General features: G+C 66.9%; 107 protein-coding genes, 3 tRNA genes and 1 riboswitch (2 of these 111 running past the window's edge). Of the genes, 50 read left to right on the plus strand and 60 right to left on the minus strand.

Going from position 1 to position 114,517, the window contains the following annotated elements; all coding sequences use genetic code 11:
- Positions 1-540 carry the 3' portion of a bacterial proteasome activator family protein gene (locus AB0M87_RS17280; RefSeq protein ID WP_365853641.1) on the plus strand. Its footprint begins 21 nt before the window's first position, so the window shows 540 of its 561 coding nt (coding positions 22-561); its start codon lies off the left edge, out of view; its stop codon occupies positions 538-540.
- A 162-nt stretch (positions 541-702) separates the two neighbouring features.
- Here AB0M87_RS17280 and AB0M87_RS17285 read toward each other — a convergent pair whose 3' ends face one another.
- The 7 genes from AB0M87_RS17285 to AB0M87_RS17315 form a co-directional block, all read right to left on the minus strand.
- Positions 703-1,698 carry an NAD(P)H-quinone oxidoreductase gene (locus AB0M87_RS17285; protein WP_365853643.1) on the minus strand — a complete coding sequence of 332 codons (996 nt, stop codon included), beginning with the start codon at positions 1,696-1,698 and terminating at the stop codon, positions 703-705.
- Positions 1,699-1,708: 10 nt separating this feature from the next.
- Positions 1,709-2,788, minus strand: coding sequence for a potassium channel family protein (locus AB0M87_RS17290; protein WP_365853645.1), 1,080 nt, complete (start codon positions 2,786-2,788; stop codon positions 1,709-1,711).
- A complete protein-coding gene (locus AB0M87_RS17295) occupies positions 2,785-4,146 on the minus strand; it encodes a molybdopterin molybdotransferase MoeA (protein WP_365853647.1) in 1,362 nt (453 codons plus the stop codon). The genes AB0M87_RS17290 and AB0M87_RS17295 overlap by 4 nt, the downstream gene beginning before the upstream one ends.
- Positions 4,143-5,003: a DUF6457 domain-containing protein gene (locus AB0M87_RS17300; RefSeq protein ID WP_365853649.1), complete on the minus strand. Its 861-nt coding sequence runs from the start codon at positions 5,001-5,003 to the stop codon at positions 4,143-4,145. The genes AB0M87_RS17295 and AB0M87_RS17300 overlap by 4 nt, the downstream gene beginning before the upstream one ends.
- Positions 5,004-5,163: 160 nt before the next feature.
- Positions 5,164-6,519, minus strand: a complete 1,356-nt coding sequence (locus AB0M87_RS17305; protein WP_365853651.1) for a dihydrolipoamide acetyltransferase family protein — start codon at positions 6,517-6,519, stop codon at positions 5,164-5,166.
- A complete protein-coding gene (locus AB0M87_RS17310) occupies positions 6,519-7,523 on the minus strand; it encodes an alpha-ketoacid dehydrogenase subunit beta (protein ID WP_365853653.1) in 1,005 nt (334 codons plus the stop codon). The genes AB0M87_RS17305 and AB0M87_RS17310 overlap by 1 nt, the downstream gene beginning before the upstream one ends.
- A gap of 19 nt (positions 7,524-7,542) precedes the next feature.
- Entirely contained in the window at positions 7,543-8,661 is a 1,119-nt protein-coding gene (locus tag AB0M87_RS17315; protein ID WP_365853655.1) for a thiamine pyrophosphate-dependent dehydrogenase E1 component subunit alpha, read from the minus strand.
- A gap of 173 nt (positions 8,662-8,834) precedes the next feature.
- Here AB0M87_RS17315 and AB0M87_RS17320 point away from each other — a divergent pair, with 173 nt between their 5' ends.
- A complete protein-coding gene (locus AB0M87_RS17320) occupies positions 8,835-9,395 on the plus strand; it encodes an Lrp/AsnC family transcriptional regulator (RefSeq protein ID WP_365853657.1) in 561 nt (186 codons plus the stop codon).
- A 46-nt stretch (positions 9,396-9,441) separates the two neighbouring features.
- On the opposite strand, the gene AB0M87_RS17325 is transcribed toward AB0M87_RS17320, so the two are convergent.
- Both AB0M87_RS17325 and AB0M87_RS17330 read right to left on the minus strand, forming a co-directional pair.
- Positions 9,442-10,071, minus strand: coding sequence for a TetR/AcrR family transcriptional regulator (locus AB0M87_RS17325; RefSeq protein WP_365853659.1), 630 nt, complete (start codon positions 10,069-10,071; stop codon positions 9,442-9,444).
- Positions 10,068-11,585, minus strand: a complete 1,518-nt coding sequence (locus tag AB0M87_RS17330; protein WP_365854117.1) for a 3-hydroxyacyl-CoA dehydrogenase — start codon at positions 11,583-11,585, stop codon at positions 10,068-10,070. Before AB0M87_RS17330 ends, AB0M87_RS17325 begins: the two co-directional genes overlap by 4 nt.
- Before the next feature lie 131 nt (positions 11,586-11,716).
- Between AB0M87_RS17330 and paaN the strand changes: the two genes are divergently transcribed.
- Positions 11,717-13,408, plus strand: coding sequence for a phenylacetic acid degradation protein PaaN (paaN, locus tag AB0M87_RS17335; protein ID WP_365853661.1), 1,692 nt, complete (start codon positions 11,717-11,719; stop codon positions 13,406-13,408).
- Positions 13,409-13,516: 108 nt separating this feature from the next.
- On the opposite strand, the gene AB0M87_RS17340 is transcribed toward paaN, so the two are convergent.
- The 3 genes from AB0M87_RS17340 to AB0M87_RS17350 are packed head-to-tail and all read right to left on the minus strand — an operon-like array spanning position 13,517 to position 16,142.
- Entirely contained in the window at positions 13,517-14,191 is a 675-nt protein-coding gene (locus tag AB0M87_RS17340) for a TrmH family RNA methyltransferase (RefSeq protein WP_365854119.1), read from the minus strand.
- A 26-nt stretch (positions 14,192-14,217) separates the two neighbouring features.
- Complete coding sequence (locus AB0M87_RS17345) at positions 14,218-15,426, minus strand: HTTM domain-containing protein (protein ID WP_365853663.1); 1,209 nt, start codon at positions 15,424-15,426, stop codon at positions 14,218-14,220.
- Positions 15,423-16,142, minus strand: coding sequence for a DUF5819 family protein (locus tag AB0M87_RS17350; RefSeq protein WP_365853665.1), 720 nt, complete (start codon positions 16,140-16,142; stop codon positions 15,423-15,425). The genes AB0M87_RS17345 and AB0M87_RS17350 overlap by 4 nt, the downstream gene beginning before the upstream one ends.
- Positions 16,143-16,275: 133 nt before the next feature.
- Here AB0M87_RS17350 and paaA point away from each other — a divergent pair, with 133 nt between their 5' ends.
- Genes paaA through AB0M87_RS17375 form a run of 5 tightly spaced genes read left to right on the plus strand, consistent with a single transcriptional unit; the run spans position 16,276 to position 19,842 of the window.
- A complete protein-coding gene (gene paaA / locus AB0M87_RS17355; protein ID WP_365853667.1) occupies positions 16,276-17,292 on the plus strand; it encodes a 1,2-phenylacetyl-CoA epoxidase subunit PaaA in 1,017 nt (338 codons plus the stop codon).
- Complete coding sequence (gene paaB, locus AB0M87_RS17360; protein WP_365853669.1) at positions 17,289-17,600, plus strand: 1,2-phenylacetyl-CoA epoxidase subunit PaaB; 312 nt, start codon at positions 17,289-17,291, stop codon at positions 17,598-17,600. The genes paaA and paaB overlap by 4 nt, the downstream gene beginning before the upstream one ends.
- Positions 17,597-18,298, plus strand: a complete 702-nt coding sequence (gene paaC, locus AB0M87_RS17365; RefSeq protein ID WP_365853671.1) for a 1,2-phenylacetyl-CoA epoxidase subunit PaaC — start codon at positions 17,597-17,599, stop codon at positions 18,296-18,298. Before paaB ends, paaC begins: the two co-directional genes overlap by 4 nt.
- Positions 18,292-18,777: a 1,2-phenylacetyl-CoA epoxidase subunit PaaD gene (gene paaD, locus AB0M87_RS17370; RefSeq protein WP_365853673.1), complete on the plus strand. Its 486-nt coding sequence runs from the start codon at positions 18,292-18,294 to the stop codon at positions 18,775-18,777. The genes paaC and paaD overlap by 7 nt, the downstream gene beginning before the upstream one ends.
- On the plus strand, positions 18,778-19,842 hold the full coding sequence (locus AB0M87_RS17375; RefSeq protein ID WP_365853675.1) for a 2Fe-2S iron-sulfur cluster-binding protein: 1,065 nt from the start codon (positions 18,778-18,780) through the stop codon (positions 19,840-19,842).
- Between the two features lie 50 nt (positions 19,843-19,892).
- Here AB0M87_RS17375 and AB0M87_RS17380 read toward each other — a convergent pair whose 3' ends face one another.
- From AB0M87_RS17380 to AB0M87_RS17395, 4 genes are all read right to left on the minus strand, one after another.
- Positions 19,893-20,237, minus strand: coding sequence for a rhodanese-like domain-containing protein (locus AB0M87_RS17380; RefSeq protein ID WP_365853677.1), 345 nt, complete (start codon positions 20,235-20,237; stop codon positions 19,893-19,895).
- Between the two features lie 56 nt (positions 20,238-20,293).
- Positions 20,294-21,073, minus strand: coding sequence for a J domain-containing protein (locus AB0M87_RS17385; RefSeq protein ID WP_365854121.1), 780 nt, complete (start codon positions 21,071-21,073; stop codon positions 20,294-20,296).
- A 93-nt stretch (positions 21,074-21,166) separates the two neighbouring features.
- Complete coding sequence (locus AB0M87_RS17390) at positions 21,167-22,558, minus strand: DUF2252 domain-containing protein (protein ID WP_365853679.1); 1,392 nt, start codon at positions 22,556-22,558, stop codon at positions 21,167-21,169.
- A gap of 208 nt (positions 22,559-22,766) precedes the next feature.
- Positions 22,767-23,939 (minus strand): hypothetical protein, encoded by a 1,173-nt coding sequence (locus tag AB0M87_RS17395; protein WP_365853681.1) that lies wholly within the window; start codon positions 23,937-23,939, stop codon positions 22,767-22,769.
- A 77-nt stretch (positions 23,940-24,016) separates the two neighbouring features.
- Between AB0M87_RS17395 and AB0M87_RS17400 the strand changes: the two genes are divergently transcribed.
- Positions 24,017-24,484 carry a MarR family winged helix-turn-helix transcriptional regulator gene (locus tag AB0M87_RS17400; protein ID WP_365853683.1) on the plus strand — a complete coding sequence of 156 codons (468 nt, stop codon included), beginning with the start codon at positions 24,017-24,019 and terminating at the stop codon, positions 24,482-24,484.
- A gap of 17 nt (positions 24,485-24,501) precedes the next feature.
- Here AB0M87_RS17400 and AB0M87_RS17405 read toward each other — a convergent pair whose 3' ends face one another.
- On the minus strand, positions 24,502-24,849 hold the full coding sequence (locus tag AB0M87_RS17405; protein ID WP_365853685.1) for a helix-turn-helix domain-containing protein: 348 nt from the start codon (positions 24,847-24,849) through the stop codon (positions 24,502-24,504).
- A gap of 116 nt (positions 24,850-24,965) precedes the next feature.
- Here AB0M87_RS17405 and AB0M87_RS17410 point away from each other — a divergent pair, with 116 nt between their 5' ends.
- Entirely contained in the window at positions 24,966-25,580 is a 615-nt protein-coding gene (locus tag AB0M87_RS17410) for an NAD(P)H-dependent oxidoreductase (RefSeq protein ID WP_365853687.1), read from the plus strand.
- A gap of 61 nt (positions 25,581-25,641) precedes the next feature.
- Here the strand turns inward: AB0M87_RS17410 and AB0M87_RS17415 are convergent, their stop codons facing one another.
- Positions 25,642-25,848, minus strand: a complete 207-nt coding sequence (locus AB0M87_RS17415; protein ID WP_365853689.1) for an acyl-CoA carboxylase subunit epsilon — start codon at positions 25,846-25,848, stop codon at positions 25,642-25,644.
- 292 nt (positions 25,849-26,140) lie between these two features.
- Positions 26,141-26,223, minus strand: a tRNA-Leu gene (locus AB0M87_RS17420).
- Positions 26,224-26,566: 343 nt separating this feature from the next.
- Between AB0M87_RS17420 and AB0M87_RS17425 the strand changes: the two genes are divergently transcribed.
- The 6 genes from AB0M87_RS17425 to pknB all read left to right on the plus strand — a co-directional run bounded on the left by AB0M87_RS17425 (position 26,567) and on the right by pknB (position 34,622).
- Positions 26,567-27,397: a DUF3662 and FHA domain-containing protein gene (locus tag AB0M87_RS17425; protein WP_365853691.1), complete on the plus strand. Its 831-nt coding sequence runs from the start codon at positions 26,567-26,569 to the stop codon at positions 27,395-27,397.
- Positions 27,398-27,407: 10 nt separating this feature from the next.
- Positions 27,408-27,926, plus strand: coding sequence for an FHA domain-containing protein (locus tag AB0M87_RS17430; protein ID WP_365853693.1), 519 nt, complete (start codon positions 27,408-27,410; stop codon positions 27,924-27,926).
- 129 nt (positions 27,927-28,055) lie between these two features.
- Positions 28,056-29,573 (plus strand): Stp1/IreP family PP2C-type Ser/Thr phosphatase, encoded by a 1,518-nt coding sequence (locus AB0M87_RS17435; RefSeq protein ID WP_365853695.1) that lies wholly within the window; start codon positions 28,056-28,058, stop codon positions 29,571-29,573.
- A gap of 24 nt (positions 29,574-29,597) precedes the next feature.
- Positions 29,598-31,007 (plus strand): FtsW/RodA/SpoVE family cell cycle protein, encoded by a 1,410-nt coding sequence (locus AB0M87_RS17440; protein ID WP_365853697.1) that lies wholly within the window; start codon positions 29,598-29,600, stop codon positions 31,005-31,007.
- Complete coding sequence (locus tag AB0M87_RS17445; RefSeq protein WP_365853699.1) at positions 31,004-32,470, plus strand: penicillin-binding protein 2; 1,467 nt, start codon at positions 31,004-31,006, stop codon at positions 32,468-32,470. The genes AB0M87_RS17440 and AB0M87_RS17445 overlap by 4 nt, the downstream gene beginning before the upstream one ends.
- 163 nt (positions 32,471-32,633) lie before the next feature.
- The gene (pknB, locus tag AB0M87_RS17450; RefSeq protein WP_365853701.1) at positions 32,634-34,622 is read left to right on the plus strand and encodes a Stk1 family PASTA domain-containing Ser/Thr kinase; all 1,989 of its coding nucleotides are present in this window, start codon (positions 32,634-32,636) and stop codon (positions 34,620-34,622) included.
- Between the two features lie 281 nt (positions 34,623-34,903).
- Here pknB and AB0M87_RS17455 read toward each other — a convergent pair whose 3' ends face one another.
- From AB0M87_RS17455 to AB0M87_RS17475, 5 genes are all read right to left on the minus strand, one after another.
- Positions 34,904-35,638, minus strand: coding sequence for a class E sortase (locus tag AB0M87_RS17455; RefSeq protein WP_365853703.1), 735 nt, complete (start codon positions 35,636-35,638; stop codon positions 34,904-34,906).
- Between the two features lie 27 nt (positions 35,639-35,665).
- The gene (locus AB0M87_RS17460; protein ID WP_365853705.1) at positions 35,666-36,961 is read right to left on the minus strand and encodes a class E sortase; all 1,296 of its coding nucleotides are present in this window, start codon (positions 36,959-36,961) and stop codon (positions 35,666-35,668) included.
- Positions 36,958-37,596, minus strand: coding sequence for an aminodeoxychorismate/anthranilate synthase component II (locus AB0M87_RS17465; RefSeq protein WP_365853707.1), 639 nt, complete (start codon positions 37,594-37,596; stop codon positions 36,958-36,960). Before AB0M87_RS17465 ends, AB0M87_RS17460 begins: the two co-directional genes overlap by 4 nt.
- On the minus strand, positions 37,593-37,769 hold the full coding sequence (locus AB0M87_RS17470) for a hypothetical protein (RefSeq protein ID WP_365853709.1): 177 nt from the start codon (positions 37,767-37,769) through the stop codon (positions 37,593-37,595). Before AB0M87_RS17470 ends, AB0M87_RS17465 begins: the two co-directional genes overlap by 4 nt.
- A 136-nt stretch (positions 37,770-37,905) precedes the next feature.
- Positions 37,906-38,673 (minus strand): DUF881 domain-containing protein, encoded by a 768-nt coding sequence (locus AB0M87_RS17475; protein ID WP_365853711.1) that lies wholly within the window; start codon positions 38,671-38,673, stop codon positions 37,906-37,908.
- A 146-nt stretch (positions 38,674-38,819) separates the two neighbouring features.
- Between AB0M87_RS17475 and crgA the strand changes: the two genes are divergently transcribed.
- Positions 38,820-39,077: a cell division protein CrgA gene (gene crgA / locus AB0M87_RS17480; protein ID WP_365853713.1), complete on the plus strand. Its 258-nt coding sequence runs from the start codon at positions 38,820-38,822 to the stop codon at positions 39,075-39,077.
- Positions 39,078-39,358: 281 nt separating this feature from the next.
- On the opposite strand, the gene AB0M87_RS17485 is transcribed toward crgA, so the two are convergent.
- Positions 39,359-40,255: a rhomboid family intramembrane serine protease gene (locus AB0M87_RS17485; protein WP_365853715.1), complete on the minus strand. Its 897-nt coding sequence runs from the start codon at positions 40,253-40,255 to the stop codon at positions 39,359-39,361.
- A 114-nt stretch (positions 40,256-40,369) separates the two neighbouring features.
- Positions 40,370-40,903: a peptidylprolyl isomerase gene (locus AB0M87_RS17490; protein WP_365853717.1), complete on the minus strand. Its 534-nt coding sequence runs from the start codon at positions 40,901-40,903 to the stop codon at positions 40,370-40,372.
- 269 nt (positions 40,904-41,172) lie between these two features.
- On the opposite strand from AB0M87_RS17490, the gene AB0M87_RS17495 reads away from it, so the two are divergent.
- A complete protein-coding gene (locus tag AB0M87_RS17495; protein WP_365853719.1) occupies positions 41,173-41,865 on the plus strand; it encodes a DUF5324 family protein in 693 nt (230 codons plus the stop codon).
- 155 nt (positions 41,866-42,020) lie between these two features.
- Here AB0M87_RS17495 and AB0M87_RS17500 read toward each other — a convergent pair.
- Positions 42,021-42,093: transfer RNA gene (locus AB0M87_RS17500), tRNA-Ala, on the minus strand.
- A 151-nt stretch (positions 42,094-42,244) separates the two neighbouring features.
- Here AB0M87_RS17500 and AB0M87_RS17505 point away from each other — a divergent pair.
- Together AB0M87_RS17505 and AB0M87_RS17510 are read left to right on the plus strand one after the other, a co-directional pair.
- Entirely contained in the window at positions 42,245-42,793 is a 549-nt protein-coding gene (locus tag AB0M87_RS17505; protein ID WP_365853721.1) for a DNA-binding protein, read from the plus strand.
- 53 nt (positions 42,794-42,846) lie between these two features.
- Positions 42,847-44,127 carry a serine/threonine-protein kinase gene (locus AB0M87_RS17510; RefSeq protein WP_365853723.1) on the plus strand — a complete coding sequence of 427 codons (1,281 nt, stop codon included), beginning with the start codon at positions 42,847-42,849 and terminating at the stop codon, positions 44,125-44,127.
- A gap of 19 nt (positions 44,128-44,146) precedes the next feature.
- Here AB0M87_RS17510 and AB0M87_RS17515 read toward each other — a convergent pair whose 3' ends face one another.
- The 11 genes from AB0M87_RS17515 to dnaA all read right to left on the minus strand — a co-directional run bounded on the left by AB0M87_RS17515 (position 44,147) and on the right by dnaA (position 58,310).
- Positions 44,147-45,406: a hypothetical protein gene (locus AB0M87_RS17515; RefSeq protein ID WP_365853725.1), complete on the minus strand. Its 1,260-nt coding sequence runs from the start codon at positions 45,404-45,406 to the stop codon at positions 44,147-44,149.
- A 306-nt stretch (positions 45,407-45,712) separates the two neighbouring features.
- The gene (locus AB0M87_RS17520; protein ID WP_003958712.1) at positions 45,713-45,847 is read right to left on the minus strand and encodes a DLW-39 family protein; all 135 of its coding nucleotides are present in this window, start codon (positions 45,845-45,847) and stop codon (positions 45,713-45,715) included.
- 154 nt (positions 45,848-46,001) lie between these two features.
- A tRNA-Ile gene (locus AB0M87_RS17525) sits at positions 46,002-46,075 on the minus strand.
- A 59-nt stretch (positions 46,076-46,134) separates the two neighbouring features.
- Complete coding sequence (locus AB0M87_RS17530) at positions 46,135-46,758, minus strand: DUF3566 domain-containing protein (protein ID WP_365853727.1); 624 nt, start codon at positions 46,756-46,758, stop codon at positions 46,135-46,137.
- A 3-nt stretch (positions 46,759-46,761) separates the two neighbouring features.
- Positions 46,762-49,392 carry a DNA gyrase subunit A gene (gene gyrA, locus AB0M87_RS17535; protein ID WP_365853729.1) on the minus strand — a complete coding sequence of 877 codons (2,631 nt, stop codon included), beginning with the start codon at positions 49,390-49,392 and terminating at the stop codon, positions 46,762-46,764.
- Positions 49,393-49,433: 41 nt separating this feature from the next.
- On the minus strand, positions 49,434-51,500 hold the full coding sequence (gyrB, locus tag AB0M87_RS17540) for a DNA topoisomerase (ATP-hydrolyzing) subunit B (protein ID WP_365853731.1): 2,067 nt from the start codon (positions 51,498-51,500) through the stop codon (positions 49,434-49,436).
- 331 nt (positions 51,501-51,831) lie between these two features.
- Entirely contained in the window at positions 51,832-52,437 is a 606-nt protein-coding gene (locus tag AB0M87_RS17545) for a DciA family protein (protein ID WP_365853733.1), read from the minus strand.
- On the minus strand, positions 52,434-53,564 hold the full coding sequence (recF, locus tag AB0M87_RS17550; RefSeq protein ID WP_365853735.1) for a DNA replication/repair protein RecF: 1,131 nt from the start codon (positions 53,562-53,564) through the stop codon (positions 52,434-52,436). The genes AB0M87_RS17545 and recF overlap by 4 nt, the downstream gene beginning before the upstream one ends.
- 30 nt (positions 53,565-53,594) lie before the next feature.
- A complete protein-coding gene (gnd, locus tag AB0M87_RS17555) occupies positions 53,595-54,476 on the minus strand; it encodes a phosphogluconate dehydrogenase (NAD(+)-dependent, decarboxylating) (RefSeq protein WP_365853737.1) in 882 nt (293 codons plus the stop codon).
- 133 nt (positions 54,477-54,609) lie between these two features.
- Positions 54,610-55,740 (minus strand): DNA polymerase III subunit beta, encoded by a 1,131-nt coding sequence (gene dnaN, locus AB0M87_RS17560; protein WP_365853739.1) that lies wholly within the window; start codon positions 55,738-55,740, stop codon positions 54,610-54,612.
- Positions 55,741-56,555: 815 nt separating this feature from the next.
- On the minus strand, positions 56,556-58,310 hold the full coding sequence (gene dnaA / locus AB0M87_RS17565) for a chromosomal replication initiator protein DnaA (RefSeq protein ID WP_365853741.1): 1,755 nt from the start codon (positions 58,308-58,310) through the stop codon (positions 56,556-56,558).
- 364 nt (positions 58,311-58,674) lie between these two features.
- Here dnaA and rpmH point away from each other — a divergent pair, with 364 nt between their 5' ends.
- From rpmH to AB0M87_RS17610, 9 genes are all read left to right on the plus strand, one after another.
- Positions 58,675-58,812 (plus strand): 50S ribosomal protein L34, encoded by a 138-nt coding sequence (gene rpmH, locus AB0M87_RS17570; protein WP_030990579.1) that lies wholly within the window; start codon positions 58,675-58,677, stop codon positions 58,810-58,812.
- A gap of 18 nt (positions 58,813-58,830) precedes the next feature.
- Complete coding sequence (rnpA, locus tag AB0M87_RS17575) at positions 58,831-59,202, plus strand: ribonuclease P protein component (protein WP_365853744.1); 372 nt, start codon at positions 58,831-58,833, stop codon at positions 59,200-59,202.
- Positions 59,199-59,528 carry a membrane protein insertion efficiency factor YidD gene (gene yidD / locus AB0M87_RS17580; protein ID WP_328537819.1) on the plus strand — a complete coding sequence of 110 codons (330 nt, stop codon included), beginning with the start codon at positions 59,199-59,201 and terminating at the stop codon, positions 59,526-59,528. Before rnpA ends, yidD begins: the two co-directional genes overlap by 4 nt.
- A gap of 3 nt (positions 59,529-59,531) precedes the next feature.
- Positions 59,532-60,833 (plus strand): membrane protein insertase YidC, encoded by a 1,302-nt coding sequence (yidC, locus tag AB0M87_RS17585; protein ID WP_365853746.1) that lies wholly within the window; start codon positions 59,532-59,534, stop codon positions 60,831-60,833.
- A gap of 15 nt (positions 60,834-60,848) precedes the next feature.
- Positions 60,849-61,361: a R3H domain-containing nucleic acid-binding protein gene (locus AB0M87_RS17590; protein WP_365853748.1), complete on the plus strand. Its 513-nt coding sequence runs from the start codon at positions 60,849-60,851 to the stop codon at positions 61,359-61,361.
- 107 nt (positions 61,362-61,468) lie between these two features.
- Complete coding sequence (gene rsmG / locus AB0M87_RS17595) at positions 61,469-62,185, plus strand: 16S rRNA (guanine(527)-N(7))-methyltransferase RsmG (RefSeq protein ID WP_365853750.1); 717 nt, start codon at positions 61,469-61,471, stop codon at positions 62,183-62,185.
- Positions 62,186-62,439: 254 nt separating this feature from the next.
- Positions 62,440-63,516 carry a ParA family protein gene (locus tag AB0M87_RS17600; protein WP_365854123.1) on the plus strand — a complete coding sequence of 359 codons (1,077 nt, stop codon included), beginning with the start codon at positions 62,440-62,442 and terminating at the stop codon, positions 63,514-63,516.
- Complete coding sequence (locus tag AB0M87_RS17605; protein WP_365853752.1) at positions 63,513-64,631, plus strand: ParB/RepB/Spo0J family partition protein; 1,119 nt, start codon at positions 63,513-63,515, stop codon at positions 64,629-64,631. Before AB0M87_RS17600 ends, AB0M87_RS17605 begins: the two co-directional genes overlap by 4 nt.
- A 307-nt stretch (positions 64,632-64,938) precedes the next feature.
- Complete coding sequence (locus AB0M87_RS17610) at positions 64,939-65,556, plus strand: GNAT family N-acetyltransferase (RefSeq protein ID WP_365853754.1); 618 nt, start codon at positions 64,939-64,941, stop codon at positions 65,554-65,556.
- Between the two features lie 84 nt (positions 65,557-65,640).
- Here AB0M87_RS17610 and trxA read toward each other — a convergent pair whose 3' ends face one another.
- The 6 genes from trxA to AB0M87_RS17640 form a co-directional block, all read right to left on the minus strand.
- The gene (gene trxA, locus AB0M87_RS17615) at positions 65,641-65,988 is read right to left on the minus strand and encodes a thioredoxin (RefSeq protein WP_365853756.1); all 348 of its coding nucleotides are present in this window, start codon (positions 65,986-65,988) and stop codon (positions 65,641-65,643) included.
- A 52-nt stretch (positions 65,989-66,040) separates the two neighbouring features.
- Positions 66,041-67,015, minus strand: a complete 975-nt coding sequence (gene trxB, locus AB0M87_RS17620; protein ID WP_365853758.1) for a thioredoxin-disulfide reductase — start codon at positions 67,013-67,015, stop codon at positions 66,041-66,043.
- 996 nt (positions 67,016-68,011) lie between these two features.
- Positions 68,012-68,689 (minus strand): RNA polymerase sigma factor SigM, encoded by a 678-nt coding sequence (gene sigM / locus AB0M87_RS17625; protein ID WP_365854125.1) that lies wholly within the window; start codon positions 68,687-68,689, stop codon positions 68,012-68,014.
- Positions 68,690-68,739: 50 nt separating this feature from the next.
- Positions 68,740-70,479: a protein kinase family protein gene (locus AB0M87_RS17630; RefSeq protein WP_365853760.1), complete on the minus strand. Its 1,740-nt coding sequence runs from the start codon at positions 70,477-70,479 to the stop codon at positions 68,740-68,742.
- Between the two features lie 182 nt (positions 70,480-70,661).
- Positions 70,662-72,905, minus strand: coding sequence for a murein biosynthesis integral membrane protein MurJ (gene murJ / locus AB0M87_RS17635; RefSeq protein WP_365853762.1), 2,244 nt, complete (start codon positions 72,903-72,905; stop codon positions 70,662-70,664).
- 46 nt (positions 72,906-72,951) lie between these two features.
- On the minus strand, positions 72,952-75,246 hold the full coding sequence (locus AB0M87_RS17640; RefSeq protein ID WP_365853764.1) for a DUF6049 family protein: 2,295 nt from the start codon (positions 75,244-75,246) through the stop codon (positions 72,952-72,954).
- A 182-nt stretch (positions 75,247-75,428) separates the two neighbouring features.
- On the opposite strand from AB0M87_RS17640, the gene AB0M87_RS17645 reads away from it, so the two are divergent.
- Positions 75,429-76,871, plus strand: coding sequence for a CCA tRNA nucleotidyltransferase (locus tag AB0M87_RS17645; protein WP_365853766.1), 1,443 nt, complete (start codon positions 75,429-75,431; stop codon positions 76,869-76,871).
- Between the two features lie 125 nt (positions 76,872-76,996).
- On the opposite strand, the gene AB0M87_RS17650 is transcribed toward AB0M87_RS17645, so the two are convergent.
- Together AB0M87_RS17650 and AB0M87_RS17655 are read right to left on the minus strand one after the other, a co-directional pair.
- On the minus strand, positions 76,997-78,079 hold the full coding sequence (locus AB0M87_RS17650; protein ID WP_365853768.1) for an inositol-3-phosphate synthase: 1,083 nt from the start codon (positions 78,077-78,079) through the stop codon (positions 76,997-76,999).
- A 49-nt stretch (positions 78,080-78,128) separates the two neighbouring features.
- A complete protein-coding gene (locus tag AB0M87_RS17655) occupies positions 78,129-78,809 on the minus strand; it encodes a PadR family transcriptional regulator (protein ID WP_365853770.1) in 681 nt (226 codons plus the stop codon).
- Between the two features lie 366 nt (positions 78,810-79,175).
- Between AB0M87_RS17655 and AB0M87_RS17660 the strand changes: the two genes are divergently transcribed.
- The 3 genes from AB0M87_RS17660 to AB0M87_RS17670 all read left to right on the plus strand — a co-directional run bounded on the left by AB0M87_RS17660 (position 79,176) and on the right by AB0M87_RS17670 (position 84,083).
- The gene (locus tag AB0M87_RS17660) at positions 79,176-81,863 is read left to right on the plus strand and encodes a transglycosylase domain-containing protein (RefSeq protein WP_365853772.1); all 2,688 of its coding nucleotides are present in this window, start codon (positions 79,176-79,178) and stop codon (positions 81,861-81,863) included.
- 145 nt (positions 81,864-82,008) lie between these two features.
- On the plus strand, positions 82,009-83,505 hold the full coding sequence (locus tag AB0M87_RS17665) for a glycosyltransferase 87 family protein (protein ID WP_365853774.1): 1,497 nt from the start codon (positions 82,009-82,011) through the stop codon (positions 83,503-83,505).
- Between the two features lie 65 nt (positions 83,506-83,570).
- A complete protein-coding gene (locus AB0M87_RS17670) occupies positions 83,571-84,083 on the plus strand; it encodes a DinB family protein (protein WP_365853776.1) in 513 nt (170 codons plus the stop codon).
- Positions 84,084-84,098: 15 nt separating this feature from the next.
- Here the strand turns inward: AB0M87_RS17670 and AB0M87_RS17675 are convergent, their stop codons facing one another.
- The 3 genes from AB0M87_RS17675 to AB0M87_RS17685 form a co-directional block, all read right to left on the minus strand.
- A complete protein-coding gene (locus tag AB0M87_RS17675; RefSeq protein WP_365853778.1) occupies positions 84,099-85,130 on the minus strand; it encodes an alanine racemase in 1,032 nt (343 codons plus the stop codon).
- Positions 85,131-85,212: 82 nt separating this feature from the next.
- Positions 85,213-86,331, minus strand: coding sequence for a peptidoglycan bridge formation glycyltransferase FemA/FemB family protein (locus tag AB0M87_RS17680; protein WP_365853780.1), 1,119 nt, complete (start codon positions 86,329-86,331; stop codon positions 85,213-85,215).
- Positions 86,332-86,464: 133 nt separating this feature from the next.
- The gene (locus tag AB0M87_RS17685; protein ID WP_365853782.1) at positions 86,465-86,782 is read right to left on the minus strand and encodes a hypothetical protein; all 318 of its coding nucleotides are present in this window, start codon (positions 86,780-86,782) and stop codon (positions 86,465-86,467) included.
- A gap of 265 nt (positions 86,783-87,047) precedes the next feature.
- On the opposite strand from AB0M87_RS17685, the gene rpsF reads away from it, so the two are divergent.
- The 4 genes from rpsF (at position 87,048) to rplI (ending at position 88,751) form a co-directional block, all read left to right on the plus strand.
- A complete protein-coding gene (gene rpsF, locus AB0M87_RS17690) occupies positions 87,048-87,338 on the plus strand; it encodes a 30S ribosomal protein S6 (protein WP_215093090.1) in 291 nt (96 codons plus the stop codon).
- Between the two features lie 73 nt (positions 87,339-87,411).
- Positions 87,412-88,008, plus strand: a complete 597-nt coding sequence (locus AB0M87_RS17695; protein WP_365853785.1) for a single-stranded DNA-binding protein — start codon at positions 87,412-87,414, stop codon at positions 88,006-88,008.
- A gap of 41 nt (positions 88,009-88,049) precedes the next feature.
- Positions 88,050-88,286, plus strand: coding sequence for a 30S ribosomal protein S18 (gene rpsR, locus AB0M87_RS17700; RefSeq protein WP_003967857.1), 237 nt, complete (start codon positions 88,050-88,052; stop codon positions 88,284-88,286).
- A gap of 18 nt (positions 88,287-88,304) precedes the next feature.
- The gene (gene rplI, locus AB0M87_RS17705) at positions 88,305-88,751 is read left to right on the plus strand and encodes a 50S ribosomal protein L9 (RefSeq protein ID WP_365853787.1); all 447 of its coding nucleotides are present in this window, start codon (positions 88,305-88,307) and stop codon (positions 88,749-88,751) included.
- A 127-nt stretch (positions 88,752-88,878) separates the two neighbouring features.
- Here the strand turns inward: rplI and AB0M87_RS17710 are convergent, their stop codons facing one another.
- Positions 88,879-90,216: an MATE family efflux transporter gene (locus tag AB0M87_RS17710; RefSeq protein ID WP_365853789.1), complete on the minus strand. Its 1,338-nt coding sequence runs from the start codon at positions 90,214-90,216 to the stop codon at positions 88,879-88,881.
- Between the two features lie 421 nt (positions 90,217-90,637).
- Between AB0M87_RS17710 and dnaB the strand changes: the two genes are divergently transcribed.
- Together dnaB and AB0M87_RS17720 are read left to right on the plus strand one after the other, a co-directional pair.
- Positions 90,638-92,119: a replicative DNA helicase gene (gene dnaB / locus AB0M87_RS17715; RefSeq protein ID WP_365853791.1), complete on the plus strand. Its 1,482-nt coding sequence runs from the start codon at positions 90,638-90,640 to the stop codon at positions 92,117-92,119.
- A 95-nt stretch (positions 92,120-92,214) separates the two neighbouring features.
- A complete protein-coding gene (locus AB0M87_RS17720; RefSeq protein ID WP_365853793.1) occupies positions 92,215-93,609 on the plus strand; it encodes a serine hydrolase domain-containing protein in 1,395 nt (464 codons plus the stop codon).
- Positions 93,610-93,642: 33 nt separating this feature from the next.
- On the opposite strand, the gene AB0M87_RS17725 is transcribed toward AB0M87_RS17720, so the two are convergent.
- On the minus strand, positions 93,643-94,095 hold the full coding sequence (locus AB0M87_RS17725) for a GNAT family N-acetyltransferase (RefSeq protein WP_365853795.1): 453 nt from the start codon (positions 94,093-94,095) through the stop codon (positions 93,643-93,645).
- A gap of 156 nt (positions 94,096-94,251) precedes the next feature.
- Between AB0M87_RS17725 and AB0M87_RS17730 the strand changes: the two genes are divergently transcribed.
- Positions 94,252-95,457 carry an MFS transporter gene (locus tag AB0M87_RS17730; protein ID WP_365853797.1) on the plus strand — a complete coding sequence of 402 codons (1,206 nt, stop codon included), beginning with the start codon at positions 94,252-94,254 and terminating at the stop codon, positions 95,455-95,457.
- Between the two features lie 35 nt (positions 95,458-95,492).
- Here AB0M87_RS17730 and AB0M87_RS17735 read toward each other — a convergent pair whose 3' ends face one another.
- Positions 95,493-96,365 carry a GNAT family N-acetyltransferase gene (locus AB0M87_RS17735; protein WP_365853799.1) on the minus strand — a complete coding sequence of 291 codons (873 nt, stop codon included), beginning with the start codon at positions 96,363-96,365 and terminating at the stop codon, positions 95,493-95,495.
- A 239-nt stretch (positions 96,366-96,604) separates the two neighbouring features.
- On the opposite strand from AB0M87_RS17735, the gene AB0M87_RS17740 reads away from it, so the two are divergent.
- A complete protein-coding gene (locus tag AB0M87_RS17740) occupies positions 96,605-97,240 on the plus strand; it encodes an HAD-IB family phosphatase (protein WP_365853801.1) in 636 nt (211 codons plus the stop codon).
- A 26-nt stretch (positions 97,241-97,266) separates the two neighbouring features.
- Here the strand turns inward: AB0M87_RS17740 and AB0M87_RS17745 are convergent, their stop codons facing one another.
- The 4 genes from AB0M87_RS17745 to AB0M87_RS17760 form a co-directional block, all read right to left on the minus strand.
- Positions 97,267-97,749: an NUDIX hydrolase gene (locus AB0M87_RS17745; RefSeq protein WP_365853803.1), complete on the minus strand. Its 483-nt coding sequence runs from the start codon at positions 97,747-97,749 to the stop codon at positions 97,267-97,269.
- A gap of 61 nt (positions 97,750-97,810) precedes the next feature.
- Positions 97,811-98,707: a LysR family transcriptional regulator gene (locus AB0M87_RS17750; protein WP_365853805.1), complete on the minus strand. Its 897-nt coding sequence runs from the start codon at positions 98,705-98,707 to the stop codon at positions 97,811-97,813.
- Positions 98,708-98,907: 200 nt separating this feature from the next.
- Entirely contained in the window at positions 98,908-100,056 is a 1,149-nt protein-coding gene (locus tag AB0M87_RS17755) for a cystathionine gamma-lyase (RefSeq protein WP_365853807.1), read from the minus strand.
- Between the two features lie 18 nt (positions 100,057-100,074).
- Positions 100,075-100,452 (minus strand): phage holin family protein, encoded by a 378-nt coding sequence (locus AB0M87_RS17760; RefSeq protein ID WP_365853809.1) that lies wholly within the window; start codon positions 100,450-100,452, stop codon positions 100,075-100,077.
- Between the two features lie 51 nt (positions 100,453-100,503).
- On the opposite strand from AB0M87_RS17760, the gene AB0M87_RS17765 reads away from it, so the two are divergent.
- From AB0M87_RS17765 to AB0M87_RS17780, 4 genes are all read left to right on the plus strand, one after another.
- The gene (locus tag AB0M87_RS17765) at positions 100,504-100,821 is read left to right on the plus strand and encodes a cupin domain-containing protein (protein ID WP_365853811.1); all 318 of its coding nucleotides are present in this window, start codon (positions 100,504-100,506) and stop codon (positions 100,819-100,821) included.
- Between the two features lie 189 nt (positions 100,822-101,010).
- On the plus strand, positions 101,011-101,223 hold the full coding sequence (locus AB0M87_RS17770; RefSeq protein WP_365854127.1) for a DUF5326 family protein: 213 nt from the start codon (positions 101,011-101,013) through the stop codon (positions 101,221-101,223).
- A 144-nt stretch (positions 101,224-101,367) separates the two neighbouring features.
- On the plus strand, positions 101,368-102,105 hold the full coding sequence (locus AB0M87_RS17775) for a helix-turn-helix domain-containing protein (protein WP_365854129.1): 738 nt from the start codon (positions 101,368-101,370) through the stop codon (positions 102,103-102,105).
- A gap of 114 nt (positions 102,106-102,219) precedes the next feature.
- Positions 102,220-102,654, plus strand: a complete 435-nt coding sequence (locus AB0M87_RS17780) for an SsgA family sporulation/cell division regulator (protein ID WP_365853813.1) — start codon at positions 102,220-102,222, stop codon at positions 102,652-102,654.
- A gap of 26 nt (positions 102,655-102,680) precedes the next feature.
- Here AB0M87_RS17780 and AB0M87_RS17785 read toward each other — a convergent pair whose 3' ends face one another.
- Positions 102,681-104,018 carry a YibE/F family protein gene (locus tag AB0M87_RS17785; RefSeq protein WP_365853815.1) on the minus strand — a complete coding sequence of 446 codons (1,338 nt, stop codon included), beginning with the start codon at positions 104,016-104,018 and terminating at the stop codon, positions 102,681-102,683.
- Between the two features lie 68 nt (positions 104,019-104,086).
- Positions 104,087-104,211, plus strand: a riboswitch (TPP riboswitch).
- On the opposite strand from AB0M87_RS17785, the gene thiC reads away from it, so the two are divergent.
- On the plus strand, positions 104,204-106,003 hold the full coding sequence (gene thiC / locus AB0M87_RS17790; RefSeq protein WP_365853817.1) for a phosphomethylpyrimidine synthase ThiC: 1,800 nt from the start codon (positions 104,204-104,206) through the stop codon (positions 106,001-106,003). Its footprint overlaps the riboswitch before it by 8 nt.
- 37 nt (positions 106,004-106,040) lie before the next feature.
- Here the strand turns inward: thiC and AB0M87_RS17795 are convergent, their stop codons facing one another.
- The 3 genes from AB0M87_RS17795 to AB0M87_RS17805 form a co-directional block, all read right to left on the minus strand.
- Positions 106,041-106,871: a hypothetical protein gene (locus AB0M87_RS17795; RefSeq protein ID WP_365853819.1), complete on the minus strand. Its 831-nt coding sequence runs from the start codon at positions 106,869-106,871 to the stop codon at positions 106,041-106,043.
- A gap of 149 nt (positions 106,872-107,020) precedes the next feature.
- Positions 107,021-108,082: a metallophosphoesterase gene (locus tag AB0M87_RS17800; RefSeq protein WP_365853822.1), complete on the minus strand. Its 1,062-nt coding sequence runs from the start codon at positions 108,080-108,082 to the stop codon at positions 107,021-107,023.
- 171 nt (positions 108,083-108,253) lie between these two features.
- Positions 108,254-109,375, minus strand: a complete 1,122-nt coding sequence (locus AB0M87_RS17805; protein WP_365853824.1) for a LacI family DNA-binding transcriptional regulator — start codon at positions 109,373-109,375, stop codon at positions 108,254-108,256.
- 338 nt (positions 109,376-109,713) lie between these two features.
- Here AB0M87_RS17805 and hisC point away from each other — a divergent pair, with 338 nt between their 5' ends.
- The 4 genes from hisC to cydD form a co-directional block, all read left to right on the plus strand.
- Positions 109,714-110,793 (plus strand): histidinol-phosphate transaminase, encoded by a 1,080-nt coding sequence (hisC, locus tag AB0M87_RS17810; RefSeq protein ID WP_365853826.1) that lies wholly within the window; start codon positions 109,714-109,716, stop codon positions 110,791-110,793.
- A 204-nt stretch (positions 110,794-110,997) separates the two neighbouring features.
- Entirely contained in the window at positions 110,998-112,575 is a 1,578-nt protein-coding gene (locus tag AB0M87_RS17815; protein ID WP_365853828.1) for a cytochrome ubiquinol oxidase subunit I, read from the plus strand.
- A gap of 13 nt (positions 112,576-112,588) precedes the next feature.
- Positions 112,589-113,590: a cytochrome d ubiquinol oxidase subunit II gene (gene cydB, locus AB0M87_RS17820; RefSeq protein WP_365853830.1), complete on the plus strand. Its 1,002-nt coding sequence runs from the start codon at positions 112,589-112,591 to the stop codon at positions 113,588-113,590.
- A 15-nt stretch (positions 113,591-113,605) separates the two neighbouring features.
- Positions 113,606-114,517, plus strand: the start of a protein-coding gene (gene cydD / locus AB0M87_RS17825) for a thiol reductant ABC exporter subunit CydD (protein ID WP_365853832.1). Its footprint extends 2,655 nt past the window's final position; only the first 912 of its 3,567 coding nucleotides appear in the window; its start codon is at positions 113,606-113,608; the stop codon falls past the right edge of the window.

Consider the following 114,517-nt stretch of genomic DNA (forward strand, 5'->3'; position numbering starts at 1 on the left):
CGGTCGGAACAGTCGCGGGAGCAGCCCCACGTCCTGGTCGTGGGACAGGACGGAATGGCGCTCGGCGGCGGAGCCGGCGGTGACGACGAGTCGCGCGAGGTTCCAGTGACAGAAATGGTGGAGCAACCGGCCAAGGTCATGCGCATCGGCAGCATGATCAAGCAGCTTCTCGAGGAGGTGCGCGCGGCACCTCTGGACGAGGCGAGCCGGGTCCGTCTCAAGGACATCCATGCCTCTTCGGTGAAGGAGCTGGAGGACGGCCTGGCCCCGGAGCTCGTCGAGGAGCTGGAGCGCCTGTCGCTCCCGTTCACCGACGAGGCCATCCCCTCCGAAGCGGAACTGCGGATTGCGCAGGCCCAGTTGGTTGGCTGGCTGGAGGGCCTCTTCCATGGCATCCAAACGGCCCTCTTCGCCCAGCAGATGGCGGCCAGGGCTCAGCTGGAAAGCATGCGTCGCGCCCTTCCGCCGGGGGCCGGCGGCCAGGAGGACGACGAGGAGCCCGGTGGCCACGGGGCGATCCGCTCCGGGCCGTATCTGTAGTCGCTGAACGCCAGGCACGGAAAATCTCGAGGCCCGAGCTCCGTTCGTACGCGGTGTGCGTAGGAAGGGAGCCCGGGCCTCGGTGTTCACGAGGGAAAACCGTTGGCGCGGTTTTTGCGGTTGGCGCGGGCCTCTTGGGTTCGGCGCGGGCGTCGTGGGTGGCTAGCCCCGAGCGGGTGCCGAAGCCCGCAGGAGGATCTTGCCCACGTGCGTCCCGGTGTCCAGCAACCGGTGTGCCTCCGCCGCTTCGGCGAGCGGTACCTCCTGGTCCACCACGGCCCGCACCCGTCCACCGGCGATCAGCGGCCAGACATGCTCCCGTACCGCCGCGACGATCGCTGCCTTCTCGCCCAACGGCCGGGCCCGTAGCGACGTGGCCGTCACCGCGCCCCGCTTGCCGAGCAGTGTCGCGAGGTTCAGCTCGCCCTTCGCGCCGCCCTGCATACCGATCACCGCGAGGCGCCCGTTGACCGCCAGCGCCTTCACGTTCCGGTCCAGGTACTTCGCTCCGACGATGTCGAGGATGACGTCCGCGCCCGCCCCGTCCGTCGCCCGGCGAATCTCCTCCACGAAGTCCTGCTCGCGATAGTCGATGAGAATGTCGGCGCCCAGCTCGGCGCACCGCGCCAGCTTGTCGGCGCTGCCCGCGGTGACGGCGACTCGCGCCCCGACGGCCTTCCCCAACTGGATCGCCATGGTGCCGATTCCGCTCGACCCGCCATGCACCAACAGGGTCTCGCCGGGCCGCAGATGGGCCACCATGAAGACGTTCGACCACACCGTGCACGCCACTTCGGGCAGCCCGGCCGCAGTCACCAGGTCGACTCCATCGGGCAACGGCAGTAGCTGCCCCACGGGTACGGCGACCTGCTCCGCGTAGCCGCCGCCTGCCAGCAGCGCACACACCTCGTCGCCCACGGCCCAGCCGGAGACCGCGGGACCCAGGGCCGTGATGCGGCCGGAACACTCAAGGCCGGGGTAGGGCGACGCGCCGGGCGGGGGGTCGTAGAAACCCTGCCGTTGCAGAACATCGGCGCGGTTGACGGCCGCCGCCGCGACCTCGACAAGGACTTCGCCCTCGCCGGGTACGGGATCAGGCACCTCGGCCCAGACAAGCGCCTCGGGACCGCCAGGTTCGGGGATCGTGATCGCATGCATGAGCGCGAGGCTACTCCGCACCCGTTCCCGCCGCCGCAGGGGAGACACGCACAATCGCGATCAAACGGTCGGTGAGCTGCAACGGACTGGCGTCCGGATCGTCATACCCGAGCAGCCGATGCCCCCGCTTCACGGTGACCACCAGGTCCTTCACCTCCCGGACGCTTCGGCCCACCTCGGCCTTTATCACCGGCCGCTCGACCAGATCCAGCCCACTGCCCTGCTGGATCAGGTCCTCCATCACCGTGCCGGCGCTGGGACTGAGTACAGACAGCCCGAGCAACCGGCCCGCCGCACTGGCGCTGGTGATCACCGCATCGGCACCGGACTGGCGCAGCAGCTGTGCGTTCTCCTCTTCGCGCACCGCGGCCACGATCTTGGCCCCCCGATTGAGCTGACGGGCGGTCAAGGTGACGAGTACCGCGGTGTCGTCGCGCTGCGTCGCGATCACGATCTGCCGGGCACGCTGCAGTTCGGCGCTGAGCAGCACATCACTGTGGGTCGCGTCCCCGACGACTCCCGCGTAACCCTCGGCATTGGCAGCCTCGATGACCTTGCTGTTCGGGTCGACGACGACAATCTGCTCGCGGTTCAGCCCTGTCGCACACAGCGTTTGCATCGCGGAGCGGCCCTTGGTACCGAATCCGATGACGACAGTGTGGTCACGCAAACGGAGCCTCCAGCGATTCAGCCGCCACTCCTCCCGTGTGCGCTCGGTGAGCACTTCGAGAGTCGTACCGACCAGGATGATCAGAAACAGCACGCGCAGTGGCGTGACCACCAGGATGTTGGTGAGTCTGGCACCGGCTCCGTAGGGAACGATGTCGCCGTACCCCGTGGTGGAGAGGGTGACCGTGGCGTAGTAAAAGGAGTCGAGCAGATCGACCGAGCCGTCGGCATTGTCGTGATAGCCCTCACGGTCGAACCAGACGGTGAACGCCGTCACCACCAGTACCAACAAGGCGATCATGACCCGCCTTGCGACTTGCCGGAGCGGCCTCTGGACCATCCGGCGCGGCAGCGTGACCCGCCGGGTGACCAGCCTCTCGTCCACCTGTCGGTCAAGGGCGTCGTGTCCGGGCAGTTTCACGTGAAACACTCCCCCGCCCACGGCAGATCGAGGATCTCCAGACGCTGCCCGGCTCGCGCGCCCCCCGGCGGAACCACGGCCAGTCCGTCTGCAGCTGCCATGCCCCGCAGCATGGCGGGCCCGTTGAAGTGCAGCGGCACGATCTCCTCCGCCCGGTGCACCACGGGGACCAGCCGCGTGTCGTACGGATGCCCCTGCACCTCCTCACGCACCGGAGCGGCGTAGGCCTCCACCGCCGGACGGCCGGAGCGGGTGCGCAACAGGGGTTCGGCGAGCGTCAGCAGCCCGGATACGGCGGCCAGCGGATTGCCCGGCAGCCCGACCAGATGGCGGGTCTCGGTGAGCCGCGCGAGCAGCATGGGATGCCCCGGCCGGACCGCGACGCCGTCCACCACCAGGTCGGCGCCGGCCTTGCGCAGAATCGGATGCACATGGTCCACGGGCCCCGCCGCGGTACCCCCGGTGGTGACGATCAGGTCGGCACCGGAGGTGGTGACGGCTCGGTGGAGCGCGTCGGCGTCGTCTCCCAGACGGCGAGTGGACAGCACGTCCGCGCCGAGCGCGCGGAGCCATGGGCCGATCATCGGCCCCAGGGCGTCCCGGATCAGGCCGTCGTGGGGGAGCCCTTCCACCAGCAGCTCGTCACCGAGGATCAGAATGTCCACCCGGGGCCGGGGAACGGTGAGCAGTTCGTCGTATCCGGCGGCGGCCGCAAGTCCGAGCACGGCGGGGGTCACCAGCGCCCCGATCGGCAGCAATTGATCACCCGATCTGCACTCCTGCCCACGCGGTCTGATGTCCTGCCCGTGAACGACCGGACGCCGGGCATGCAGCAATGGCGCAGGGAGCGACGTCGCGCCGTGGTCGGTACGGCCAGGTTCGCTGCGGGTGTGTTCGGTGCGGGCGTGTTCCGTACGGGCGTGTTCCGTACGGGCGTGTTCCGTACGGACGACGGCGGTGGAACCGGGCGGGATCCGGGCGCCGGTGGCGATTCTCACCGCCTCGCCGTCGGCGAGCGGCGCCGGTGCGGAGTGACCGGCGAGGACGCCGCCGTCGCCCTCGATCCGCCAGGGCCCCGGCCCGGCGACCGCCCAGCCATCCATGGCGGAGGTATCGAAGGACGGCAGATCGCTGAGGGCGGTGAGAGGCTCGGCGAGCACCTGACCGAGGGTCCGGTCGAGCGGTGCCCGCCGGACGGCGAGCTGTGCGGCCCGGCCGGTCTGCTCGGCCCGGGCACGGGCCTCGGCCCAGGGGACTGCGCGGTGACCTTGCGGCGAAGCCGGCAGCGGCACGGTGGGTGGCTCCTTGCCGACCAGCGCCAGCGCTTCGTCGACGTCACGGTCGTCCTGCTCGGTCATCCGGCGTCGGTTCCCTCGCCCTTTTCGGCCTCGTCCGCCCACCGGTTGGCGAGCGCGGCTGCCTTGCGAGCGGCATCGGCGACCGCCTCGGGCCCGTCCTTCTCCGCCTTCGCCGCCGCGTAACCCACCAGGAACGTGGTCAGTGGCGCCGCCGGCCTGGCGACACCGTGCGCGGCATCGCGGGCGAGGTCGAGGAGGACGCCGGTGTCCACGTCGAGATCGATTCCGAGTTCGGCCTTGACTGCGGTGATCCATTCATCCAGCACGTGTCCATGCTCCCTGATACGGGCCCGCGCCGATGCAATGTCCTGCCAGGTGTCGCAGTCGAACGAGGCGAGGGGCTCGGCGTCGATCCGGGCGAGGTCGAGTTCGGTGGTGAGCAGCCGCACCGGAAGCCCGGCGAGCGAACCGTGCTCAGTGGCGAGCAGAGCGAGCTCACGGCGCAGCGATTCGGTGCGGTAAGCCGCGACGAGGGGCTGATCACGACCGTCCGGATCGGTGAGCAGCACTCCCTCGGGCGGGCCCGACCCGAGGGAGTCCAGCAACGCCGGTACGGTCGCCTCGCCCAGAAACGGCAGGTCCGCGGAGAGCACGAGCACCGTCTCGGCCGTTACGAGGCGCAGCCCCGCTCCGAGAGCCGCCAGCGGCCCGCCACCGGGCGGCCGCTCCTGGGTCCAGACCACCGGCCGCACGGTACCGCGGCGGCCACCGACCACCACGGTGGTCCCGGCTCCCCGGCAGGCCGCCAGCACCCGGTCGAGCAGCGCAAGCCCGCCCACGGTGAGGCCCGGCTTGTCAGCTCCTCCGAGTCGCTTGGCAGAGCCTCCGGCGAGCACGACGGCGTCATACAAGGTCATGCCGCGAGTATGGGCTGTGAGCGTGCCCCGGCGGAACGGTCTCGTGCCAATCCCGCCCGGCTCCTGCCCCTGACCCGCTACTCTCGCCCATCACCCACGGGCCTCTTTCCCCCTCACCCTCCCGTCCTTGCCTTCCCGCTCGGGCATTCGCCGGCGCGCCTCACGCCCCCCGCAGCAACACCGCCGGCCGCTCGACGCAGTCGGCTACATACCTGAGGAAACCGCCGGCCGTCCCCCCGTCGCACACCCGGTGATCGAACGTGAGAGACAGCTGCACCACCTGCCGGACCGCCAGCTCCCCCTGCCACACCCACGGCTTGGACACGATCCGTCCCACGCCCAGCATGGCCGCCTCGGGATGGTTGATGATCGGCGTTGACCCGTCGACGCCGAACACTCCGTAGTTGTTCAGGGTGAACGTGCCCCCCGTCAGCTCGGCCGGGGTCAGCGTCCCGGTCCTGGCCGCCTCGGTCAGCCGTAGGAACTCGGCGTTCAGGGACTCCGTCGACCGCCCGTTCGCCTCGCGCACCACCGGCACGACAAGTCCGCGTTCGGTCTGGGCGGCAAAGCCCAGGTGGACCGACGGCAGGCGCACGATCTCGCCGGCTGCCATATCCACAGTGGAGTTGAGCTCCGGGAAGCGCGTCAGGGCAGCGGTGCACACGCGGGCCAGCAGGGCCAGCACCGAGATCTTCGGCCCCTCCGCGGTATTCATGGCCGCCCGCGCCGCCATCAACTCGGTCGCATCCGCGTCGACCCAGCACGTCGCGTCCGGTATCTCGCGGCGACTCCGGGACAGCTTCTCCGCGACCGCGCCCCGCACTCCCCGCAGCGGAACACGGACCGCCTCTCCGGCACCCACCGCATCCGTCCCCACGGGCGATACGGCCCGCCCGGGCGATACGGCTGCCGCGGGCGATACGGCTGCCGCGGTCGGCGTATGGATCGCGCGCTCCACATCGGACCGCAGAATCAAGCCGTCCGGGCCGGTGCCCGCCAAGGCCCGCAGGTCGACGCCATGTTCACGGGCCAGCCGCCGCACCAGCGGCGAAATAACCGGAACCGGCCCCCCTCCCGGAGCTGCCGCGCCCCGTTCGGTATCCGCACCCGGCCGCTCGCTACCCGCACCCGGCCGCACCGCATCCGCACCCGACGCCGCCACCGCACCGGTTCGTATCCGACGCCGCCGAGCAGCCACCGCCCCACCCGTGCCGTATCCCACGAGCACGTTGCCGGACGAGTCGTCTTCGGCGGCGACCACCGCATCCGCCGATCCCACCGCCACCGTCAGCAGCGGCGCACCGACCGGAAGTTCCTTACCCTCCTCACCGAACCGTGCCGTCACCACGCCGCCATAAGGACACGGCACCTCCACCATCGCCTTCGCCGTCTCGACCTCAACGACCGGCTGGTCGACCACGACCACATCGCCGACAGCGACCAGCCACCGCACGATCTCGGCTTCGGTCAGCCCCTCCCCGAGGTCCGGCAGCTTGAATTCCAGGACCTGGGGCATCAGCTCGTCGCCTCCCACTGCAGCCGCTCGACCGCGTCCAGGACCCTGTCCATACCCGGCAGGTGGTGTCGCTCGAGCATCGGCGGCGGATAAGGGATGTCGAAACCAGCGACCCGCAGCACCGGCGCCTCCAAATGGTGGAAACAGCGCTCCGTCACCCGGGCGGCTATCTCTCCGCCCGGACCGCCGAACCCGGTTGACTCATGGACCACCACGGCCCGGCCGGTGCGCCGAACCGACGCGCAGACCGTCTCGTCATCGAAAGGCACCAGCGAGCGCAGATCCACGACCTCCAGGTCCCAGCCCTCCTCGCGTGCCGCTTCCGCAGCCTCCATACACACGGGCACCGAAGGCCCGTAGGTCAGCAGCGTGGCGCTGCTGCCCGTGCGCCGCACCACGGCCCGCCCTATCGGCGCCACTTCGGCGGGCGCGTCCGGCGACCACTCGGCCTTCGACCAGTACAGCCGCTTCGGCTCCAGGAAGACCACCGGGTCGTCGGAGGCGATCGCCTCCCGCAGCAACCCGTAGGCATCGGCGACCGTGGACGGCGCGACGACATGGAGCCCTGGAGTCGCCATGTAGTACGCCTCGGACGAGTCACTGTGGTGTTCCACCCCACCGATCCCGCCGCCGTACGGAATCCGCACCACGATCGGCATCGGCAGTGCGCCCCTGGTGCGGTTACGCATCCGCGACACATGGCTGACGAGCTGCTCGAACGCCGGATAGGCGAAGGCGTCGAACTGCATCTCGACGACCGGCCGCAGCCCGTACATCGCCATGCCCACGGCCGCACCGAGAATGCCCGCCTCCGCGAGCGGCGTGTCCGTGCACCGGTCCTCGCCGAACTCCTTCGCCAGCCCGTCGGTAACCCGGAACACCCCGCCCAGCGTCCCGACGTCCTCCCCCATCACGTGCACGGTGGGGTCATCGGCCATCGCATCGCGCATCGCCCGCTGCAGCGCCTGTGCCATCGTGGCCGGTTTCACTGCCACTGTGGTCATCGTTCGTTCTCCGCGTCGTTCATCGTTCGTTCTCCGCGTCGAGCTCGGCGCGGAGCTGCGCGGACGCCTCCCGCAGCTGGGGCGTCGGCGTCGCGTAGATCTGGGCGAAGAGGTCCATCGGGTCGAGCAGCGGCTCCGCGTTCATCCGCTCACGAAGGGCCGCCGCCATGGTGTCCGCGGCATGGCTCGCCGACCGTATGCGCTCGTCACTGAGCAGCCCGCGCCCGGTCAGCTCCCGCTCCAGGAGCAGGATCGGATCGTGCCTCCGCCAGGTCTCGACCTCCGCGTCGCCGCGATAACGCGACGCGTCGTCGGCGTTCGTATGGGCCTCCATGCGGTAGGTCACCGCTTCGACCAGCGTCGGGCCGCCGCCGGACCGGGCGAGACCAACCGCGTCGGACAGCACCTCGTGCATCGCTGCCGCGTCGTTCCCGTCGACCAGCCGGCCCGGCATGCCGTACCCCACGGCCTTGTGGGCCAGTGAAGGAGCCGCGGTCTGCTTGGCGAGCGGTACGGAGATCGCGAAGCCGTTGTTCTGGACGAGGAAGACGACCGGTGCTTTCCACACCGCGGCGAAGTTGAGCGCCTCGTGAAAATCGCCCTCGCTGGTCCCGCCGTCACCGACCATCGCGAGCGACACCACGTCGTCCCCGACCAGCCGGGCGGCATGGGCCAGACCCACGGCATGCGGCAGCTGAGTGGCCAGTGGGGTGGACAGCGGTGCGATGCGGTGCTCGCGCGGGTCGTAACCGGTGTGCCAGTCGCCTCGGAGCAGAGTCAGTGCCTCGACGGGGTCGAGGCCGCGCGCCACCGCGGCGAGGGTGTCGCGGTAGCTCGGGAAGAGCCAGTCCTGCTCCTGGAGAACCAGCGCGGCAGCGACCTCGCACGCCTCCTGACCGGTGGATGACGGATAGACGGCCAGTCTGCCCTGCTTGGTGAGTGCGGTGGCCTGCGCGTTGTACCGCCGGCCGTGCACCAGGGCGTCGTACAGCCCGAGCAACAGCTCGGCGTCCAGCCGGCCGACGGCGTCCGTACCGAGCACCTGGTACGGCTCGGGGTCCGGGAGCAGCGGCGCGGGGTCGGTGCGGAGCTTCCATGCCGGATGGGATGTAGCACCGGGCAGCTCTTGGACCGTCATCCGAAACACCTCCTCGTGGGAGCGGGGAGGGCGCACCGCCATGTGATGCGCCTCACCTACCGATTGTTCGGTCGAAAGGGCATTTTGGCTACTGACACCTTCAGCCTGTGGACAAACGGTTCTCCACAGCCTGGGATGGAGACAGGTCGTCCATGGTAGGAAGGCGGGGGCTGATGACAGCTGAACAAATGGCCGATGACGGTGAGCGCCCTCCCGCGCGCCCGCTGGATGCGATCGACCGTGACATCCTGCGCATCCTCCAGAAGGACGGCCGCGCCTCGATACGGTCCGTGGCCGACCGCGTCCACGTCTCGCGGGCCAATGCTTACGCACGTATCAATCGGCTCATCGAGGACGGCGTGATCCGCAGCTTCAGCGCCCGGGTGAACCACGAACGCGCGGGCCAGGGCTCGTCCGCCTACATCACGCTCAAGATCGTGCAGAACTCCTGGCGTACGGTCCGCAAGCAGCTCACCGAGCTACCGGGAACTGCCCATATCGCTCTGGTCAGCGGCGACTTCGACGTACTTCTGCTGGTGCACAGTGCCGACAACAGGGCCTTGCGCGAGCTGGTGCTGACGAAGATCCAGTCGATACCCGAGGTGCTCTCCACGCGCACCCTGCTGGTCTTCGAGGAGACCGATCTGGATCCTGCGAAACCCTCGGGCGGTGCGATGGGGCCACCACCCGGGTCGTCACCCGAGCAGCCGCCGGGGCCTGCGCGTACTTCCTGAGCCGTCACGGGTGCTTCTTGCGCCGTCACGGGTGTTTCCTGAACCGTCAGGCGTCCGTGGGTGTCTCCCCGGACGCTTGGCGGGCCGACGCCGTACGCAGCCCCTCGAAGGCGAGCTGAACGACGGTCTCCGCCAGCTGATCCGCGTCGGGGCCGGATCCGGGCTGCGGGCGCCACCACTCGACCAGCGAGTTGATCATGCCGAAGAGCAGCCGCGTGGCCACCCGGATGTCCACGTCGGAACGGAGATCGCCCTCGGCGACCGCCGCCTTGAGCAGGCCGGCGACCCGTTGGTCGAATTCCCGGCGCCGCTCCATCGCCCAGCGCTCGGTGGTCGTATTACCGCGTACGCGCAGCAGCAGGGTGACGTACGGAAGTTCCGCCATCAGCACCTCGACCGTACGGCGCGTGACGTACTCGACCTGGTCGATCGCGCGCCCTCGCGCCGCCCCTGGCTCTCCCAGCACACCGAAGAGTCCGTCTATCGCGCGGCTGACCGCACGACGCAGCAGCTCCTCCTTGCCCGCGACATGGTGATAGATGGATGACTTGGAGATGCCCGCCGCCTGCGAGAGGTGCTCCATGGACGTGCCGTCGTAGCCACGCTCGTTGAAAATCCGGACGGCGACGGTCAGCAGGGTCTCGGGGGTGTAGGTGTCGCGCTTGGGCGTGGTCATGAGGTTGTCCCGCCCTTCTCCTGATGGACGTACGACTGCCGGTAGAGGGCGAGCGACGGCGCATACCGTCCGCCGGGGACACGCGCGTGAAGCTCGTCCAGCAGCTCGTGCGCCCAGGATCGGCCGAGCCTGCGCCCCCACTCGACCGGCCCCAGCGGGTAGTTGACGCCCAGCCGCATCGCGGTGTCGATGTCCTCGGCGGACGCGACGCCCTTGGCGACGGCATCGGCGGCCAGGTCAACCAGCATCGCGACGGTACGAGCGACGATCATGCCTGGGACATCACCGATGACGCTGACCTTCTTGCCGATCCGCTGGAAGAGACCGATCGACTGCCGGAGCGTCTCCCATCCGGTGACCTCGGAGGCGGACAGAGCGACCCGGGTCGCCGTCCGATAGTCGAGCGCCAGGTCGAAATAGACCACATCGCGGAACTCCGCGGACGTCTGTCCGTCGGCCAGCACCAGCTGGCCACCACTCGGCAGCACGATCCGGCACCCGGCGTCCTCCTCGTCCTCACGCACGGCGACCCCGGCCTCGCGGAACATGGCGACCAGCTCCCCGGCCGGTCCGAGGTCGCCCTCCACGGTGATCTCGGACGGCGGCTCGGTGGCCGGTGCGGTGTGCGGCGAGGGCCGCGTGGCGCCCTCACCGTACGCATACCAGCCGCGCCCGCTCTTGCGGCCGTGCAGCCCTGACTCGACCAGGCGCCGCTGCGCGAGCGACGGGCGGAATTTGGGGTCCTGGAAGAAGGATTCCCAGACCGAGTGAGTGACGGCCTCGTTGACGTCCTGACCGATCAGATCGGTCAGCTCGAAGGGGCCCATCCGGAATCCGCCGGACTCGCGCAGCACCGCGTCGATGGTGGCCGGGTCGGCGCCGCGCTCCTCGTACACCGCGAAGGCCTCGGCGTAGAACGGGCGGGCTATGCGGTTGACGATGAAGCCAGGAGTGTCGGTACAGCGGACCGGCGTCTTGCCCCAGGCCTTGGCCGTCGCCCGGGCACGGGCCGCGCTCGGCTCATCGGTCGCGAAGCCGCTCACCACCTCGACCAGGGGGAGCAGCGGCGCCGGATTGAAAAAGTGCAGCCCGAGGAAACGGCCGGGATGCTTCAGCACGCTCGCGATCGCCGTCACGGAGAGGGACGACGTGTTGGTCGCCAGCAGGCAGTCCTCCGCCACCAACCGCTCGAGGGCGGCGAAGAGCTCCTGCTTCACGGGGAGTCGTTCCACGATCGCCTCGATGACGAGCGCCGCGTCTGCGAGCTCCGCCAGATCCGCCACGGCAGCCAGTCGCCCGCAGGCGGTGTCCCGTTCCGCCGCGGTCAGCCGGCCCTTCTCGACCAGTCGGTCCAGCCGCGCGGTGATGGCGCCGACGGCCTGTTCGGCGCGGTCCGGCACGGTGTCATGAAGGAGCACCGGGTGCCCGGCTACGAGAGCGACCTGCGCGATGCCCTGCCCCATCGTGCCGGTGCCGACGACTGCGACGATGCGGTGCGACGCTACGGCGGTCATATGTGCGGTGGCGGTCATGGGTGCGATCTTCCCGTACAGAGTTATCCACAGACCCGGCGGACCCCCTTGTCCCGACCGATCGTTCGGTTACTCTAACTCTGTCCACCTGTTCTGCGCAGCTCGATGACTCGATGAGGAGTTGTTCCGCGATGCAGCTGACCGAGCTGTCCGAGACCCACCGGCCCACACTCGACCAGGCCCTCGACGCGATCCGTACGCGTGCGTACTGGTCTCCGCACCCCGAGCACCCCAAGGCGTACGCAGGGGACGGCAAAGCCGCCTTCGACGCCCTGCTCGGCCACCGCCTGGATCTGGGCCAACCGGGGACGGACGACTGGACCGGCGGAGAAGTCTCTCCGTACGGAATCGAGTTGGGTGTCACCTACCCGCATCCGGACCCGGATGTCCTGCTGCCCGCCATGAGTGCGGCGACCGGTGCCTGGCGGGAGGCGGGGCCCGAGGCGAGAGCGCTCGTCTGTCTGGAGATCCTTGCGCGGATCAACGCGCGGACACCCGAGTTCGCCCATGCCGTCATGCACACCAGCGGTCAGGCCTTCATGATGGCGTTCCAGGCCGGCGGCCCGCACGCCCAGGACCGCGGCCTCGAGGCGGTGGCCTATGCGTACGCCGAGCAGGCCCGTACGCCGTCAGTGGCCGACTGGTCGAAGCCGCAGGGCAAACGCGACCCTCAGGAGCTGAGGAAGACCTTTACCGCGACCGGGCGCGGCATTTCGCTGCTGATCGGCTGCAACACCTTCCCCACGTGGAACGGCTACCCCGGCCTGTTCGCCTCGCTGGCCACCGGAAACCCGGTCCTGGTCAAACCGCACCCGCGCGCGGTGCTGCCGCTGGCGCTGACCGTCCAGGTGGCCCGCGAAGTCCTCTCCCAGACCGGATTCGACCCGAACCTGGTCGCGCTGGCCACCGAACGGCCGGGCGAGGGCATCGCCAAGTCCCTGGCCGTGCGTCCCGAGATCAGGATCATCGACTACACCGGCTCGACCGCCTTCGGTGACTGGCTCGAGGCCAACGCCCGTCAGGCGCAGGTCTACACCGAGAAGGCGGGCGTCAACACCGTCGTCGTCGATTCCACGGACGACTACCGAGGGATGCTGTCCAATCTGGCCTTCTCCCTCTCGCTCTACAGCGGCCAGATGTGCACTACTCCGCAGAATCTGCTGATCCCGGCGGCCGGTATCAGCACCGAAGACGGCCCGAGGAGTTACGACGAAGTCGTCGCCGACCTCGCGGGGGCCGTCGCCGGACTGCTCGGCGACGACGCACGCGCCAACGCGCTGCTGGGCGCTCTGGTCAATCCGGACGTGAAGGCGCGCCTCGACGCCGCTGCCGAACTGGGCGAAGTTGCTCTGCCCTCCGGGGAAATCGCCCATCCCGAATTCCCGGCGGCGGTGGTGCGCACGCCGGCGATCGTCAAGCTGGACGGCGCACGGAAGCACTGGGACACGGCGGACGCCGAGGCCGCCTACCTCTCCGAATGCTTCGGCCCGGTCTCCTTCGCCGTGGCCGTGGACTCCACCCGGTCGGCTCTCGACCTCCTCCGCCGTACCGTCCGCGAGAAGGGGGCGATGACGGTCGGCGCGTACACCACGTCACCGGACGTGGAACGGGCGATCGAGGAGGTCTGCATCGAGGAGTGCGCCCAGCTGTCGCTGAACCTCACGGGCGGGGTGTACGTCAACCAGACAGCCGCCTTCTCGGATTTCCACGGATCCGGGGGCAACCCGGCTGCGAACGCCGCGCTCTGCGACGGCGCATTCGTGGCGAACAGGTTCCGGGTGGTGGAGGTACGCAGGCAGGCGTGATGCCGGAGGCCCGGTGGGCTCGCCCGGTTAAACCCGGGGTCCCGCTCGGTGGGGCGTCCCGCTCCGGGGAACGCTCAGCTCGGTGGGTTACTCAGCTCGGTGGGGTACTCAGCCGAAGTCCGCGTAGCACTGCACCCAGGCGTGCATGGCGATCGCCGCCGCTGCGCCGGCGTTGATCGACCGCGTCGAGCCGAACTGCGCGATCGAGCACACCATCAGCGCGTGCTTTCGGGCCTCTTCGGTCAGGCCCGGCCCTTCCTGCCCGAACAGCAGCACGCAACGCCTCGGCAGCTCGGTCAGCTCCAGCGGCACCGCGCCGGGCAGGTTGTCGATCCCGATGATCGGCAGTTGCTCGGTCGCCGCCCACTCGGTCAGCGAATCCGTGTCCGGGTGGTGGCGCACGTGCTGATACCGGTCCGTCACCATCGCTCCGCGCCGGTTCCAGCGTCGTCGCCCCACGATGTGGATCTCCTTGGCGAGAAACGCGTTGGCCGTACGGACGACCGAGCCGATGTTGAAGTCATGGCTCCAGTTCTCGACCGCCACATGGAAATCGTGCCGCCGGGTGTCCAGGTCGGCGACGATCGCCTCACGCGTCCAGTACCGGTAGCCGTCGACCACGTTGCGCCGGTCCCCGTCGGCCAGCAGCTCGCGGTCGTACCGCGCGTCCTGGGGCCAGGGGAGCGGATGGGGGCCGACACCGATCTCGGGCGCGAAGCCGTCGTCGTACTGCACGGCCTGCCCGGGGTGCCGCAGGGCCTGCGCGCCCCCCTGGGGCGCCATCGGCTCTTCGGAGGAGATCTCGCTGGTCACCCCACGAGCGTACGGGGCTGTTCCCCCTCGGCAGCACGCCGTGGACCGATCAGGCTTCGCGGCCCCGCTCCGGTACGCGAGGTCACCCGCGTCGCCAGACCGCCCAGCCACAGCAGGAACCCGGTGGGCAGGAAGACCGCGTCGGCCGCGATCATAGCCAGCGAGAAGAAGGGCAGCCCCAGCAGCACCGCGATACCGGCGTGCTCCAGCATCATCGCGGCCAGCAGAACGTTCTTGACCCGCCGGTTGCAGAGTGTGAACGGGAAGGCGACCTGGACGATGACCGTGCCATAGGTGAGCAGCATCACCATCACCCCGCTGCTCGCAAGCAACGAAGAGAGCCCCGGCCAGGGCGCGAAGTAATGCAGATTGAGCGGGTAGTAGAGGGCGGTACCGTCCTGCCAGCGGGAGCCCTGGATCTTGTACCAGCCGGCGGTCGAGTAGATCAGGCAGACCTCGGTCATGATCACGACGAGGGTGGCGTTGTGTGCCAGATTGGCGACCACATCGAGGAAGATGCGGGGTTGCCCCGGGGCGTGACGGCATACCGTCCACCACAGCCCCTGCACCAGCCACATCGCCCAGAAGAACAGCTCCCAGCCGCCGCTCATCTTTCCGAGCAGGGTGACCGCGGCCAGGACGACGCCGAACACGGCCCACAGCAGCGGTCCCACCCGGTCTCGGCTGACCACAGGGGTGGCTCCGGTGCCGTCCGCGTTCTTCGCAGCCCGGGTCGCGCGTCGGGCATCCAGCGACCAGACCTGCGAACAGCGCGTCATCACCAGATACGTCGACATCAGATGGACGACGTTGTCCCCGCCGTCGCCCAGGAAGACGGACCGGTTCTGCAGAGACAGCACGCCGATCATGAACAGCAGCGATGCCACCCTGGTGTGCCAGCCGAGCAGCAGTAGCACGCTGGACAGCACTGCGACCGCGTAAACCAGCTCGAACCACGTGGTGGAGTCCGTCCACATCAGCAGCGTGAAGGCGTGATTGTCCGCTATGAGCTGCTGGGCCATGTCCCAGCCCCACGGCGAATGGGGACCGTACAGCTCACGACGGTGCGGCAGCTCCCGCAGCAGGAAGAGCAGCCAGGTGACGGAGAACCCGATGCGCACGACGGCGCTCTGGTACCGGCCCAGGGCGGAACCGGTGATCTTTTGCACGGCGCGGGCGGCCGTGTCGCTGACGGCTGCGCTCACCGGTCGGCCTCCGTACGGTCCTGCGGAACAACCGTCCACCAGTCGAGGACACGGTAGGAGGTTCGCGTGTCGATGCTTTCGTTGCTCCACGGCGGGGCCTTCACCGCGGTGGTCGCCGAGCGGACCTGTATCCGTTCCACCCTGGATCCGGTCTTCAGTCCGTCGTTCAGCCGCATCACCACGATGCGGCGGATGTAGCGCTCGGAGAGTTCGCCGCGCAGCCCGACCGGCTTGTTGTCGCTGGTGTGCGAGCCCGTGAAGAAGTCCCAGCCTCGACGCAGTTCGTTCTGATCGACATGGCTGGGGAGCGGATTGCCGTGCAACTCGGCACCGTCCTGCGCGGAGAGATCGGTCCATCCGGTGGTGGTGAGCCCACCGTCCTTGCCCCGGATCTCGGCCCTCGCCTGGACGTCGATGTTCTGCTGCAGCGGATTGGGAGCGAAGAGCTTCCAGTTCTGTTCGAACTCGGGATAGACCCAGTCGTCGACCGCTTTGCCGTACTTCTTGCTCACCGTGTTCGACGGCGCCACATGCAGGAAGACCATCGAGAGGTGGACGGCGGTCAGCACAGCGATCATCCCGAGCGCGATGGCTGCCGCCACTTGGTACGGGAAGGACAGCGCAAGAATGCCGTCCGGTGCACGGCGCGGCCGGGGGGTTTTTTGCGCCCCGGGTGGCTCGCTCGTCCCGGGTTTCTCGCTGTCGTACGAATCCATCCCGCCCCGATCCCCCTGGTTGCCCGCCGGTCCCCGGCCGGTCACCACACGCCGGTCAGGGTTGACACCCTAAGGGCCCGCGCCCCACCATTGAAGTCCATGAACCGAACGATCGGTCGGTAGGGGTAACGCAATGGCGACAGTGGCGTACGGAACGGATGGGACCGCACAGGCCCCGCCCGCCCCGGAGGTGGACCCGGAAGGGGACGAAGCAGCGTCCCAAGCGGCCTTCGACGCTGCCGTGACCGCTGATGAGCGCATCGAGCCGCGGGACTGGATGCCGGATGCCTACCGCGCCTCTCTGGTGCGCCAAATGGCCCAGCATGCGCACTCCGAGATCATCGGAATGCAGCCGGAGGCGAACTGGATCACCCGCGCCCCGTCGCTGCGCCGCAAGGCGATTCTGATGGCAAAGGTCCAGGACGAGGCGGGCCACGGGCTGTACCTCTACAGCGCGGCCGAGACCCTGGGCACCAGCCGCGACACCTTGCTGGACAAGCTGCACTCCGGACGCCAGAAATACTCGTCGATCTTCAACTACCCGACGCTGACCTGGGCCGATGTCGGCGCGGTCGGCTGGTTGGTGGACGGCGCCGCCATCACGAACCAGGTACCGCTCTGTCGCTGCTCGTACGGCCCGTACGCCCGCGCCATGGTCCGTATCTGCAAGGAGGAGTCCTTCCATCAGCGTCAGGGCTTCGAGCTGCTGCTCACCCTCAGCCGCGGCACCGAGGCACAGCACGCGATGGCGCAGGACGCGGTGGATCGCTGGTGGTGGCCGTCACTGATGATGTTCGGCCCGCCGGACGACGAGTCGGCGCACTCCGCGCAGTCCATGGCCTGGAAGATCAAGCGCCATTCCAATGACGAACTGCGCCAGCGCTTCGTCGACATCTGTGTCCCCCAGGCGCAGACGCTCGGCCTGACACTGCCCGACCCGGATCTGCGGTGGAACGACGAGCGAGGACACCACGACTTCGGCACCATCGACTGGTCCGAGTTCAAGGAAATTCTCAAGGGAAACGGCCCGTGCAATGACCAGCGGCTCACCCAGCGCCGCCGCTCGCACGAAGAGGGAGCGTGGGTGCGCGATGCCGCGACCGCGTACGCCGCGAAGCACACCGTGAGGCATGGGGAGGCCCGCGCATGACCGCCGTATCCAGCAGCGCCCCGGGTGCGGGTGACTGGCCGCTCTGGGAGGTGTTCGTACGCTCACGGCGCGGGCTGTCCCATACCCACGCGGGCAGCCTGCATGCTCCGGACGCCGAGATGGCCCTGCACAGCGCCCGCGACCTCTACACCCGCAGGAACGAGGGCGTCTCCATCTGGGTGGTCCCCTCCACCGCGGTCACCGCTTCCTCGCCCGACGAGAAGGACTCGTTCTTCGAGCCGGCCGGCGACAAGCCCTACCGCCATCCGACGTTCTACGAAATCCCGGAAGGGGTGCAGCACCTGTGAACGCGGCCATCGCCCTGGGCGACGACGCACTGGTGCTCTCGCACCGGCTCGGGGAGTGGGCCGGTCATGCGCCGGTCCTCGAGGAGGAAGTGGCGCTCGCCAATATCGCGCTGGACCTGCTGGGGCAGGCGCGGGTGCTGCTCTCACTCGTGGGAGACGAGGACGAACTCGCATATCTGCGCGAGGAGCGCGCCTTCCGCAACCTGCAGCTGGTCGAGCAGGAAAACGGCGACTTCGCGCACACCATCGCCCGCCAGCTCTACTTCTCCACCTACCAGCGGCTGCTGTACGGACAACTGGCGGACGGGAAGGGCGCCCTGGCGCCGCTGTCCGCAAAGGCGCTCAAAGAGGTCGCCTACCACCAGGACCACGCCGAGCAGTGGATCATGCGACTCGGTGACGGAACAGCCGAGAGCCACCAGCGAATGCAACAAGGCCTCGATTCACTGTGGCGCTTCACCGGTGAGATGTTCCAGCCCATCGAGAGTGCGACGGTGGACTGGCGCGTACTGAAGGACGGCTGGCTCGATTCCATTGCCGCCGTCCTGGACCGCGCGACGCTGACCGTGCCGGCCGGGCCGCAGGCAGGGGCCTGGTCGGCCGGCGCCGGGAGGCAGGGGCTGCACACCGAGCCGTTCGGCCGGATGCTCGCCGAAATGCAGCACCTGCACCGCAGCCACCCGGGGGCGACATGGTGACCACGACCCCGCTCGAAGCGGAACTGCACGCACTCGCCGGATCGGTACCCGACCCGGAGCTTCCGGTCCTGACCCTGGCGGAACTGGGAGTGCTGCGCGGCGTCGAGATTCTCGCCCCCGGCCGGGTCGAAGTGGCGCTCACTCCCACCTACACGGGCTGCCCGGCGATCGAGGCGATGTCGGCCGACATCGAGAAGGTGCTCCATGAGCACGGCATACCGGAGGTGTCGGTGCACATCGTCCTCGCCCCTGCCTGGACCACGGACGACATCAGCGCCGAGGGACGGCGAAAGCTGGCGGAATTCGGCATAGCTCCCCCGCGTCCCACCGGCCCGGTCGCCCTGACCCTGGCCATTCGCTGTCCGCACTGCGGGTCGACCGACACCGAGCTGCTGAGCCGTTTCTCCTCCACGGCTTGCAAGGCGCTGCGCCGCTGCGTCTCCTGTGGCGAACCCTTCGACCACTTCAAGGAGTTGTAGATGTTCCACCCGCTCCGGGTCAGCGCGGTCGAGCGGCTCACGGACGACTCGGTGGCCATCACCTTCACCGTGCCGCCCGAGCTGCGCGAAACCTTCCGGCACACACCCGGTCAGCACATCGCCCTGCGCCGCACGGTGCGCGGCGAGGAAATCCGGCGTACGTACTCGATCTGCACCCCGGCCGCCGAATCAGCCGACGAACCCGTGGTGCGGGTGGGCGTGCGGCTGGTGGAGGGGGGCGAGTTCTCGACGTACGCGCTGAAGGAGCTGGCCGTCGGGGACACCATCGAGGTGATGGAGCCGATGGGCCGCTTCGCCTTCGAGCCGCGCCCAGGACGATTCGCTGCCATCGTCGGTGGCAGCGGGATCACGCCGGTGCTGTCGATCGCCGCGACCCTGCTGGCCCAGGAGCCCGACGCCCGGTTCGCTCTGATCCGCAGCGACCGCACCGCCGCGTCAACGATGTTCCTGGACGAGGTCGCCGACCTGAAGGACCGCTGGCCCGACCGGTTCCAGCTGGTGACCACGCTCTCCAGGGAAGAACAGCAGTCGGGCCTGCCCTCCGGCCGACTCGACCGGGGACGGCTGACGGAGCTGCTGCCGGCGCTTTTGCCGGTGCCCGAGGTGGACGGCTGGTTCCTCTGCGGCCCCTTCGGCCTGGTCCAGGGCGCCGAGCGGGCGCTGCGCGGACTCGGCGTCCCCCGGTCCCGTATCCACCAGGAGATCTTCCACGTGGACGACGGCACCGCCCCCGCCGGTGCACCGCCCACGACAGGGGCTGCCCAGGCCCACAGCGTTCTGACCGCCACACTTCACGGACGGTCGGGCAACTGGCCGGTCCAAGAAGCCGACTCGCTCCTCGAGACGGTGCTGCGGGCCCGCCCCGATGCTCCCTACGCCTGCAAGGGAGGAGTGTGCGGGACGTGCCGTGCGTTCCTGGTGCGCGGCGAGGTGCGGATGGACCGCAACTTCGCGCTGGAGACCGAGGAGACGGAGGCCGGCTACGTACTGGCCTGTCAGTCGCATCCGCTCACTCCCGAGGTGGAGCTGGACTTCGACCGCTGAGGGCCGCCCACGGACCAGGGACCAGGGACCAGGGGCAGCTCTCGCTCGTCTCACAGCACGAACGCCGGATCCCCACTGTCCGCCACCATCGGCCGGCCCGCGCCTTCCCAGGCAAGCATGCCGCCGTCGACGTTCACCGCGTCGATCCCCTGTTGCACCAAGTACTGGGTGACCTGCGCGGAACGCCCGCCGACCCGGCAGAGCACATAAGCCTGCCGCCCGTCGGACACGGCCTCCGTCACTTCACCGAAACGCGCAACGAAGTCGCTCATCGGGATGTGCAGCGCCCCTACGGCGTGCCCGGCTGCCCACTCGTTGTCCTCACGGACATCCAAGAGCAGACCGTCAGCAGGCACAGCCGCTACGTCCACCTGGGGCGGGGAGGCGAAATTCATGGGTCATGCCTTCTCTCGTTCTCTCGTACCTATGCGGCCGGATTCACCGGAAGACGCTACTGCACCATCTCAGCCAGCTCGGCCTCACGCTCCGAGACCTGCGCGAGCAGCTGCTCGGCGATCTCTTCGAGCAAACGGTCCGGGTCCTCGGGAGCCATCCGCAGCATCGCGCCGATCGCGCTCTCCTCCAGCTCGCGGGCGACCGTCGCCAACAACTCCTTGCGGCGGGAGAGCCACTCGAGCCGGGCGTAGAGCTCTTCGCTCTCACTCTGCCGGGTCTCCGGGACCGGACCGGCGTCCCACTCCCGGACCAGTTCCCCCAGCAGCGCCTCATTGCCAAGTGCGTAGGCGGCGTTGACCCGGGTGATGAACTCGTCACGCCGGTCACGCTCCGCGTCGTCCTGGGCCAGATCCGGGTGCGCCTTACGGACCAGCTCACGGTAGAGCTTGCGCGCCTCCTCACTGGGCCGCACTCGCTTCGGCGGCTGCACCGGCTGCCCGTTCAACATGGCGCCGGCCTCGGGCGACAACCCGTCCGAGTCGAGCCAGTCGTGGAACAGTTCATCGACCCCGGGCATCGGCATCACCATCGCCCGGGCTTCCTGTGCCTTGCGCAGATCCTCCGGGTCCTGACTCCGAGCAGCCTTGGCCTCGGCGAGCTGAGCGTCGAGTTCGTCCAGGCGTGCGTACATGGGGCCGAGCCTCTGGTGGTGCAGCCGGGAGAAGTTCTCCACCTCCACCCGGAACGTCTCCACCGCGATCTCGAACTCGATCAACGCCTGCTCTGCGGCGCGCACGGCCTTCTCAAGCCGTGCCTCCGGCCGCTGCTCGCCCATGGGCTGCCCGCTCCGCTCGTCGTCGTACCGGGTCGTCGTTCCGGTGGCATCCTCGGTCACCCGACCAGCCTACGTGCGCACGGCTCCCACCGGTCACGCTCCTTGTTCCGCCGCTATCCTTCCCCTCCGCACCGCCGCCACCAGATCGGCGTGGTCCGCCTCCGTACGGTCCGCATAGAGCACCGCGAACGCGGACACCGCCTCTTCGAGCTCCTCGTTCTTTCCGCAGTACGCGGCGATCAGGCGGGGGTCGACGCTGTGGGCGTGCGCCCGCGCCAATAGAGCCCCCGTCATCCGCCCGTAGTCGTCGATCTGATCGCTGGCGAGCGCAGCCGGGTCCACACTGCCCTTGCGATTCCTGAAATGCCGCACCTGGTACGGCCGCCCGTCCACCGTCGTCCAGCCCAGCAGATTGTCGCTGACCACCTGCATCCGCTTCTGTCCGAGCACTACGCGCCGGCCATGGTGTTCGGTGCGCCCCGGTTCGAATCCGGCTGCCGCCAGGTAGGGCAGCAGAGCCGAAGGCCGCGCCTCCTTCACCTGCAGCACCAGCGGCTCGTCCCGGTGGTCGAGGAGCAGCACCACATACGACCGGGTACCTACACTGCCGGTGCCGACCACCCGGAACGCCACATCGTGGATCGTGTACCGGGCGAGCAGCGGCAGTCGGTCGTGCGGCAGTGAGGTCACATAGCCCTCCAGCGCCCCGGCCACCGCCGCCGCCTCCTCGTCCGGCACCCGGCGCAGCACCGGCGGAGCATCCACGAAGCGCCGGTTTCCGTCCCCGCTCCGCGTGGTCGCCTTGGCGGCGAAACGCGCACTGGTGTTACCGCGGGCCTTCTCCGCAACCCTTTCCAGGGTGCCCAGCAAATCCCGGGCATCGGCATGCGAGACCAGTTCCTCGTCGGCTATCGCATTCCACGCGTCCATCACCGGGAGCTTCGCCAGCAGCCGCATGGTGCGCCGATACGCTCCCACGGTGTCGAACGCCGCAGCCCGGCAGGTGTCCTCGTCGGCTCCGGCTTCCCGGCCGGCAAGTACCAGGGAGGCCGCAAGCCTCTTGAGGTCCCATTCCCATGGGCCGATCGCCGTCTCGTCGAAATCGTTCAGGTCGATGACGAGCCGGCCCCGGGCATCTCCGTACAACCCGAAGTTCGCTGCGTGCGCGTCACCGCATATCTGACCGCCCGCCCCTGTGACGGGCGTCCCCACCAGGTCGTGCGCCATCAGCCCGGCCGCACCACGCAGGAAGGCAAAGGGCGTGGCAGACATACGGCCCACCCGAAGCGGAGCCAGCCCCGGCACCCTGCCCCGGTTCGATTCCTCGACTGCCCGCACGGCGTCCGGGCGACCTTCGGCCAACACCAGCGAGTCGTGTGAGGACCGGGGGACCAGCTTCCTCAGTTCCTTGCCGTGCTTCTTCGGCGAGGCCCCGCCCGCGAACACCGCACCGAAAGCCGACTCCACCATGGAGCCCGTCGCCATGGAACCTGTCGCCATGGAACCCGTCGCCGAAGCTGCAGTCGAAGCGCCGGCCCCCCGCCGGGCAAAGCCGGCCACCGCTGGAATACGTACTGCCTGCTCGCCCATGGAGTCCCCCGCCCTCGAACAACATCAACTGCCCACGACCGTACCGCCGGTGTCCGGCGATCCGGCGCCCCTGTGGACAACTCGTCCGTTGTGGACAAGCCGATCACACGGCGACGGCCTCTTCCAGTTCCTCCTCTTCCTGCCCGGTTCCCGGTGGCCCGTCATGCCGGCCGTCCCGCCGGCTTTCCCGCGCCGCCACCCCGTGCTCCGGTTGCGCCGCGATTCCTGCGTCGGCCGCAGCGGGCTGCCGTGCACCGGCGAGTACCCCGGCCGACCCCTCGGCGGTCTTCCGCCGGCCCGCCTCGACCAGCGCCGCCACGCCCAGGACAGCCAGGCCCGCCGCACACCAGAGAGCCAGCACCAGCACATTGCCGCCAAGGCCGTGATGGCCGAAATACACGTAGCGGCGCGCTCCCTCGACAAAGCCCGCGCCGTTCCAGAAGGCGTGCAGGGCTCCGAAGAAGCCGGGCTGCAGCTCCGGCCGGAAGATCCCGCCCGAGCTGGTGAAGTTGAGCATCACGAAGAGCACCATCACGCCGAGCGTGGTCCATCGCTTGAGGAAGGTGTGCAGCCCCACGCCGATCAGCAGAATTCCCGCCGAATACAGCCAGGCCATGGCCCAGATCCCACCGAGCCCGTGGTCGACCAGATGGAACACCGGTCCGGCGAACGCGGCACCGATCAGACTCACCACCAGCGACGTTCCGAGCGTCAGCAGCGCCCTGATCCGCAGGGGCAGCCCGCCACCCGCACCACCGATCACCGCGACCGAGGCGTACGAGCCGATGCTCAGCGCGACCAGCAGAAAGAAGAGGCCCTGGCCGGTCGGGTCACCGCTGGCGGTCGGCGCCACATCGGTCACCTTCAGAGGTTCACCCTGCCCGGCCGCGACCTGGGTGAACACCTTCTCCACCGTCGTGGCGGTGGTGTCCGACGAGGCTGAGGCGACAACCAGTTCGGGGGTCTTGCCGCCCGGTACGAAGGCACCGTAGATGTCCTGATCCTTGAGCTGTTGGACGGCGGTGCCTCGATCGGCGACCGTGCTGACCGCAAGGGCTCCGTTCCCCCTGTCCTGCAGCGTCTGCGCGAGAACCTGGGAACTCGGCCCCGAACCCACCACGGCGACATGCAGTTCATGGGGCTCCGGGGCGTGAAACGCCCCCAGGTAGGCGAGCCCCATCCCGATACACATCAGCAGCGGCGTCACCAGGTGCCCGAGAACATGGCGGAGTGTGGCGGCTGTACTCGCCGCACCGCTATCAGCGCCTGCGGACATCGAAACACCCTCCATATAGTTGGCTTTTACAACTCATTCTCGGGTTGTACTCTACAACTACTACTGAGGAGGTCAAAATGATCAACGCCGATTCCAGCGAACGCGGCCGGGATCACGACCGGAAGCACGACGCCTCCGTCGACACCATCCAGCGCGAGCTGACGGCTTTCGCCAGGCGCGCCCGTGCTACCGCCGCCAGACTGCACCCCGAACTACCGCTGGTTTCCTACACTTTGCTGGCACATATCGACGAACGCCAGGGATGCCGGGCCACAGATCTCGCCGCCCATTACATGCTCGACAAGTCCACGGTCAGCCGACAACTGGCCGGCCTGGAGAAGCTCGGCCTGGTCGAACGCCGTCCCGCACCCGACGACCAGCGGGTGCAGGTGTTGCATCCGACCGACGCCGGCACGGAGATGCTCGCCGCGACGCAGGGAAGTCGACGCGCAGCCGTGCGCGACCGCCTCGCCGACTGGAACGACGAGGACCTCGAGCGTTTCGCCACCTATCTACTGCGCTACAACTCAGCGGAACAGGCCTGAGATCCCACGCCACCGCGCTAACAGGGACTGCTGCCCTCCGGCAGGTACGACTCCGCCCACAGTCCGAGCTCATGCAGCGCGGGTCCCAGCGCTTTACCCGCCTCCGTCAGCCGGTACGACACGCGCAACGGGGGTCCTTCATCGACTTCGCGCACCAGCAGGCCGGCCAGCGCGAGTTCGGTCAGCCGGTCGGAGAGCATCCGCTCGCTGATTCCCGGAATCGCCCTGCGCAGGTCAGCGAAGTACACCGGCTGCTGCATCAGTACGGCAACGATCAGTCCGGTCCAGCGCTTGCCCAGCAGCTCGAAGACGCGCGTGATCGCCCCGCCGACCTTTTGGCACGCCTGCCTGCTGTCTTCCACCATGCCCCCAGAGTACTGAGTACCGGTGCTTTCCGTAGGGACTGCAAAAAAGTAAGCAACTATGCTATCCATAGGTACGCACGGTTCTTAAGACTGCCTTCGACACCCTGGAGCACCCGATGGCCACGCTTCTGCACATCGATTCCGCTGTTTTCCCGCAAGGTTCCGCCTCCCGTGAGGTGACCGCAGCCTTTGTGGAGGCCTGGCGTGAACAGCACCCGGACGGCAAGGTCGTCTACCGTGACTTGGCGGCCCATCCGCTGCCGCACTTGGACGCGGCCTCCGCCGCTTCGGGTGTCGAGTCCCCCCTGCGTGCCGAGCTCGCCGCCGAGCTGGCGGACGCGGACGCGGTGCTCATCGGCGCACCCATGTACAACTTCACGATTCCGTCCACGCTCAAGGCCTGGCTCGACCACGTGATCATCGTCGGGCACAACGCCGGCGGCGAAAGCAGCGCGCTGGCCGGCATGCCCTTCACGGTCGTCGCCAGTCGTGGCGGTTCCTACGCACCCGGCACTCCCCGTGAGGACTTCGAGTTCGTTCAGAACTACCTGGAGAAGCTGCTCAAGGGCATGTTCGCCGCCGAGGTCGACTTCATCGTGCCGGAGCTGACCCTCGCCGCCACGCAGCCCGCGATGACCGATCTCATCCCGCTCGCGGAGGCCTCCCGCGCCAAGGCGTTCGACGATGCGGCGTCCAAGGCCAAGGCACTCGCCGCGCGCCTCGCAGCCTGACGCGGTACCGAGAAGCCCCCGCGGAGGCCAACAGCCACGCGGGGGTTTCACGTGAAACGGCTCAGCCCTGCCAGGAGTGGGGGGCACGGAAGCCCGGCGTGCGCTCCAGCCGTCGCCAGCCGGCCGTGGAACGGACCGAGAGCGCCGGGATTCCGTCCTCCTGCCGGATACCGACGCGAGCCAGCAGGATCGTGGTGATGGCAGCCGGCTCTTCCGGTTCTGCGTGGCCCTTCTCGACCCGCAGCAGCGATCCAGTCGTGGTCTCCATCTGCGCTCCCCTCTTCGCCGGGATTACCGAGTTTCGCCGCGGTTACCGAACCCAGGACGATGCAACCCTCGCTCCGGGCGGCAAGGAAGCCAGGTACGTCCAGAAGGGTGACGATCCGAACCTTCAGCAGGTCCATCGTCCGACGCCACCACCGGCGCCGGACGGCTGCAGTGAGAAAGTGAGACGTATCACCGACGGCCGGCTGAGTACAGCAAAAACGGCCGCCATCGTGTAGACGATGACGACCGTTCCTTCCCTGCTGCGAAGCGTCATTGCCGATGCTTCGCCGTTGTGCGCGAGGGGGGATTTGAACCCCCACGTCCCTAAGGACACTGGCACCTGAAGCCAGCGCGTCTGCCGTTCCGCCACTCGCGCAAGTGGTGTTTCCCGGGCTCTCCCACTGGTTTGTGCGATCGCCTGGCGACATCCGGAAGATTAGCACGCTGGACAGGGTGGATTCACATCCATTGATCGGGGTCACCGGCCGGTGCTCCGGCCTCCGCGACGACCCGCACCGCACCCTCGGAACGAGGCCCCCCTCATCCCACTCCTCACAGGTAGCGCCCGGTGTGCGGGACACTGTTACTGGGGCACCTCTACGATCCGTGTGAGAGGTGACACTCATCAACGGGGCAGACAAGGGGAACCAGCCGTTTTCCCCACGCGTGGATACGATCAGTAAGCAGTACCAGGACGACAACGACGGAGGAGGTGCCTCATGGGAGTCATGAAGAAGTTCGAGCAGCGTCTCGAAGGTCTGGTCAACGGCACCTTCGCGAAGGTGTTCAAGTCCGAGGTCCAGCCCGTCGAGATCGCCGGCGCGCTGCAGCGCGAATGCGACAACAACGCAACGATCTGGAACCGCGAGCGGACCGTCGTACCCAACGACTTCATCGTGGAGCTGAGCACGCCCGACTATGAGCGGCTCAGCCCCTACTCCGGCCAGCTCGGTGACGAGCTCTCCGGTCTGGTCCGCGACTACGCCAAGCAGCAGCGGTACGCCTTCATGGGTCCCATCAAGGTCCACCTGGAGAAGGCAGAGGATCTCGACACCGGGCTCTACCGCGTCCGTAGCCGCACCCTCGCCTCAAGCACCAACCAACAGAGCCCCGAGCGCGGCCCGGCCGCACCCGCTGCCCCCCACCGTGGAAACGCGAGCGGCTACGGTTACCCGCCATCGGCGGCTCCCCCCATGCCCTCGACGCCCCCGCCCGGGACTCACCGTCCGGACCGCCGGGCCGCCGCACCGGGCCCGCTGCCGGGCGCCCAGACACGGCGCTGGATCGAGGTCAACGGCACCCGCCACCAGATCTCCCGCGCCACCCTGGTCCTCGGGCGCAGCACCGAGGCGGACGTACGGATCGACGACCCCGGCGTATCCCGCCGGCACTGCGAGATCCGTGCCGGTTCGCCCTCGACGATCCAGGATCTCGGTTCCACCAACGGCATCGTGGTAGACGGACAGCACACCACCCGCGCTACGCTCCGCGACGGCTCGCGGATCGTCGTGGGCAATTCCACCATCGTTTACCGGCAAGCCGAAGGGTGAAGCGGGGGCAATGTCAGAGCTGACCCTGACGGTCATGCGGCTAGGTTTTCTAGCTGTCCTGTGGCTGTTCGTGATCGTGGCCGTCCAGGTCATCCGCAGCGATCTGTTCGGAACACGTGTCACGCAGCGCGGTTCACGCCGCAACGCGGACTCCCGTCCCCAGCAGACCGCCCGGCAGGCCTCCACGCCGCCGCAACAGCGCCAGCAGCCGGCCACCGGCCGCCAGCGCCGAGGTGCCCCCAGCAAGCTCGTCGTGTCCGAGGGCACCCTCACCGGAACCACGGTCGCCCTTCAGGGCCAGACCGTCACGCTGGGCCGGGCACACGATTCAACGATCGTGTTGGACGACGACTATGCGTCCAGCAGGCATGCCAGGATCTACCCCGACCGTGACGGCCAGTGGATCGTCGAGGATCTCGGGTCCACCAACGGCACATATCTCGACCGGACCCGACTCACCACCCCGACACCGGTCCCGCTGGGCGCACCGATCCGCATCGGCAAGACCGTCATCGAGCTGCGGAAGTAGTACGACAATGAGCGAGCGGAGCGAGCGAGCCGCAGCGGCCCCGGCAACGGACCGCGGCGCGCTCCCGACCGGAGGGTGGGCAGTGTGGCTCGAGACCGGTTGTACCCGGAGCCGACAGGCGAGGTGCGCATGAGTCTGTCCCTGCGCTTCGCCGCCGGATCGCACAAGGGCATGATCCGTGAGGGAAACGAGGACTCCGGTTACGCCGGCCCCCGACTCCTCGCCATCGCCGACGGAATGGGGGGCCAGGCCGCGGGCGAGGTCGCGAGTTCGGAGGTCATCTCCACCCTCGTCACCCTCGACGACGACGTCCCCGGTTCCGACATCCTCACGTCGCTCGGCACCGCCGTGCAGCGCGCCAACGACCAGCTCCGCATGATGGTCGAGGAAGACCCGCAGCTCGAAGGCATGGGCACCACGCTCACCGCCCTGCTGTGGACCGGGCAGCGGCTGGGCCTGGTGCACGTCGGCGACTCCCGCGCCTACCTCTTGCGCGACGGCGTTCTGACCCAGATCACCCAGGACCACACCTGGGTACAGCGCCTCGTCGACGAGGGCCGGATCACCGAGGAAGAAGCCACCACCCATCCCCAGCGCTCCCTGCTGATGCGCGCGCTGGGCAGCGGCGAGCACGTCGAACCGGACCTCTCCATTCGTGAGGTCCGGGCCGGCGACCGTTATCTGATCTGCTCCGACGGACTGTCCGGAGTCGTCTCCCACCAGACGATGGAAGACACCCTCGCCAGCTACCAGGGCCCGCAGGAGACCATCCAGGAACTCATCCAGCTCGCCCTGCGCGGCGGCGGCCCCGACAACATCACCTGCATCGTCGCCGATGTCCTCGATGCCGATTCCAACGACACGCTGGCCGGACAGCTGAACGACACGCCGGTCATCGTCGGCGCGGTCGCCGAGAACCAGGCCGCCCACCAGCACGACGACGGGGCCATGCAAACCCCTGCGGGACGAGCGTCCGGCCTCGGCCGGCCCGTACCCCCGCCCCCGGCACCCGGCGGCTTCGGCCCTCCCGGCAGCGGCGACGGATACGGCGCGGCACCCGGCGGAAGCTTCGGTGCCTACACCGACGACGACTTCATCAAACCCTCGCGCGGCCGCAAGTGGATCAAGCGGACGCTCTATGTCGTCCTCGCGCTCGCCGTCATCGGCGGCGGCGTCTACGGCGGCTACCGCTGGACCCAGACCCAGTACTACGTCGGATCCAACGACGAGCACGTCGCGCTCTACCGGGGCATCAGCCAGGACCTCGCCTGGGTCTCGCTCTCCAAGGTCGACAAGGACCACCCCGAGATCGAACTGAAGTACCTGCCGCCCTACCAGCGCAAGCAGGTCGCCGCGACCATCACCGAAGGAGACCGCAGCCAGGCCGAGCGCAAGATCGTGGAACTCGCGCAGCAGGCCAGCGCCTGCAAGAAGGATGCCCAGCGCCGCAAGGCGGCGGACCAGAGTGCCAAGGACAAGGCGAAGGCCGGACAGAGCGGGGCCGACGCCGGCACCGCCGGCGCAAGTACCCTGCAGTCCGCGAAGAGCAAGTCCACAACGACACCCACGCCCAGCGCCACACCAACGCCCGGCCCCAGCCTCTCGGAGGATGAGCAGAAGCTGGTCCCGTTGTGCGGTAAGCAGTAGAGCCGTAGGGGGCCTTTCACCACCATGAGCGTTGTCACAAACACGACCACGATCGGCGCGATCGAAGCACCGAGTCGCCGCAACACCGAGCTGATGCTCCTGATCTTCGCCGTCGCCATCTCGGTGTTCGCGTACGCCAACGTGGGTCTGGCCATCAACGACTCGCTGCCGTCCGGCATCCTCGGGTACGGCACCGGGCTGACCCTGCTCGCGGCCGTCAGCCACCTCGTGGTGCGCAAGTTCGCCCGCTACGCCGACCCGCTGCTGCTGCCACTGGCGACGCTGCTGAACGGCATCGGCCTGGCCCTCATCTGGCGCCTAGACCAGTCACCTCGGCTGATCCAACTGGCCAAACTCAGTTACGGCTCCTTCAGCCCGTCCGCCCCCAAGCAGCTGCTCTACTCAGCACTGGGCGTAGCACTCTTCGTCGCGGTGCTGATCTTCCTCAAGGACCACCGCATCCTGCAGCGCTACACCTACATCTCCATGGTGGCCGCGCTGGTCCTGCTGATCCTGCCGGTGTTCTTCCCCGCGGTGAACGGCGCCAAGATCTGGATCAACCTCGCCGGCTTCACCATCCAGCCCGGCGAATTCGCCAAGATCGTCATCGCGGTCTTCTTCTCCGGTTACCTGATGGTGAAGCGGGACGCACTCGCCCTGGCCAGCCGCCGCTTCATGGGTCTGTATCTGCCCCGGGGCCGCGACCTCGGGCCGATCCTCGTCATCTGGGCGATGTCGATCCTCATCCTGGTCTTCGAAACCGACCTCGGCACCTCGCTGCTGTTCTTCGGTCTCTTCGTCGTCATGCTCTACGTCGCCACCGAGCGCACCAGCTGGATCGTCTTCGGCCTGATCATGTCCGCTGCCGGAGCGGTCGGCGTGGCCACCTTCGAGCCGCATGTCCAGCAGCGCGTCGACGCATGGCTCGCGCCCTTCTCGAAAGCGACCCTCGCGCAGAGCGACCAGGTCGCCAAGTCCCTGATGTCCTTCGGCTCCGGGGGCACCCTCGGCACCGGACTCGGCCAGGGCCACTCCGACCTCATTGGTTTCGCCGCGAACTCCGACTTCATCTTCGCCACCGTCGGAGAAGAACTCGGCCTCGCCGGCACCATGGCCGTCCTCCTGTTGTACGGCCTGATCGTCGAACGCGGCGTACGCACCGCCCTGGCGGCCCGGGACCCCTTCGGCAAGCTCCTCGCCGTCGGCCTCTCCAGTGCCTTCGCCATCCAGGTCTTCGTCGTCGCCGGCGGCGTCATGGGGCTCATCCCGCTGACCGGTATGACCATGCCGTTCATCGCGTACGGCGGCTCCTCGGTCCTCGCCAACTGGGCGCTGATCGGCATCCTGATCCGGATCAGCGACACCGCACGCCGTCCCGCACCGGCCCCCGCCCCGTCCCCCGATGCCGAGATGACCCAGGTGGTCCGACCGTGAACAAGCCCCTGCGCCGGATCGCCCTCTTCTGCGGTCTGCTGGTACTCGCCCTGCTCGTGCGCGACAACTGGCTCCAGTACGTCAGGGCCGACGAGCTCAACACACGGACCGAGAACCGCCGTGTTGAGATCGAGCGTTACGCCCACGAGCGCGGAAACATCATCGTCGACGGCAGTGCCATCACCGGCTCCACGGAGACCAAGGGCAGCGACTTCAAATACAAGACCACCTGGAAGGACGGCCCCATGTGGGCCCCCGTCACCGGTTACGCGTCCCAGGCCTTCGGCGCTACACAGCTCGAAAAACTCAACGACTCGATCCTCACCGGCAACGACGACCGCCTCTTCTTCGACCGCACGCTCTCCATGTTCACCGGTGAGAAGAAGCAGGGCGGCAACGTCGTCACCACCCTGAACGCGGATGCCCAGAAGGCCGCCTTCAAGGGCCTCGGTGACAAGAAGGGTGCGGTGGCCGCCCTCGATCCGAAGACCGGGGCGATCCTCGCGCTGGCCTCCACCCCGTCCTACGACCCGTCGGTGTTCGCCGGCAATTCCGTCAGCACCGACTCGAAGAACTACAACAAGCTCAAGAACGACAAGGATGAGCCGATGCTCAACCGGGCGCTGCGGCAGACGTACCCGCCCGGTTCCACCTTCAAGATCGTTACTGCCGCCGCAGCCCTGGAGAACGGCCTCTACACGGACGTCAACGCCAAGACCCGGTCGCCGCTGCCGTACTACCTGCCGGACACCGATCACCAGCCGCTCAACAACGAGGGCAACATCCCCTGCAAGAACGCCACCATGATGGTCGCCCTCCAGTGGTCCTGTAACACCGTCTTCGGCAAGATCAGCGCGGACCTCGGCAACGACAAGATGAAGGCCGAGGCCGAGAAGTTCGGCTTCAACGAACCGAAGCTGGACACCCCGGTGCGTGCTGCGGAGTCCGTCTTCCCGACCGACAACCGCCCGCAGAACGCCATGGACGGCATCGGCCAGGCCTCGAACCGCGCCACCCCGCTGCAGATGGCGATGGTCGCCTCAACCGTGGCCAACGACGGCAAGCTCATGGAGCCGTACATGGTCGACAGCCTCCAGGCGCCCAACCTCAACGTCATCGAAAAGCACCAGCCCAAGGAGTTGAGCCGGCCGGTCTCCGCCGAGAACGCGCAGAAGCTCCAGGCGATGATGGAGAACGTGGTGCAGAAGGGCACCGGCAAGAACGCCCAGATGCAGGGCGTCACCGTCGGTGGCAAGACCGGCACCGCCCAGCACGGCGTCGACAACAGCGGAAAGCCGTACGCCTGGTTCATCAGTTACGCGAAGACCGACTCCGGATCCCCCGTCGCTGTCGCGGTGGTCGTCGAAGACAGCAAAGCAGTCGGAGCCGACATCTCTGGTGGTGGGCTCGCAGCCCCGATCGCCAAGGACGTCATGCAGGCCGTCATCAACAGCAAGAAGTGACCGCTGTGACGCGAGCGACACGACACCTGCGCGATACCGGTCCGATATCAGCTGACCGTCCCGCACTGATCATCCACCCGCGCCCGGTAGCGTATGCGCGAACAGCACACCGCCGGACCACCCCAGGGTGCGGTCGGGACATACGGAGAGGGCTGGATTAGCTATGGAAGAGCCGCGTCGCCTCGGCGGCCGGTACGAGCTGGGCTCGGTGCTCGGCCGTGGTGGCATGGCCGAGGTCCACATCGCGCACGACACCCGGCTCGGCCGCACCGTCGCCGTGAAGACGCTACGGGCGGACCTCGCCCGCGACCCGTCCTTCCAGGCCCGGTTCCGCCGCGAGGCCCAGTCGGCTGCCTCGCTCAACCACCCGGCGATCGTTGCTGTCTATGACACCGGCGAGGACTACGTCGACGGGATCTCCATCCCGTACATCGTGATGGAGTACGTCGACGGCTCCACCCTCAGGGAACTCCTGCACTCCGGGCGCAAGCTGCTGCCCGAGCGCACCCTGGAGATGACCATCGGCATCCTCCAGGCGCTGGAGTACTCGCACCGCAACGGCATCGTGCACCGTGACATCAAGCCCGCGAACGTCATGCTGACGCGTACCGGGCAGGTCAAGGTCATGGACTTCGGCATCGCCCGCGCCATGGGCGACTCCGGAATGACCATGACGCAGACGGCCGCTGTCATAGGCACTGCTCAGTACCTCTCCCCGGAGCAGGCCAAGGGCGAGCAGGTCGACGCACGCTCCGACCTCTATTCGGCGGGCTGTCTGCTCTACGAGCTGCTGACGGTGCGCCCGCCGTTCGTCGGCGACTCCCCGGTCGCGGTCGCTTACCAGCATGTGCGCGAAGAGCCGCAGCCCCCGAGCAACTTCGACCCCGAGATCACGCCCGAGATGGACGCCATCGTCCTCAAGGCCCTGGTCAAGGACCCCGACTACCGCTATCAGTCCGCCGATGAGATGCGCGCCGACATCGAGGCCTGCCTCGACGGCCAGCCGGTCGCCGCCGCGGCGATGGGCGCGGGGGCCTACGGTGGCTACGACCAAGACCAGCCCACCACGGCAATGCGTCCTGCGGACCAGGCCGGCGGCGCCACGTCGATGCTGCCGCCGGTCAACCCGGACGACGGCGGCTACGGCTACGACGACCGCCCGGACCGCCGCCGTCAGAAGAAGTCCAACACCTCCACCATCCTGCTGATCATCGCGGGCATCCTGGTGCTGGTCGGTGCGATCCTGATCGGCAAGTCGCTCTTCCCGGGCGGCGGCGGGGATTCCGGCAAGGTCGATATCCCGCAGCTCGTCGGCAAGACCCTGGATGACGCGAAGAGCTCAGCCGCCAACTCCAAGCTCAAACTGACCGTCGCGGACCGGAAACCCTGCGACAACGCCCCCAAGGGAAGCGTCTGCAGCCAGGATCCCAAGTTCGGCGGCGCCAAAATCGACCAGAACACGACCATCAACGTCGTCGTGTCCACCGGTGCGCCCAAGGTCGAGGTGCCCAACGTCAACGGGGAGACCGCGGACCAGGCCACACAGGACCTTGAAGACAAGGGCTTCCAGGTGACTCCCAAGGAGGTCGAGTCGGACCAGCCGGAGGGCAAGGTCTTCGACCAGTCGCCGAAGGGCAACACCCAGGCCCAGAAAGGCACCGAGGTCACGATCAAGATCGCGAAGTCGACCAAGGTCCCGGTGCCCAACGTCAAGAATCGGCCGGTAGCTGACGCCACCAAGCAGCTTCAGGACGCGGGCTTCATGGTCCCCACGCCCACCGAGCAGGAGTCCGACCAGGCGCCCGGCACGGTAATCGCCCAGTCGCCCGACGGCGGCGAGGCAAAAAAGGGCTCCACGGTCACCCTGACGGTCGCCAAGGCCAAGGCAACGCCGACCCAGGTGCCGGTCCCGGAGGTCAGGGCGCACACAGTGGCCGACGCGAAGCAGTTGCTGGCTCAGGCTGGCTTCACGAACGTCCAGATCGCCAACGGCAACAACGGCGATGACAAGGCCATCGTCACCAACGTCGACCCCCAGCCGGGCACTCAGGAGGCGGACCCGGCCAACACGCCCATCACGCTCACCACGGTGGGCGGCGGCGGCAACAACGGCAATAACGGCGGCGGCATCTTCGGCGGGGGGAACCGCTGACGGTCGCCTGCCGACCACCGACGGGAAGAAGCCCCGGCACCCGGTTTCCCGGGTGCCGGGGCTTCTTCATGCCGCGCTTTGTCCGACCCCGAGGATCACGGGACGGCTCGGGATGCCACTGTGCAGCTGCTCGGATTGCAGCGTGGGCAGGAGCAGAAGTTCACTCGCCGGTGTCATGCCGGCGATTGACGCCATGAACTGGCGTGAGTTCGAGGTGCATGTTCGCCGGCCTCCAGGGACGGTGGCGGAAACCTGGAGCGCGAGCACTGGACTGCAGGTGCTCAGCCCAGTTCCGCCGGTGGCGTCCGCTTCGCGTCGACCTTCACCGTGCGGACCAGCTCACCCCAGACGATGTACCGGTACTCGGAGGTGTACACGGGGGTGCAGGTCGTCAGCGTGATGTAGCGGCCCGGTTTCTTCTTGCCCGAGCCCTCCGGGACCGGCTCCAGGACCTGGACGTTGTACTTCGAGGTCTGCCGCAGCTCCTTGAACACCTTGTAGACGTACCAGGTGTCCTTCGTCTCGAAGACGATCGGATCGCCGGTCTTCACCTTGTCGATGTTGTGGAACTTGGCCCCGTGCCCGTCGCGGTGTGCGGCCAGCGTGAAGTTCCCGGTCTTGGCGGAAGGCATGGCCGCCTTGACCGGCTTGACGTAGTAACCCGCGACCCCGGTGTTCAGCACGCTGGTGCTGGTGCCCTTCTTGACCAGTACCTCGCCGTTCTTCATGGCGGGCACATGGAGGAAGCCGATGCCGTCCTTGGTGTTCAGCGCCCCGGGTCCGCTGCTTCCGCTGTGCGACCACTTGTCCCGGATCGTGTCGCCCTGCTTCGACGCCTGGCGGTCGGCGACGACATTCGTCCACCACAGGGAATAGACGACGAAGAGGCCGAGAATCAGCCCCGTCGTGATGAGCAGCTCACCGAAGACACTGACCGCGGTCGCGATCCGGCCGCGGCCGCCGCGACGCACCGGTCGCGTAGTCGTCTGCTCGTCCTGCTCGGTCGTCGATGCCACCGCACCCGTCCTGTCCGTCCGTACAGTTCAGCCTGCGGTCAGGGCTTTGGGCATCCCTTTGCTGCGCGGCCGTTCATCAACCATCTTGCCCCACACGACCATTCGGTACGTACTCGTGAACTCCGGCGTACAGGTGGTCAACGTGATGTAACGGCCGGGTCCGGTGAATCCCGAGCCCGGCGGCACCGGGGTGATGACGGATACGTTCGACGGGGACGTCTGGGCCAGGTGGCTTGTCACCTCGTAGGTGTAGTAGTCGTCCTTCGTCTCGACGACGACCTTGTCACCGTTCTTGAGCTTGTTGATGTAGCGGAACGGTTCACCGTGCGTATTACGGTGACCGGCCAGTGCGAAGTTGCCGGTCCTGGCCGACGGCATCGCCGTCTTCAGCTTGCCCTCGCTGTAATGGCCGACCATGCCGCGGTCCAGCACCTTGTGCTTGCTGACGCCCTCCGCGATCGGTACCACCACGTCGAGCTTGGGGATGTGGATGATGGCGAAGCCCTGCCCCGGCTCGAAGGCGCCGGGCTGGTTCGACGTGCTGCCGCCCTTCGCCCAGTCCTCCTGCAGGCTGTGGGCGGTACCGTTCGCCTCCTGGTGGGCCCGTACGTTCGTCCACCAGAGCTGGTAGGTCACGAAGAGCAGCATCAGCACACCGAGGCTGATGAAGATCTCACCGATGGCCCGGCTGGCGATGACCGCGGGGCTGTCCTTCAGCGCACGCGCCGCGCGGCGCGCTTCGATGCGGGTCCGCGGGATGGCGGGGATCACAGGCTCGGCCGTGGCGCCGCCTTTGTGGCCCCGCCCCTTGGCCGCCTTACGGCGCTGGGCGCGGCCACCGATCGGTGCGGCCGGCTCCGGCATGGGCTGCTGCGGTACGGCGGGACCAGGCACCCGCAGCGCGACGGTCTCGTTGTCCCGCGGAGAGGTGAAAGCCGGTTCGGTCCCGGGGGCAGGGCCCCGGTCCGCTCCCGGCGCCGTCGCCGGGTCGGGGAACAGCGCGGGCATGATCTGGGTGGCCGGCTCCGGAGCAGGTTGCCCGACCGGTTCCTGAACGGGCTGATAGAACGCCTCGCGCCCGTACCAGTCCGGCGGCGGATCATGCATCACCGGCTGCTCCAGCTGGACGTGCTCGGCCCCGAACCACGGCGAACCGTGGGTGCCCGACGCATCGTGGGCACCCCGCGAACCGTGGGTGCCCGGCGGCAGCGGATCCGTCAGCGGATCGTACGCATGCGAGGCACCGGCAGTCCCGTCGGGTCCGCCGTCACCGGGCCGGCCCGGCGCCGTCGAGCCGTCGTGTCCGGGCCGCGACGCTGTCACGCCACAGCCTTGCCCACCACCGGCGCGAGCCCGGCCGACCGGCCGACGGCTCCCGTGTCCCCGCATACCGCAAGCCAGTTGGCCAGCATCAGATGACCGTGCTCGGTGAGCACCGACTCCGGATGGAACTGCACACCCTCGACCGGAAGATCGCGGTGCCGGACCCCCATGATGATGCCGTCGGCGGTCCGCGCGGTGACCTCCAGCTCGTCGGGCAGCGCCTGCGGCTCCGCGGCCAGCGAGTGGTAACGGGTCGCGGTGAAAGGCGAAGGCAGCCCGGCGAACACCCCGGTCCCCTCGTGCGTCACCGAAGACGTCTTGCCATGCAGCAGTTCGGGGGCCCGGCCCACCACACCGCCGTACGCCACCGCCATCGACTGCATACCCAGGCACACGCCGAAGACGGGCACCTCGGTGCTCGCGCAGTGCCGCACCATCTCCACGCAGACCCCGGCCTGTTCGGGCGTACCGGGACCGGGGGAGAGCAGTACGCCGGCGAAGCCGTCCTGGGCATGGGCGAGGGACACCTCGTCGTTGCGTACCACCTCGCACTCGGCGCCCAGCTGGTACAGGTACTGGACCAGGTTGAACACAAAGCTGTCGTAGTTGTCGACCACCAGGATGCGGGTGCTCATCGCTGGACTCCCATCCCCTGGTCGACCGTCACGTCGTTGAACGGAAGCAGCGGCTCCGCCCACGGAAAGACGTACTGGAAGAGCAGGTAGACGACCGCGAGCACGAGCACGAGCGACACCAGAGCCCGAAGCCACACGTTGCCCGGCAGATGCCGCCAGATCCAGCCGTACATGCTGTCCCTTCCGTTCGTGGTACGGGACCAGACTAAAGGGCCGCGGTAGTCGCTGTGGGTCACCTGCGCAAAGCCGCCAGCTTGCCCTCGTCACAGGCAGATCAGCGGCACCGGCACCCGCCGCCGCGTTCCGGCGCTACTGCACCGGCTTCGCGTAATGCAGATCCGCCGTGCCGGAGTAACCGGGAAGAGTCATCGCCTGCCGCTCATCAAGACTCCAGCCCAGGCCGTACGCCTTCACATACTGCTGGTAGTTCTGGATGGCCGCAGAGGCGCTGAGAGCGGCCTTCAGCTTGCCCAGGTCGCCGATGGCCGTCACCTTGTACGGCGGCGAGTAGACGCGGCCCTGCAGAATCAGGGTGTTGCCTACGCAGCGCACCGCACTCGTGGTGATCAACCGCTGATCCATGACCTTGATGCCCTTGGCACCGCCCTGCCACAGGGCATTGACGACCGCTTGCAGGTCCTGCTGGTGGATGACCAGGTCATTGGGTTGCGGCGGAGGGTAACCGGGGTTGGCGGTCGCGTTGGGCGGGGCGTCGTTCAGCGTGACCGTCAGGGCGTGCCCACTCACCTTCCGGGTGCCCGCGGCCTTCTCGAGCGCCGCGAGATCGGCGTCCTCGGCCTTGGAGCTTCCGTCGTCGCGCTGAGCCAGCGCGTCCACATCGTCCCGGACCGTGGCGGTGGATTCGTCCAGCGCCTTGTTCTTCTGGCTGCGCTCCTGGATGAGGTCAGAAAGCTTGAGCATGGACGCATCGGTACGGATATCCGTGCCTTTGGCCGTGTTGAAACTCGTGACGAAGATGAGACCGGCGAGCGCGAAAACGGCGGCGGTGAGCACCCGGACCGGACGCCACACCCGACGTCGGCCGGCCTCTGCGGGAGAGTCGCCAGAATTGCTCAACGTACCCTTATCTCCTTCCACGCCCCGGAAGCACTACGCTAACTGACGCCCGGGGGAGGCAATGCGCCATGTCGCTTCCCGCTCCGGGCACTCCCTACACAGTTCCCCCTGCGCGGTCACGCAGCGCATCGACAGGAGAGTCCCTCGTGCCGAAGTCACGCATCCGCAAGAAGGCCGATTTCACACCGCCGCCCGCGACGAAGCAGGCAGCCGCCATAAAGCTGACGAATCGCAGCTGGGTGGCTCCGGTGATGCTTGCGTTCTTCTTGATCGGTCTCGCCTGGATCGTTATCTTTTATGTGACAGAGGGCGATATGCCCATCAAGCCGTTCGGGAACTGGAACATCGTGGTCGGCTTCGGTTTCATCGCCGCCGGCTTCGGCGTCTCGACCCAGTGGAAGTGAGCTCGTCCCCGAAAGGCCCCGGCGCCCGCGCCTGAGTCAAGCATCACCGCGGAGTTATCCACAGCGCTATCCACAGCCGGGGAAAACTCAGAAGATCTGTGGATAACTTGACGAACGTTGACGCCGGTGTGACCGCATCGTTCCATACCACATCAGTGAAGCCCCTTGCCCTTCCTGGGAAAACCCAGGTCGGGGACAAGGGGCACACATGTTCCCCACAGGGCGCACAAGATCCGCCACGCGCTGTGGACAACTGACCACCGGAGTCCGGTATCGCTGCCTCAGGTGAGCATGGCGGTCCGGGCCACCACCATGCCGACCGTAGCCACCAGGACCAGCGCGCAGGCGCCGTACTGCACCAGCACGCGCCGCTCGCGGGGGGCGTGAATCATGGCGATGGCGATGGCGATGCCGGCAACCAGGCCCCCGATGTGCGCCTGCCACGCGATCCCGCTGAAGGTGAAGGTGAAGATCAGATTGATCACCAGCAGCGCGATGACCGGGCGCATGTCGTAGTTCAGGCGCCGCAAGAGGACGGCGGTGGCTCCCAGCAGGCCGAAAACCGCCCCGGAAGCGCCGAGCGACGCCTGGGTCGGGGATGCCACCAGGTAAGTCAGCGCGCTGCCGGCCAGACCGGAGAGCAAGTAGAGCGCGATGTAGCGGGCTCGTCCGAGCGCCGCTTCCAGCGGAGCACCGATCCACCACAGACTGAGCATGTTGAACCCGATGTGCCAGAACTGCTGGTGCAGGAAGACCGAGGTCAGCAGCCGGTACCACTCACCCTCGGCGACACCCTGAGTGGCGGGGAAGGGGGCCGGTGGCCACCGGCCGACCAGCGCGAGATCGTCGAGCAGCCGGTTGCCGACCACCTGAACGGCGATGAACACTGCCAGGTTGATGCCGATGAGGATCTTCGTGATGAGCCGCGGATCGGCTGCCACACTCCCGCCCGCCACGGTGCGAGGCCTGCTCGCCGACGCGCTGTGACCCGAACCCGAACCGCCGCGTACGCACTCCGGGCAGTGGAATCCGACCGAGGCACTCACCATGCACTGCGGACAGATGGGGCGCTCACAGCGCGTGCAGCTGATGCCCGTTTCCACACCGGGGTGGCGATAGCAGCTGGGCAGCCCGCTCGTCGACGACTGCCGCTCCGGCCCTCCTGGCACCTGTTCCATCGGGCTCCCTCCCTCTCCTACGGGGCGCGTACGCAGTACACCGCCCCGCTCGTCATACGGACGAACGGGGCGGGTGGTTCCCATACAGCGACACCCTTGCCGGAAACGGCGTTCTCACCGCTCGCGGTTCTCGACGACCACTGTCTCGATGACGACATCGTCGATCGGACGGTCGGTGCGCGGGTTGGTCGGCGCGGCGATGATGCCGTCCACGACGGTCTGACTGGCCTTGTCGGTGATCTCACCGAAGATGGTGTGCTTACGGGTCAGCCACGCCGTGGGCGCTACCGTGATGAAGAACTGTGAGCCGTTGGTCCCGGGGCCCGCGTTGGCCATGGCCAGCAGATACGGCTTGTCGAATGCCAGGTCGGGGTGGAACTCGTCGCCGAACTCGTAGCCGGGGCCGCCCGTGCCGTTGCCCAGGGGGTCGCCACCCTGGATCATGAAACCGCTGATCACCCGGTGGAACACCGTGCCGTCGTACAGCCTGTCCTTGGACTTCCTGCCGGTGGCCGGGTGGGTCCATTCACGCTCGCCCTGAGCGAGCTCAACGAAGTTCTTGACCGTCTTGGGCGCGTGGTTCGGCAGCAACCGCACCTCGATGTCGCCGTGGTTGGTCTTCAGGGTGGCGTAAAGCTGCTCGGCCACGATGTGCCTTCCGTAAGTCCGCTGTGACGTTCACCGATCCTCCCACGGACCGCCCCGGTACCGAGAAAGGCGACTGAGTCGCCGCTGAAACGACGCGCCCAGGACCGAACCGTGGCATTCTCGGGCCGAGCCCTCTTGCACCATTTGACCGCATGTCGCCTTTCTTGCACCCGGATGCCCGTCCACATGTGCCGTGATGGCTCGGAGCGGGCATGATCTCGAAAAGGGTGGAAAGGCGAATACACAACGCCACCGACAAGGAGGATCCCGTGACCCGCATGGACAGCGTGCGCGCCGCGACCGGTACGGCGAAGGAGAGCGTGCTGCACGCCGCGGACGTGGTGGCGCCCTACGCCGGAACGGCCAAGGACCAGGCCACGTACTACGCCAACGAAGCACGAGTACGACTGGCTCCCAAGGTCTCGCTGGCCGCCCAGCAGGCGCGGACCCAGTACGACGCCCGCGTAGCGCCGCGCGTCGAAGAGGCCCTGACCCATGTACCGCCGAGGGTCGATGCGGCAGCGCAGCGAGCCGGCAAGGCGGCCCGGCAGGCGCAGAGCCAACTAGCCCCGCACGTCGAACAGGCGATGGCGGCCGCCCAGCCCGTACGCGAGGAGGCGTTGGCTCGCAGCGCGGCCGCGCTGGCGGCGCTGCGCGGACAAGTGCCGGCGAAGAAGGTCCAGAAGCTGGTCAGAAGGCACCAACGACGGGCGCGGGCCGGCCGACTGGCCAAGGGCCTCCTCGTCGTCGGAGTCCTGACCGGCGGGGCATTCGCCGCTTGGAAGTGGTGGGACAAGCAGGCGAACCCCGACTGGCTCGTCGAACCGCCCGCCCCTACCGAGGTGCCCGACCGGCCGAACCTGAGCGCCGTCGACGGCAGCGCCGACGCACTGGACCCGGAGGTACAGGCCAAGCAGGCTGAAGCGGAATCCGACGACCCGGACCGCAACGAACGACCCTGAGGCGGACGCCGCGGGCTTGCGGCCGAAAGGACCCGCCCGCGCACAGCCCGCTGCGGCGGGAACGGGCGGTAGCAGAGCGAGTGAGGGGCGCCAGGAGACCTGAGTCTCCTGGCGCCCCTCACTGCGTTCGGTAAAGCAGGATCTGCGGAGTCGAGTGGAGCCTAGGGGAGTCGAACCCCTGACATCTGCCATGCAAAGACAGCGCTCTACCAACTGAGCTAAGGCCCCGGAACGGGTTGGTGCGAGACAAGAGTAGCGGGTGACCGGGGGTATCTCGCAAAAGGATTGGTACTCCCGGTCCGCGACCACGCTCCGTAAGATGCACGACGAGGTTCGCGGCAGTGAAGCTGCCGCACTGGGGAAGCGATGGGGAGACGCAATGGACGCGACACAGCAGGAAGCCACAGCGAGAGCGAGAGACCTTCAGCGCAGTTGGTACGGGGAGCCGTTGGGGGCGCTCTTCCGTCGTCTGATCGATGATCTGGGGCTGAATCAGGCCCGCCTCGCCGCGGTGCTCGGGCTGTCCGCACCGATGCTCTCCCAGCTGATGAGCGGCCAGCGGGCCAAGATCGGCAACCCCGCGGTTGTCCAGCGTGTCCAGGCCCTTCAGGAGCTGTCCGGCCTGGTCGCGGACGGCAGTGTCAGCGCGGGCGAGGCCACGGACCGGATGGAAGAGATCAAGAAGTCGCAGGGCGGCTCCGTCCTCTCCACCACAGGCCACAGCACATCCAGCTCGAGCGCACCGACCGTACGTCGCGTGGTGCGGGAGATCCAGTCACTGCTGCGCTCGGTGTCCGGGGCCGGGGACATCATCGAGGCGGCGAACACACTCGCCGCGACGCATCCGGAACTGGCAGAGTTCCTCAGGGTGTACGGCGCCGGGCGCACCGCGGAAGCGGTGTCGCACTACGAGGGGCACCAGAGCTGAAGCTACTACGCAGCTGATACGACGCAGCTGATATGGGGGGGCGAGCACAGCAGATGGGTGAGGTATTCGCCGGGCGGTACGAACTGGTCGACCCGATCGGGCGTGGGGGCGCCGGAGCGGTCTGGCGGTCCTGGGACCACCGGCGACGCCGCTATGTAGCAGCCAAGGTGCTGCAGCAGAGCGACGCGCACACACTGCTTCGGTTTGTGCGCGAGCAGGCGCTGCGGATCGATCACCCGCACGTGCTGGCCCCCGCCAGCTGGGCAGCGGACGACGACAAGGTGCTGTTCACCATGGACCTGGTGAGCGGCGGTTCGCTCGTCCATGTCATCGGTGACTACGGACCGCTGCCACCTCCGTTCGTCTGTATCCTGCTCGACCAGCTGCTGGCCGGACTCGCCGCGGTGCATGCCGAGGGGGTCGTGCACCGCGACATCAAGCCGGCCAACATTCTCTTGGAGGCCACCGGAACGGGACGACCGCACTTGCGGCTTTCCGACTTCGGCATCGCGATGCGCAAGGGCGAGCCCCGGCTCACCGCGACCGACTACGTGGTGGGAACGCCTGGTTACTTCGCACCCGAGCAAATGCTGGGTGCGGAATCCGACTTCACGGCCGACCTCTTCGCGGTCGGCCTGGTGGCGCTCTATTTGCTGGAGGGCGCCAAGCCGGACTCCAGAGCCCTGGTCGAGTATTTCCTGGCGCACGGTACGCCTGGCGCTCCGCAGGGCGTACCCGAACCGCTGTGGCAGGTCATCGCAGGGCTGCTCCAGCCGGATCCGCAGGACCGGTTTCGCACGGCGACCGGCGCGCGCAAAGCTCTGACGGCCGTCGGTGAACTGCTTGACGAGACCGGTAGCGGTGAGGAGCCGGTCGAAGTCTTCGACCAGATCGGTCCGCTTCCCGAGGGCTTCGGCCCTGCCGGCCCGGCCCCGCGACGGCCCCCACCACAGACACAGGTCCCCCATGCCGTGGCGCATCAGCCACAGGCGAACGCGATGTCCGAGACCGGAAGCTTCTACCTGATTCCGCCAACGCAGCCGGCGGCCGCGCCCCCTGCCGCTCCCGCACCTCCACCCGCTCCCGCACCACCACCCGAACTCGCACCCACTCCCACGGTCACGGCTTCGCATGCCGGTTCCCCCATCCCTGCTCAAGCCCCGTACGAACGGCCTCACACTCATCTGTACACCGCTCAGCAGGAGCAGGTTCCCACCCAGTCGGCGCCGGTCGCGAAGAGGCGATCGGGACCGCCCCCGAAGGTGGCGTTCCCGATTCTTTTCCTCGCACTGATCTGCTTCGCCGTGGGCATCTGGGCGCTCGACCGGCGCTGAAACGGCGCCCGGAGATGCACTACCTGGCGGGAGGGGGGCCGTACCGCTGTCCCACCGGAGCGGGTGCCTGCGGCCGGTCTGTGGCAGCAGGCCGCCGAGCGAGTACCGTCCACATGCCCAGGCCCAGGATCAGCACCGTACCGGCACCGATCCCCGCAACTCCTACCCACGTCATGGTGGCGTTGTCCGTTCCCTGACCCGCATCGGCGCCACCGAAGCCGGGGGCCGCACCCGCGTAAGCGGGGGCGGGTGTCTTGTCGCCCCTGACGGTCATCCGCAGCGTGACCCCGTACTTCTTCCGCCCGAATTCCTTCCCGACGTCGGGGCTGAGCGACACCGCAAGGTAGTAGTCACCTGCTGTCCGTGCCCCATTGACCTCCTCGATCACGCTGTACCGATTCACGTAGGCGACCGGTGCCATCGGATCGAGGGCAGCCGACTTCGGCTTCCCGTCAAAAGCCGTGCTCCCCGCGGTGACGCCGCCCCGGACCGGGTTGTACAGACGCATGGTGAGGGCGCTCCCGACGTACCCGTCACCCGTGGAGCTGCCGAGGTCGGCCGTGGCGAACACCTGCTGCCCCCAACCGACCGGAACCCGGTAGAAAAGAGTCCGGCCCGGCTCGATCCGGTCCTGCCAGACGCCGGCTGTCAACTCATGCGCGTCGTTGAATCCCGTTCCGCCGTGCGTTCGTTCGGAAGTACCACTGGGCGGCACGGCGGAGGCCGACGGCCAACTGGTGGGCGCCTGCGTCGGACTGTCCGCGCCGGGCTTCAGGCCGGGCTCGGTGTCGAATCGGATCTCCAGGTTCCAGTTCTCATGCGTGGAAGTGGCCTTGGTCTCCCGCTCGATCAGCACGTAGTACGGCCCGGCTGTCCGGCACAAGACGCGGCTTCCACCGACCGTACGGGAGGCATAAGCGGCAATCGGGCGTGGGTACTCGGCAGAGCCGAACACAGCGGCCTGGTCATAGCCGCACGGGCCGCCCTCGGGGTCCTCGAACGTCACCTTGATCCCGTCGCTGTAGCCCACACTCGCCTGTGACCCCAGCGGGGGCACGGCAACAGCCGAGACGTATGCGTTCGAGGTGGCATCCAGATCCACCTGGTAGTACAGCTGCCCGCCAGGCTTGATCGTGGAGCGGTATACCGAGCCCGCCTTCAGCTGTTCGGCATCCGTACTGACAGCCGCGCCGGCCACCGTCCGGGCGTGCGCATCGAAGACGTAGGAGCCAGGAGAGTCTGTCGCCCAGGCCTGCCCGGGCAACACACCCCATGCCATCAGTGCGCACATTGCCGACCCCACGACCGGCGCGACCCAGTCCCTGCTGCGCCGCCTCATGACCAACCGCCCCTTGTCGTCCACGCGGCGGGCATTCGTCGAACACCATCGACATCAGCACGGCGACCGGAGCGACGGTGCCGCTCCCGCGCCCGCCCCGGAAGTGCCGCGATGCCGACCCATCCTGCCCTGCCCGTCATCCCGCTGTCTGCGGCTGCGGCCGAATCGGCTCCCCGAACCAGCTACCGCATACGGCAGAGCCCCGGCCGCCTGGCGGCCGGGGCTATGACTTCAAGACGCTGGGTCTCACACACCCGAACCTGCGGGCACGGAGTCAGTCGCCTCCGTCCACAGATCCTGCTCGGCGCGATCCGCCTGGATCTGGCGGTACACGAGGAGCCCGCCAATGGCAGCCAGTGCGACCAGGAGAAGCTTCTTCACCGCGCGACCTCGTCTTTCCTTGACGTAAGGGACCTCTGCCGCCCGACTATACACACCGGCCGATACCGATCGGTGACCTACTTCGCTCTGGAGTATTGCGCCGGGAATGCACATCGGCTCGGACGGAGATTCCCGTCCGAGCCGATGTTCGCGGTGGGGCTAACAGGATTTGAACCTGTGGCCTCATCCTTATCAGGGATGCGCTCTAACCAACTGAGCTATAGCCCCGCGCTGCCCCTGAAGATTAGCGCACTTCAGGGCCAGTCCCAAAATCGATAGCCGGGCCCCTACTCATCCTCGGCGAGTGTCACCTCGATGCCGCCGACGAACCCGGCGGACAGGTTGTAGATGAAGGCGCCGAGCGTTGCCAGAGCCGTGGCCAACACCACGTCGATCACCGCGATGACCGACGTGAACAGCAGCACCCGCGGCAGCGACAGGAAGGACTGGAGGTCGAAGCCACTGCCGTCACTCGACCCGGTGGCTTCGCTGATGGTGCCGCCCACGGTCGAAAAGACGCCCATCGCGTCCATGACCATCCACAGCACGGCTGCCGCGACGACAGTGCAGATGCCGAGCGCGATCGACAGCAGGAAACTGACCTTCATCACCGACCACGGGTCAGCCTTCGCCACCCGCAGCCGCGCCTTACGGGTACGCGGCGTCGTTCGCGCGCCCGTGCGCGCCCGCCGCACCGCCTGCGCACCGGCATCCCGTGGCTGTCCACCATGCGTACCGGCAGCCGACGGTGACGGATAGGCCTGCGGCGGCTGATAGGGCTGCGCCTCGTAAGGAGGCTGAGCCCCCCGAGCATCCGTCACCGTTCCCCCTTGGGAGTCCGCGGCAGGGCCACGGGCACCGTGTGCTCCAGCTCCCGAAGCGGCCGCTCCGGCGCCCGTGGCTCCACTCACGCTCTACTCCTCGTGCTCCCCTGTCGAAGGCTCGGTGCCCTCGACTCCCGCTCCCGCTTCGACCGCTTCGCCGTCGACCATCTCGCCGTCGACAACATCACCATCGACTGCGTCGATCTCTTCCGCCTCGCGGCCGGCCTCGGCATTACGAGCGATACCGACCACCGCGTCGCGCCTGCCCAGGTTGATCAGTTGGACGCCCATGGTGTCACGGCCCGTTTCCCTGATCTCATTGACTCGCGTACGAATCACACCGCCGCCGAGCGTGATGGCAAGGATCTCATCCGTCTCCTCGACCACCAGGGCACCGACCAGCGAGCCCCTGTCCTCCACGATCTTGGCGGCCTTGATACCGAGACCACCACGACCTTGGACGCGGTACTCATCGACGGGGGTCCGCTTCGCGTACCCGCCGTCGGTGGCTGTGAAGACGAAAGTACCCGCCCGGACGACATTCATCGAGAGCAGTTCGTCACCTTCACGGAAGCTCATGCCCTTCACGCCCGAGGTCGCACGTCCCATCGGACGCAGCGCGTCGTCCGACGCGGTGAACCGGATCGACTGCGCCTTCCTGCTGACCAGCAACAGATCATCGTCCGCCGAAACCAGCTCCGCACCGATCAGCTCGTCATCGCTGCCGTCTGCGGTCTCCCGCAGGTTGATCGCGATGACACCGCCCGATCGAGGCGAGTCATAGTCCTTGAGCGATGTCTTCTTCACCAGACCGCCCTTGGTGGCCAGGATCAGATACGGCGCGGCTTCGTAATCGCGGATCGCCAGGATCTGCGCGATCTGCTCGTCCGGCTGGAAGGCGAGCAGGTTGGCGACGTGCTGGCCGCGCGCGTCACGGCCGGCGTCCGGCAACTCGTATGCCTTCGCCCGGTAGACCCGGCCCTTGTTGGTGAAGAACAGCAGCCAGTGGTGCGTGGTCGAGACGAAGAAGTGGGCGACGATGTCGTCCTGCTTCAGCTTCGTCCCGCGTACTCCCTTACCGCCGCGTTTCTGCGAGCGGTAGTCCTCGGTCTTGGTGCGCTTGACGTAACCACCGTTCGTGATGGTGACGACGATGTCCTCCTCGGCGATCAGGTCCTCGATGGACATGTCGCCGTCGAAAGGCACCAGCTTGGAGCGTCGGTCGTCACCGAACTTGTCGACGATGGCCGCCAGTTCCTCGCTGACGATCTGCCGTTGACGTTCGGGCGAAGCAAGGATCAGGTTGTACTCGTTGATCTTCGCCTGAAGCTCGTCGTGCTCGGCAGTGATCTTCTGGCGCTCCAGCGCGGCCAGTCGGCGCAGCTGCATCTCCAGGATCGCGTTCGCCTGGATCTCGTCGATCTCCAGCAGGCCCATCAGGCCCTCACGGGCGTTCTCGACCGTATGGCTGCGCCTGATGAGTGCGATGACCTCGTCGATCGCGTCGAGCGCCTTGAGTAGGCCGCGCAGGATGTGTGCCCGCTCCTCGGCCTTGCGCAACCGGAACTTCGTACGCCGGACGATGACCTCGATCTGGTGCGTCACCCAGTGCCGGATGAAGGCATCGATCGACAGGGTGCGCGGCACCCCGTCGACCAGCGCCAGCATGTTGGCACCGAAGTTCGACTGCAGGTCGGTGTGCTTGTAGAGGTTGTTCAGCACGACCTTGGCGACCGCGTCACGCTTCAAGACCACGACCAGCCGCTGGCCGGTACGCGAAGACGTCTCGTCGCGGACGTCCGCGATACCGCCGACCTTGCCGTCCTTCACCAGGTCGGCGATCTTCTGTGCGAGATTGTCCGGGTTGGTCTGGTACGGGAGTTCCGTTACCACCAGACACTGGCGGTTCTGGATCTCCTCTACCGCGACGACCGCACGCATCGTGATGGAGCCGCGACCTGTGCGGTACGCCTCCTCGATGCCCTTGCGCCCCACAACCAGCGCACCCGTCGGGAAGTCCGGGCCCTTGATGCGCTCCATCAGAGCGTCCAGGAGCTCCTCGTGCGTGGCCTCCGGGTTCTCCAGGTACCACTGGGCGCCGGCTGCGACCTCCCGCAGGTTGTGCGGGGGGATGTTGGTCGCCATGCCGACCGCGATGCCCGCTGAACCGTTCACCAGCAGGTTCGGGAAGCGAGCCGGCAGAACCACCGGCTCCTGATTACGGCCGTCGTAGTTGTCCTGGAGGTCGACGGTCTCCTCATCGATGTCCCTGACCATCTCCATGGACAGCGGCATCATCTTGCACTCGGTGTACCGCATGGCCGCAGCAGGGTCGTTGCCCGGCGAACCGAAGTTTCCGTTGGAGTCCACCAGCGGCATGCGCATGGACCAGTGCTGGGCCAGCCGGACCAGGGCGTCGTAGATCGAGGAGTCGCCGTGCGGGTGGTACGTACCCATGACGTCACCGACGACGCGGGCGCACTTGTAGAAGCCCTTCTCGGGCCGGTAACCACCGTCGTACATCGCGTACAGCACTCGGCGGTGCACGGGCTTCAGCCCGTCCCGTACATCCGGCAGCGCACGCGACACGATGACGGACATCGCGTAGTCGAGGTACGAACGCTGCATCTCGGTCTCGAGCCCCACCGGCTCTACACGCATGCCCACGCCCGGGACAGCGGGCTCCTCTTCGGGCATCACAGGGGAATTCTCGTCGGCCATCGCTGGTCAAAGTCCTTTCAGTGCGGTCAGCAGAGACCGGCTCAGATGTCGAGGAACCGAACGTCCTTGGCGTTGCGCTGGATGAACGAGCGCCGCGCCTCGACGTCCTCGCCCATCAGCACCGAGAACAGATCGTCGGCCTGCGCCGCGTCGTCCAGCGTCACCTGGCCGAGCACCCGGTGGTCCGTGTCCATCGTCGTGATGCGCAGCTCCTCGGCGTTCATCTCGCCGAGACCCTTGAACCGCTGGATCGAGTCGTCCCTGATCCGCTTGCCGTTCTGCTTGCCCAGCTCGACCAGGGCATCCCGCTCCCGGTCCGAGTAGGCGTACTCGAAGTCGTCCCGGCCCCACTTGATCTTGAACAGCGGTGGACGCGACAGATAGACGTGCCCCGCCTCGACCAGCGGCCGCATGAACCGGAAGAGGAAGGTCAGCAGCAGCGTGTTGATGTGCTGGCCGTCGACATCGGCGTCCGCCATCAGAATGATCTTGTGGTAGCGCAGCTTCTCGATGTCGAAGTCCTCATGGACCCCGGTACCGAATGCCGAGATCAGCGCCTGCACCTCGGTGTTCTGCAGGATCTTGTCGATCCGCGCCTTCTCGACGTTGAGGATCTTGCCTCGGATCGGCAGGATCGCCTGGTACATCGGGTTGCGTCCGGACTTCGCCGAACCACCGGCGGAGTCACCCTCGACGATGAAGATCTCGCACTTCGTCGGGTCGTTCGACTGGCAGTCGCTCAGCTTGCCGGGAAGCGAGGCACTCTCCAGCAGCCCCTTGCGCCGGGTCAGGTCCCGCGCCTTACGGGCAGCGACCCGGGCGGTCTGCGCCTGAATCGCCTTGCGGATGATGTCCACGGCCTCGATGGGGTTCCGGTCGAACCAGTCCGTGAGGTGCTCGTAGACCACCTTCTGCACGAAGGTCTTCGCTTCGGTGTTGCCCAGCTTCGTCTTCGTCTGGCCCTCGAACTGCGGCTCGCCCAGCTTGACGGAGATGATCGCCGTCAGACCCTCACGGATGTCCTCGCCCGAGAGGTTGTCGTCCTTCTCGCGCAACAGCTTCTTGTCGCGCGCATACCGGTTCACCAGACCGGTCAGCGCCGCCCTGAAGCCCTCCTCGTGCGTGCCGCCCTCATGCGTGTGGATCGTGTTCGCGAAGGAATACACACCCTCGCTGTACTGCGAATTCCACTGCATGGCGATCTCCGCCGAGAGCAGACGCTCTTTGTCCTCGGCCTCGACGTCGATCACCGTCGGGTGAATCAGCTCACCCTTGCGCGAGTTCAGGTACTTCACGAAGTCGACGATGCCGCCTTCGTAGTGGTAGGTGACCGAGCGAGCCTGCGGCTCCTCCTCCACAGCCTCGTCGACCGTCTCCGCACCGACGGTCGCCTTGGCGGACTCACGCTCGTCAGTCAGCGTCAGGGTGAGGCCCTTGTTCAGGAAGGCCATCTCCTGGAAGCGCCGCGACAGCGTCTCGAAGGAGTACTCGGTCGTCTCGAAGATGTCCCCGTCGGCCCAGAAAGTGACGCTGGTACCGCTCTCGTCGGTGGCTTCGCCACGGGCCAGGGGAGCCGTCGGCACACCGAGCTTGTAATCCTGCGTCCAGTGGTAGCCGTCACACTTGACTTCGACCGCGACCTTCGCCGACAGGGCGTTCACGACGGAGACACCTACACCGTGCAGACCACCGGAGACGGCATAGCCGCCACCGCCGAACTTGCCACCGGCGTGCAGAACGGTCATCACGACCTCGACGGCCGGTTTGTTCTCCGAGGGCACGATGCCCACCGGAATACCACGGCCGTTGTCGACCACACGCACCCCGCCGTCGGGCAGGATCGTGACGTCGATCGTGTCGGCATGCCCGGCCATGGCCTCGTCGACGGAGTTGTCGACGACCTCTTGCACCAGGTGATGGAGCCCACGTTCACCGGTCGAGCCGATGTACATGCCGGGTCGCTTGCGGACCGCGTCCAAACCCTCGAGGACGGTGATCGCGCTGGCGTCGTACGAACGGGTTACCTCGCCGTTCTCGCCGGCGGTGGACGGAGTGATCTCGTTGGGGTTGCCGGAATCGGCCACGAAGCGCCCTTTCTGGCACAGCACAGGCCGCTCCAGGGCAAGCAGGAGTGGCTGCGTCGTTCGACTTGTTCCGCTGGTGGGCGGGATTAGCTCCCAGTCTACCGGTAGCGCAGACATGAATGGGGGTTTGCCGGTACCTGAGTCCACATGTGCCGCCCTGAACCGGCCTCACCCGACTCCCCATATCCAGAGAGGGGCCCCAAGAGGCTCACACGGGCATTGAGCGCTTCGACCTGTCAACCTCTCGCTACGGTGAGGGACACTCGGAGCCGCACCTGTCTTCAGTACGGCCGACCGAGGTCCTTGTTTCACGTGAAACAAGGACCTCTTGTTCCACGTGAAACAGTTCGTCGCGTCAGCCGTACGTGTCTCCCGGGCCCGTACTGCCGGGCGCTCGCAGCGGGCCGAATCGTCGCGGAGGCCCGCCCGGGCCCAAGACCTTGATCAGCTTCACCGTGCCCTGGCCCAGATCCGCATTGAGCCGCGCTACCAGCTGGGGGGCCAGCAGCCGAAGCTGCGTCGCCCACGCCGTCGAATCGCATTCCACGGTGAGCACACGGGCATCTTCGTCGTAGCGCTGAGGCATACAGTGCTGCGCCAAGCTCTCGCCCACAATCTGTGACCAGCGCCCCATCACTCCGCCTACGGCAGCCGGCGCCTCCCAGCCGCGCTCCGTGATCAGTCGATTGATTGCCGCACTCAGCGGCAACGGATCACGCCCGTCCGCCCGTGCTCCGGACCGCAGACCACCGCGCCTTGCCTGCTTCATCTGCTGCGTCGCCGCACCGCGCGCCTTCGCTTGCTCCTTCGCCGCCCGCAAGGCCACCCGCGCCAGATCGATCCCGGACGGTTCGGGAATTCGTGGCGTCTCCGGACCCGTACGCTCCCCAGCACCCCCGACGTCACCGGTGCCGACGAAATCCCGCGGACCGCCTGCGCCGTCGGCCGACGAAGCGCTCATACGCGCTCCACCGAACCCTCGGAAACGGTATAGCGCAGTCCTGCGAGCACGGCCGGTACGTCATCGTCCACGGCAGCCGTCACGAGCACCTGCTCGCCCGGAGCCACCAGCTCGGCAAGCCGCTCACGGCGGCGCACGTCCAACTCCGCGAAAACATCGTCCAGCACCAGCACCGGCTCATTGCCCTCAGCCCTCAGCAAGTCGTAGGACGCCAGTCGCAATGCCAGCGCATACGACCAGGACTCGCCATGGCTCGCATAGCCCTTCGCGGGCAGCCGCCCCAGCTTCAGGACCAGATCGTCGCGATGTGGCCCGACCAACGTCACCCCCCGCTCGATCTCCTGCTTCCGGACCGCCACCAACTGGCCGAGCAACCACTCGTACAACTCATCGCGCGACCGACCCGCATCGACGTCCTCACCGATCGAACTCCGGTACGCCAGCACCACAGGGCCACCGCCAGGGGCTACTTGCTCATATGCCTTGTCCGTCAGAGGCTGCAGCGTCGCGATCAGATCGAGTCGCTGTGCCAGCAACTCGGCGCCCACTCGCCCCAGATGCTGATCCCACACATCCAGGGTGGACATGTCCATCGACCGCCCCCCATGCTTGCGCGCCATCGCCGCTGACTTGAGCAAGGTGTTGCGCTGCTTGAGGACCCGCTCGTAATCGGAACGCACCCCGGCCATCCGCGGCGATCGCGCGGTCACCAACTCGTCCAGAAAACGCCTGCGCTCGCCCGGATCACCCTTCACCAGAGAGAGATCCTCCGGCGCGAACAGCACCGTACGCACGATCCCCAGCACGTCGCGCGGCCTGACCTGTGAAGACCGGTTGATGCGGGCCCGGTTGGCGCGTCCGGGATTGAGCTCGAGCTCAACCAGCTGAGATCGCTCTCCCTGGGTGACCGCCGCACGGATGACTGCCCGATCGGCGCCCATCCGCACCAAAGGAGCGTCGGAGGAGACCCGGTGGCTGCCGAGCGTCGCCAGATAACCGATCGCCTCGACGAGGTTGGTCTTCCCTTGCCCGTTCGCCCCCACGAACACAGTGACGCCCGGGTCGAGAGGGACCTCGACCCGGGCGTACGAGCGGAAGTCGGCCAGCGACAGATGCGTGACATGCATGAACTGGGCCGCCGGCCTTCCGCTGCTGTATTACTTCTTGGTGTTCTCGACGGCGTGGCCGCCGAACTGGTTACGCAGTGCCGCGATCATCTTCATCTGCGGTGAGTCGTCCTGCCGCGAAGCAAATCGCGCGAAGAGCGAAGCAGTGATCGCAGGCAACGGAACGGCGTTGTCGATCGCGGCCTCGACGGTCCAACGGCCCTCACCCGAGTCGGCAGCGAACCCACGCAGCTGGTCCAAGTGCTCGTCGTCATCCAGTGCGTTGACCGCGAGGTCGAGCAACCAGGAACGGATGACCGTGCCCTCCTGCCAGGACCGGAACACCTCGCGAACATCGGTGACCGAGCTGACCTTCTCCAGGAGCTCCCACCCCTCGGCATAAGCCTGCATCATGGCGTACTCGATGCCGTTGTGGACCATCTTGGCGAAGTGCCCGGCGCCGACCTTGCCCGCGTGTACCGAGCCGAACTCGCCCTCGGGCTTCAGCGCATCAAAGATCGGCTGAGCCTTCGCGACGTCATCGGCGTCCCCGCCGTACATCAGCGCATAGCCGTTCTCCAGACCCCAGACGCCCCCGGAGACACCGCAGTCGACGAAGCCGATGCCCTTGAGCCGCAGCTCGGTCGCGTGCTTCTCGTCGTCGGTCCAGCGGGAGTTACCGCCGTCGACCACGACGTCACCCGGGGAGAGCAGGTCGGCCAGTTCGTCGACCGTGGACTGGGTGGCGGCGCCTGCCGGAACCATCACCCACACAACGCGAGGGCCCTTGAGCTGGCCCACAAGCTCTTGCAGGCTGTGGACATCGGCGACGTCCGGGTTCCGGTCGTAACCGATGACGGTGTGACCTGCGCGGCGGATGCGCTCGCGCATGTTCCCGCCCATTTTGCCGAGGCCGACGAGACCGAGCTCCATCAGAAGATCCTTAGTGACGTGGTGGCGTTTGTACCCGCGACCGAGCGTACGCCGGGACGCCCGGACACACCTGCGGGGTCGGCCGCTCAGACGTACAACGTCAACTCGAGAGGCACCTTCCTGCAGCCCTCTCTCAGCCGGACAGTCGCACCGGCATGATCAGGTACTTGTACGCGTCGTCAGCCTCTGCGTCGATGGCTGGGCGGCCACTGAGCAGAGCCGGCTTCGTGGACGTCGTAAAGGACAGCTGAGCGACCGGGGAATCGATTGCGCTCAGTCCGTCCAGCAGGAAGGTCGGGTTGAAGGCGATCGAGATGTCGTCACCGTCGAGCTTCGCATCGACACGTTCCACAGCCTGTGCATCGTCGCTGGATCCAGCCTCGAGGATCAGCACGCCCTGCTCGAAGCTGAGCCGCACCGGAGTGTTCCGCTCGGCAACGAGAGCAACGCGCTTGACGGCCTCGACGAACGGACCGGTTTCAATGACGGCGATCGAGTTGAACTCCGTGGGGAAGAGGGTTCGGTACTTCGGAAGGTCGCCCTCGAGCAGTCGGGTGGTCGTACGGCGCCCGGCACCCTCGAAACCGATCAGGCCCTCACCGGCCCCGGACCCGGACAGCGCCAGAGTGACCGTGTCTCCATTGGTCAGCGACTTGGCAGTGTCCAGCAGCGTCTTGGCAGGCACCAGGGCAACCGCGGACGCCTCCGGATCCTCCGGCTTCCACAGGAATTCACGGACCGCGAAGCGGTAGCGGTCGGTGGAGGCCAGCGTGACCCGGTCGCCTTCGATCTCGATGCGCACACCGGTCAGGACGGGCAGTGTGTCGTCACGGCCCGCGGCGATCGCGACCTGAGCGGCGGCTGAGGCGAAGACCTCGCCCGGCACCGTGCCGGTAGCGGTCGGCATCTGCGGCAGCGCCGGATATTCCTCGACGGGCAGCGTGTGAAGGGTGAACCGTGAGGAGCCGCAGACCACGGTCGCCCGCACACCGTCTGTGGAGATCTCCACCGGTCGGTTGGGAAGCGCGCGGCAGATGTCGGCAAGCAGCCGACCGGACACCAGGACGGTGCCGTCCTCCTCGATCTCGGCATCGACCGAGACCCGCGCCGAGACCTCGTAGTCGAAGCCGGAGAGGCTCAGAGCGCCCTCCTCCGCCCTCAGCAGCAGGCCCGCAAGAACGGGCACCGGCGGACGGGCAGGGAGGCTACGGGCCGTCCAGGCCACCGCCTCCGCGAGTACATCGCGCTCCACCCGGATCTTCACCGGAACCGCCTCCTGCTGTTGCTGGCTCGCCTTGCTGGCCTTAGTCGTCGGCTTGTTGCCGGGGACCAGTCTGACCTACGCCACCGACACTCGGTGCGAGTCGGGGTCAAGTCGTGCCGAGCGGCAGCAGCGGCCTGACGGGCGAGTTGTGCACAGCACCCACTTCGGAGCTAATTCCCCGGTAACTATAGGAGGCAGTAGTAGTAGGTGTTGTGGAAACCGTGGATAACCCTGTTTGTGCAGCTCAGGTGGGGTTTTTTGTCCACCGCACCTGTGGGCGGGGCCGGTGGACAACTGACCCGGTCTGTGGACACCGAAAAGTTCTGCACACCCGATGCACAGGGGAGGGCCGGTTCTCCCCAGGTCTGTCCCCAGCTTTGGTCGGCTTCCCCACAGGGCCCTCCAGCTCCCGGGTGTGACGGCTTTCACTCGCGACAGTGAAGCCGGGTGTTTCGTTGCCGAACAGTGGACAAGGGTGTGGAGAAGCTGGGGACAACGTCCCCCAGTCTGTGGGTTGCCCGTGGACAAGTCATCCGGCCGCCTGTGGGCAAACTTTCCGTCCACAGTCTGTGGACGCTCGATAGTCACAAATCCACACGTCGCTGACCTGGCGAGAGAAGGTAACGGTCACCGCGCCTGTGGACACAATCTGGACAACTCATCAGTCCCCAGGGTGTGGACGGGGCCGGGACCACAGAACTGTGGAGAACGTGCCGGGCACTCGGCGTATTCGAACAGCCGGCGGCAGACGGAACGGCGAAGGGCGTCCCGGGTACGTAGCCCGAGACGCCCTTCGTGGTTCCTGAAGCGCTGCGTCAGCCGTTCTTGATGCGGTTGGTGAGTTCAGTGACCTGGTTGTAGATCGACCGCCGTTCGGCCATCAGCGCGCGGATCTTGCGGTCGGCATGCATCACCGTGGTGTGGTCGCGGCCGCCGAACTGTGCGCCGATCTTGGGCAGCGAGAGGTCGGTCAGCTCGCGGCAGAGATACATGGCGATCTGCCGGGCGGTGACCAGCACCCGGCTGCGCGACGAACCACAGAGGTCTTCGATGGTCAGGCCGAAGTAGTCGGCTGTCGCTGCCATGATGGCGCTTGCGGTGATCTCGGGGGCTGAGTCCTCGCCGCCGGGGATCAGGTCCTTCAGCACGATTTCGGTGAGTCCGAGGTCCACCGGCTGCCTGTTGAGCGAAGCGAAAGCCGTGACCCGGATCAGCGCGCCTTCCAGCTCGCGGATGTTGCGAGAGATGCGGGAGGCGATGAACTCGAGTACCTCGGGCGGAGCATTGAGCTGCTCCTGTACAGCCTTCTTGCGCAGGATCGCGATGCGGGTCTCCAACTCGGGCGGCTGGACGTCGGTGGTCAGCCCCCACTCGAAGCGGTTCCGCAGCCGGTCTTCCAGGGTCACCAGCTGCTTGGGCGGCCGATCCGAGGACAGCACGATCTGTTTGTTGGCGTTGTGCAGCGTGTTGAAGGTGTGGAAGAACTCCTCCTGCGTGGACTCCTTGCTCGCCAGGAACTGAATGTCGTCGACCAGGAGGATGTCGACGTCGCGATAGCGCTTGCGGAAGGTGTCGCCCTTGCCGTCGCGGATCGAGTTGATGAACTCGTTGGTGAACTCCTCGGAGCTCACATAACGCACCCGCGTGCCGGGGTAAAGGCTGCGGGCGTAGTGCCCGATCGCATGCAGCAGGTGGGTCTTGCCGAGCCCGGACTCGCCGTAGATGAACAACGGGTTGTACGCCTTGGCCGGCGCTTCGGCGACTGCGACCGCGGCTGCGTGGGCGAACCGGTTGGAGGCGCCGATGACGAAGGTGTCGAAAAGGTACTTGGGGTTCAGTCGTGCCTGCGGTTCGCCGGGGCCGGCCGCGGGAGCGGGTTGGGCCGCCAGCGGGCCGGGGGCGCCGCTCGGGTTGGGCAGGTGGCGCTGGGAGGACGGATCCCGGAGGTCATGGCGCTCGGGACGCTGCTGCTCGTACTGCGGACGGTCCGGTGGCTGCTGTCGGTAGTCGTGGTCCGGCTGTTGCTGCCGGGGGCCGGTGTACGGATCGCGTTCCTGGAAGCCGCCGAGCCGTGGCTGCTGCCAGGAGTAGTCCTCCTGGGGCCGGGGCCATGCTCCGGGGTCGGGGCGCTGCTGCTCGTAGTCGGGGTAGGCCGGGCGCGCCGTCGGCATGCCGTCGGCGGAAGGACGGCGCCCGTACGCGTCATAGCTGTCGGCGTGCCGGGGTTCTTCGTGCGGGTGCTGATAGCGGGGCTGCTGTGACTGATGCGCGGGTGGGGCAGTCTGTGACGGGTCGCCCGCGGTGTCGTCGACAGTGATCGCGATCCGGATCGGACGGCCGCACTCATGACTCAGCGTCTCGCTGATGAGCGGGGCGAGCCGTCCTTCCAGGACCCGTTTGCCCCACTCGTTGGGAACGGCGAGCAGCGCTGTGTCCGCCACCAGGGCCAGTGGCTGGCAGCGCTCGATCCACTGTTTGTCCTTGGGCTCGATGCCTTGCTGCCCGTCGGCGAGGAGACGTTCGAGAACTCGTGGCCACACTGCGGCAAGATCGGCAGGTACATCAGCCACGGGGCACGCTCTCTCACAGGTCCCACGAATGTGTGGTTCTCGGGACGGGGGGTGAAGACAGGCAGGAAAAAGACTTGGGAGTCGGGCCACGGTAGTCAGGGCGACCCTCGCGGTTCAAGTTGTTGTCCACAGCCTGTGCACAGTGGCGGCTGTGAAAGGGTTGGTTTGACCGGATGGCGTAGCCGCGCGTACCGTAACCAGGTCGAGTTGTCGATGGCTGCTGCCGCCTGCCTCCGATGGGCAAAGATCACGATCGTGTGATCGTGAAGCGGTGCACACGGGCGTATTCGCGAGCTTTTCGTGGGCGCACGGTGACAGCCAGGCGATGTCCCGCCACCACCCGATTCATTTCTGGAGCCCCCGAGTGAGCAAGCGCACCTTCCAGCCGAACAACCGTCGCCGTGCCAAGACTCACGGTTTCCGTCTGCGTATGCGTACGCGTGCCGGCCGCGCGATCCTGGCTACCCGCCGTGGCAAGGGTCGCTCCCGTCTGTCCGCCTGATCTCGTACAGGTCATGACGTGCTGCCTACCGAGAATCGGCTGAGGCGGCGCGAGGACTTCGCGGCCGCGGTACGACGAGGGCGCCGTGCCGGGCGCCCGCTACTCGTCGTCCATCTGTGCAGCGGTACAACGGACCCGCACGTGCCTGGGGAGAGCACTCCCCCGACACGTGCGGGTTTCGTCGTGAGCAAGGCAGTGGGCGGAGCGGTCGTTCGCACCTCGGTGAAGCGGAAACTTCGCCATTTGGTTCGAGATCGCCTGCCTCAGTTGCCCCCCGGTAGCCTGGTTGTCGTACGGGCGCTGCCCGGAGCAGGCGTCGCCGACCATGCACAGCTGGCCCGAGACCTGGATGCCGCCTTGGGGCGGCTACTGGGAGGGGGCGCGAGATGAAGTACCCGCTGCTGGCTCTCATCAAGCTGTACCAGTGGACGATCAGCCCGCTTCTGGGGCCCGTCTGCAGGTACTACCCGTCGTGTTCCCACTACGGATATACGGCTATCGACCGGCACGGCGCGGTGAAAGGCACGGCGCTGACGGCCTGGCGCATTCTGCGGTGCAACCCGTGGTCGCCAGGTGGCGTGGATCACGTTCCGCCGCGCAAACGGCCGCGTTGGCACGAACTGCTACGCCATGCGTGGCGGACAAGCAAGGGCGGACACTCCGGTCAGGAGACCGGCCCGGCCGCAGAGACCTCGCCCAATGCTCAAGGAGCCTGATTAGTGGACACGATTGCCAGTCTGTTCAGTTTTATCACCACCCCAGTTTCCTGGGTCATCGTCCAGTTCCACTCGCTGTACGGAGCCATTTTCGGTCCGGACACGGGCTGGGCCTGGGGCCTGTCCATCGTGTCCTTGGTGGTCCTGATCCGGATCTGCCTGATCCCGCTCTTCGTGAAGCAGATCAAGTCGACTCGTGGCATGCAGGCGCTCCAGCCGAAGATGAAGGCGATCCAGGAGCGCTACAAGAACGACAAGCAGCGACAGTCCGAAGAGATGATGAAGCTGTACAAGGAGACGGGCACCAACCCGCTCTCCTCGTGCCTGCCGATCCTCGCTCAGTCGCCGTTCTTCTTCGCGCTGTACCACGTGCTCGCCGGTATCGCCAATGGAAAGACGATCGGCGTCATCGATCAGCCGCTGCTGGAGAGTGCGCGTAAGGCGCACATCTTCGGCGCCCCGCTGGCGGCGAAGTTCACCGAGAGCGCGGACAAGGTGGCGTCGCTCGGTGCCACGCAGACCGACGTCCGCATCGTCACCGCCGTCATGATCATCCTGATGTCTGCGTCGCAGTTCTACACGCAACGCCAGCTGATGACGAAGAACGTCGACATGTCCGTCAAGACGCCGTTCATGCAGCAGCAGAAGATGCTGATGTACGTCTTCCCGCTGATGTTCGCCGTGATGGGGATCAACTTCCCGGTCGGTGTCCTCGTCTACTGGCTGACCACCAACGTGTGGACCATGGGCCAGCAGATGTTCGTGATCCACCGCAACCCGACCCCGGGCAGCCAGGCCCAGGCGGGCCTCCTGGAGCGGATCCAGAAGCATGTTGTCGCGCACGGTTCCACGAGGACGCGCCACCAGCGCAACATCATCAAGGGAATCGCGTCCAAGGAGACGAAGGATCGCAACGACGCCGAGCGTAAGTTCATCACCACGCTGAGCAAGTCCGGCTTGGTCGCTCAGGCCGACGGCACCGTAGAGAAGAGCGATGCAGCCGTCGCCGCTGAGGCGGAGGGCCTGAGCCTTGCGGACGCTGCGCCCAAGCGGCAGCAGCCCAAGCGCCAGACAAAGGCGCAGCGCCAGACGGGCGCGGTGTCTTCAGGTGGTGCCAAGCCCACGGAGGCAGGCGCTGAGACCCAGGATGTCGGCTCGTCCGAGAAGACGTCGCTGGACAAGAAGGCCGAGCCGCAGGACAAGCCGAAGCAGGAAGCCAAATCTGCTCCCAGTAGTACGGCACGCCAAGCCAAGCCGGGGCAGCGCAAGGGCCAGCAGCGCCCCAAGCACCCGTCCAAGAAGTAAGAAGGAGTCCATCCCGTGACGGAAGGCACCACCACCTCCGCTGCCGCTGAGGGCGACACACTGAGCAGTCTCGAGCAGGAAGGCGAGATCGCGGCGGACTACCTCGAGGGTCTGCTCGACATCGCCGACCTGGACGGGGACATCGATATGGATGTCGAGGCGGACAGGGCAGCAGTCTCGATCATCAGCGATACGGACAGCCGCGACATCCAGAAGCTCGTGGGACGCGATGGTGAGGTGCTGGAGGCGCTCCAGGAGCTCACTCGGCTCGCGGTACACCGCGAGACCGGTGATCGCAGCCGGCTGATGCTGGACGTCGCAGGCTTCCGTGCCAAGAAGCGTGAGGAGCTCGCCGCGCTGGGAGCCAAGGCGGCCGACCGGGTGAAGAGCTCTGGCGAGCCGGTGAAGCTCGACCCGATGACCCCGTTCGAGCGCAAGGTCGTGCACGATGCGGTCGCGGCAGCTGGACTGCGCAGCGAGTCGGAGGGCGAGGAGCCGCAGCGCTTCGTCGTTGTTCTTCCGGCCTGACCGATGCGTCGTTCTGTCGGCCCCGCCTGTACACAGGCGGGGCCGAACTTTGTCAGCCTGTTAGTCAGCCACCCATCGCGGTATCGCGGTACGGAAGGACGGTTCCCGTGACGGAGTCAGCGGAGCTTCCCCAGGCGCCGGAAGTGGCGCATGCGGTTTTCGGGGAATCCTTCCCGGAAGTCGTCCGGTACGCCGAACTACTTGCGGACGCCGGCGTCACTCGGGGGTTGATCGGGCCACGCGAGGTACCCAGGCTCTGGGAGCGGCACCTGCTGAACTGTGCGGTGCTGTCCGAGGTGGTTCCCCAAGGTGTCACGGTCTGCGACGTCGGTTCCGGCGCGGGGCTTCCTGGTATTCCTTTGGCGCTCGTCCGCAGGGACCTGAAGATCACGCTGCTTGAGCCGCTGCTAAGGCGAACCAATTTCCTCCAAGAGGTGGTGGAGCTGTTGGGGCTGGATCATGTGACGGTTGTCCGCGGACGTGCTGAGGAAGTCCTGGGCAAGCTGCCGCCGGTGCACGTGGTGACAGCACGCGCAGTGGCACCGCTGGACCGGCTGGCTGGTTGGGGGGTGCCGTTGCTGCGACCGTACGGGGAAATGCTGGCGCTCAAGGGCGATACCGCCGAGGAGGAGATCCACGGTGCGCGTGCGGCTCTGAGCAAGCTCGGAGTGGTGGAGACTTCAGTGATGCAGGTGGGCGAGGGCGTTGTCGACCCGCTGTCCACCGTGGTGCGGGTCGTTGTGGGTGAGAGTCCTGGTGGCGTGCGTTTTGCGACGAAGCGGGCTAGGGCGGCTCGGGTAAGCCGCACTCGGCGCCGACGGTGAACCGCTCTGCGGACGACGCAAAACATCTCAAAGCTCGTCAAATACGCGCATTTCGGAGTGTCGTCGCTCGTTGACGTGTCGCCGCAGGCATCTTGTTTCACGTGAAACGTCGCTCACTACTGCATGGGATCATCAATCGCAGTCGTGCGGCATCCGCGCCGCGTGACGCTACGCCCCTCGGGGCCATGAAGTTGTCCACACAGGTGGATTCGTCCACAGAAGAACACGCCTCGCTGGTTCACACCCCCGAAAGCATGGCAGGCTCTGTGTATTGCGAGCATGAAGTCGAGGAGGGTGAATCCTTGCGGTCCGACGCCAACATCGCGGGACCGATGACCGATCCGGTCCCCGGTCCCCGTACCGAGTCGGCGGGAGAGGAAGTTTCACGTGAAACGCCGCCCCCGATGGACGACACTCCTATCGGTCGTGCTGCCCAATTGGCGGTAGAAGCCCTCGGCCGCGCCGGCGAAGGCCTGCCACGGCCGGAGCGGACGCGCGTCATGGTGGTCGCCAACCAGAAGGGCGGAGTTGGCAAGACGACTACAACGGTCAATCTTGCCGCTTCACTTGCCCTGCATGGCGCCCGCGTTCTAGTGGTTGACCTTGACCCGCAGGGAAACGCCTCCACGGCGCTGGGGATCGATCACCACTCCGAAGTTCCTTCGATCTACGACGTCCTGGTGGAGAGTCGGCCACTGTCCGAAGTTGTCCAGCCGGTTCCGGACGTCGAAGGCCTCTTCTGTGCCCCGGCAACCATCGATCTCGCCGGCGCCGAGATCGAGCTGGTTTCTCTCGTAGCACGCGAGAGCCGACTGCAGCGGGCACTCCAGGCCTACGAGCAGCCGTTGGACTACATCCTCATCGACTGCCCTCCATCTCTGGGCTTGTTGACCGTCAACGCGATGGTGGCCGGTGCTGAGGTGCTGATCCCCATCCAGTGTGAGTACTACGCACTGGAAGGATTGGGGCAGCTCCTGCGGAACGTCGACCTGGTTCGTGGGCACCTCAACCCTGACCTTCATGTGTCGACGATTCTGCTCACTATGTACGACGGCCGCACTCGGCTTGCCTCCCAGGTGGCAGACGAGGTCCGCAGCCACTTTGCCCGCGAAGTTCTCAAGACAAGCATCCCCCGTTCCGTGCGCATCTCGGAGGCCCCGAGTTATGGGCAGACGGTGCTCACCTATGATCCAGGCTCGAGCGGATCGTTGTCGTATCTCGAAGCGGCTCGTGAGATCGCGTTGCGCGGCGTTGGGGTGCGGTACGACGGCCAGGACGCGCATTCCGGTGGTCAGACCAGTCAGCAAAGCATGTCGGAGGGAATCCAGTGAGCGAGCGACGTAGGGGGTTGGGGCGCGGGCTCGGAGCGCTGATTCCTGCCGCACCGCAGGAGAAGTCCGGCCTGGCAGATGGCGCGGTCTCCTCCTCACCGGGAACTGCTCCGTTGCTGACAGCGGATCGGGGCGTAACTGCGGCGAAGCTGGCTACGCGACCCGTCGGCTCAGTCGCACGTGAGGCGGTCGTGCCGGCCCAGGAAGCGGCACCCGAGTCCACAGCGGCGGCGCCGGAACCGGCCGGTGCCTACTTCGCGGAGTTGCCGCTGGATTCGATCACGCCGAATCCGCGCCAGCCGCGTGAGGTCTTCGACGAAGACGCTCTCGCTGAACTCGTCTCCTCCGTAAAGGAAGTCGGTCTCCTCCAGCCTGTCATCGTTCGACAGGTAGCGGCAGAACGCTACGAGCTCATCATGGGCGAGCGGCGCTGGAGGGCGTGTCGTGAAGCGGGCCTGGAGCGCATCCCGGCGATCGTCCGGGACACGGACGACGAGAAGTTGCTTCTTGATGCGTTGCTGGAGAACTTGCACCGTTCACAGCTCAATCCGCTCGAAGAGGCAGCGGCCTATGACCAGTTGCTCAAGGACTTCAACTGCACCCACGACCAGTTGGCGGACCGGATCGGCCGTTCGCGGCCGCAGGTCTCGAACACCTTGCGTCTGTTGAGGCTCTCCCTTCCCGTGCAGCGCAGGGTTGCTGCCGGGGTGCTCTCTGCCGGACACGCCCGTGCTCTGCTGTCGGTGGATGACTCCGAGGAGCAGGACCGGCTGGCGCATCGCATTGTCGCGGAGGGACTCTCCGTGCGGGCGGTGGAGGAGATTGTGACGCTGATGCAGTCACGTCCCCAGCGTGCACCGAAGACGAAGGGACCTCGTGCGGGGGGTCGTCTGTCGCCCGCTCTCTCGGAGCTTGCATCCCGACTCTCGGACCGCTTCGAGACACGGGTGAAGGTTGACCTGGGACAGAAGAGGGGGAAGATCGTTGTCGAATTTGCTTCGATGGACGATCTCGACCGGATCCTTGGTTCACTTGCCCCTGGCGAGGGTCGAGTGCTCGAGAAGCTGACTTCTGAGGAAGGTGCTGAAGAGGCGGCTGAGGACGACGAGGGCTGATGCGTCGATGGTGAACCGCCGAGCGGCGGGGGGTGTCCGGTGAGCCGGAACACGCCCCGCCCTTTGCTTTCCCACGGTATCCGTCCGATCGCCGGGATGGATACGATGCGTTCTGGTATGGCGCATCCGCCTTGGTCCACCTCGGAGGGAGGCCGGGACCCGTGCGCACGATGAACCGCGTCCAACTGGTGACGGCAGGTCTGAGTTTGGGAGCGTTCGGCGGTTTCGTCGGGAGTCTGCTCCGGGAGCGGAATGCGCTGACTGCCGCGCGTGCAGCGGCAGGCGAGGGAAGTGAGGACCACCGTTCATGGGGCGTCGGCTCGTACCGCTCACGCTGGACAACCTTCCGGACCTTCCCCAGCGTTGCCGGTCGTGCGTCTTTTGGGAGCTCGACCCGGTCAGCGGAGAAGCCGCAATAAAGCTCGGGCGTCCCACGCTCGAGAAGGAAGCCTGGCTTTCCACAGTGTTGCTGGAATGGGGTTCCTGTGGCCGGGTGGTCTACGTGGATGATGTGCCGGTCGGCTTCGTTCTCTATGCACCGCCGGCTTACGTGCCGCGGTCCACGGCGTTCCCCACAAGCCCCGTGTCACCTGACGCGGTGCAGTTGATGACGGCCTGGATCGCGCCGGGGTATCAAGGGCAGGGGCTGGGCCGGGTGATGGTGCAGACGGTCGCCAAGGACTTGCTACGCCGAAACTTCAAAGCGATCGAGGCGTTCGGCGACGCCCGATGGAAGGAGCCAGCATGTGTGCTGCCGGCGAATCATTTGCTGTCGGTGGGCTTCAAGACCGTGCGACCGCACCCTAATTATCCGCGGCTGAGGCTTGAACTGCGCACCACGCTTTCCTGGAAGGAAGATGTGGAGCTGGCCTTGGACCGTCTCCTGGGTGCGGTCCAGAAGGAACCGGTCTTGCGCCCGCTGTGAGGGTCGCTTGCGCCGCCCGTCGATCAATGCTGAAACGGGGCTGCCCTCAAGGGCAGCCCCGTTTCACGTGAAACATGAGTGACTTCAGGCCTTGGTGGCCTCATTGCCGATGAAGTCCTCAAGATCGCGAACGATCGCTGCCTTGGGCTTCGCGCCGACGATGGTCTTGGCGACCTCGCCACCCTGGTACACGTTGAGCGTGGGAATGGACATCACGCCGTACTTGGCGGCGATGCCCGGATTCTCGTCGATGTTCAGCTTGACGACTTCGATCTGGTCGCCGTACTCAGCCGCGATCGCCTCGAGCGAGGGGGCGATCTGGCGGCACGGGCCGCACCAGGCAGCCCAGAAGTCGACGAGGACCGGTTTTGTGCTCTTGAGAACGTCCTGCTCGAAGGAGTCGTCAGTCACATTCTTCAGGGTGCCGGCCACGGCGGCCTCCTCTTTCATTGCGGGGTATGCGGTGGGTGAGGGAAGTACGGGGTCAGACGCTGGCGATCTTCTCGGGTTCTGCTGTCTTCTCGTCGTCGGCCAGCGCCGCGAGGAACCGCTCTGCGTCGAGCGCAGCAGAGCAGCCGGTGCCGGCGGCGGTGATGGCCTGCCGGTAGGTGTGGTCGACGACGTCCCCGGCCCCGAACACGCCGGTGAGGTTGGTCCGGGTGGAGGGTGCATCCACCTTCAGGTAACCCTCGTCGTCGAGGTTCAGCTGCCCCTTGAAGAGTTCGGTGCGCGGATCGTGGCCCACAGCGATGAACAAGCCGGTCACCGCGAGTTCACTGGTGGCCCCGGTCCTGGTGTTGCGCAGGGTCAGACTGGTGAGTTTCTGCTCGCCGTGGATGGTAGCGACTTCGCTGTCCCAGGCAAACTTGATCTTTGGGTCGGCAATAGCGCGGTCCTGCATCGCCTTGGAAGCGCGCAGGGTGTCGCGACGGTGCACGATGGTGACCGACTTGGCGAACCTGGAAAGGAAAGTGGCCTCCTCCATTGCGGTGTCGCCGCCGCCGACGACGGCGATGTCCTGGTCCTTGAAGAAAAAGCCGTCACATGTGGCGCACCAGGAGACTCCGCGCCCGGAGAGGGCGTCCTCGTTGGGCAGGCCGAGCTTGCGGTGCTGCGAGCCGGTAGTGACGATGACCGCTTTTGCGCGGTGCACGGTGCCCGCCGTGTCGGTGACGGTTTTGATCTCTCCGGTCAGGTCAACAGCGACGACGTCGTCAGGAACCAGCTCGGCACCGAAGCGCTCCGCCTGGGCCCGCATGCTGTCCATCAGATCCGGTCCCATGATGCCGTCACGGAAACCGGGAAAGTTCTCCACCTCGGTGGTGTTCATGAGAGCACCGCCTGCGGTGACAGCGCCTTCGAAGACCAGGGGCTGCAGTGACGCACGCGCGGTGTACAGCGCGGCGGTGTACCCAGCCGGCCCGGAGCCGATGATGATCACGTTACGGACGTCGCTCACGGGTTTCTTCCTCGTCTCTGCGGACTGTCTACTGCCTGCCGGGGCCAAGTCCAGTGGACTCACACCCCACCCAACGGATCCTACGGGGGATGCATTCCCGAGTAGCTCAGCTGCGGGGGTAGGTGTGTGTCAGCAGGACTTTGCCGGGGGCTGGTGGAGTGGCGTCGGTGCAGCTCGCGTCTACGACATACGCCTGGACCCGGCTGCTGTCCGAGGGATAAGGCAGGACCACGAGGTAGGCGGCCGTGCCGTGGTATGTCCCCTGCTGGAGGGCAAGAGGACTTGCGTCGCGACCGATACCTCTCTCAATGCAGGAGGGCACCGCCACCGCGGTTCCTCTCTTGAGCGTGTTCGGGCTCGAGTCCGTATGGACGGACGGAGCCTTCTGTTCCTTCGGAGTCCTCGCTGCTGCTGTGTCGCCACCGGTAGCCAGCAGAGAGCGGACTTGGCTTTGGAGTCCGGACTCGGCGAAGACGGGGGCACTGCTGTCCGCCGACCTCTCCGCTGATGCGCTGTCGTTGTTTGAGGGTGCGCTCTGCAGGAAGAACGCACCCACTCCAATGACGGCCGAGCCGAACGCGGCCCCTATCACCGCAGAGCGACGCCGCCGACGCCGTGCTGCTTGTGGTCGGCCCGGTCCCGTGCCGGCCGGAGGGTGGCCTGCTGGGCGGGCGGCACGGGTGGATCCGGCGAGTGGAACAGACGACGTTTCACGTGAAACTTGCGCGGCCTCTTCTGTCGAGATCGACGCCCGGGTGGTCTCGGCGACGAGAGCGGCTTCTATACGGTCGGCGATATCCGCAGGCATGTGTGGTGGCACCGGTAGTGCACCGAGCATCTGCCGGACCTCGTCCAGGGAGTCCTGGACATCGGTGCAGAGGGGGCAGCCGCTCAGGTGGTGCCGGATGTCCGCTGCGCGGGAGGCTGGAAGGAGGCCCTCGGCGAGGTCGGAGATTTCCGAGACGTCGGGATGCTGAGCCGTGTCGGCAGTAGATGTCATGTGCGCCCACCTCCGCCCTTCACTGCAGCAGGATCGCTTGGTCCCATGTCCTTCGGACTCGATGCAGATGGGACGGATGTCCCTGGCGTCCGGTTCCTTTGCTCCGCTGTGACGTCGCTCTCCCCGCGGGAGCGGAGATGCGCCAGGAGAGGTAGCAGCCTTGCTCTGCCTCGCGCACAGCGACTCTTCACGGTCCCGGTGGGTACATCCAGGACCAGAGCGGCTTCAGCGACCGGGTAGCCCTGCATGTCGACGAGTACGAGTGCTGCTCGCTGTTCGGCAGGTAGCGTTTCCATGGCCTTGATGAGTTCGCGGTGCAGATCCTGTCGTTCGGCAGGCGCCTCAGCGGACTCGTGAGGTTCGAGGAGCTGATCCAGGCGCTCGGCATCATCGACCGGTGAGGTCTTTCGCGACGCGGCCTTACGGAGGCGGTCGAGGCATGCGTTGACAGTGATGCGGTGGAGCCAGGTTGTGACGGCGGACTGGCCGCGGAAGGTATGAGCAGCGCGGTATGCGGAGACCAGGGCGTCCTGGACGGCATCGGCGGCCTCCTCGCGGTCGCCCAAGGTCCGCAGAGCCACCGCCCAGAGGCGATCACGATGGCGCCGCACAAGCTCACCGAAGGCATCGGGGTCCCCCGCGACATGGGCGGCCAGAAGCTCCTGGTCGCCCATGTCGCTGAATGCGCTGTCGTCCAACGCTGAGTCTCCCCTGTCGAGCCGGATCAGTCGGTGAATTTCACATCCGTGATGGCCTGCTTGTACCCCGCGTCGCTGTACTCGTCCCCCGGCGAATAGGGCATTGCCGTCATCCAGACCAGCACATAGCGCGTCTTGATCGGCTCGTCTGCCTTGAGCCGCGCGGTGGTGCCGTCGGTACGCGTGGAACTGATCATTTTCATGGAGCTCAAGTCAGCGGATGAGGAGAGCGAACCAGCGGCATACAGGGAGACGGCAGTCTGGTTCCCCGCATAGTGCAGCCCTATCGAGGCAGCTGAAAGCGACCGAGTGGTGCCCAGGTCGTAGACGATTCCGACGCCCCGCTTGACGGATGGGGCCAGTTTGGGACCGTCCGTGAAGGAGTGAGTGCGCCAGTACGTTGAGCTGTCGGTGTCGTAGGTCTTCCCTACATCATCCGGGTGCTGGGCTTCGCCATCCGGGTAGTACTCCCTGGCGTCCTTGATCGACAGCGTCTGCGGGACCTTCTGTTGGGTGCTGTCGTCGCTGCCGTTTCCGCTGTTCGTTTGGTTGGTGCCCGGACCTTTGGAATCCTTGCCGCGATCGAGGAGAGTGTCGGCGAGCTGCCAGCTCCCCAGGCCCAGCGCGGCGATCAGCAAAGCGGAGACGGCCCACTTGAGAGCCTTTCCGGTGCGGCCTTGCAGGGGAGGGGCCGGGGCGGCCACAGACTGCGGCGTGGCCCCTCCCGGTCCGGCGGGCGGGCGGCCGTAGCTGCCCTGTTGATACGTAGTGCGCTGATACTCCGGAGGCGGAGTGTAGGCCGGCTCCGGCGGCCGGATACGAGGCATCACCGCGACTGCCTTGGCGAGCTCGTCCGGGGTGGTGCAGGGAGGTTCCTGTCGGGAAGCCGTGGCTCCGTCGTTGGCCAGAGCACGCATGGCGAGTTCGGCGAGACCTCGGTGGACTCCTGCCCGCACTTGGTCCGGCGGGATCAGCCCGACGCCCTTGGGCAGGCCCGAAAGGCCATACGCGTCCGTCTCATAGGGCCAGCGCTGCGTCAGCGAGGCATAGAGCAGGGCGCCGATGGCCTCCGTGTCGGTGCGCTGCGGAGTATCGGACGTGATGCCGCGCAGAGCGGCATTAACCGCGAGCCCCCGGATGCGGTACTGGCCGGATGAGGTCCGCAGAACGGCACTGGGAGTGAGCCGGAGATGGGCCAGGCCTTCTCGGTGGGCCGCTGCCATCGCCTGGGAAACCTGGCTGACCAGCTGGTAGGCGTTGTGCGCCTCCATGGGGCCCGAGGCCAGCAGCGCGGTGATCTCGGTGGCGTCCGGCAGCCATTCGTGGACGACGTAGACGAGTTCGTTCTCCTCCACAGCATCCAGGACCTGCACGAATCGCGGGTCGCCGAGCAACGCGGAGGATCGGGCGGCCGCGAGTACGGAGCGCGCTCTCGGGTGCTCTGCGGGCAGCAGGTGCACACCGACTGCGCGTCGCAGTTTCTCGTCGACCGCACGCCAGCTGCTGAAGCCGTCCAGACGGGTGACGCATTCCTCGAGTCGGTAGCGTCTGGCGAGTTTGTGCCCGCTGTGCAGCTCCGGTGTGGCGAAGGACTCGGTGAGCTTCTTGCCACGCTCCTCGTCCTCGGTCATCTCACTGGCTGTGGTGTCAGCCGTGTCCTGGGGTTCCACCGTGCCGTCGGCCGTGGCCTTCTCCGCCTTGGCGGCCGACGGCTTGTCGCCGCCGTTGTCGGCCACGTCGACGGCAGCCGTGCTACGTTCCGCCACCGTCGTTCCTGCCTCCCCATCCGTTACGCGCTGTCGGCCAGTCTGCAAAGCCATGCCAATTGTGCCCACAGTCCGGCGCTATGCACGACATGCGGCGGCAGACGATGGTTGTGCGGTGTGGCCGTGGCCCACGGGTTTCCGACAATTCCCTCCGCGTGCCAAGGGATGTGCCGGACCTCCCCCTAGCGTCCCAGGCGCCCGCGTGCCATGGCGACCATCGAGTTGAGCTCCGCGATCCTCATCCGCTTCGCGGCGATGAAGAACACGCCCAAAAGCACGATGCCGCCGGCCACCAGTGCTGCCAGCGAGGCGAACGCGCCATGTCCCAGCGTGCGGCTGATGCCGAGCCCGACCGCACCGCCGGCGATGGCGCCCGGGAGGGAGGCAAGGGCGAGCCTGGCGTAGGTCCGCAGAATGTGCGTGCCGTCCAGGTCGCCGCCCAGCCGATGGCTCAACCTTCTCCAGGCCACCCCCACACCCACTGCGTAAGCCAGTCCGTAGGAAGCAGCCATACCGACCACTGCCCATTGGGAAGGCAGCAGGACGTAGCACAGTGCAGAGGCCGCGGCGTTGACGGCGGCCACGATGACCGTGTTGTAGAAGGGGGTGCGGGTGTCCTCATATGCGTAGAAGCCGCGCAGAACGACGTACTGCACCGAGTAAGGGATCAGTCCGAGTGCGAAAGCCATCAGGACGTATCCCATGGACTGGGAAGCCTGTGAGCCGCTGGAGGCGAACAGCAAGGTGCTGATGGGCACACCCAGTGCGAGAAACGCGAAGGAGACCGGGACGATGGCGACAGCAGAATTCCGTAGTCCCTGTGAGATGTCATCGCGTACGGCGCCCAGATCACCGTCGGCGGCGGCACGGGAAATGCGCGGCAGGAGTGCGGCCATGACCGACACCGTGATGATGGCCTGCGGCATGCCCCAGATCAGCTGAGCGTTGGAGTAGGCCATGATGCCGGCCCCGTCCTGGTGCGACGCATGGCCGGCAGCGGTGGCGAGCTGGGTCACGACCAGGACTCCCGCTTGGTTGGCCAGCACGAAAAGAACTGTCCATTTCGCGAGCTTCACGGCCTTGCCCAGGCCGTGGCCGCGCCAGTCGAAGCGTGGGCGGAAGCGGAACCCCGCCTCGCGGAGGTACGGAATCATCGCCAGGGCCTGGACGGTCAGGCCCAGCAGGGTGCCGATACCCAGCAGCCGCACACCGTCGGCGGGAATGGTGCTCACTTGCATCTGGGAGTTGGCGGAAGTGCCGTACACCCAGATGAACAAGCCGAAGGTGAAGATCATCACGATGTTGTTGAGAACCGGAGTCCACATCATCGCGCCGAACTTCCCGCGGGCGTTGAGTACCTGCCCCATCACCACGTGCACGCCCATGAAAAAGATGGTGGGCAGGCAGTAGCGGGCGAACGTGACAGCGACGTTGTTGGCTGCCGGGTCGCCAGCGATGGTTGACGACATCAGTCGGATCAACAGGGGAGCGGCGAAGACCGCGATGGCGACGATGACACCCAGCGCGACCATGACGAGCGTCAGCAGCCGGTTTGCGTAGGCCTCCCCGCCGTCATCGTCCTCCTTCATGGAGCGCACCAACTGCGGCACGAACACCGAGTTGAGGCCGCCACCGACGGTCAGGATGTAGATCATTGTCGGAAGGGTGTACGCCACGGTGAAGGAGTCACCGAGGGTAGCGGCACCGAGCGCCGCGGTGATCACCATGGTGCGGACGAAACCGGTGAGACGTGACACCAGCGTGCCCGCCGCCATCACCGCGCTGGACTTCAGCAGCCCAGAAGCCCGGCTGCCTGATTTTTCGGGAACCGATGCCGCGGCGGGTACCGGCTCCGGTTCAGGGGGAGGGACCGGGGCGTTCCCCTGCTGGTCCCGGAAGAGATGAGCGAAGGCGTCCGGGTGCTCCTGTGGGTCGCCGGCCCGGCCTACCAGGTCGTCCACGCCCACGAACTGGGTCGTCGAGTCATCCCCGTAGGGGAGATGACGGGAGGGTCCCTCCGGTTCGGGTGGCGGAGTCTGCGCCCACACCCGCGGGTCCGGCGCATACGGGGAAGCAGCCGGTTGCTGGTACAGAGGCTGCTGTTCGGCATAGCCGCCGGGGGGAGACGCCGGGTGGGTGGTGCCTTCGTGGAGCGCCTCCCTGACCGGGTCCGTGTCCGGGTGCTGAGCTCCGAGGTTCTGCTCCCGGTAGGGGTCGTGGTTGTACGCGTCCTGGACGTACGGGTCATGCCCGTACGCATCCTGGACGTACGGATCCTGGACGTAGGCGTCCTGAACATACGGGTCCGGGGTGGGCGGCTGTGGCGGAACCTGGTCCGCAGCCGGAGTCTCGGGAGTCATCCCACCGGGATACGCAGCACCGTTACCAGCTCTCTGGTCACGGTCACCGTCGTACGGCGCGTTCATTGGTTACCCCACCTCGTCATCCCCGGCCGGCCAGCCACGACATCGCTCAACGGTCCACCTTCTCACCCGTGTCAGGTGGGTTTCCGCTTCCCGCTCCGGTGTCCGTCTGTGGGTCACTCGGCTGCTCCGGATGGCCCTTCGCTTCGGCGGACGCGCGAGCTGCGGCGCGCTTGCGATGGGTGTACATCCTGATACCGGCGAGCACCAGGAGCAGCACTCCACCGGCGATCACCAGCATCACGGTGGGTGTCATCTCGGAGACCGTCACCTTGAAGGGCATGGCCTTCGCAGTGCCGTACGGCGTGCCGTCCTCGGTGTAGAGCTGAGCGACCACCTGCACGGGACCGTTGGCGTTGACCGATGTCGCGAACTTCACGGTCTGGCTGTGGCCACCCGCGATCTTCAGCGGCTGCTCGGCGATCGCGGACTCGTCATCGCCCAGCTGCAGTCGGTTGGGCTTGACCGAGCGCAAGCGCAGCACCAGGTGCTGGACCGGCTGTACCAGCTTGTTCTGCACGGTCACCGGGATAGTCGCGCTGCGTCCGGAAAGCGTCATGTCAGACTTCTGGACCAGGCGCACTTGGTCGGTGAGGCTCTGCAGGTAGTCCTGGACCCCCTTACGGAAGCCCTTCGCGCCCTTGGCGTCGCCGCGCCAGGAGGTGGACATCGCGCGGTTCATGGCGTTGCCGAAGGGGGTGACCACCCGGTCCGGCTGGGTGAGGATGATTTTGAAGTTGTCGAGGGTGGTCTGCGTGGCCCGAACGTCCTCGAAGGCCTGTACAGGCAGTTCCTGTTTACGCAGGGCCTTCGGGTAGGCGGAGGCGCGGGGCACCCTCGTCGTCGCGTCGGTGTCTGCTTTGGCTTTCGCCGCGGACACCAGGTCGAGCGGCTGGGTCCAGCGCTGCGCATCGAGGCTGTGCAACGCACTCGCCATCGACTGTGCCTGACTGGCGGACGGCATCCGCTGCGGCGCGATGACGAAGCTGCGCTGCTTGGCCGGGTCCTGGAGTGTCAGGGCCAGCGACTGGGCGAGGAAGTTCTGCACCGCGAGGGTGGACGTGCCCGCCTCCGTCATATTTCCTTCGAAGGCGGTGGACAGCCGAGCGTCAGCGACGACAGCGGTAGTGCCTCCCCCGATCGGCCGGGCGGCGGTGGGGGTGTAGGTCAGCCCGGCCGTCTCTTGCAGGCTGTCGCTGCGAGCGATCACATTGTGCGCACCGGCCGAGGTGGCCACATCGATGATCGAGGGATCGATCGCCCCGTTCACCGGCCAAGCGAAATCGGTGGTGGGCTTCACATGGAGGATGGTTTGTACCGTCGTCGCGGCTACTTCGGTGGCGGGTTGTAGGTGGCTCAGGGCCCCTGGCACGTCCTTGCCGTGGTGCGCCAGGGAAGCCAGGTCGGGATCGGCGAACGGGAGGGCGACGACGTTCTTGCCCTGCACCGTGCTCTCGAGTTCACCCAGCCACTTTTTGGCGACGTTCTGATTCTTGCCCGGTACTTCGGTGTCTCCGACCTTGACGCTGTAATTCCGCGTCATCGCATCCACGCTGGCCAGCAGATCGGGGTCGATGACCCAGGTCACCGGCAGCGAGCTGCCCAGCGAGACCATCCGTTCCAGCCGCCCGCCGGGAGCGAGTTCCTCAGCCAGGTCGTCATCCTCGAAGACCGGTGTCTGCTGCGCGTCGGAGCCCGTCTCGGCTGTGAGGTGTGTGCCTGAGATCAGTGGCCACAACATCGTGATGTCGGACTTCTTGCTCGAGGCGGTGGGCTGCCAGGGCAGGAAGGTCCGCTGGATTCCGAGCATGTGCTCATAGCGAGCGTTGGGGGTCTGGCCCGACAGCGAGGCACCCAGCTGGTAGACGCCGTCCTCGCCGAGATTCATTTTGCTGACCGGTACGGAGATCGAGAAACTCTCGCTGACGCCGGAGGGCAGCCTCGCGAATTTGGCGGTGTACTTACCGCCGATCTCGGGAGGGTCGTTGCCTGTCACGTCGGAGGAGTGTTTCGCCGCATAGTCAATGTAGGACCTGCCGAGCTGTCGCGGCCCTACCCGTACGCCGACGTGAGCGTCAGTGACGGTGTCCTTTCCCCGGTTAGTCACCGTCCCCGAAACGGTGACTGTGTCGCCCTTCACAGGGGCGCTGGGCGTCAGCTGGTCGAGGCTGACAGCTACGGCGCTGGTGGTCCGTGCGTTGACGGCGGCCTGCGCGGGAGCCGCTGCGGGACCGTAGATGAGGCCCGCCAGCAGCGGAAGGCCGATGAGCAGCGACGCTGTGCGCCGCAGCCACCGGCTGGCAGGAGAGAGAGTCCCCTCCTGGAAAGATGCCGCCTCGGCCACGCGCTTGCCCGTCCCTTGTCTTCGTCAGCTGAATCGGTGGTTGTCGGTTGCTGCGTCCACGCATGGTAACGATGTGGCCCGGCGCTGAGTGCCACGGACTGCTCCGCAAGATCGGACGGGCGTTTGCAGCGGGCGGGAAATCGGCACGCTCCGGGTGACTGGGGCACGTACCCTTTTCTGTTGTGCCGAACGCCAATGATGACAACACCAGTGCACTGAGTCAGGTGCAACACCGAGCGGTCGCCGAACTGCTGCGGGTCTCCCCGGTCGCCGACGATCTGGCCCGCCGTTTTCAGGAGGCGGGGTTCAGCCTTGCGCTGGTCGGTGGATCGGTCAGGGATGCGCTGCTCGGCCGGCTCGGGAACGACCTGGACTTCACCACCGATGCGTGCCCCGAGGCCGTACTGAGGCTTGTCAGGCCGTGGGCGGATGCGGTGTGGGAGGTCGGGATCGCTTTTGGCACGGTCGGTTGTCAGAAGGACGGTTATTTGATCGAGGTGACCACTTACCGTTCGGAGGCGTACGACAGAACGTCACGCAAGCCAGAGGTGTCCTATGGCGACTCCATCGAGGAAGATCTCGTGCGTCGCGATTTCACCGTCAACGCCATGGCTGTCGCTCTTCCCGAGAAGTCCTTCATCGACCCGCACGGCGGTCTGGAGGACCTCGCGAGCCGTGTGCTGCGCACTCCGGGAACGCCGGAGGAGTCGTTCTCCGACGACCCGCTGCGGATGATGCGGGCGGCGCGGTTTGCCGCCCAGCTGGACTTCGATGTGGTGCCCGAGGTCGTTGCGGCCATGACGGCGATGTCGGAGCGTATCGAGATTGTCTCCGCCGAACGAGTACGGGACGAGCTCAACAAATTGGTGCTGTCCTCGAATCCTCGCAAGGGCCTGGCGCTGCTGGTGGACACCGGCCTTGCCGAAGAGGTCCTCCCCGAACTTCCAGCCCTGCGCCTGGAGAGTGATGAGCACCACCGTCACAAAGACGTATACGAGCACTCACTGACCGTGTTGGAGCAGGCCGTCGACTTGGAAGAGGACGGGCCTGACCTGGTGCTGCGGTTGGCCGCCCTGCTGCATGACATTGGAAAGCCCCGAACGCGGCGCTTCGAGAAGGATGGCGGGGTCTCGTTCCATCACCACGAGGTGGTGGGCGCGAAACTGGCCAGGAGGCGTATGACTGCGCTCAAGTACTCCAATGACATGGTCAAGGACGTCACGAAGCTCATCGAACTGCATCTGCGGTTCCATGGCTACGGGACCGGCGACTGGACCGATTCGGCGGTGCGCCGCTACGTGCGCGATGCCGGGCCCCTGCTGGAACGGTTGCACAAGCTGACGCGCTCGGACTGCACCACCCGCAACAAGCGAAGGGCCATCGCGCTGTCGCGCGCCTATGACGGACTTGAGGAGCGAATCGCACAGCTTCAGGAGCAGGAGGAGCTGGACTCGATCCGGCCTGACCTGGACGGCAACCAGATCATGGAACTCCTGGGTGTCGGTCCTGGGCCGGTGATCGGCCGGGCGTACAAGTTCTTGCTGGAGCAGCGGCTGGAGAACGGGCCGATGGAGCGCGACGCGGCAGCGACCATGCTCAAGGAATGGTGGGCCGGGCGGAGCTGATCCGTGTTTCACGTGAAACACGCACCAGCGACATCACCGCCGGCGCATTGTGGACATACGTCGAGGGCCCCCGGGCACTGTGCCGGGAGCCCTCGACGACGGTAGGCGATCCGTTCAGGGGAGCGTCAGCGCTCGACCTCACCCTTGATGAACTTCTCGACGTTCTCAAGAGCCTCGTCGTCGAAGTACTGCACCGGCGGCGACTTCATGAAGTAGGAAGAGGCGGAGAGGATCGGGCCGCCGATACCGCGGTCCTTGGCGATCTTCGCAGCGCGCACAGCGTCGATGATGACGCCTGCGGAGTTCGGGGAGTCCCACACCTCGAGCTTGTATTCGAGGTTCAGCGGGACGTCACCGAAGGCGCGGCCTTCGAGGCGCACGTACGCCCACTTGCGGTCATCCAGCCAGGCGACGTAGTCCGAGGGGCCGATGTGGACGTTACCGGCGCCCAGGTCCCGGTCGCGGATCTGCGAGGTGACGGCCTGGGTCTTGGAGATCTTCTTGGACTCCAGACGGTCCCGCTCCAGCATGTTCTTGAAGTCCATGTTGCCGCCGACGTTCAGCTGCATGGTGCGCTCGAGGCGGACACCGCGGTCTTCGAAGAGCTTTGCCATGACCCGGTGGGTGATGGTGGCGCCGACCTGCGACTTGATGTCGTCACCGACGATGGGGACGCCGGCCTCGGTGAACTTGTCCGCCCACTCCTTGGTACCGGCGATGAAGACCGGGAGAGCATTGACGAAGGCAACCTTCGCGTCGATGGCGCACTGCGCGTAGAACTTGGCAGCGGCCTCGGAGCCCACAGGCAGGTAGCAGACGAGAACGTCCACCTGCTTGTCCTTGAGGACCTGGACGATGTCGACGGGCGCTTCGGCGGACTCCTCGATGGTCTCGCGGTAGTACTTGCCCAGGCCATCGTGGGTGTGGCCACGCTGAACCGTCACGCCGCTGTGCGGCACATCGGCGAACTTGATGGTGTTGTTCTCACTGGCGCCGATGGCATCCGCGAGGTCGAGGCCGACCTTCTTCGCGTCGACATCGAAGGCAGCGACGAACTCGACGTCACCTACGTGGTAGTCGCCGAACTGGACGTGCATCAGGCCGGGCACCTTGCCGGCCGGATCGGCGTCCTTGTAGTACTCGACGCCCTGCACCAGCGAGGCGGCGCAGTTGCCCACGCCGACGATGGCTACGCGAACCGAACCCATTCCGGTTGCTCCCTGTGTGTTCTCGACGAAACTCTGCGGACGCAGAGCTTCACTTTTCGGTGTCCTCGGGCGGATCCGGCGGGGTGCTATCCCGGTGCCGGGGCAGGCCGCCCGTCTCTCCTTGCGTGTCCTGCTGAGCGGCGCCGGCGTGGGGGGATCGTCGCTGATCCCGGCCCGCCCGCTCGCTCTCGATGAGCTCATTCAGCCAGCGCACTTCGCGCTCCACGGACTCCATGCCGTGCCGCTGCAGCTCAAGCGTGTAGTCGTCCAACCGTTCGCGGGTCCGGACGAGAGAGGCGCGCATCTTTTCGAGGCGCTCCTCGAGTCGGCTGCGACGCCCTTCCAGCACCCGCATCCGCACCTCGCGCTCCGTCTGCCCGAAGAAGGCGAAGCGAGCAGCAAAGTGCTCGTCCTCCCAACTGTCGGGCCCGGTGTGCGAGAGCAGTTCCTCGAAGTGCTCCTTGCCATCCGCAGTCAACCTGTAGACGATCTTTGCCCGGCGCCCTGCGAGTGAAGCAGCAAGAGCGTCCTCCGGGGCGCTGCCCGGCTCCTCGATCAACCAGCCGTTGGCGACCAGCGTCTTGAGGCAGGGGTAGAGGGTCCCGTAACTGAAGGCCCTGAAGACTCCCAGCGAGGTGTTCAGGCGTTTGCGCAGCTCGTAGCCGTGCATGGGGGACTCGCGGAGCAGGCCCAGTACGGCGAACTCAAGGATGCCGGAGCGTCTGCTCAACCTGCGCCTCCTTCGCCGTCCGGGCCACTTATGCCGTGCTGATGTATCGACTCGATACATCAGCACGATAGAACGCCACCGAGTTCTCGACAAGGCCGGACGTCGTGAGCGGCGTCACATCGCTGCTTCGTGGACGGCAACTTGCCTGATTTGAACGGAACCTTGGCTCCGGGACGGTTTTGAGCGTGCGTAGTCTGTGCGGCATGCAAACCGCCGGAGACCGAGTGACGCCTGGGGACGTCAGCTGTCTCGGCTCACGGAATGCACTACGGATGAGCCCCTCGCACGGCGCATCCGTATACCGGGGGGACAGGAACTCAACTGCCGTTTCAAGGCTTTGACGCCTGCCCGAGGAGTAGTCGTTCGATGAGCGAGCACCGTCGCAAACCGCCACAGCCGCAGAGTGGCGGACGTGGCGCGGCCAGACGAGACGCCGAGCAGCCTTCGGGCCGCCGCGCAGCTGCCCCGCGAACCACCACCGGGTCGCCTTCCGGTTCGTACGACGAGGAAGAGCGCCCGTACGGCGGCCGTGCTGCCGCCAGACGCGCTTCGCAGCGCAATGGGGGTGGGCGCCGGCGCGCCCCCGAAGGGGACGACGGCCGGGGTGGTCGGCGCGGTGCGGACAGCGGTCCCCACGGTGGTGCGGGACGCAATCGCCGCCCGGCGAAGAAGAGGTTCATCGACTACCCGCGCGCCAACCGGTACGGCTGGCAGCGCTGGATGCCGTCCTGGCGGCTGGTCACCGGACTCTGCGTCGGTTTCGTGGGCAGCATCCTGGCTGTCGGCACTGCCGCGTACGCGATGGTGGGCGTCCCCGATGCGTCCAAGACGTCAAAGGCGCAGAACAACGTCTACTACTGGGCCGACGGCAGCCAGATGGTCGCCACCGGTGGCGAGATCAACCGGCAGATCGTGCCGCTCGATCAGATTCCCAAGGCGATGCAGAACGCGGTGGTCTCGGCCGAGAACAAGTCCTTCTACGAGGACAGTGGGATCGACCCGATGGGCATCGCCCGAGCTGTGTTCAACATGGCCAAGGGCGGTCAAACGCAGGGCGGTTCGACCATCACCCAGCAGTACGTCAAGAACTCCCGGCTCGGACAGCAGCAGACGTTCAGCCGTAAGTTCAAGGAGTTGTTCATCTCCATCAAGGTCGGCGCCAAGATGGACAAGAACGACATCATGAGCGACTACCTCAACACGTCGTACTACGGGCGAGGTGCCTACGGTATCCAGGCGGCGGCTCGTACGTACTTCGGAGTGGACTCCGACAAGCTCAACCCGAGCCAGTGCGCGTTCCTCGCCACGCTGCTCAAGGGCGCCAGCTACTTCGATCCGGCCGGTGCCGTGGAGATCGACCCGGCGGCCACCCCGAAGGCAAACACCCAGCGCGCCACCGCCCGCTGGCACTGGATCCTCGACCAGATGGTCAAGGACCATCGTCTCTCCGCTTCGGAACGAGCGCAGTACACACACTTCCCGACGGTGGATCCGCCGAAGAAGAACGCGCAGCTGGGCGGACAGATCGGTTATCTGGTCGACCTGGCCAAGTCGTACTTCGTGAACAACAACAAGCAGGGCATCACCGCCGATGCGTTGGCCAAGGGTGGCTACCAGATCCACACGACCTTCGACAAGAAGAAGGTCAATGAGCTGGAGAAGGCGGTACAGAAGGTCCGCAAGGCCAAGATCGACCCAAAGAAGCGCCCGCAGCTGGACACGCATGTGCAGTTCGGCGGTGCATCGGTGGACGCGTACACCGGTGCCATCGCCGCCATCTACGGCGGCGAAGACGCCACCAAGCACTTCATGAACAACTCCGACTACACGGGGGCTCAGGTCGGATCGACCTTCAAACCGTTCGTTCTGGCAGCCGCTCTCCAGTACGGAAAGCGTGATCCCTCCCTCGGCAAGGATCAGCCCGACTCCGATCGGACCATCATCTCGCCGAAGAGTCTTTACAGTGGCAAGAACGACCTGAAGATCAAGAATTACGACGGCTCCGTCTGGCAGAACAAGCAGGGCCAGGAATGGCTTCAGCAGAACGACGGTCACGAGTCGGTGGGCGCCGCTCCCGACTACGCCATCGATCTGCGCGAGGCCATGCGCGAGTCGGTCAACTCGGCGTACGTACAGCTGGGCATGGATGTCGGCACGGACAAGGTTCGAGCGGCGGCCGTCTCCGCGGGACTGCGGGACGACACGCAGAGCATGGCCAGCTCCAGTGTTCCGTCCTTCTCCATCGGTACCTCGAGCCCGAGCGCCATCAGGATGGCCGGCGCGTACGCCACGTTTGCCAACAACGGCCGCCAGAATGATCCGTACTCCGTCACAGAGGTGACCAAGAACGGGCTGTCGGTCTACAAGCACGAGAAAGTGGAGAAGACCGCCTTCTCCACCGCTATTGCCAGCAACGTCACCGACGTACTGAAAACGGTGGTCGACAAGGGCACCGGGACCGCCGCACGGATCCCTGGCCGGGACGTGGCGGGGAAGACCGGTACCACGGACGGCAACAAGTCCGCCTGGTTCATCGGCTACACCCCGCAGTTGTCGACCGCGATCGACATGTACCGCTTCGACGACCAGGCGAAAGGCAAGGGCAAGTTCGAGAAGATGTACGGCACCGGCGGGGAGCAGAAGATCCACGGTGCGTCATTCCCCGCGCAGATCTGGCACGACTACATGTCCAAGGCGGTCGACGGCACCCCGATGGAGTCGTTCCCGCCGGCTGAGGCCCTCGGCAAGGTGGTCTACGGCGGTGGGGTGCACAGCCCGGAGCCGACCCCCGTGGTGACTCCCTCACAGAGTCCGTCACCGTCGGCTCCCTCTCCGAGCCCGTCCGACACCCCATCGGTGTCCCCGTCCCCGAGTGAGTCCTGCAACAAGTGGCAGGACTGGAACTGCGGCAGTACCGGCGGGACCAACGCCGGAACCACCGGGGGTACCGACGGAGGTGTCACCCCCGGCCCCACCACCAGCACACCCACGGGTGGCCAGTCGGGCGGCAACGCGGGCAACAGCGGCGGTGGCTTCTTCGGGGGCGGCGGATGACGGCTCATCGCCGGTAACGCAAGCCCTGTCGGCCTGCCCCCGGCCGCCGCACGACTGGGCCCCGGCCACCACGGGACGAGGACCGCCACGGCAAGCTGTGGCGGTCCTCGGCACGTGCACAGTCGCGTACGGCAGGATGTGGGCCATGACGAGCGTGCACGAGGACCGGCCCGCAGATGAGCCAGCGGAGCGTGTGGTGCGGCCCACCCAGCAGGATGAGATCGCGGCGGCGGGCAGCGAGCTGATCGGTGGCCCCGTCGGGCGCTGGGCGCGTACCGGCGCGGGCGCGCTCACGCCGGTACGCGTCATCGCCCTGGTTGCGATCGGCATGTTCGCACTCGGCATGGTGCAGAAGATGCCGTGCTACGACTGGGCCTGGTTCCAGGGCGCGACCTCGCAGTACAGCCATGCCTGCTACTCCGACATCCCACATCTCTATGCCGGGCGAGGCTTCGCCGACGACCTTGTGCCATATTTTGACCGCATCAATGGCGATATGTCGTATCTTGAGTATCCCGTGCTGACCGGGGTCTTCATGGAGGTCGCCTCCTGGCTGACCCCGCACGGTGGCGCCATGCAGCACCGCGAGCAGATCTACTGGATGGTCAACGCGGGCATGCTGCTGGTCTGCACGGCCGTCATCGCGGTCTGCGTGACCCGTACCCACCGACGCCGTCCCTGGGACGGCCTGCTGGTCGCGCTGGCACCGGCCTTCGCTCTCACCGCCACCATCAACTGGGACCTCCTCGCGGTGGCCCTCACCGCCGCGGCTCTGCTGATGTGGTCCCGGTCCAGGCCGGTAGCCTTCGGCATCCTCGTCGGGCTCGCTACAGCCGCCAAGCTCTACCCCGTATTGATTCTCGGTCCGCTGCTCGTGCTCTGCTGGCGTGCCGGAAAGTGGCGGGAGTACGGGAGGGCCGTGTACGGCGCCGCAGCGGCCTGGCTCGTGGTGAATCTGCCGGTCATGCTGCTCGCGCCCGAAGGGTGGAAGAAGTTCTACACCTTCAGCCGGGAACGGGGCGTTGACTTCGGCTCCTTCTGGCTCGTCATCACACAGCGCACCGGCAAACCGCTGGACGTGAGCAGTGTCAACATCTGGGCTGTTCTGCTGATGATCGTGATGTGCGGCGGCATCGCCGCCGTCACCCTGACCGCCCCGCGCCGCCCGCGCTTCGCCCAGCTCGCCTTTCTGGTGATCGCCGCCTTCATCCTCACCAACAAGGTCTACTCACCGCAGTATGTGCTGTGGCTCATTCCCCTTGCCGCACTTGCCCGGCCGCGCTGGCGCGACTTCCTCGTCTGGCAGGCGTGTGAGGTCATGTACTTCCTGGGTATCTGGATGTACCTCGCCTACACGGTGGGCGGCGACAAACCGAAGGGCCTGCCGCCCGAGGGCTACCAGCTGGCCATCGCACTTCATCTGATCGGCACGCTCTATCTCTGTGCGGTGATCGTCCGGGACATCCTCATGCCGGAGCGGGACGTCGTACGCAGGGACGGTTCCGACGACCCGTCGGGTGGCGTTCTGGACGGAGCACGGGACGTCTTCGTCCTCGGAGCGGCCCCGCACCCGGTGCGCCACCGGCATGCCGCGCAGCGCTACGAGGGCCAGCCGGTCGAGTGGGGTACCGCACGAGAATGACGTCGGCCCCGGGGCCGGCCCTTGGCACCGCCCGCTTGTCGGACCCTCATGCCACGATGGTGACCATGAGCACTCCCGAACGCACCATGCCCTCCTTGGACACCGATGAGCGTGCTTGCCTGGAGAGTTGGCTTGACTTCTACCGCACGACACTTGTCCAGAAATGCGACGGTCTGGACGAGACCCAGCTCCGCCGGGCTTCCGTGTCGCCCTCGCCGATCACCCTGCTCGGCCTGGTCCAGCACATGGCAGAGGTCGAGCGGAACTGGTTTCGACGAGTCCTGGCCCAGGAAGACGCATCACCGATCTTCACCCCCGGCGCCGGCCCCGGGGCCACCGACGGCGGGTTCGCTCTCGCCGAGGACATCGGCTACGAAAGCGCGCTGGCGATATGGCAGACCGAGGTCGACCGCGCCCGGACCAACTGCGCTTCCAGGGCGCTCGAGGACACCAGCCCTTTCATGGGCGGGCAGGTCACGCTGCGCTGGATCTACACCCACATGATCGGTGAGTACGCCCGGCACTGCGGTCACGCAGATTTCATTCGCGAGCGTATCGACGGTCATACCGGCGTCTGACATCCCGGGCACGGGTCAGTGGTCGAGCAGGCGATCGAACTGTGTCGTCGTATGACGCAGGTGAGCCACCAGTTCATCGCCCACCTTCGGCTCCTGCGCGTCCGAGGGGACAAACAGGATCGACACCTGCATGTGAGGAGGTTCGGCGAACCAGCGCTGTTTTCCCGCCCACACGAAGGGTGAGAGGTTCCGGTTCACGGTCGCCAGTCCCGCCCGCGCGACACCCTTGGCCCGGGGCATCATCCCGTGCAGAGCCTTCGGCGCCTCGAGGCCCACACCGTGCGACGTCCCGCCGGCCACGACCACGAGCCAACCGTCCGATGCCGTCCGCTGCTGGCGATAGCCGAACCGCTCGCCCTTCGAAACCCGTGTGACGTCGAGGACGGCACCCCGGTACTGCGTGGCCTCGTGATCCCCCAGCCAGAGCCGGGTGCCGATCCGTGCGCGGAACCGGGTCTGCGGAAACTGCTGCTGCAGCCGGGCCAGTTCCTCGGCGCGCAGATGGCTCACGAACATGGTGTGCAGCGGTAGCCGGGCGTTGCGGAGGCGGTCCATCCAGCTGATGACCTCCTCGACGGCATCCGATCCGTCGGTGCGGTCCAGCGGAAGGTGCAGCGCGAAGCCTTCGAGGCGTACGTCTTCGATCGCCGCGTGCAGTCGGCCCAGGTCCCCTTCGGCGACGCCGTGGCGCTTCATCGAGCTCATGCACTCGATGACCACCCGGGCGCCCACCAGCGCGTGCACTCCGTCGACCGACGAGACCGAACGAATCACGCGGTCCGGCAGTGGCACCGGCTCCTCACCGCGTCTGAACGGCGTGAGGACGAGCAGGTCACCACCGAAGGAGTCCTTCATCCTCGCCGCTTCGTACGTGGTGCCGACCGCGATGACGTCGGAGCCGAAGCGCGTCACCTCATCCGCGAGCCGGTCATGACCGAAGCCGTAGCCGTTGCCCTTGCAGACCGGCACGATCCCGGGGAACTGATCGAGTACGGACTTCTGGTGCGCCCGCCAGCGCGCGGTGTCGACGTAGAGGGTCAGCGCCATGGCCGGACCGGAACCTTTCTCGGGGCTGCGGTGTATCTGAGATATGAACGGGACGAACGGAACGACGCAGACATCATCGCTCTCAACGGCGCGACATGTAGATGTCGAGCGCCTTGTGCAACAGCTTGTTGAGCGGGAAATCCCACTCACCGATGTACTCCACGGCCTCGCCGCCGGTGCCTACCTTGAACTGGATCAGACCGAAGAGGTGATCGGTTTCGTCCAGCGAATCGGAGATGCCACGCAGGTCGTAGACGGTAGCGCCCATGGCGTACGCATCGCGCAGCATCCGCCACTGCATGGCGTTGGACGGCCGCACTTCCCGCTTGTGATTGGCGGACGCGCCGTAGGAGTACCAGACATGGCCGCCGACGATCAGCATCGTCGCCGCCGCTACGTTCTCACCCTCATGGCGGGCGAAGTACAGCCGCATCCGGTTGGGGTCCTCGGTGTTGAGCACCGACCACATGCGCTGGAAGTACGACAGAGGGCGCGGCCGGAAGTGATCACGTGCCGCCGTGACTTCGTAGAGCCGCTGCCACTCGGCGAGGTCCTCGTAGCTGCCCTGCACGACATCGACGCCGGCCTTCTCGGCCTTCTTGATATTGCGCCGCCACAACTGGTTGAAGCCCTTGAGGACATCGTCGAGCGAGCGGTTCGCCAGCGGTACCTGGAAGACGTAGCGCGGCTGCACATCACCGAAGCCTGCCCCCCCGTCCTCGCCCTGCTGCCAACCCATCTTCCGCAACCGGTCGGACACCTCGAATGCCCGCGGTTCGATGTGAGTCGCCTCGACATCGCGCAGCCGCTTCACGTCCGGGTCCTGAATTCCCGATTTGATCGCGGCGGCGTTCCACCGGCGGATGACCACCGGCGGCCCCATCTTCACCGAGAACGCGCCTTGTTCCCTGAGGTGGGCGAGCATCGGCTGGAGCCACGCGTTGAGGTTCGGCGCGTACCAGTTGATCACTGGGCCTTCGGGGAGGTACGCCAGATACCTCTTGATTTTGGGCAGTTGCCGGTAGAGCACCAAACCGGCACCGACGATCTGGCCGTTACCGTCGAACCAGCCGAGACTCTCCGAGCGCCATTCCGTTTTCACGTCCGCCCATGCCGGAACCTGGCAGTGACTCGCCGCGGGCAGACTCTGGATGTAGGCCAGATGCTGCTCTCGGCTGATGGTCCTCAGGGTCAGGCTCATGCGGGGCGCTCCTCGGCAGGCGTGTCCCCATGGGTACAGGGGCGTCGGCTCTCGCGCCGAAGCCTACTGCGACCGAGGTTCGCCCCGACTGGCCGTATAGGCCAAGACGTCAGGAAGAAACAGGCAGCCGTCGCTAGCGGCCCAGCAGTCCCCCGAAGAGGCCACCGTGGGCCATGCCGAGGAAGAAGCCCACCGCCGAGGCACCGAGTCCGATGATCACTACGAACCGCTCGCGGGTCGTGACCGAGATGAACATTCCGTACGCCCCGGTGAGGATCCCTACCAGGCCGGCCCAGGAACTGAGCAGATGCAGACTGTGGAACAGGAGCCCGGTGATGAACGCCAGCAGGCCGAGGACCAAGGTCACCACGACCAGAGTGTCCTGCAACGGGTGCGGCTTACCGTCCGTGGCAAAGAGACTGGAAGAGTTGGGTCGCATCGCCTGTGCCATGAAGCACCTCCTGGCATAAGGCGGCGCAGAGTAGCGCCGCACACACCCCATGTGTAGAGATTCTGCCCCTTGAGCGCCGGATTTCAACCGGAAGCGGGTGTGCAGGTAGTCTGGACGGTCTGCATCGGTATCTGCCCGGGCCAGGCCGCAGTCCCCTCTCCGTATGGATGGATTGTCAGTGGCTGCCGATACCGTTGCTTACGCATCACGACCCTCCTGCCACGGAACGACCGTGGCCGCCGAGTCCAAAGGAGGTGGGTTCCACATGCGTCACTACGAAGTGATGGTCATCCTCGACCCCGAACTCGAGGAGCGCGCTGTCTCCCCGCTGATCGAGAACTTCCTCTCCGTTGTCCGTGAGGGCAACGGAAAGGTTGAGAAGGTCGACACCTGGGGCCGTCGTCGTCTCGCTTACGAGATCAAGAAGAAGCCCGAGGGCATCTACTCGGTCATCGACCTGCAGGCCGAGCCTGCGGTCGTCAAGGAGCTCGACCGGCAGATGAACCTGAACGAGTCGGTCCTCCGGACCAAGGTCCTCCGTCCCGAGACTCACTGAGCGTCCAGCTCAGTAGTCATCGGGTTCGAGTAGCAACAGCAGCCAGCAGCAATCCCCGCCGAGAGGTTCACCCATGGCAGGCGAGACCGTCATCACGGTCGTCGGCAATCTCGTCGACGACCCCGAGCTGCGCTTCACCCCGTCCGGTGCGGCGGTCGCGAAGTTCCGTGTCGCGTCCACACCCCGCATCTTCGACAAGCAGACCAATGAGTGGAAGGACGGCGAAGGCCTGTTCCTCACCTGCTCGGTCTGGCGTCAGGCGGCGGAGAACGTCGCGGAGTCGCTTCAGCGAGGCATGCGCGTCGTCGTGCAGGGCCGGCTCAAGCAGCGGTCCTACGAGGACCGTGAGGGCGTAAAGCGCACGGTCTACGAGCTGGACGTCGAGGAAGTCGGCCCCAGTCTCAAGACGGCCACGGCCAAGGTCACCAAGACCACCGGCCGAGGCGGTCAGGGTGGCCAGGGTGGTTACGGCGGCGGTGGCCAGCAGCAGGGCGGCGGCAACTGGGGCGGAGCCCCCAGCGGCGGCCCGCAGGGCGGTGGCGGTGCACCCGCTGACGACCCGTGGGCATATAATGCGCCGGCCGGCGGTGGCCAGCAGCAGGGCGGGGGCGGATGGGGCGGAAACTCCGGCGGTTCCGGCGGTGGCTACTCGGACGAGCCGCCCTTCTAGGCGGCCCGTACCCCACTTCTTGATCACACAGGAGAAACACCATGGCGAAGCCGCCTGTGCGCAAGCCTAAGAAGAAGGTCTGCGCTTTCTGCAAGGACAAGACCCAGTACGTGGACTACAAGGACACGAACATGCTGCGGAAGTTCATTTCCGACCGCGGCAAGATCCGTGCCCGCCGCGTTACCGGCAACTGCACCCAGCACCAGCGTGACGTCGCCACGGCTGTGAAGAACAGCCGTGAGATGGCGCTGCTGCCCTACACGTCCACCGCGCGATAAGGGAAGGGTGACCGAAAAATGAAGATCATCCTCACCCATGAGGTCGCTGGCCTCGGTTCCGCCGGTGACGTCGTTGACGTCAAGGACGGTTACGCCCGCAACTACCTGGTCCCGCGTGGTTTCGCGATCCGCTGGACCAAGGGTGGCGAGCAGGACGTGGCGCAGATTCGCCGCGCCCGCAAGATTCACGAGATCGCGACCATTGAGCAGGCCAATGAGGTCAAGGCCAAGCTCGAGGGCGTGAAGGTCCGTCTGGCTGTTCGCTCCGGCGACGCCGGCCGCCTCTTCGGTTCCGTCACTCCGGCTGACATCGCCACGGCGATCAAGGCTGCCGGTGGTCCCGTCGTCGACAAGCGTCGCGTCGAGCTCGGTTCGCCGATCAAGACTCTGGGCGCCCACCAGGTGTCCGTGCGTCTGCACGCTGACGTTGCCGCGAAGCTCGGCATCGAGGTCGTCGCCGCTTAAGGGCTGCGCTTGGCACAGCATGGAAAGGGCCGCATCCGCTGGGATGCGGCCCTTTCGCATGGGCGCACCGGGCGCCGCGACCGCGTGCCGGTTGCGTCCCTCTGTCTGTTTCACGTGAAACGGTGACTCATCGGGTAGCACCGGTAACGATCCACTGGCCCGATCGGGCTCGCAGCCAGAGCGTCACCATGCGGATCACCATCATCAGCGTCATTGCCCACCAGAGGGCGGTCAGCCCGCCGCCCACTACAGGCACGAGCAGCGCGGCGGGGGTGAACACAGCCAGCGTCACCAACATGGCCCAGGCCAGGTATCTGCCGTCACCCGCACCCATCAGGACACCGTCGAGGACGAACACCACCCCTGAGATCGGTTGGGTCAGCGCTACCACCATCAGAGCCGGCAGCAGAACGTCCTGCACGGCTTGGTCTCCGGTGAACACCGGAACGAACAGGGGCCGGGACAGCACAACCAGGACGCCCAGCGCCACCCCGACCCCCAAGCCCCACTGGACCATGCGGCGGCACGCCTGCCGCGCGCCCTCCGAGTCATCGGCTCCCAGATATCGGCCGATGATCGCCTGCCCGGCGATAGCGATCGCGTCCAGGGCGAAGGCCAGCAGGCTCCACAGGGAGAGCACGATCTGATGGGCAGCCACCTCCGTGTCGCCCAGATGGGCCGCGACGGCGGTGGCGATCAGCAGGACGGCGCGCAGTGAGAGCGTACGGACCAGCAGGGGCACCCCGGCCTGGGCGCAGGCCCGTATCCCGGCGACATCGGGGAGTAGCGATGCGTTGTGCCTTTTGGCGCCCCGTACGACGACCACCAGATAGGCGGCGACCATGGCGAACTGGGCGATCACAGTGCCCCAGGCCGACCCCGAGATGCCCAGTCCAACGCCGTAGACCAGTCCCGCGTTGAGCGCCGCGTTGGCGGCAAAGCCCGCGATCGCGACATACAGCGGGGTCCTGGTGTCCTGGAGGCCGCGGAGGACGCCGGTGGCTGCCATCACAACCAGCATCGCGGGAATCCCGAGGCTGGAAATGCGCAGATAGGTCACGGCGTACGGAGACGCGTCGCCGGAAGCTCCGAAGAGGCCTACCAACCAGGGGGCCGCCGGGAGGACTATGGCGATGACGATGGCCCCGAGCAGCAGGGCGAGCCAGACGCCGTCCATGCCCTGCCGGATGGCTGCTCGCAGATCCCCCGCGCCAACGCGGCGCGCCACGGCGGCGGTGGTGGCGTAGGCGAGGAAGACGAAGATGCTCACGGCGGTGGTCAGCAAGGCTGCCGCGATGCCGAGACCTGCCAATTGTGAGGTCCCCAGATGGCCGACGATGGCGCTGTCCACCATCACGAAGAGCGGCTCGGCCACCAGTGCGCCGAAGGCGGGAACGGCAAGCGAAATGATCTCCCGGTCGTGCCGTCGGCGACTGGACTTCGGTGCCTCGGGGGCCTGGGTCATGAGGGCCAATCCAATCTTCCACAGGTAAGACATGCAATCCCAATGCGGCCCTTACTGTAGTTGTCATTCACACTTCGGGTGTGCGTCGTTTGTCGTGATCTTGGCCCGCAGGAAAAAGTTTTTGTCCCCCACAGCCGGTGGACGGTGAATCGGCAGGTCAGGGCGGTAGTGAGGGTGAGGCTATGAGTTTGTCCACAACACTGTCCCCCGGCCCGTGCACAGGTTTCGTTGACTTCTCCACAGCCTGCGGTGCTTCGTCCACAGCCCCTGTGGATAACTGGATTGGCTGACGGTGTCCGCGGGCCTACCGTGGACCGCGCCCGACGCGCCCTGGCGGAGTCGGGCCTCTTGTTTGTCGGTGCTGTGCCGTAAGAAAGAGTGGCATGGCTAGGTCCGCGGAGCGGACGGGAGGAGGCGGCCGGTGAGCATCCCCGAGCCCTTGGACGACCCCTGGATCGAAAGCACGCCGGGTGACCGTCTGCCCGTCTCCCGTCAGCGCCGCGGCGACGGGAGCACCGGGGGTCGCGAGCAACATGACCGAGGCCGGGAGAACGGCGCCTGGGACGGCGGTTCCCCTGCTTTCGAACGGGTTCCCCCGCAGGACATCGATGCCGAACAGTCCGTTCTCGGTGGCATGCTGCTGTCGAAGGACGCAATCGCCGACGTCGTAGAAGTCATCAAGGGCCAGGATTTCTATCGTCCTGCTCACGAAACCGTCTACCAGGCGATTCTCGACCTGTACGCCAAGGGCGAGCCGGCCGACCCCATCACCGTCGCAGCCGAACTGGTCAAGCGTGGCGAGATCAAGAAGGTCGGGGGCGCGCCCTATCTGCACACCCTCGTTCAGTCGGTGCCAACCGCAGCCAACGCGGAGTTCTACGCCGAGATCGTCCATGAGCGAGCGGTGCTGCGCAGGCTTGTCGAGGCGGGCACGAAGATCACGCAGATGGGATACGCGGCGGACGGCGATGTCGACGAGATCGTCAACTCGGCCCAGGCCGAGATCTACGCCGTCACCGAGCAGCGCACCTCCGAGGACTACCTGCCCCTCGGTGACATCATGGAGGGCGCGCTCGACGAGATCGAGGCCATCGGTTCGCGCAGCGGCCAGATGTCCGGTGTTCCCACCGGTTTCACCGATCTCGACGCACTGACCAACGGCCTGCATCCGGGACAGATGATCGTCATCGCGGCCCGGCCCGCAATGGGAAAGTCGACGCTGGCGCTGGACTTCGCGCGGGCCTGCTCCATCAAAGAGGGCCTGCCGAGTGTGATCTTCTCCCTCGAGATGGGTCGCAACGAGATTGCTATGCGGCTGCTCTCCGCGGAGGCACGGGTCGCGCTGCACCATATGCGGTCCGGCTCGATGACGGACGAGGACTGGACCCGGCTGGCACGGCGCATGCCGGACGTGACCGCTGCACCTCTCTTCATCGACGATTCGCCGAACCTGTCGATGATGGAGATCAGAGCGAAGTGCCGGCGGCTGAAGCAGCGCCAGGACTTGAAGCTGGTCGTGATCGACTATCTGCAGCTGATGCAGTCCGGCGGTTCCCGCCGCCCCGAGAGCCGCCAGCAGGAAGTCTCGGACATGTCGCGAAACCTGAAGCTTCTGGCCAAGGAACTGGAAGTGCCGGTCATCGCGCTTTCGCAGCTGAACCGTGGACCCGAGCAGCGTACGGACAAGAAGCCGATGGTCTCCGACCTGCGTGAGTCCGGTTCCATCGAGCAGGACGCCGACATGGTGATCCTGCTGCACCGCGAGGACGCATACGAGAAGGAGTCACCGCGCGCGGGCGAGGCGGACTTGATCGTTGCCAAGCACCGTAACGGTCCGACCGCCACCATCACGGTGGCGTTCCAGGGGCACTACTCACGTTTTGTGGACATGGCGCAGACCTGATCGGCACACCTGATCGATCCGTAGGATCGCAGTCCGATGTCGCCCGCTCACGCATCAAGGTCGACGGGGCGATGATGTTCGGATAGATCTCGACCATGACTTCTTCTGAGCCCACTGCAGACCTTCTTCCCAGTACCCGGCGCGCCCTGCTGCACCGGGTCGCCGTCGCACAGGCCGAGGGCCGATCGCCGTCTCTGGTGGGAGCGGTGATGCGGGACGGGCAGCTGGTGTGGTCCGGGGCACGCAGTTGTGTGGAGGGCCATGAGCCGGACGAGGACACGCAGTTCCGGATCGGATCGATCACTAAGTCGTTCACCGCGGTAGCGGTGATGCGGCTGCGGAACGAGGGACTGCTCGATCTGGCGGATCCGCTGAAGAAGCACCTACCGGGCCGTAGTGAGCTCGGCGCCGTGGGCGAGGTGACGATCGCACAGCTTCTCGGTCACAGCGCCGGCCTGGCGGCGGAGACGCCGGGCGCATGGTGGGAACGGTCATCGAGCACCCTGCGACCCGGACTGGCGGAAGTCCTGGGCGAGCGGCCGTCGCCGCATCTGGCGGGACACCGCCACCACTACTCCAACCCCGGTTACACGCTGCTCGGCGCGGTGGTGGAGACGTTGCGAGACGCACCCTGGGCCGATGTGGTCCGGCGTGAGATCTGCGTGCCGTTGGGCATGAACCGCACGGATGCACAGCCGCAGCCACCCCATGCCGGTGGCTGGGCGGTGCACCCGTGGGCGGATGTGATCCTCCCGGAGCCGTCGGAAAATCTGGGGGTGATGGCGGCGGCCGGGCAACTCTGGTCGACGGCCGGGGACCTGTGCAGGTTCGCCGCGTTCCTGGCGGAGGGCGACGACCGTGTGCTCGGCGCGGAGACCGTCTGCGACATGCGCGCGCCGGCGGCTCCGCCGGAGGCCGGTGACTGGGAAGGCGGCTATGGTCTCGGACTGCAACTCGCCCGGCGGGACGGCCGCACACTTGTCGGGCATACCGGTTCGCTGCCCGGCTTCCTTGCCGGCCTCTGGCTGAGCGTTGAGGACGGGGTGGCCGGAGTGGCGCTGGCGAACGCTACGTCGGGGCCGGCCACCGGGGCAGTGGCGGCCGATCTGGTGCGGATTGTGGCCGATGCCGAACCGCGGATGCCGCAGCCTTGGCGGCCGGCCCCGACGGTCGACACGGCCCTGCTGGAGCTGACCGGTCCGTGGTACTGGGGCACGACCGTGGTGGGGCTGCGGCTGGCGGCGGATGGGGATGTGGAGTTCGGTCCGCTGGCCGGTGCTGGCCGGAGGTCCCGGTTCCGCGCGGAAGGGGACGGAACCTGGACGGGGCTTGACGGCTACTACGCCGGCGAAAGGCTGCGCGTTGTCCGGCGGGACGGCGTGGTGAGCCATCTGGACCTGGGTTCCTTCGTTTTCACCCGAGGGCCCTACGAGCCGTCGGCTGCGGTGCCGGGGGGCGTGGACGAAGGCGGCTGGCGGGGCCTGAGCTGAACCAGTGCCGTCGACAGCTGACGGTCCCGGTGGTCAGAGCTGGAGCTTGAAGCCGAGGTGGGTGGCCGTGAAGCCGAGCCGTGCGTAGAAGCGGTGGGCATCGGTGCGGGTGGTGTCGGAGGTGAGCTGGACCAACCGGCAGCCCTGGTTACGGGATTCACCGATCGCCCAGGCCATGAGTTGGGTGCCGAGACCGCTCGCCCGCTCGTCGGCGTGGACGCGTACGCCTTCGATGACGGACCTCGTGGCGCCCCGGCGCGAGAGTCCGGGGATCACGGTGAGCTGGAGGGTGCCGACGGGGCGTCCGTCGCGGACGGCGACGACCAGGTGCTGCCGGGGGTCGGCGACGATTCGCCGGTGAGCCTCGATGTACGGGGCCAGATCGTCCGGGGTTTCCCGGCCGGCGCCGAGCGGGTCATCGGCCAGCATGGCCACGACGGCGGGGATATCGCTCTCGCCTGCAGGACGTATCTCCAGGTCACTCATGGTCCGCCAGGCTACGGCAGCCGGGGGCATCCGCAGGCCCCTGGGGTGCCCGCGGTTCCGGGGCCGGTCTTTGCAATTAGGGCGCGTGTGCAAGTATTGTCCACGCAAGTAAGGCGCTCATGCAATGACCTGACTCGTTCGGAAGGGGCCACCCCCATGCCACTGGCGCTCCTCGCCCTCGCCATCGGGGCGTTCGGCATCGGAACCACCGAGTTCGTGATGATCGGGCTGTTGCCGCAGGTGGCTGCGTCCTTTCACGTCTCGATCCCGACCGCGGGACTCCTCGTCACGGGGTATGCCCTCGGAGTGGTCGCCGGAGCACCGTTGATGACCGTGCTCGGCACCCGCGTCTCCCGCAAAAAAATGTTGATGCTGTTGATGGCTCTTTTCATCGCGGGCAACATCATTTCCGCGACCGCACCCGTCTTCGGGGTGATGCTCGCCGGACGGATCGTTGCCTCTCTCGCCCACGGCGCGTTCTTCGGAATCGGCTCGGTCGTCGCCGCCGATGTCGTGGCCCCGCAGAAGAAGGCCGGGGCCATCGCCATGATGTTCACCGGCCTGACTCTCGCCAATGTCATCGGGGTCCCGCTAGGCACGCTCGTGGGCCAGGACATCGGCTGGCGGCTCACCTTCCTGATCGTCGCCGCGCTCGGCGTCGCCGGACTGCTGGGCATCGCAAGGCTGGTACCGGAGCACCCCAGGCCCCAGGAGGTACGGCTGCGCCATGAGATCGGGGAGTTCCGCAATGTGCAGGTGCTGCTCGCCATGGCGATGACCGTGCTGGGCTTCGGCGGTGTCTTTGCTGCGATCACCTACATCTCGCCGATGATGACCTCGGTCGCCGGGTTCTCGGAGTCCACTGTCACTTGGCTGCTGGTGCTCTTCGGGCTCGGTATGGTCAGCGGCAACCTGGTGGGCGGCAAGTTCGCCGACCGGGCATTGATGCCGCTGCTGTACGTCTCCCTCGGCGGTCTCGCTCTGGTGCTGGCACTGTTCACGGTTACCGCGCACCACAGGATCGCGTCGGCTGTCACCATCTTCCTGATCGGTGGCCTCGGCTTCGCGACCGTGCCGCCGTTGCAGAAGCGGGTACTGGACCAGGCGGCGGGCGCCCCGACGCTGGCATCCGCCGTCAATATCGGCGCCTTCAATCTGGGCAACGCGCTGTCGGCCTGGCTCGGCGGGATGGCCATCGCGGCCGGTCTCGGCTACACCGCCCCCAACTGGGTGGGCGCCGTGCTCACGGCATCGGCGCTGTTCCTCGCCCTCATTTCCAGCACGCTGGAGCGGCGGAGGGTATCTCCCGGCCGAGTCGTCGCTTCGTCGTCGGGCGCGGCCGCCGTTCCGGTACGCCGCTGATCCGGCCGACGGCACCGTTCGGCGGCCTGACGCCGTCAGCCTGCCGCGACCGTCAGCGGGGCGAAGCGACGGGTCCAGTCACCCGGAAGACCGGGGATGCCGTAGGTCATCACCGCGTTGAAGGTGACCGGTTCCATTCCGCCGGCCTTCGCCCAGTCCAGAAGTTCCTGATGGCGCACATCGATGTCGGTCCGCAGCGGGCGATCGGTGCCGGCTGCGAGGGAGGCGATCAGGGCCTTCGCCGTCTCCGTGTCACGGGCGACCAGCGGGCCCACCACATCGTTTGCCGCAGTGGGCCAGGCCGCCGCATAGCCAGTGACCCCGGTGGCATCCTCCGCCACCCGGAACTGGTCGGCGAAGGCAGGCAGCCGTGTGATCATCTGGGTGCGGTCCACGCCGAAGACCTCGCCGTCCAGGCGCAGAATTGCCTGCAGATCGCGGGCTGTGGCGGGGCGAGTGGCCGCCTTCGGAGCAGGGCCGTGCGGCCGGAAGCGACCCCGGATCATCTCGGCCCTGCCAGTGGCGAGGAAACCGAGCTCCTCGTACAGCGGTTGCCCGTACGGAGTCGCATGCAGGCTGAGTGGGGTCTCGGGGTACGCGGCGAGGACATGCTTCATCAGGCGCCGCCCGATGCCTTGGCGCGTGTACTCCTCGGCGACGAGAACCATGCCGATAGCCGCGAGACCCGGGTCGCCCGCACCGATGCCGCGGTAGGAGGTGACCACGCAGGCGGTGCCCAGGCCCTTACCCTGCGGGTCATCGATCCCATAACCGGTACCTGCTGCGAGCAGCAGGCTCCACTTGTGTTCTTCACGCGGCCAGCCTCGGTTCTCGGAGAGGTCGGCGCAGGAGTGGAGATCGCCGGGGTTCAGCCGGCGGATGGAGAGCTCATCGAGCGGTGAGGGCATGAGACCAAGCTTGCTGATGCGGGTGTGATCCGTCCATCGCTTTCCGGCTGCCCGCTGGTTGCTTCCGTCGGCGTGTGGTTGCGCAAGGGTTGATGCGGTCGGAGTGACAAGGGTCAGCCAGAATTCGAGAGCACCCGGCGAACGGGGCGGGTCAGCGGTTTCACGTGAAACAGGCTGTCGGGGCCGGGGCGTCGGGGGTCCGCCAGTGGCAGTAACTCGCTGTACTAGCCTCGGCCCCTATGGCGCGCTTGCATCTCTTCGACCTCGACGGAACGCTGATACGCGGATCGGCCGCACCCGTGGAAATCTCCCGGCAGTTGGGACTGCTGGAGGAGATCGGCGTACTGGAACAGGATCTCGGCTCGGGCAGGATCGGCCCACCGGAATACGCGGCGCGGGTGCATGCGCTGTGGTCCGAGCTCACTCGGGAGCATGTGAGGGCGGCCTTCGAAGCAGCGCCCTGGCTCGCCGGTATCCGGGAGGTGTGGCGGGAGATACGCGAGAGCGGGGAGTACTGCGCGGTGATCTCGCTCTCGCCATCGTTCTTCGTGGAACGGCTGCTCGGCTGGGGAGTTCATGCCGCGCACGGCTCTCGCTTTCCGGAAGTCCCGTTCACGCGGCCGGTGGATCCGGCGGGCATCCTCAGTGCCGCGGCGAAAGTACGGATCGCCGATCAGCTCTGTACTGACTTCGGCGTCGGACGGGCCGATTGCGTCGCGTACGGCGACTCGATGTCGGACGTGGAACTCTTCAGGTCGGTGCCGCTCTCGGTCGCCGTGAACGCGGACCGGCATCTGGCAGGTCTTGCCACGCACAGCTATGCCGGAGGCGATCTGCGCGAGGTGTATGCGCTGGCGCACAGTGACGGGTCCTGAGCCGCAGTCATGCCAGGAACCGGGGGTCATCCGAGGTCGGGTGCCAGCAGTGCGTGCACGCCTTCGATATTGCCGTCGAGGTAATGCCGCAGTGACAGGGGCACCAGGTGGACAGCGGCGATCCCGACCCGGCTGAAGGGCACCCGGACGATCTCATATCCGCCGCACGGCTCGTCCACCTCGGGTCCGTGCCGCATCGAGGGGTCCATGGACTCGAGCCGGCAGACGAAGAAGTGCTGGACCTTCACCCCGGCCAGGCTGCCGTCGTCAGGGATGTGCTCCACGGTGTCGACGAAGCAGGGCACCACATCGGTGATCTTGGCTCCGAGTTCCTCGTCCACCTCACGGTGCAGGGCGTCGACCACGCTGGTGTCCTCGGCTTCGACTCCGCCGCCTGGGGTCACCCAGTACGGGTCCACACCGGGTTTGGTCCTCTTGATGAGGATCAGGTGGTCGCCGTCGAGCAGGACGGCGCGTGCGGTGCGCTTGACCACTGGGCGTTCGGTCATGGAAGGAGATTGGCCCGGAGAACCCACTCTGAAACTCCCTGCCCGCTACTGATCCAGCGCCTCAGGACCAGTCGGCCGCAGCTCGCAGTAGCCAATCCTGCGCCCGCGCGATCAGCGGAAGGGCCAGAGTGCCGCTCCGGACAGCCAGGAAATAGGTGCGCAGGGGAGGGACCGGAGGGTCGAGCAGGGCCACCATCGCGCCCTGTGCCAGGGCGTCCTCACACAGGTAGCGGGGAAGCACGGCGAGGCCCGCGCCCGCCACCACCGCCTGCTGGACCGCCCGGAGATCGGGCGCGACGACCGTGCCGGTCGCGGCAGGGATGCTGTCGAAGACCGCAGCCCAGTAGCGGGCGACCAGCGGCAGCGACTCATGGACCTCGACCACAGGAAGCTCCGCCAGTACGGAGGGTCCTTTGCGGCGCAGCAGCCCGGGACCGATCCGGGCAGCCCAGCGGGGGGAGGCGACCAGCACGTGCTCCTCGTCGCAGAGTGCGGTCGCGGTGAGCAGTCCGCCGCGGGGCTGGGCGGTGGTGATGGCCAGGTCGTGGTGTCCGGAAGCCAACCCCTCCAGGGTCTGCTCGGCATTGCCGAAGGAGGCCCGCAGTGAGATTCCCTGCGGGATGAGTGCGGTGAGAGCCGGCAGTGCGCGTATCGCGGTGAACTCGGGGGGCCCTGCCAGGTGCAGGGTGCGAGAGCCGCTCTCTTCGTCGAGGCCGCTCTCGGTGATCTCGACGAGGGCGTCCAGGTGTGGGGCGGTGCGGTGGGCGAGTTCGTCACCGATGGTGGTGGGGGTCACACCGCGTGCCTGGCGCAGAAAAAGTGGACGGCCCAGCTGCCGTTCCAAGGCGCGTATCTGACTGGTCACGGCGGGCTGGGAGAGTCCGAGGAGCGCGGCGGCACGGGTGAAGGACCCGGCCCGGTGCACGGTGACGAAGGTGCGGAGCAGGGCAAGGTCCATTTCTCTGCGTCCCGTCCTGGCTGCTCGAAGACGTCTCCGGCCGCTCCCAACTATAAATATGTCGATAGGTCTCTGTCGCTCCCGTGATTGGACATTGACTCACAGTCAACTAGCCTTGTCCTCGCGGTTCTTCGCGCGTGGAACCGGAACGGCCCGAGCCATGAGGGGGGAGGCTCGGGCCGTTCGTCGTACCGGCCGGGCTACCGCGGTGCGGCCTCGTGCAGCGCCCTGAGTACATCGTTCACGAGGTCGTCGGTGTCCTCGCAGCCGACAGAGAAGCGGATGAAGCCTTCCGGCACGTCGTCGCCGCCCCATCGCCGGCGCCGTTCCGCGGTGGAACGGACGCCGCCGAAGCTGGTCGCGTCGTCGACGACCCGGAGCGCGTCGAGGAAGCGTTCCGCGTACCCGCGGTCGGGCAGGACGAAGGAGACGACGCAGCCGAAGCGGCGCATCTGTCCCGCTGCGACCCGGTGGGACGGGTCGCCGGGCAGGCCGGGGTGGCGCAGACCGGTGATCTCGGCCCGGCCGGTCAAGGCCCCGGCGAGTGCCAGCGCGTTCACGGACTGCCGGTCGGCCCGCAGTTGGATGGTGGCGAGCGAACGATGCGCCAGCCAGGCCTCCATCGGCCCCGGGATCGCACCGACCACCTTGCGCCATTTCCTTACGCGTGCGGCGAGCTGCGTGTCCCGGCAGGTCACATAGCCGAGCAGGATGTCGCCGTGGCCAGTGAGTCCCTTGGTGCCGCTGGCCACGGTGAAGTCGGCACCGAGCTCCAGCGGACGTTGTCCGAGCGGGGTCGCGAGCGTGTTGTCGACGGCGACGAGCGCACCGCCGGCGTGCGCGGCCGCCGCCAGCCGCCGCACGTCGCAAACGTCGAGTCCCGGGTTGGACGGGGTTTCGATCCACAGCAACCGCGCGCCCTCAAGGACATCGAGCTGGGCATCCCCGGCGGTCGGCGCGGTGCGCACCTCGATCCCGTAGGCCTCCAGTTGTTCGCGCACCAGCGGCAGCGCCTGATATCCGTCGGCGGGCAGCACCACCGCATCACCCGCGCGTGCCTGCGAGAGCAGTACCGCGGAGATCGCGGCCATCCCCGAGGCGAAGGTGATCGTCTCGGCCGGCTCCAGCGGCGACTCCAGCTCGCTGATGGCTGCTTCGAGGTACGTCCACGTCGGGTTGGTGTCGCGGCCGTAGGTGTACGGCCCGGTGGGTTCGCCCGGCAGGTGGTAGTGGGCGGCGAACACCGGGCCGGGCAGGGTCGGCTCATACTTGACCGGTTCGGGCAGCCCGGCGCGAACCGCCCGGGTGCCGTCCCCGGGAACCGGGCTGATGCTGGGGTCGGAGCTCATGCGGGGCCTCGGTCCTCGTCAGTCCTCGTCGGGCAGGACGACATTCATCGCCCAGGAAACGATCGCGATGATGAGGCCGCCGAGCACGGCGGTCCAGAAGCCCTCCACATGGAACGAGAGGTCGAGTCTGCCGGACAGCCACGAGGTGAGCAGCAACATCAAGGCGTTGATCACCAGAGTGATCAACCCCAGTGTGAGGATGAACAGGGGGAAGGCCACGACCTTCACGATGGGCTTGACGACGAAGTTCACCACGCCGAAGACGAGCGCGACGATGATCAGCGTTATGGCCTTGCGGCCGGTGGAGTCGCCGCCCAGCGTGATGTCCTGAAGCAGCCAGATGGCCACGAACAGGGCCGCGGCATTGGCGACCGTCTTGACTACGAAATTCTTCATGTGTCTGATCGTGGCAGACATGATCGGGACAAGTGCAGGGGCTGACGGGCAATGAAGGCATTCCGGCTGGACGAACTCGAGGCGGAGCGCGCTGCCAACGACGGTGCGTATCTGCAGTTCCTGCGCGAAAGAAACATGTCGGTCGGCCTCTATGCGCTGGACGCCGGTGAGACCGACCGGCAGCAGCCGCACGGACAGGACGAGGTGTACTTCGTCGTCAGCGGTCGGGCCTCGATCACCGTGGGCACGGAGACGACCGAGGTCGCCCGCGGCGGTGTGGTGTACGTGCCGGCCGGGATGACGCACAAGTTCCATCACATCTCCGAGGACCTGCGGGTGCTTGTGGTTTTCTCACCGCCGGAGGGCTGACCCTCCTCCACCCCACGGGTCGCCGGCCTACGCACGGAAGCGTCCCGTAGGGGTCGGGTCAGGGGAGGACAAGGGATGCCGACCACCCGCTGTCGCGTTCGACGGCTTTAGCATCGGTGACAGGACGCCCGGAGCAGCCGGAGCGGCCGAGCAGGACCGGAAGACCCAGGAAGAGGTAAGACGATGGCGGTGCGAGAGATCTTCGCGGGAATGCCGTGGTGGGTGAAGTGGGTCGCGGTGCCCGTCATCGCCCTGGTCGTGTTCGGTGGTCTCATCGCGACCGTGGTCGGCTTCGTGATCGGTCTGCTCTTCAAGCTGTTGGTCTTCGTCGCCATCGTGGGTGGCCTCATCTACGTCGTACGCAAGTTCACTTCTTCGTCGTCCTCACGCGGCGACTGGTGAGTCGCGGCGGCAGCCGGCCTCCGCTGAGCGGCCGGGGTCGGCGAACCGTCCCGCTCCGGTGACGGCAGTGGCTAAAGTGGGGCATCTCTGCCGCTTCTTGGGGATGACCGCTTGGCCACGACACCTCGACCAGTTGTTCCGACACTGATCGCTTCGGTGCAGAGGGCGCTCCGACTGCTGGAGGCGGTGGGCGCCCATCCTGACGGCGCCCCGGCCAAGCAGCTGGCTCGAGAAGCCGGACTTCCGCTGCCCACCGCGTACCACCTGCTGCGCACGCTCACCCACGAGGGCTACCTGCGCCGGGAGAGCGGTGTTTTCGTGCCCGGAGCGGCTGCCGAGCGGCTGGGCGGTGACGGGGCGGTCCACAGCGGCCACGCCACGCTGGTGGATTCGCTGACTTACTGGCGTGACTCGCTGGGTGTCGCGGTGTATTTCGCGGTCTACCGCGACGGTGAAATCGAACTTGTCGCGATCGCCGACACCCCCGCCACGCCCGCCGTCGAGGAGTGGGCGGACTTCCGGGAAACGGGTCATGCTCACGCGGTGGGGCAGTGTCTGCTGAGCCAGCTCGACGAGGCGTCCCGCAAAGATCATCTGGATCGCTATCCGGTGCAGCCGCTGACCCCGTATTCGGTGCGTGACCGGCGCGTCCTGCTGGAGCGGCTGGCCGCGGTCGAGCGGATGCAGCCGGTGGTTGAGCACCAGGAGTACGCCCTCGGAACCGTCTGTGCGGCCATCCCGGTCACCGCGGGATCGGCTGCCGCCACCGTGGCCATTTCCATACCTGTGAACCAGAGAGAACAGTTGCAGTCAGTAGTCGAACAGTTACGGTGTGAAGTCGGAGCTCTGCTTCATTCCTTAGTGTTCTCTATCAGTATCTGAAATATCACTCCTTGTGATCCGCTAGCGCTTACAGCACGATTACGTCAAGACGGTTGCGGGGCACAGTCCCGGCCATCTCGTGATCCAACACGGCGTCTACTGCGGGGTAGGGACATGCGCGAATTGGTCCAGGCAGAGGTCATGATGAGCTTCCTCGTCTCCGAGGAGCTCTCCTTCCGTATCCCGGTGGAACTCTGCTACGACGTCACCGACCCCTATGCGATCCGGATGACCTTCCATCTGCCCGGAGACGCCCCGGTGACCTGGACGTTCAGCCGCGAGCTGCTGCTCGACGGCATCAACGCCCCGACCGGTGAGGGTGATGTGCACGTATCGCCCAGCGAGCCTGCCGGGCTTTCCGACACACACATCCGGCTCCAGGTCGGCGCCGACCGCGCTCTCTTCCGGGCCGGCAGTGCGCCGCTGGTGGCCTTTCTCGACCGTACGGACAAGCTGGTACCCCTCGGACAGGAACACACCCTGCGCCATTTCGACGGCAGCCTCGACGACGCGCTCGGCCGGATTCTGGCCGAGGAGAACGCGGGGTAGGCCGAGCCGCCCCGCTGTCCCTTGCCTCAGTGCCTGCGGCGGTGCCCCCCACCGCCCCGCGGCACACGCGCCGGAGCAGCGTCACCGCGGTTCGGCCGGTCGGCCGCGACCACGAGCGCCGCGAGCGCCGTGGTCACCGGGACGGAGGCGACCAGGCCGATCGAGCCGACCAGAGTCCTGACGATCTCCTGCGCCACCAGTTCGGCATTGGCCACTGTGCCCACGCTGCTCTGCGCGATGGAGAACATCAGCAGCAGGGGGAGCGCCGCACCCGCGTATGCCAGGACCAGCGTGTTCACCACGGACGCGATGTGGTCACGGCCGATCCGGATACCGGCCCGGTAGAGCCCGCGGGCGCTCATGGTGGGATCGGCCTGGTGAAGTTCCCATACGGCTGAGGTTTGCGTGACCGTTACGTCGTCCAGCACGCCCAGCGAGCCGATGATGATGCCGGCCAGCAGCAGCCCGCTCATACTGATGTGCGGATACAGGCCGTGGATGAGACCGGTGCTGTCGTCCGTATTGCCGGACAGACTCGCCCACCCGGTGAACAGTGAGCCGAGCAGGCCGATCAGCAACAGCGAGACCAGGGTGCCGATGACGGCGACAGAGGTACGGGCGCTGAGCCCGTGGCAGGTGTAGAGCGCGATCAGCATGATCGCGCTCGCCCCCACCACCGCGACGATCAGCGGATCCGACCCGTGCAGGATGGCGGGCAGGATGAACAGCGTCAGCACGGCGAAGCTGACGACCAGTGCGACCAGGGCCATCGCCCCCCGCATCCTGCCCACCACGACCACCACCAGCGCGAAGACCCCGGCGAGCAGGGCCATCGGGAGCTTCCGGTCCACATCGGACACCGAATACTGCAGGTCGTGCGGTGCGTCGGGCGCGTACGCCACCACCACTCCCTGCCCCTGGTGCAGTTGCCGTGGTGCGTCCGGCTGGACGATCTCGGTGAAGATCCTGCCCTTGTCCCTGCCGGTCTCCACCTCGACCTTCGCCTTCCTGCACTCCCCTGTTGACGTGCCCGCCTCCGCGCCGGTGGCGGGATCTCCGGTGGTGGAGTCTCCGGTGGTCGATGTCTGACTGGCATGCACGTCCTTGCAGTCCACAGCGGTGAGGGCGACCACTCGTGCTTGCTGCGTCTGCCGGTCGAAGCCGACTCCGGTGCGTGCGTGCGGCGGCGCGCCGCCGGGCCAGAGCACGAGGAGGCCGACGATCACCGCTGCGGAGAAGGGGATCAGCACGGCCGCGATGACCTTGCGGAGGTGCTTGGACACCGGAGCCGCGGGGCCATGGCTGTGCGTGTGCCCGGCGGGATGGCCGGATGTCCGGTCGGGCGGATCCAGGAGCGAGGTCACTGCCGGATCATCGCAAGAAGAGAGGCCCTCTGTTCAGCAGGCCCGGCAGGGCGCTAGCGTGGGGGCACCTTTGCACACGCGGGAGCTCGGAGCACCGGGCTGAGAGGGCGCTGACCAGCAATCGCTGCAGCTGCGCCGACCGCCGAACCTGTTACCGGGTAATGCCGGCGTAGGGAGTAGGTCTGATGACCACAGTGGACGCACACACGCCTGCCAACGACAGCAACGAGCGCAAGCCCGGCTGGCACAAGGGGTATGTCCCGGGCCCGGAGGGCTCGAGGGCCGACCTCAGGGTGCCGGTCCGGCAGGTACACCTCACCAACGGGCAGCACGTGACGCTGTACGACACGTCAGGTCCGTACACCGACCCCACCGTTGAGACGGATGTACGCCGTGGGCTGGCCCCGCTGCGGGAGAGCTGGATCATCGGCCGGGGCGACACCGAGGAATACGCGGGACGCCCGGTCCGTCCCGAGGACGACGGACTCAAGCACACGTCGCCGCGCGGTGGCCTGCTCCGTGGCGGAGACGGTGATCTGCGCGGACTCGACGCGGTCTTCCCGGGCCGGCCGCGGCAGCCCAGGCGGGGCCGCGACGGCCGCGCGGTGAGCCAGCTCGCGTACGCCAAACGCGGGGAGATCTCCCCGGAGATGGAGTACGTCGCGGTCCGCGAGAACGTCTCCCCCGAGGTTGTCCGGGAGGAGATCGCGGCCGGCCGGGCCGTGCTCCCGGTCAACGTCAACCATCCGGAGATCGAGCCGATGATCATCGGCAAGCGATTCCTGGTGAAGGTCAACGCCAACATCGGTAACTCCGCGGTCACTTCCTCCATCGAGGAAGAGGTGGACAAGATGACCTGGGCCACCAAGTGGGGCGCCGACACCGTCATGGACCTGTCCACCGGACGCAATATCCACACCACCCGTGAATGGGTGCTGCGCAACTCCCCGGTCCCGATCGGGACGGTGCCCCTCTACCAGGCACTGGAGAAGGTCGACGGCCGGGCCGAGGAACTGACCTGGGAGATCTACAAGGACACCGTCATCGAGCAGGCCGAACAGGGTGTCGACTACATGACGGTGCATGCCGGCGTGCGGCTGGCGTATGTGCCGCTCACCGCGCGCCGCAAGACCGGGATCGTCTCACGCGGCGGATCGATCATGGCCGCCTGGTGCCTGGCGCACCACAAGGAGTCGTTCCTCTACGAGAACTTCGAGGAGCTCTCCGACATCCTCGCCTCCTACGACGTGACCTACTCGCTCGGCGACGGACTACGGCCCGGGTCGATCGCGGACGCCAACGACGAGGCGCAGTTCGCTGAGCTCCGCACGCTCGGGGAGCTCAACACGATCGCCAAGCGGCATGACGTCCAGACGATGATCGAGGGCCCGGGACACGTCCCGATGCACAAGATCAAGGAGAACATCGATCTCCAGCAGGAGATCTGTGAGGAGGCCCCGTTCTACACCCTGGGACCGCTCACCACGGATGTGGCGCCGGCCTACGACCACATCACCTCCGGCATCGGGGCCGCGATGATCGCCTGGTGGGGCACGGCGATGCTCTGCTACGTCACGCCGAAGGAGCACCTGGGCCTGCCCAACCGGGACGACGTGAAGACCGGCGTCATCACCTACAAGATCGCCGCTCATGCGGCGGACCTCGCCAAGGGGCACCCCGGCGCGCAGGAGTGGGACGACGCGTTGTCGGACGCCCGCTTCGAGTTCCGGTGGGAGGACCAGTTCAATCTGGCTCTCGACCCGGACACCGCACGGGAGTTCCACGACGAGACGCTGCCCGCCGAGCCGGCGAAGACCGCGCACTTCTGCTCCATGTGCGGGCCGAAGTTCTGTTCGATGAAGATCTCTCAGGACATCCGCCGGGAACACGGCGGCAGTCAGGAGGAGATCGAGTCGGGGATGGCGGAGAAGTCCCGGGAGTTCGCCGCGAGCGGCAACCGCGTCTATCTGCCGATCGCCGACTGACACGGGAGGTCCGCGCCCCGCACGCCGGCCGGAGAAATCACTCCGGCCGGTGCTCGGGCCCCCCGAAGTCCGGACTGGTGAAGTCCGGGCTGGTGAAACTGGGGCGCTGCAGTTCGTCACCGTCCCCGGGACTGGCGTAGTCGGGCCTGCTGTAGCCGAGGTCGGGCATACGGCCCGCGGACCGGCGCGGTACCGGAGTCACCGGATCCGTGCCCGGGTCGGCGAGAGCCTCGCGCAGGAACGGCAGAATGCCCCGTTCCAGCAGAGCGTGGCGCCAGGCATCCCGGGCGCGGGCGACTTCGTCGGAGAGTCCGCCGTCGCCGTCCTCTTCGTCGGCATGCAGTTCGGTCGAGCCGTTGCGAAGAGCCGCGAGAAGCAGGCCGATCGCCGCGACCAGGATGGCAGCCGCGGTGAGCGCACCGAAGAACCAGCCCGCCGTGAGCATGGTGTCGGCGAATTCCGGTGGTGGATCAAGAGCTTTGAGCAGGTAGCCGACCAGCAGGAATATCGCGGCAGCGGCGCCTGCGAGAACGGGCGCCAGGACCGCGATGACGGCCGCGAGCCCCGCACCGGTCGTGCTGGTCGGTTGACCGGTCACCGGAGCGAGGACGGAGGCGCGCGCCGAAGCCGTGGCGGGCGTACGCAGTTCCGCGCGCACCTTCACGAAGTGTTCGTACTCTGCTGCTGCCGCCGTGGTGATCAGGACATCCGCGTTCAGCACCATGGTGCGCAACTGTTCGGTGTTGAGCCGGTGGCCGACTTCTGCCAGCTCCGGACGGTCGTGCGCGGTACGCAGTGTGTGGTCGAGGATGCGCTCGAACTCCGGGCGATCCTCGATCAGCAGGTGCGAAGCGCTGTTCATGTGCATCCCCCGATGCTCCGTAGGGCCGGGACACCCGCCTTTTGACGGGCGATGGGGCGGAAACGGAGGAGAGCCTGCTACGGATAACCCGATGGTAGAGCTGTTACGGCACGGGGTAACAGAGGGTTTCCGTAAATCGCATATCCACAGAGTGGTCAGTTGGGCAGCGGCAGCTGCACCACAAGGAGTTTTCCGGCCATGGTCACTCCGCCGTCCATGGCGATGGCCAGGCCGTCCGCGTACACATGCGGTCCCTCGATGACGGTACGCGGGCCGTCCTCACCGTCCTCGGTGCCGACCTCGCCCAGCAGATACGGAATGGGGCTGTGCCCGTGGACGACGTGGTGGCCGCCGAAGACGCCGAGCAGTTCCTGGACGGCCTGCGGCCCGGTCGCGTCGCGGAAGGCGAAGCGCTTGGTGAATTTGCGGAACAGGTCCCAGCACTCGTCTGCGTCGTTGCGGGTGAGGGTTTCGCGGACGGTGTCGTTCACGGCTTCGAGCGAGTCACCGTAGTCGAGATAGGCGGTGGTGTCGGAGTGCATCAGCAGGTGGTCGTCCTCCAGCTCGATGGCGTCGAGCCGGGACATCCACTGCAGATGTACGTCCTGCAGCCGGTCCATGTCCGCCTTCTGGCCGCCGTTGAGCAGCCAGGCGGCTTGGAAGGTGGCGGTGCCCGCACCGGAATTGACCGGTGTGTCGCCGAAGCGTTTGGCGCCGAGCAGCAGCAGTTCGTGATTGCCCATCAGGGCCTTGCAGTAGCCGCCGGCCGCCGCGGCCTCCGCGGAGAGCCGCATCACCAGGTCGATGACGCCGATGCCGTCCGGACCGCGGTCGGTGAAGTCGCCGAGGAACCAGAGACGGGCGTTGCCCGCGGACCAGTTGGACTCGGCGTCGATGAGGCCCTGGGCGCGCAGGGCGGCCAGCAGCTCGTCGAGATAGCCATGGACGTCACCGACGACGAAGAGCGGGCCGGGGCCCCCTTCGCCGTCGGCCGCGGGGGCCGGGGCTTCGGTCCTGACGACGGCCGTGTCACCGGGGCCGCCCCGGCCGATCACCGGGAGATCCCGCTGGGTCGGCGTGTAGCCGTCCGGCTCGGAGTCATGGGGAGACGCCGGCTCGGAGTTGTGGGCGTGCTCGGGTGCGAGCAGAGGCGGTACGCGGAATTCCCGCACTGTCGCTGTCCGCATCGCGGGTTCCAGACCGGCCCCCTGAGTCATCGACCCCTCCACCACCGTCGCGCGCCGTGCACCGGTCGGACCTGCCTGGTCGGGGGGCCCGCGGTGTCGTGCGCCCATCATAGGAATGCGACTCGTCCCGTGTGACGCACCAGGGGTGCTGAATCCGGGTGCTCCTGTGATTGGCTGACGTTTTTGCGCCCATTGGGATGATTAATCCGGGGTGGGAGAACGCGGCGCACTGACCGTGGTGCGTGGCGGACGCCGCTGTGAGGAGGTCCGGACGATGAGTTCGGTAGGTATGACCTGCTCGACCGGGAGGTCGTTGTTGATGCCTTCGATGGCGTCGATGAGCAACTGGATGACCGCGGTGCCGATCCGTCGCGGCTTGAGCGACAGAGTGGTGATGGGCGGTTCGGTGTTGGCGTACACGGTGGATTCGCTGCAACAGACGAGCAGCAGATCCTCCGGGACGCGTAATCCGTATCGTCGTGCGGCTGCCAGCAGGTCGGTTCCGTTGGGGTCGAACAGTCCGTACACGGCATCGGGCCGGTCCGGCCGGGCGAGCAGACGGTCGGCGGCGATGGCGCCCGCGCAGGGGTCGTGAGCCGGGTAGGACTCGTACACCGGGTCCTGCCCGACCCGCTCACACCAGCGCAGATAGGCGGTGGTGGAGAGCCGGGTGTACGTGTCGGTGGTGGTGCCGGTGAGCAGTCCGATGCGACGGGCCCCGGCGGCCGCGAGATGGTCGAGCAGATCGAGAACCGCGGCCTCGTGGTCGTTGTCGACCCAGGCGGTGACGGGCAGGGTGCCCGCCGGGCGGCCGTCGGAGACGACGGGAAGCCCTTGGCGTACGAGTTCGGAGACGACCGGGTCGTGGTCGGACGGATCGATGACGACGGTGCCGTCGAGGGCGACATTCGACCAGACGTCGACCGCGCTGTGGCGCGAGGTGGCGGGGAGGATGACGAGGGCGTAGCCGCGTGCGAGCGCGGCTGAGGTGGCGGCTCTCGCCATCTCGGCGAAGTACGCGAATTCGGTGAAGGTGAAAGGTTCATCCCCGTACGTGGTCACGGTCAGGCCGATGAGGCCGGACTTTCCGGTCCGGAGGGTTCGGGCCGCGGCGGACGGGCGATAGCCCAGCCGGTCCGCGACCTCACGGACATGCCGGCGAGTGGCGTCCGGGAGCCTGCCCTTGCCGTTGAGCGCGTCGGAGACGGTCGTGATGGAGACGCCGGCCGCGGCGGCAACGTCCCGGATGCCCGCTCGCCCTTGCCGGTTGGCCCTGCGGGGAGTTTCCGCCCGGCTCACTTGGTGCTTCCCTGCTGCTGTCATGGCGAGCCGATAGTAGGGCGATGCGGGGCGGTCAGGCGGGAAGCATATTCACTCGTTGACAGGGACGTTTCTGCATGATCATTCAAGCCCAACCGCCATAGAAGTCAAGGTGATTGGAGGGACCATCCACGGAGTGTCGGGCACGGACCGGCATAGGCCTGCCCCCTGGCTGATGTTGCGATGCGGTCTCAACTCACCTCAACGGGGGATGCGCGCCACGGAGTGAGCTACCAGCGCACGCCCGTCGCTCAAGCGCTCCCCCTGTTTCGGCGCCCGCCATTCGCCCAGGAGGCGAATCCTCATAAGGTATGGAGTATTCGAGTCGAGGAGGACCCGCCGTGAGCGAGAAGAGCCCCAAGCTGCGTGCCGTGCTGGACGACATCCCTGCTTATGTACCGGGCAAACCGGCCGCCGCCGGCGGCCCGGTCGCCTACAAGCTGTCCTCCAACGAGAACCCCTATCCGCCGCTGCCCGGTGTGATGGAGAGCACCGTCGCAGCAGCCGGGTCCTTCAACCGCTACCCGGACATGGCCTGCACCGGCCTGATGAATGAGCTGGCCGGGCGCTTCGGGGTGCCGGTATCGCATCTGGCCGCCGGCACCGGGTCCGTCGGCGTCGCGCAGTCGCTGCTTCAGGTGACCTCGGGGCCGGGCGACGAGGTGATCTACGCCTGGCGGTCGTTCGAGGCTTATCCGATCATCACGCGCATCAGTGGGGCGAAGGCCGTACAGGTACCGCTGGACTCCGCGGAGGTGCACGATCTCGATGCGATGGCCGATGCGATCACCGAGCGGACTCGGCTGATCTTCGTCTGCAACCCCAACAACCCGACCGGCACCGTGGTCCGCAGGGGAGAGCTCGAGCGCTTTCTGGACCGGGTGCCCTCGGACGTCCTGGTGGTTCTGGACGAGGCGTACCGCGAGTTCAATCGCGACCTGAATGTTCCGGACGGCATTGAGCTCTACCGGGACCGGCCCAATGTCGCGGTGCTGCGCACCTTCTCCAAGGCCTACGGGCTGGCCGGGCTGCGGGTCGGCTTCGCGGTGGCTCATGAGCCGGTCGCCGCCGCGCTGCGCAAGACGGCGGTCCCGTTCGGCGTGAGTCAGCTGGCGCAGGACGCGGCGGTCGCTTCGCTGCGTGCCGAGGACGAGCTGCTGGGCCGGGTCGGTTCACTGGTCGTGGAGCGGACCCGGGTGCGTGAGGCCCTGATCGGTCAGGGGTGGAGCGTGCCCGAGACCCAGGCGAACTTCGTGTGGCTGCGGCTGGGGGAACGTACCGGTGACTTCGCCGCCTTCTGCGAGAAGGCGGGTGTGGTCGTACGCCCCTTCGCCGGCGAGGGGGTGCGCGTCACGATCGCCGAGACGGAGGCCAACGACCTCTTCCTGAAGGCGGCCGAGGCCTTCCGTCAGGAGCTGTAGCCGAGCCGTAGCCGACCTCATCGACCGGCCAGAAACGAGGCGGGGTGCCCTAAGGGGCACCCCGCCTTCGTTGTCCAAAAAGTACTTACGTAATATTGCTTGTGAATGTGAACGCTTTCACAAGCGGCCCGTTTCGCCCCGTGCTGTGGGGGACCAAAGGGGCAAGTGTTGCTGTGGCCACCGCCACCTAAGGAGAGTGACGACGTGGAGCTGGCTCTGGCGCCGGAGACCCTGGCGCGATGGCAGTTCGGTCTGACCACCGTCTACCACTATCTGTTCGTCCCCCTCACGATCTCCCTTGCCGCGATCACCGCGGGGCTGGAAACGGCCTGGGTGCGAACCGGCCGGGAGAAGTACTTCCACGCCACGAAGTTCTGGGGGAAGCTGCTCCTGATCAACCTGGCGATCGGGGTCGCCACCGGTCTGGTCCAGGAGTTTCAGTTCGGTATGAACTGGTCGGACTACTCGAAGTTCGTCGGAGACGTGTTCGGCGCCCCGCTGGCGATGGAGGCGCTCATCGCCTTCTTCTTCGAGTCCACGTTCATCGGACTGTGGATCTTCGGTTGGGACAAGCTGCCGAAAAAGCTGCACTGCGCCTGCATCTGGATGGTGGCGATCGGGTCCACCTTCTCGGCGTACTTCATCCTGGCGGCCAACTCGTGGATGCAGCACCCGGTGGGGTACTCCATCGATCCGGTCACCGGGGTCGCCCACCTCAACGACATCTGGCACGTGCTGACCCAGAAGACCGCGCTGGTGGTCTTCACTCACACCATGACGTCGGCGTTCCTCACCGGCGGGGCCTTTGTGGTCGGGATCTCCAGCTACCACCTGTGGAAGATCAGGCGGGCCCGCGCGGCGGGTGAGAGCACCGGCACCAAGCGCACCACCACCATGCGGACCTCGTTGCGGCTCGGCCTGGTCATGACGGTCATCGCGGGCATCCTCACCGCACTCTCCGGCGACCAGCTGGGCAAGGTCATGTTCGAGCAGCAGCCCATGAAGATGGCGGCAGCCGAGGCACTCTGGGAGACCCAGGCGCCCGCGCCGTTCTCCGTCTTCGCGGTGGGCGATGTGCGCCAGGGCCACAACTCCGTGGAACTGTCGATTCCCGGGATCCTGTCGTTCCTCGCCCATGACGACTTCCACACAGCGGTGCCCGGCATCCATGAGACCGCGAAGGCGGAGGCGGAGAAGTACGGCGGCAAGCCGGCCGACTACGTACCCAACATCTTCGTGACCTTCTGGGGCTTCCGTCTCATGATCGGAATCGGACTCACCGCCTCGATCGCCGCGGCAGCCGGGCTCTGGCTCACCCGGAAGAAGAAGTGGCTGCTGCCCGAACACCGCACCGCTGACGACGAAGCTCCCAAGCTGATGCTCACCCCGAGCCGTGAACTGGGCCCCTTCTTCACCAAGTGGGGCTGGCGGGTGGGTATGGCGTCGCTGGTCTTCCCGTTGATCGCGAACTCCATCGGATGGGTGTTCACCGAGATGGGCCGCCAGCCCTGGGCCGTATTCGGACTGTTCAAGACGGCCGATTCGGTCTCCCCCGGCGTCTCCCCGACAGAGATGCTCATTTCACTGATCGTCCTGATGACGCTGTACGCCGTTCTCGGCTGGATCAATGTCCGGCTGATGAAGAAGTACGCCGTACTCGGCCCCGACACGGACGAGAAACCACCGGCGAAGGACCCTCGGCTGCGCGGCCCTTCGGCCGGTGACGGTGAGTCCGACGCGTTCCACGCGGACGACGACAAACCCCTGACCTTCGCGTACTGAGAGGAGAGACGTCATGGGCCTCAACGACTTCTGGTTCCTGCTGATCGCTGTTCTGTGGACCGGCTATTTCTTCCTCGAGGGCTTCGACTTCGGGGTCGGCATCCTCACCCGGCTGCTGGCCAGGGACCGGCAGGAGCGCCGGGTTCTGATCAACATCATCGGTCCGGTATGGGACGGCAACGAGGTGTGGCTGATCACTGCGGCCGGCGCGATGTTCGCCGCTTTCCCGGTCTGGTACGCCACCTTCTTCAGCGGTTTCTATCTGCTGCTGGTGCTGATCCTGCTGCTGCTGATCGTGCGGGTTCTCTCCTTCGAGTACCGGCACAAGCGGCCTGAGGAGAGCTGGCAGCGCAACTGGGAGTGGGTGCTTTTCGCCAGTTCGCTGCTCCTCCCCTTCCTGTGGGGAATGATCTTCGCCAACCTCGTTCACGGGGTGCCCATCAACAGTCATCAGGACTACGCCGGTTCCCCCGCCGACCTGCTGAACTGGTACGCGGTTCTCGGCGGGCTCGCCTTCACGGCGCTGTGCACGCTGCACGGGGCGGTCTTCACCGCCCTCAAGACGGTGGGCGAGATACGGGGACGGGCCAGGGCCTTCGCGGCCCGGACCGCGGTTGTCACCGGAGTGCTCGCCGCCGCGTTCCTGGTATGGCTCCAGACGGACCGTGGCAACGGCGCCACTCTGATCGCGGCCTGCGTGGCACTGGCCGCGCTGGTCGGCGCGTTCGCCGCGAATGCCCGGACGCGGGAGGGCTGGGCCTTCGCCTTCACCGGGGCGGCCATTGCCGCCACCGTGGCGGCACTGTTCCTCTCCCTGGCGCCGGAGGTCATGCCGTCCTCGCTCAACTACGCATGGGATCTGACGATCGAGAACGCCGCGTCCGGGGCGTACACGCTCAGAGTCATGACCTGGGTGGCGGGCTTTATGACGCCCCTGATCCTGCTCTACCAGGGCTGGACGTACTGGGTTTTCCGCAAGCGACTCGGCACCCAGCACATAGCCGAAGCCCACTAGTGGGGGATGTTTCACGTGAAACCGATCGACCCGCGTTTGCTCCGGTACGCCGGTGCCACTCGTCTCTTCCTGGCTGCTGTGGTGGCCCTCGGGCTTGCGGGCGCGGGCTTGCTCATCGCCCAGGCAATGCTCATCGCCGATGTGGTGGTGGGGGCGTTCCAGCACGGTCTCGATGAGCCCGGACTGCGGACCCCCCTCCTGCTGCTCGGCGCGGTGGCGCTGGGACGTGGCCTGGTGGCCTGGCTGACCGAACTGGCCGCGCATCGGGCGAGCGCGTCGGTCAAGTCGGAGCTGCGGAGCCGGCTGCTTGAGCACGCGTCAGGCCTCGGGCCGCAGTGGCTGACCGGACAGCGCACCGGATCGCTGGTCGCGCTTGCCACGCGTGGTGTCGATGCGCTGGATGACTACTTCTCGCGCTACCTCCCCCAGTTGGGGCTTGCCGTGGTGGTGCCGTTGGCGGTACTGACGCGGATCGTCACCGATGACTGGGTGTCGGCGGCGATCATCGCGGGCACCTTGCCGCTGATCCCGGTCTTCATGATGCTGATCGGCTGGGCCACCCAGTCGCGGATGGATCGGCAGTGGCGGCTGCTGTCCCGCCTGTCGGGGCACTTCCTGGATGTGGTCGCCGGGCTGCCGACGCTGAAGGTGTTCGGACGGGCCAAGGCGCAGGCGGAGTCGATCAGAACCATCACCGACCGTTACCGGAAGGCCACCCTGCGGACTCTGCGGATCGCCTTTCTGTCATCGTTCGCCCTGGAGCTGTTGGCGACGCTTTCGGTGGCCCTGGTCGCGGTCGGTATCGGGCTGCGTCTGGTCCACGGCGACCTGGATCTGTACACCGGGCTGGTGATCCTCGTGCTGTCCCCCGAGGCTTACCTGCCGCTGCGTCAGGTGGGGGCGCAGTACCACGCAGCGGCAGAGGGC

It is taken from the genome of Streptomyces sp. NPDC051320 (genome assembly GCF_040682175.1).
In the GTDB taxonomy this organism is placed as follows: domain Bacteria; phylum Actinomycetota; class Actinomycetes; order Streptomycetales; family Streptomycetaceae; genus Streptomyces.

Coding starts and splice junctions, on each gene's coding strand:
- AB0M87_RS17325 (WP_365853659.1), bottom strand. CDS start 10,071: ATGACCACGCCCAAGCGCGACACCTACACCCCCGAGACCCTGCTGACC.
- AB0M87_RS17395 (WP_365853681.1), bottom strand. CDS start 23,939: ATGTCCGCAGGCGCTGATAGCGGTGCGGCGAGTACAGCCGCCACACTC.
- sigM (WP_365854125.1), bottom strand. CDS start 68,689: ATGGGCGACCAGGAGCTTCTGGCCGCCCATGTCGCGGGGGACCCCGAT.
- AB0M87_RS17795 (WP_365853819.1), bottom strand. CDS start 106,871: ATGCACATGAACAGCGCTTCGCACCTGCTGATCGAGGATCGCCCGGAG.
- AB0M87_RS17685 (WP_365853782.1), bottom strand. CDS start 86,782: ATGGCACAGGCGATGCGACCCAACTCTTCCAGTCTCTTTGCCACGGAC.
- AB0M87_RS17315 (WP_365853655.1), bottom strand. CDS start 8,661: ATGACGGTCCAAGAGCTGCCCGGTGCTACATCCCATCCGGCATGGAAG.
- AB0M87_RS17545 (WP_365853733.1), bottom strand. CDS start 52,437: ATGAGCGCTTCGTCGGCCGACGGCGCAGGCGGTCCGCGGGATTTCGTC.
- AB0M87_RS17710 (WP_365853789.1), bottom strand. CDS start 90,216: ATGACCCAGGCCCCCGAGGCACCGAAGTCCAGTCGCCGACGGCACGAC.
- AB0M87_RS17780 (WP_365853813.1), top strand. CDS start 102,220: ATGCGCGAATTGGTCCAGGCAGAGGTCATGATGAGCTTCCTCGTCTCC.
- AB0M87_RS17465 (WP_365853707.1), bottom strand. CDS start 37,596: ATGAGCACCCGCATCCTGGTGGTCGACAACTACGACAGCTTTGTGTTC.
- AB0M87_RS17730 (WP_365853797.1), top strand. CDS start 94,252: ATGCCACTGGCGCTCCTCGCCCTCGCCATCGGGGCGTTCGGCATCGGA.
- paaD (WP_365853673.1), top strand. CDS start 18,292: ATGGTGACCACGACCCCGCTCGAAGCGGAACTGCACGCACTCGCCGGA.
- rpsR (WP_003967857.1), top strand. CDS start 88,050: ATGGCGAAGCCGCCTGTGCGCAAGCCTAAGAAGAAGGTCTGCGCTTTC.
- AB0M87_RS17340 (WP_365854119.1), bottom strand. CDS start 14,191: ATGGCGCCCCAGGGGGGCGCGCAGGCCCTGCGGCACCCCGGGCAGGCC.
- AB0M87_RS17805 (WP_365853824.1), bottom strand. CDS start 109,375: ATGACAGCAGCAGGGAAGCACCAAGTGAGCCGGGCGGAAACTCCCCGC.
- AB0M87_RS17470 (WP_365853709.1), bottom strand. CDS start 37,769: ATGTACGGCTGGATCTGGCGGCATCTGCCGGGCAACGTGTGGCTTCGG.
- cydB (WP_365853830.1), top strand. CDS start 112,589: ATGGGCCTCAACGACTTCTGGTTCCTGCTGATCGCTGTTCTGTGGACC.
- AB0M87_RS17650 (WP_365853768.1), bottom strand. CDS start 78,079: ATGGGTTCGGTTCGCGTAGCCATCGTCGGCGTGGGCAACTGCGCCGCC.
- AB0M87_RS17515 (WP_365853725.1), bottom strand. CDS start 45,406: ATGGCATGGGGTGTGTTGCCCGGGCAGGCCTGGGCGACAGACTCTCCT.
- AB0M87_RS17305 (WP_365853651.1), bottom strand. CDS start 6,519: ATGCCCCAGGTCCTGGAATTCAAGCTGCCGGACCTCGGGGAGGGGCTG.
- AB0M87_RS17665 (WP_365853774.1), top strand. CDS start 82,009: ATGACGAGCGTGCACGAGGACCGGCCCGCAGATGAGCCAGCGGAGCGT.
- AB0M87_RS17750 (WP_365853805.1), bottom strand. CDS start 98,707: ATGGACCTTGCCCTGCTCCGCACCTTCGTCACCGTGCACCGGGCCGGG.
- AB0M87_RS17405 (WP_365853685.1), bottom strand. CDS start 24,849: ATGGTGGAAGACAGCAGGCAGGCGTGCCAAAAGGTCGGCGGGGCGATC.
- paaN (WP_365853661.1), top strand. CDS start 11,717: ATGAGGAGTTGTTCCGCGATGCAGCTGACCGAGCTGTCCGAGACCCAC.
- rpsF (WP_215093090.1), top strand. CDS start 87,048: ATGCGTCACTACGAAGTGATGGTCATCCTCGACCCCGAACTCGAGGAG.
- AB0M87_RS17320 (WP_365853657.1), top strand. CDS start 8,835: ATGACAGCTGAACAAATGGCCGATGACGGTGAGCGCCCTCCCGCGCGC.
- rplI (WP_365853787.1), top strand. CDS start 88,305: ATGAAGATCATCCTCACCCATGAGGTCGCTGGCCTCGGTTCCGCCGGT.
- AB0M87_RS17695 (WP_365853785.1), top strand. CDS start 87,412: ATGGCAGGCGAGACCGTCATCACGGTCGTCGGCAATCTCGTCGACGAC.
- AB0M87_RS17415 (WP_365853689.1), bottom strand. CDS start 25,848: ATGGAGACCACGACTGGATCGCTGCTGCGGGTCGAGAAGGGCCACGCA.
- AB0M87_RS17735 (WP_365853799.1), bottom strand. CDS start 96,365: ATGCCCTCACCGCTCGATGAGCTCTCCATCCGCCGGCTGAACCCCGGC.
- AB0M87_RS17295 (WP_365853647.1), bottom strand. CDS start 4,146: ATGACCGAGCAGGACGACCGTGACGTCGACGAAGCGCTGGCGCTGGTC.
- AB0M87_RS17435 (WP_365853695.1), top strand. CDS start 28,056: ATGAGTCTGTCCCTGCGCTTCGCCGCCGGATCGCACAAGGGCATGATC.
- pknB (WP_365853701.1), top strand. CDS start 32,634: ATGGAAGAGCCGCGTCGCCTCGGCGGCCGGTACGAGCTGGGCTCGGTG.
- AB0M87_RS17720 (WP_365853793.1), top strand. CDS start 92,215: ATGACTTCTTCTGAGCCCACTGCAGACCTTCTTCCCAGTACCCGGCGC.
- recF (WP_365853735.1), bottom strand. CDS start 53,564: ATGCATGTCACGCATCTGTCGCTGGCCGACTTCCGCTCGTACGCCCGG.
- yidD (WP_328537819.1), top strand. CDS start 59,199: ATGAAGTACCCGCTGCTGGCTCTCATCAAGCTGTACCAGTGGACGATC.
- AB0M87_RS17440 (WP_365853697.1), top strand. CDS start 29,598: ATGAGCGTTGTCACAAACACGACCACGATCGGCGCGATCGAAGCACCG.
- AB0M87_RS17510 (WP_365853723.1), top strand. CDS start 42,847: ATGGGTGAGGTATTCGCCGGGCGGTACGAACTGGTCGACCCGATCGGG.
- AB0M87_RS17505 (WP_365853721.1), top strand. CDS start 42,245: ATGGACGCGACACAGCAGGAAGCCACAGCGAGAGCGAGAGACCTTCAG.
- AB0M87_RS17300 (WP_365853649.1), bottom strand. CDS start 5,003: ATGACCTTGTATGACGCCGTCGTGCTCGCCGGAGGCTCTGCCAAGCGA.
- AB0M87_RS17285 (WP_365853643.1), bottom strand. CDS start 1,698: ATGCATGCGATCACGATCCCCGAACCTGGCGGTCCCGAGGCGCTTGTC.
- AB0M87_RS17745 (WP_365853803.1), bottom strand. CDS start 97,749: ATGACCGAACGCCCAGTGGTCAAGCGCACCGCACGCGCCGTCCTGCTC.
- AB0M87_RS17740 (WP_365853801.1), top strand. CDS start 96,605: ATGGCGCGCTTGCATCTCTTCGACCTCGACGGAACGCTGATACGCGGA.
- AB0M87_RS17760 (WP_365853809.1), bottom strand. CDS start 100,452: ATGAAGAATTTCGTAGTCAAGACGGTCGCCAATGCCGCGGCCCTGTTC.
- AB0M87_RS17485 (WP_365853715.1), bottom strand. CDS start 40,255: ATGGAACAGGTGCCAGGAGGGCCGGAGCGGCAGTCGTCGACGAGCGGG.
- AB0M87_RS17390 (WP_365853679.1), bottom strand. CDS start 22,558: ATGGCGACGGGCTCCATGGTGGAGTCGGCTTTCGGTGCGGTGTTCGCG.
- AB0M87_RS17660 (WP_365853772.1), top strand. CDS start 79,176: ATGAGCGAGCACCGTCGCAAACCGCCACAGCCGCAGAGTGGCGGACGT.
- AB0M87_RS17675 (WP_365853778.1), bottom strand. CDS start 85,130: ATGGCGCTGACCCTCTACGTCGACACCGCGCGCTGGCGGGCGCACCAG.
- AB0M87_RS17755 (WP_365853807.1), bottom strand. CDS start 100,056: ATGAGCTCCGACCCCAGCATCAGCCCGGTTCCCGGGGACGGCACCCGG.
- AB0M87_RS17600 (WP_365854123.1), top strand. CDS start 62,440: ATGGCAGGCTCTGTGTATTGCGAGCATGAAGTCGAGGAGGGTGAATCC.
- gnd (WP_365853737.1), bottom strand. CDS start 54,476: ATGGAGCTCGGTCTCGTCGGCCTCGGCAAAATGGGCGGGAACATGCGC.
- murJ (WP_365853762.1), bottom strand. CDS start 72,905: ATGAACGCGCCGTACGACGGTGACCGTGACCAGAGAGCTGGTAACGGT.
- AB0M87_RS17330 (WP_365854117.1), bottom strand. CDS start 11,585: ATGACCGCCGTAGCGTCGCACCGCATCGTCGCAGTCGTCGGCACCGGC.
- AB0M87_RS17800 (WP_365853822.1), bottom strand. CDS start 108,082: ATGACTCAGGGGGCCGGTCTGGAACCCGCGATGCGGACAGCGACAGTG.
- AB0M87_RS17680 (WP_365853780.1), bottom strand. CDS start 86,331: ATGAGCCTGACCCTGAGGACCATCAGCCGAGAGCAGCATCTGGCCTAC.
- gyrA (WP_365853729.1), bottom strand. CDS start 49,392: ATGGCCGACGAGAATTCCCCTGTGATGCCCGAAGAGGAGCCCGCTGTC.
- AB0M87_RS17725 (WP_365853795.1), bottom strand. CDS start 94,095: ATGAGTGACCTGGAGATACGTCCTGCAGGCGAGAGCGATATCCCCGCC.
- AB0M87_RS17350 (WP_365853665.1), bottom strand. CDS start 16,142: ATGGATTCGTACGACAGCGAGAAACCCGGGACGAGCGAGCCACCCGGG.
- AB0M87_RS17765 (WP_365853811.1), top strand. CDS start 100,504: ATGAAGGCATTCCGGCTGGACGAACTCGAGGCGGAGCGCGCTGCCAAC.
- AB0M87_RS17670 (WP_365853776.1), top strand. CDS start 83,571: ATGAGCACTCCCGAACGCACCATGCCCTCCTTGGACACCGATGAGCGT.
- AB0M87_RS17310 (WP_365853653.1), bottom strand. CDS start 7,523: ATGACCACAGTGGCAGTGAAACCGGCCACGATGGCACAGGCGCTGCAG.
- AB0M87_RS17430 (WP_365853693.1), top strand. CDS start 27,408: ATGTCAGAGCTGACCCTGACGGTCATGCGGCTAGGTTTTCTAGCTGTC.
- AB0M87_RS17410 (WP_365853687.1), top strand. CDS start 24,966: ATGGCCACGCTTCTGCACATCGATTCCGCTGTTTTCCCGCAAGGTTCC.
- thiC (WP_365853817.1), top strand. CDS start 104,204: ATGACCACAGTGGACGCACACACGCCTGCCAACGACAGCAACGAGCGC.
- AB0M87_RS17400 (WP_365853683.1), top strand. CDS start 24,017: ATGATCAACGCCGATTCCAGCGAACGCGGCCGGGATCACGACCGGAAG.
- AB0M87_RS17375 (WP_365853675.1), top strand. CDS start 18,778: ATGTTCCACCCGCTCCGGGTCAGCGCGGTCGAGCGGCTCACGGACGAC.
- paaB (WP_365853669.1), top strand. CDS start 17,289: ATGACCGCCGTATCCAGCAGCGCCCCGGGTGCGGGTGACTGGCCGCTC.
- paaA (WP_365853667.1), top strand. CDS start 16,276: ATGGCGACAGTGGCGTACGGAACGGATGGGACCGCACAGGCCCCGCCC.
- AB0M87_RS17380 (WP_365853677.1), bottom strand. CDS start 20,237: ATGAATTTCGCCTCCCCGCCCCAGGTGGACGTAGCGGCTGTGCCTGCT.
- AB0M87_RS17610 (WP_365853754.1), top strand. CDS start 64,939: ATGGGGCGTCGGCTCGTACCGCTCACGCTGGACAACCTTCCGGACCTT.
- AB0M87_RS17425 (WP_365853691.1), top strand. CDS start 26,567: ATGGGAGTCATGAAGAAGTTCGAGCAGCGTCTCGAAGGTCTGGTCAAC.
- AB0M87_RS17385 (WP_365854121.1), bottom strand. CDS start 21,073: ATGGGCGAGCAGCGGCCGGAGGCACGGCTTGAGAAGGCCGTGCGCGCC.